At 60.0% G+C, this 110,531-nt stretch carries 123 protein-coding genes, 1 tRNA gene and 1 pseudogene (2 of these 125 only partly in view); 72 read left to right on the forward strand and 53 right to left on the reverse strand.

The window, feature by feature from the left end:
- Positions 1-576, reverse strand: the beginning of a protein-coding gene (locus CI807_RS18200; protein WP_095015618.1) for an NADP-dependent isocitrate dehydrogenase. Its footprint begins 1,650 nt before the window's first position; 576 of the gene's 2,226 nt are visible here — the first part of the coding sequence; the start codon lies at positions 574-576; its stop codon lies beyond the left edge, outside the window.
- A 494-nt stretch (positions 577-1,070) separates the two neighbouring features.
- Here CI807_RS18200 and icd point away from each other — a divergent pair, with 494 nt between their 5' ends.
- Complete coding sequence (gene icd / locus CI807_RS18205) at positions 1,071-2,327, forward strand: NADP-dependent isocitrate dehydrogenase (protein WP_095015619.1); 1,257 nt, start codon at positions 1,071-1,073, stop codon at positions 2,325-2,327.
- Between the two features lie 67 nt (positions 2,328-2,394).
- On the opposite strand, the gene cspD is transcribed toward icd, so the two are convergent.
- Positions 2,395-2,652, reverse strand: coding sequence for a cold shock domain-containing protein CspD (gene cspD, locus CI807_RS18210; RefSeq protein WP_177409585.1), 258 nt, complete (start codon positions 2,650-2,652; stop codon positions 2,395-2,397).
- A 225-nt stretch (positions 2,653-2,877) separates the two neighbouring features.
- Between cspD and clpS the strand changes: the two genes are divergently transcribed.
- A complete protein-coding gene (gene clpS, locus CI807_RS18215; RefSeq protein ID WP_005789091.1) occupies positions 2,878-3,246 on the forward strand; it encodes an ATP-dependent Clp protease adapter ClpS in 369 nt (122 codons plus the stop codon).
- Positions 3,247-3,275: 29 nt separating this feature from the next.
- Positions 3,276-5,546: an ATP-dependent Clp protease ATP-binding subunit ClpA gene (clpA, locus tag CI807_RS18220; protein WP_033896823.1), complete on the forward strand. Its 2,271-nt coding sequence runs from the start codon at positions 3,276-3,278 to the stop codon at positions 5,544-5,546.
- 186 nt (positions 5,547-5,732) lie between these two features.
- Here the strand turns inward: clpA and infA are convergent, their stop codons facing one another.
- From infA to aat, 3 genes are all read right to left on the reverse strand, one after another.
- Positions 5,733-5,951 (reverse strand): translation initiation factor IF-1, encoded by a 219-nt coding sequence (infA, locus tag CI807_RS18225; RefSeq protein ID WP_002553999.1) that lies wholly within the window; start codon positions 5,949-5,951, stop codon positions 5,733-5,735.
- A gap of 100 nt (positions 5,952-6,051) precedes the next feature.
- Complete coding sequence (locus tag CI807_RS18230) at positions 6,052-6,759, reverse strand: arginyltransferase (RefSeq protein WP_028616793.1); 708 nt, start codon at positions 6,757-6,759, stop codon at positions 6,052-6,054.
- Between the two features lie 55 nt (positions 6,760-6,814).
- The gene (aat, locus tag CI807_RS18235; protein ID WP_095015621.1) at positions 6,815-7,495 is read right to left on the reverse strand and encodes a leucyl/phenylalanyl-tRNA--protein transferase; all 681 of its coding nucleotides are present in this window, start codon (positions 7,493-7,495) and stop codon (positions 6,815-6,817) included.
- 496 nt (positions 7,496-7,991) lie between these two features.
- On the opposite strand from aat, the gene CI807_RS18240 reads away from it, so the two are divergent.
- The 6 genes from CI807_RS18240 to cysG are packed head-to-tail and all read left to right on the forward strand — an operon-like array spanning position 7,992 to position 15,477.
- The gene (locus tag CI807_RS18240; protein WP_095015622.1) at positions 7,992-10,400 is read left to right on the forward strand and encodes a DNA translocase FtsK; all 2,409 of its coding nucleotides are present in this window, start codon (positions 7,992-7,994) and stop codon (positions 10,398-10,400) included.
- 54 nt (positions 10,401-10,454) lie between these two features.
- Positions 10,455-11,078: an outer membrane lipoprotein chaperone LolA gene (lolA, locus tag CI807_RS18245; protein ID WP_095015623.1), complete on the forward strand. Its 624-nt coding sequence runs from the start codon at positions 10,455-10,457 to the stop codon at positions 11,076-11,078.
- A gap of 10 nt (positions 11,079-11,088) precedes the next feature.
- A complete protein-coding gene (locus CI807_RS18250; RefSeq protein WP_033896819.1) occupies positions 11,089-12,411 on the forward strand; it encodes a replication-associated recombination protein A in 1,323 nt (440 codons plus the stop codon).
- Positions 12,411-12,785 carry a fluoride efflux transporter CrcB gene (gene crcB, locus CI807_RS18255; protein ID WP_012724934.1) on the forward strand — a complete coding sequence of 125 codons (375 nt, stop codon included), beginning with the start codon at positions 12,411-12,413 and terminating at the stop codon, positions 12,783-12,785. The genes CI807_RS18250 and crcB overlap by 1 nt, the downstream gene beginning before the upstream one ends.
- Positions 12,786-12,801: 16 nt before the next feature.
- Positions 12,802-14,082, forward strand: coding sequence for a serine--tRNA ligase (gene serS, locus CI807_RS18260; RefSeq protein ID WP_028616788.1), 1,281 nt, complete (start codon positions 12,802-12,804; stop codon positions 14,080-14,082).
- Complete coding sequence (gene cysG / locus CI807_RS18265; protein ID WP_095015624.1) at positions 14,083-15,477, forward strand: siroheme synthase CysG; 1,395 nt, start codon at positions 14,083-14,085, stop codon at positions 15,475-15,477.
- Between the two features lie 111 nt (positions 15,478-15,588).
- On the opposite strand, the gene CI807_RS18270 is transcribed toward cysG, so the two are convergent.
- The 6 genes from CI807_RS18270 to tusD all read right to left on the reverse strand — a co-directional run bounded on the left by CI807_RS18270 (position 15,589) and on the right by tusD (position 19,025).
- A complete protein-coding gene (locus CI807_RS18270) occupies positions 15,589-16,584 on the reverse strand; it encodes a glutathione S-transferase family protein (RefSeq protein WP_095015625.1) in 996 nt (331 codons plus the stop codon).
- Positions 16,585-16,672: 88 nt separating this feature from the next.
- The gene (locus CI807_RS18275) at positions 16,673-17,674 is read right to left on the reverse strand and encodes a glycosyl transferase family protein (RefSeq protein WP_095015626.1); all 1,002 of its coding nucleotides are present in this window, start codon (positions 17,672-17,674) and stop codon (positions 16,673-16,675) included.
- Positions 17,671-18,006: a TusE/DsrC/DsvC family sulfur relay protein gene (locus CI807_RS18280; protein ID WP_095015627.1), complete on the reverse strand. Its 336-nt coding sequence runs from the start codon at positions 18,004-18,006 to the stop codon at positions 17,671-17,673. The genes CI807_RS18275 and CI807_RS18280 overlap by 4 nt, the downstream gene beginning before the upstream one ends.
- Positions 18,003-18,281 carry a sulfurtransferase complex subunit TusB gene (tusB, locus tag CI807_RS18285; protein WP_028616783.1) on the reverse strand — a complete coding sequence of 93 codons (279 nt, stop codon included), beginning with the start codon at positions 18,279-18,281 and terminating at the stop codon, positions 18,003-18,005. The genes CI807_RS18280 and tusB overlap by 4 nt, the downstream gene beginning before the upstream one ends.
- Entirely contained in the window at positions 18,281-18,631 is a 351-nt protein-coding gene (tusC, locus tag CI807_RS18290; RefSeq protein ID WP_095015628.1) for a sulfurtransferase complex subunit TusC, read from the reverse strand. The genes tusB and tusC overlap by 1 nt, the downstream gene beginning before the upstream one ends.
- Before the next feature lies 1 nt (position 18,632).
- A complete protein-coding gene (gene tusD / locus CI807_RS18295) occupies positions 18,633-19,025 on the reverse strand; it encodes a sulfurtransferase complex subunit TusD (protein WP_016977549.1) in 393 nt (130 codons plus the stop codon).
- A 157-nt stretch (positions 19,026-19,182) separates the two neighbouring features.
- On the opposite strand from tusD, the gene CI807_RS18300 reads away from it, so the two are divergent.
- Positions 19,183-20,346 carry a CaiB/BaiF CoA-transferase family protein gene (locus tag CI807_RS18300; protein WP_095015629.1) on the forward strand — a complete coding sequence of 388 codons (1,164 nt, stop codon included), beginning with the start codon at positions 19,183-19,185 and terminating at the stop codon, positions 20,344-20,346.
- A 3-nt stretch (positions 20,347-20,349) separates the two neighbouring features.
- Here CI807_RS18300 and CI807_RS18305 read toward each other — a convergent pair whose 3' ends face one another.
- Positions 20,350-20,844 (reverse strand): SprT family zinc-dependent metalloprotease, encoded by a 495-nt coding sequence (locus CI807_RS18305; RefSeq protein ID WP_010209629.1) that lies wholly within the window; start codon positions 20,842-20,844, stop codon positions 20,350-20,352.
- A gap of 128 nt (positions 20,845-20,972) precedes the next feature.
- Positions 20,973-21,575 (reverse strand): Yip1 family protein, encoded by a 603-nt coding sequence (locus CI807_RS18310; RefSeq protein ID WP_016977555.1) that lies wholly within the window; start codon positions 21,573-21,575, stop codon positions 20,973-20,975.
- A 262-nt stretch (positions 21,576-21,837) separates the two neighbouring features.
- On the opposite strand from CI807_RS18310, the gene ttcA reads away from it, so the two are divergent.
- Positions 21,838-22,662: a tRNA 2-thiocytidine(32) synthetase TtcA gene (gene ttcA / locus CI807_RS18315; protein WP_095015630.1), complete on the forward strand. Its 825-nt coding sequence runs from the start codon at positions 21,838-21,840 to the stop codon at positions 22,660-22,662.
- Positions 22,663-22,729: 67 nt separating this feature from the next.
- The gene (locus CI807_RS18320; protein WP_095015631.1) at positions 22,730-23,401 is read left to right on the forward strand and encodes a DNA-3-methyladenine glycosylase I; all 672 of its coding nucleotides are present in this window, start codon (positions 22,730-22,732) and stop codon (positions 23,399-23,401) included.
- Here the strand turns inward: CI807_RS18320 and CI807_RS18325 are convergent.
- The 3 genes from CI807_RS18325 to arsC are packed head-to-tail and all read right to left on the reverse strand — an operon-like array spanning position 23,395 to position 24,750.
- Complete coding sequence (locus tag CI807_RS18325; protein WP_095015632.1) at positions 23,395-23,802, reverse strand: DUF2069 domain-containing protein; 408 nt, start codon at positions 23,800-23,802, stop codon at positions 23,395-23,397. The two genes, CI807_RS18320 and CI807_RS18325, sit on opposite strands and share 7 nt — an antisense overlap.
- Entirely contained in the window at positions 23,786-24,400 is a 615-nt protein-coding gene (wrbA, locus tag CI807_RS18330) for an NAD(P)H:quinone oxidoreductase (RefSeq protein WP_028616777.1), read from the reverse strand. Before wrbA ends, CI807_RS18325 begins: the two co-directional genes overlap by 17 nt.
- Complete coding sequence (arsC, locus tag CI807_RS18335; RefSeq protein WP_028616776.1) at positions 24,397-24,750, reverse strand: arsenate reductase (glutaredoxin); 354 nt, start codon at positions 24,748-24,750, stop codon at positions 24,397-24,399. Before arsC ends, wrbA begins: the two co-directional genes overlap by 4 nt.
- A 115-nt stretch (positions 24,751-24,865) precedes the next feature.
- On the opposite strand from arsC, the gene CI807_RS18340 reads away from it, so the two are divergent.
- Positions 24,866-25,327, forward strand: coding sequence for a TlpA disulfide reductase family protein (locus CI807_RS18340; protein WP_095015633.1), 462 nt, complete (start codon positions 24,866-24,868; stop codon positions 25,325-25,327).
- Positions 25,328-25,450: 123 nt separating this feature from the next.
- Here CI807_RS18340 and CI807_RS18345 read toward each other — a convergent pair whose 3' ends face one another.
- The 4 genes from CI807_RS18345 to CI807_RS18360 form a co-directional block, all read right to left on the reverse strand.
- Entirely contained in the window at positions 25,451-25,855 is a 405-nt protein-coding gene (locus CI807_RS18345; protein WP_016977565.1) for an META domain-containing protein, read from the reverse strand.
- Positions 25,852-26,292, reverse strand: coding sequence for a hypothetical protein (locus tag CI807_RS18350; RefSeq protein WP_095015634.1), 441 nt, complete (start codon positions 26,290-26,292; stop codon positions 25,852-25,854). The genes CI807_RS18345 and CI807_RS18350 overlap by 4 nt, the downstream gene beginning before the upstream one ends.
- Positions 26,293-26,363: 71 nt before the next feature.
- Complete coding sequence (locus tag CI807_RS18355; protein ID WP_095015635.1) at positions 26,364-27,353, reverse strand: 2-hydroxyacid dehydrogenase; 990 nt, start codon at positions 27,351-27,353, stop codon at positions 26,364-26,366.
- A 146-nt stretch (positions 27,354-27,499) separates the two neighbouring features.
- Positions 27,500-30,253 (reverse strand): response regulator, encoded by a 2,754-nt coding sequence (locus CI807_RS18360; protein WP_095015636.1) that lies wholly within the window; start codon positions 30,251-30,253, stop codon positions 27,500-27,502.
- 206 nt (positions 30,254-30,459) lie between these two features.
- Here CI807_RS18360 and CI807_RS18365 point away from each other — a divergent pair, with 206 nt between their 5' ends.
- Positions 30,460-31,188 (forward strand): response regulator transcription factor, encoded by a 729-nt coding sequence (locus CI807_RS18365; RefSeq protein WP_016977572.1) that lies wholly within the window; start codon positions 30,460-30,462, stop codon positions 31,186-31,188.
- Positions 31,175-32,533, forward strand: a complete 1,359-nt coding sequence (locus tag CI807_RS18370) for a sensor histidine kinase (protein WP_095015637.1) — start codon at positions 31,175-31,177, stop codon at positions 32,531-32,533. Before CI807_RS18365 ends, CI807_RS18370 begins: the two co-directional genes overlap by 14 nt.
- Here CI807_RS18370 and CI807_RS18375 read toward each other — a convergent pair.
- Positions 32,530-33,045, reverse strand: a complete 516-nt coding sequence (locus tag CI807_RS18375; protein ID WP_012724913.1) for a DUF2062 domain-containing protein — start codon at positions 33,043-33,045, stop codon at positions 32,530-32,532. The genes CI807_RS18370 and CI807_RS18375 overlap by 4 nt on opposite strands.
- Before the next feature lie 135 nt (positions 33,046-33,180).
- Between CI807_RS18375 and CI807_RS18380 the strand changes: the two genes are divergently transcribed.
- The 8 genes from CI807_RS18380 to murB all read left to right on the forward strand — a co-directional run bounded on the left by CI807_RS18380 (position 33,181) and on the right by murB (position 40,001).
- Complete coding sequence (locus tag CI807_RS18380; protein ID WP_256578529.1) at positions 33,181-35,406, forward strand: DNA internalization-related competence protein ComEC/Rec2; 2,226 nt, start codon at positions 33,181-33,183, stop codon at positions 35,404-35,406.
- A 73-nt stretch (positions 35,407-35,479) separates the two neighbouring features.
- Complete coding sequence (locus tag CI807_RS18385) at positions 35,480-36,115, forward strand: MotA/TolQ/ExbB proton channel family protein (RefSeq protein ID WP_016978182.1); 636 nt, start codon at positions 35,480-35,482, stop codon at positions 36,113-36,115.
- A complete protein-coding gene (locus tag CI807_RS18390) occupies positions 36,112-36,540 on the forward strand; it encodes a biopolymer transporter ExbD (RefSeq protein WP_010209650.1) in 429 nt (142 codons plus the stop codon). Before CI807_RS18385 ends, CI807_RS18390 begins: the two co-directional genes overlap by 4 nt.
- On the forward strand, positions 36,540-37,550 hold the full coding sequence (gene lpxK / locus CI807_RS18395; RefSeq protein WP_095015639.1) for a tetraacyldisaccharide 4'-kinase: 1,011 nt from the start codon (positions 36,540-36,542) through the stop codon (positions 37,548-37,550). The genes CI807_RS18390 and lpxK overlap by 1 nt, the downstream gene beginning before the upstream one ends.
- Before the next feature lie 24 nt (positions 37,551-37,574).
- Positions 37,575-37,760 (forward strand): Trm112 family protein, encoded by a 186-nt coding sequence (locus CI807_RS18400; RefSeq protein WP_003174668.1) that lies wholly within the window; start codon positions 37,575-37,577, stop codon positions 37,758-37,760.
- On the forward strand, positions 37,757-38,521 hold the full coding sequence (gene kdsB, locus CI807_RS18405; protein ID WP_028616766.1) for a 3-deoxy-manno-octulosonate cytidylyltransferase: 765 nt from the start codon (positions 37,757-37,759) through the stop codon (positions 38,519-38,521). The genes CI807_RS18400 and kdsB overlap by 4 nt, the downstream gene beginning before the upstream one ends.
- Entirely contained in the window at positions 38,521-38,985 is a 465-nt protein-coding gene (locus CI807_RS18410; RefSeq protein WP_033896794.1) for a low molecular weight protein-tyrosine-phosphatase, read from the forward strand. The genes kdsB and CI807_RS18410 overlap by 1 nt, the downstream gene beginning before the upstream one ends.
- Positions 38,982-40,001 (forward strand): UDP-N-acetylmuramate dehydrogenase, encoded by a 1,020-nt coding sequence (gene murB / locus CI807_RS18415; RefSeq protein ID WP_095015640.1) that lies wholly within the window; start codon positions 38,982-38,984, stop codon positions 39,999-40,001. Before CI807_RS18410 ends, murB begins: the two co-directional genes overlap by 4 nt.
- 62 nt (positions 40,002-40,063) lie before the next feature.
- On the opposite strand, the gene CI807_RS18420 is transcribed toward murB, so the two are convergent.
- Positions 40,064-40,735 (reverse strand): Bax inhibitor-1/YccA family protein, encoded by a 672-nt coding sequence (locus CI807_RS18420; protein ID WP_016977342.1) that lies wholly within the window; start codon positions 40,733-40,735, stop codon positions 40,064-40,066.
- A 152-nt stretch (positions 40,736-40,887) separates the two neighbouring features.
- Here CI807_RS18420 and CI807_RS18425 point away from each other — a divergent pair.
- Positions 40,888-40,978: transfer RNA gene (locus tag CI807_RS18425), tRNA-Ser, on the forward strand.
- A gap of 117 nt (positions 40,979-41,095) precedes the next feature.
- On the opposite strand, the pseudogene CI807_RS18430 reads toward CI807_RS18425, so the two are convergent.
- From CI807_RS18430 to CI807_RS18440, 4 genes and pseudogenes are all read right to left on the reverse strand, one after another.
- Positions 41,096-41,850 (reverse strand): annotated as a pseudogene (locus CI807_RS18430) (tyrosine-type recombinase/integrase); the annotation flags it as partial.
- Positions 41,851-41,863: 13 nt separating this feature from the next.
- Positions 41,864-42,193, reverse strand: coding sequence for a hypothetical protein (locus tag CI807_RS18435; protein WP_095015641.1), 330 nt, complete (start codon positions 42,191-42,193; stop codon positions 41,864-41,866).
- 424 nt (positions 42,194-42,617) lie between these two features.
- Positions 42,618-42,743 (reverse strand): DUF4406 domain-containing protein, encoded by a 126-nt coding sequence (locus CI807_RS32155; RefSeq protein ID WP_371857982.1) that lies wholly within the window; start codon positions 42,741-42,743, stop codon positions 42,618-42,620.
- Positions 42,698-42,943, reverse strand: a complete 246-nt coding sequence (locus CI807_RS18440; protein ID WP_371857983.1) for a DUF4406 domain-containing protein — start codon at positions 42,941-42,943, stop codon at positions 42,698-42,700. The genes CI807_RS32155 and CI807_RS18440 overlap by 46 nt, the downstream gene beginning before the upstream one ends.
- A 61-nt stretch (positions 42,944-43,004) precedes the next feature.
- On the opposite strand from CI807_RS18440, the gene CI807_RS18445 reads away from it, so the two are divergent.
- Entirely contained in the window at positions 43,005-43,667 is a 663-nt protein-coding gene (locus tag CI807_RS18445) for a hypothetical protein (RefSeq protein ID WP_157742041.1), read from the forward strand.
- 41 nt (positions 43,668-43,708) lie between these two features.
- On the opposite strand, the gene CI807_RS18450 is transcribed toward CI807_RS18445, so the two are convergent.
- Entirely contained in the window at positions 43,709-44,077 is a 369-nt protein-coding gene (locus CI807_RS18450; RefSeq protein WP_095015643.1) for a hypothetical protein, read from the reverse strand.
- Positions 44,078-44,170: 93 nt separating this feature from the next.
- On the opposite strand from CI807_RS18450, the gene CI807_RS18455 reads away from it, so the two are divergent.
- The 3 genes from CI807_RS18455 to CI807_RS18465 all read left to right on the forward strand — a co-directional run bounded on the left by CI807_RS18455 (position 44,171) and on the right by CI807_RS18465 (position 45,266).
- Positions 44,171-44,371, forward strand: coding sequence for a hypothetical protein (locus tag CI807_RS18455; RefSeq protein WP_095015644.1), 201 nt, complete (start codon positions 44,171-44,173; stop codon positions 44,369-44,371).
- Positions 44,372-44,696: 325 nt separating this feature from the next.
- Positions 44,697-44,942, forward strand: coding sequence for a hypothetical protein (locus CI807_RS18460; RefSeq protein WP_095015645.1), 246 nt, complete (start codon positions 44,697-44,699; stop codon positions 44,940-44,942).
- A 102-nt stretch (positions 44,943-45,044) separates the two neighbouring features.
- Positions 45,045-45,266, forward strand: a complete 222-nt coding sequence (locus tag CI807_RS18465; RefSeq protein ID WP_095015646.1) for a hypothetical protein — start codon at positions 45,045-45,047, stop codon at positions 45,264-45,266.
- Here the strand turns inward: CI807_RS18465 and CI807_RS18470 are convergent.
- Entirely contained in the window at positions 45,263-45,910 is a 648-nt protein-coding gene (locus CI807_RS18470; protein WP_095015647.1) for a hypothetical protein, read from the reverse strand. The genes CI807_RS18465 and CI807_RS18470 overlap by 4 nt on opposite strands.
- Before the next feature lie 29 nt (positions 45,911-45,939).
- Here CI807_RS18470 and CI807_RS18475 point away from each other — a divergent pair, with 29 nt between their 5' ends.
- Both CI807_RS18475 and CI807_RS18480 read left to right on the forward strand, forming a co-directional pair.
- Positions 45,940-46,350 carry a hypothetical protein gene (locus tag CI807_RS18475; protein ID WP_095015648.1) on the forward strand — a complete coding sequence of 137 codons (411 nt, stop codon included), beginning with the start codon at positions 45,940-45,942 and terminating at the stop codon, positions 46,348-46,350.
- Positions 46,351-46,457: 107 nt separating this feature from the next.
- On the forward strand, positions 46,458-46,688 hold the full coding sequence (locus CI807_RS18480; protein WP_095015649.1) for a hypothetical protein: 231 nt from the start codon (positions 46,458-46,460) through the stop codon (positions 46,686-46,688).
- 299 nt (positions 46,689-46,987) lie between these two features.
- Here CI807_RS18480 and CI807_RS31840 read toward each other — a convergent pair whose 3' ends face one another.
- Positions 46,988-47,350, reverse strand: a complete 363-nt coding sequence (locus CI807_RS31840; RefSeq protein WP_256578530.1) for a hypothetical protein — start codon at positions 47,348-47,350, stop codon at positions 46,988-46,990.
- On the opposite strand from CI807_RS31840, the gene CI807_RS31845 reads away from it, so the two are divergent.
- Both CI807_RS31845 and CI807_RS31580 read left to right on the forward strand, forming a co-directional pair.
- Complete coding sequence (locus tag CI807_RS31845; protein ID WP_256578531.1) at positions 47,345-47,665, forward strand: GH25 family lysozyme; 321 nt, start codon at positions 47,345-47,347, stop codon at positions 47,663-47,665. The two genes, CI807_RS31840 and CI807_RS31845, sit on opposite strands and share 6 nt — an antisense overlap.
- A 291-nt stretch (positions 47,666-47,956) precedes the next feature.
- Positions 47,957-48,442, forward strand: a complete 486-nt coding sequence (locus tag CI807_RS31580; RefSeq protein ID WP_218168561.1) for a hypothetical protein — start codon at positions 47,957-47,959, stop codon at positions 48,440-48,442.
- Between the two features lie 164 nt (positions 48,443-48,606).
- On the opposite strand, the gene CI807_RS18495 is transcribed toward CI807_RS31580, so the two are convergent.
- Positions 48,607-49,527 (reverse strand): fimbrial protein, encoded by a 921-nt coding sequence (locus CI807_RS18495; protein ID WP_256578532.1) that lies wholly within the window; start codon positions 49,525-49,527, stop codon positions 48,607-48,609.
- A gap of 200 nt (positions 49,528-49,727) precedes the next feature.
- The gene (locus CI807_RS18500) at positions 49,728-50,645 is read right to left on the reverse strand and encodes a LysR family transcriptional regulator (RefSeq protein WP_095015652.1); all 918 of its coding nucleotides are present in this window, start codon (positions 50,643-50,645) and stop codon (positions 49,728-49,730) included.
- 66 nt (positions 50,646-50,711) lie between these two features.
- Between CI807_RS18500 and CI807_RS18505 the strand changes: the two genes are divergently transcribed.
- Positions 50,712-51,335 (forward strand): LysE family translocator, encoded by a 624-nt coding sequence (locus CI807_RS18505; protein WP_095015653.1) that lies wholly within the window; start codon positions 50,712-50,714, stop codon positions 51,333-51,335.
- Here CI807_RS18505 and CI807_RS18510 read toward each other — a convergent pair.
- Together CI807_RS18510 and CI807_RS18515 are read right to left on the reverse strand one after the other, a co-directional pair.
- On the reverse strand, positions 51,300-52,316 hold the full coding sequence (locus CI807_RS18510; protein ID WP_157742043.1) for a GTP-binding protein: 1,017 nt from the start codon (positions 52,314-52,316) through the stop codon (positions 51,300-51,302). The two genes, CI807_RS18505 and CI807_RS18510, sit on opposite strands and share 36 nt — an antisense overlap.
- Positions 52,306-53,907 carry an amidohydrolase family protein gene (locus CI807_RS18515; RefSeq protein ID WP_218239525.1) on the reverse strand — a complete coding sequence of 534 codons (1,602 nt, stop codon included), beginning with the start codon at positions 53,905-53,907 and terminating at the stop codon, positions 52,306-52,308. The genes CI807_RS18510 and CI807_RS18515 overlap by 11 nt, the downstream gene beginning before the upstream one ends.
- Positions 53,908-54,222: 315 nt before the next feature.
- Here CI807_RS18515 and CI807_RS18520 point away from each other — a divergent pair, with 315 nt between their 5' ends.
- The 4 genes from CI807_RS18520 to gabP all read left to right on the forward strand — a co-directional run bounded on the left by CI807_RS18520 (position 54,223) and on the right by gabP (position 60,628).
- The gene (locus CI807_RS18520; protein ID WP_016977335.1) at positions 54,223-55,461 is read left to right on the forward strand and encodes an MFS transporter; all 1,239 of its coding nucleotides are present in this window, start codon (positions 54,223-54,225) and stop codon (positions 55,459-55,461) included.
- Positions 55,462-55,609: 148 nt separating this feature from the next.
- Positions 55,610-58,519: an FAD-binding and (Fe-S)-binding domain-containing protein gene (locus CI807_RS18525; protein WP_095015655.1), complete on the forward strand. Its 2,910-nt coding sequence runs from the start codon at positions 55,610-55,612 to the stop codon at positions 58,517-58,519.
- Between the two features lie 63 nt (positions 58,520-58,582).
- The gene (locus CI807_RS18530) at positions 58,583-59,092 is read left to right on the forward strand and encodes a hypothetical protein (RefSeq protein WP_016977333.1); all 510 of its coding nucleotides are present in this window, start codon (positions 58,583-58,585) and stop codon (positions 59,090-59,092) included.
- A gap of 102 nt (positions 59,093-59,194) precedes the next feature.
- A complete protein-coding gene (gene gabP / locus CI807_RS18535) occupies positions 59,195-60,628 on the forward strand; it encodes a GABA permease (RefSeq protein ID WP_095015656.1) in 1,434 nt (477 codons plus the stop codon).
- Positions 60,629-60,685: 57 nt separating this feature from the next.
- Here the strand turns inward: gabP and CI807_RS18540 are convergent, their stop codons facing one another.
- The 4 genes from CI807_RS18540 to CI807_RS18555 all read right to left on the reverse strand — a co-directional run bounded on the left by CI807_RS18540 (position 60,686) and on the right by CI807_RS18555 (position 65,433).
- The gene (locus tag CI807_RS18540; protein ID WP_016977331.1) at positions 60,686-62,047 is read right to left on the reverse strand and encodes an aminotransferase class III-fold pyridoxal phosphate-dependent enzyme; all 1,362 of its coding nucleotides are present in this window, start codon (positions 62,045-62,047) and stop codon (positions 60,686-60,688) included.
- Positions 62,048-62,140: 93 nt separating this feature from the next.
- On the reverse strand, positions 62,141-63,616 hold the full coding sequence (locus tag CI807_RS18545) for an NAD-dependent succinate-semialdehyde dehydrogenase (RefSeq protein WP_095015657.1): 1,476 nt from the start codon (positions 63,614-63,616) through the stop codon (positions 62,141-62,143).
- Positions 63,617-63,709: 93 nt separating this feature from the next.
- A complete protein-coding gene (locus CI807_RS18550; protein ID WP_016977329.1) occupies positions 63,710-64,069 on the reverse strand; it encodes a tautomerase family protein in 360 nt (119 codons plus the stop codon).
- A gap of 119 nt (positions 64,070-64,188) precedes the next feature.
- Positions 64,189-65,433, reverse strand: coding sequence for a D-amino acid dehydrogenase (locus CI807_RS18555; protein ID WP_095015658.1), 1,245 nt, complete (start codon positions 65,431-65,433; stop codon positions 64,189-64,191).
- Positions 65,434-65,607: 174 nt separating this feature from the next.
- On the opposite strand from CI807_RS18555, the gene CI807_RS18560 reads away from it, so the two are divergent.
- A complete protein-coding gene (locus CI807_RS18560) occupies positions 65,608-66,513 on the forward strand; it encodes a D-isomer specific 2-hydroxyacid dehydrogenase family protein (RefSeq protein WP_095015659.1) in 906 nt (301 codons plus the stop codon).
- Between the two features lie 5 nt (positions 66,514-66,518).
- Here the strand turns inward: CI807_RS18560 and CI807_RS18565 are convergent, their stop codons facing one another.
- From CI807_RS18565 to CI807_RS18580, 4 genes are all read right to left on the reverse strand, one after another.
- Entirely contained in the window at positions 66,519-67,016 is a 498-nt protein-coding gene (locus CI807_RS18565) for an Lrp/AsnC family transcriptional regulator (protein WP_095015660.1), read from the reverse strand.
- 130 nt (positions 67,017-67,146) lie between these two features.
- Complete coding sequence (gabT, locus tag CI807_RS18570) at positions 67,147-68,430, reverse strand: 4-aminobutyrate--2-oxoglutarate transaminase (RefSeq protein ID WP_095015661.1); 1,284 nt, start codon at positions 68,428-68,430, stop codon at positions 67,147-67,149.
- A gap of 135 nt (positions 68,431-68,565) precedes the next feature.
- Positions 68,566-69,288 (reverse strand): haloacid dehalogenase type II, encoded by a 723-nt coding sequence (locus tag CI807_RS18575; RefSeq protein ID WP_095015662.1) that lies wholly within the window; start codon positions 69,286-69,288, stop codon positions 68,566-68,568.
- A 71-nt stretch (positions 69,289-69,359) separates the two neighbouring features.
- Positions 69,360-69,689 (reverse strand): tRNA-binding protein, encoded by a 330-nt coding sequence (locus CI807_RS18580; RefSeq protein WP_016977323.1) that lies wholly within the window; start codon positions 69,687-69,689, stop codon positions 69,360-69,362.
- 369 nt (positions 69,690-70,058) lie between these two features.
- On the opposite strand from CI807_RS18580, the gene CI807_RS18585 reads away from it, so the two are divergent.
- Positions 70,059-71,624 carry a PucR family transcriptional regulator gene (locus tag CI807_RS18585; RefSeq protein WP_016977322.1) on the forward strand — a complete coding sequence of 522 codons (1,566 nt, stop codon included), beginning with the start codon at positions 70,059-70,061 and terminating at the stop codon, positions 71,622-71,624.
- A 17-nt stretch (positions 71,625-71,641) separates the two neighbouring features.
- Here the strand turns inward: CI807_RS18585 and CI807_RS18590 are convergent, their stop codons facing one another.
- Both CI807_RS18590 and CI807_RS18595 read right to left on the reverse strand, forming a co-directional pair.
- A complete protein-coding gene (locus CI807_RS18590; RefSeq protein ID WP_016977321.1) occupies positions 71,642-72,385 on the reverse strand; it encodes a haloacid dehalogenase type II in 744 nt (247 codons plus the stop codon).
- A 134-nt stretch (positions 72,386-72,519) separates the two neighbouring features.
- Positions 72,520-73,383 (reverse strand): sensor domain-containing diguanylate cyclase, encoded by an 864-nt coding sequence (locus CI807_RS18595; RefSeq protein WP_095015663.1) that lies wholly within the window; start codon positions 73,381-73,383, stop codon positions 72,520-72,522.
- 193 nt (positions 73,384-73,576) lie between these two features.
- On the opposite strand from CI807_RS18595, the gene CI807_RS31465 reads away from it, so the two are divergent.
- From CI807_RS31465 to CI807_RS31850, 5 genes are all read left to right on the forward strand, one after another.
- Entirely contained in the window at positions 73,577-73,738 is a 162-nt protein-coding gene (locus CI807_RS31465; protein ID WP_016977319.1) for a hypothetical protein, read from the forward strand.
- Between the two features lie 5 nt (positions 73,739-73,743).
- Positions 73,744-74,061: a hypothetical protein gene (locus CI807_RS18600; protein ID WP_016977318.1), complete on the forward strand. Its 318-nt coding sequence runs from the start codon at positions 73,744-73,746 to the stop codon at positions 74,059-74,061.
- A 421-nt stretch (positions 74,062-74,482) separates the two neighbouring features.
- Positions 74,483-75,196: a hypothetical protein gene (locus CI807_RS18605; protein WP_095015664.1), complete on the forward strand. Its 714-nt coding sequence runs from the start codon at positions 74,483-74,485 to the stop codon at positions 75,194-75,196.
- Positions 75,197-75,330: 134 nt separating this feature from the next.
- Positions 75,331-75,600: a hypothetical protein gene (locus CI807_RS18610; protein WP_095015665.1), complete on the forward strand. Its 270-nt coding sequence runs from the start codon at positions 75,331-75,333 to the stop codon at positions 75,598-75,600.
- Between the two features lie 270 nt (positions 75,601-75,870).
- Entirely contained in the window at positions 75,871-76,368 is a 498-nt protein-coding gene (locus CI807_RS31850; protein WP_073860010.1) for a hypothetical protein, read from the forward strand.
- Positions 76,369-76,428: 60 nt separating this feature from the next.
- Here CI807_RS31850 and CI807_RS18620 read toward each other — a convergent pair whose 3' ends face one another.
- Positions 76,429-77,055 carry a helix-turn-helix domain-containing protein gene (locus CI807_RS18620; RefSeq protein ID WP_095015666.1) on the reverse strand — a complete coding sequence of 209 codons (627 nt, stop codon included), beginning with the start codon at positions 77,053-77,055 and terminating at the stop codon, positions 76,429-76,431.
- 5 nt (positions 77,056-77,060) lie between these two features.
- The gene (locus CI807_RS31475; RefSeq protein WP_177409586.1) at positions 77,061-77,219 is read right to left on the reverse strand and encodes a hypothetical protein; all 159 of its coding nucleotides are present in this window, start codon (positions 77,217-77,219) and stop codon (positions 77,061-77,063) included.
- 223 nt (positions 77,220-77,442) lie between these two features.
- Between CI807_RS31475 and CI807_RS18625 the strand changes: the two genes are divergently transcribed.
- The 3 genes from CI807_RS18625 (at position 77,443) to CI807_RS18635 (ending at position 81,101) form a co-directional block, all read left to right on the forward strand.
- A complete protein-coding gene (locus CI807_RS18625) occupies positions 77,443-79,554 on the forward strand; it encodes a TonB-dependent receptor domain-containing protein (RefSeq protein WP_095015667.1) in 2,112 nt (703 codons plus the stop codon).
- A gap of 75 nt (positions 79,555-79,629) precedes the next feature.
- A complete protein-coding gene (locus CI807_RS18630) occupies positions 79,630-80,172 on the forward strand; it encodes a sigma-70 family RNA polymerase sigma factor (protein ID WP_028616684.1) in 543 nt (180 codons plus the stop codon).
- Positions 80,169-81,101: a FecR family protein gene (locus tag CI807_RS18635; protein ID WP_095015668.1), complete on the forward strand. Its 933-nt coding sequence runs from the start codon at positions 80,169-80,171 to the stop codon at positions 81,099-81,101. The genes CI807_RS18630 and CI807_RS18635 overlap by 4 nt, the downstream gene beginning before the upstream one ends.
- On the opposite strand, the gene CI807_RS18640 is transcribed toward CI807_RS18635, so the two are convergent.
- Positions 81,098-82,915: a sigma-54-dependent Fis family transcriptional regulator gene (locus CI807_RS18640; RefSeq protein WP_095015669.1), complete on the reverse strand. Its 1,818-nt coding sequence runs from the start codon at positions 82,913-82,915 to the stop codon at positions 81,098-81,100. The genes CI807_RS18635 and CI807_RS18640 overlap by 4 nt on opposite strands.
- 345 nt (positions 82,916-83,260) lie before the next feature.
- Here CI807_RS18640 and CI807_RS18650 point away from each other — a divergent pair, with 345 nt between their 5' ends.
- The 8 genes from CI807_RS18650 (at position 83,261) to CI807_RS18685 (ending at position 89,925) form a co-directional block, all read left to right on the forward strand.
- Positions 83,261-84,355, forward strand: coding sequence for an ABC transporter ATP-binding protein (locus tag CI807_RS18650; protein WP_095015671.1), 1,095 nt, complete (start codon positions 83,261-83,263; stop codon positions 84,353-84,355).
- Complete coding sequence (locus tag CI807_RS18655) at positions 84,355-85,452, forward strand: ABC transporter ATP-binding protein (protein ID WP_095015672.1); 1,098 nt, start codon at positions 84,355-84,357, stop codon at positions 85,450-85,452. The genes CI807_RS18650 and CI807_RS18655 overlap by 1 nt, the downstream gene beginning before the upstream one ends.
- The gene (locus CI807_RS18660) at positions 85,449-86,315 is read left to right on the forward strand and encodes a carbohydrate ABC transporter permease (protein WP_010209674.1); all 867 of its coding nucleotides are present in this window, start codon (positions 85,449-85,451) and stop codon (positions 86,313-86,315) included. Before CI807_RS18655 ends, CI807_RS18660 begins: the two co-directional genes overlap by 4 nt.
- Positions 86,316-86,325: 10 nt before the next feature.
- A complete protein-coding gene (locus tag CI807_RS18665) occupies positions 86,326-87,126 on the forward strand; it encodes a carbohydrate ABC transporter permease (protein ID WP_003174634.1) in 801 nt (266 codons plus the stop codon).
- Positions 87,127-87,136: 10 nt separating this feature from the next.
- Complete coding sequence (locus CI807_RS18670) at positions 87,137-87,409, forward strand: DUF2160 domain-containing protein (protein WP_016977309.1); 273 nt, start codon at positions 87,137-87,139, stop codon at positions 87,407-87,409.
- 159 nt (positions 87,410-87,568) lie between these two features.
- Positions 87,569-89,311, forward strand: coding sequence for an ABC transporter substrate-binding protein (locus CI807_RS18675; RefSeq protein WP_016977308.1), 1,743 nt, complete (start codon positions 87,569-87,571; stop codon positions 89,309-89,311).
- Positions 89,312-89,455: 144 nt separating this feature from the next.
- Positions 89,456-89,650 carry a stability determinant gene (locus tag CI807_RS18680; protein WP_095015673.1) on the forward strand — a complete coding sequence of 65 codons (195 nt, stop codon included), beginning with the start codon at positions 89,456-89,458 and terminating at the stop codon, positions 89,648-89,650.
- Positions 89,650-89,925, forward strand: coding sequence for a type II toxin-antitoxin system RelE/ParE family toxin (locus tag CI807_RS18685; RefSeq protein ID WP_095015674.1), 276 nt, complete (start codon positions 89,650-89,652; stop codon positions 89,923-89,925). Before CI807_RS18680 ends, CI807_RS18685 begins: the two co-directional genes overlap by 1 nt.
- A 1-nt stretch (position 89,926) precedes the next feature.
- Here the strand turns inward: CI807_RS18685 and CI807_RS18690 are convergent, their stop codons facing one another.
- Positions 89,927-90,820, reverse strand: a complete 894-nt coding sequence (locus CI807_RS18690; protein ID WP_177409587.1) for an AraC family transcriptional regulator — start codon at positions 90,818-90,820, stop codon at positions 89,927-89,929.
- Positions 90,821-90,958: 138 nt separating this feature from the next.
- Here CI807_RS18690 and CI807_RS18695 point away from each other — a divergent pair, with 138 nt between their 5' ends.
- The 4 genes from CI807_RS18695 to CI807_RS18710 are packed head-to-tail and all read left to right on the forward strand — an operon-like array spanning position 90,959 to position 93,560.
- Positions 90,959-91,702, forward strand: coding sequence for an SDR family NAD(P)-dependent oxidoreductase (locus CI807_RS18695; RefSeq protein ID WP_095015675.1), 744 nt, complete (start codon positions 90,959-90,961; stop codon positions 91,700-91,702).
- 16 nt (positions 91,703-91,718) lie between these two features.
- Entirely contained in the window at positions 91,719-92,120 is a 402-nt protein-coding gene (locus CI807_RS18700) for a VOC family protein (RefSeq protein WP_095015676.1), read from the forward strand.
- Positions 92,117-93,076 (forward strand): trans-acting enoyl reductase family protein, encoded by a 960-nt coding sequence (locus tag CI807_RS18705; protein ID WP_095015677.1) that lies wholly within the window; start codon positions 92,117-92,119, stop codon positions 93,074-93,076. Before CI807_RS18700 ends, CI807_RS18705 begins: the two co-directional genes overlap by 4 nt.
- Positions 93,077-93,095: 19 nt before the next feature.
- Positions 93,096-93,560 carry a nuclear transport factor 2 family protein gene (locus tag CI807_RS18710; RefSeq protein ID WP_095015678.1) on the forward strand — a complete coding sequence of 155 codons (465 nt, stop codon included), beginning with the start codon at positions 93,096-93,098 and terminating at the stop codon, positions 93,558-93,560.
- Here CI807_RS18710 and CI807_RS18715 read toward each other — a convergent pair.
- The gene (locus CI807_RS18715) at positions 93,557-94,423 is read right to left on the reverse strand and encodes an AraC family transcriptional regulator (protein WP_095015679.1); all 867 of its coding nucleotides are present in this window, start codon (positions 94,421-94,423) and stop codon (positions 93,557-93,559) included. The genes CI807_RS18710 and CI807_RS18715 overlap by 4 nt on opposite strands.
- Before the next feature lie 146 nt (positions 94,424-94,569).
- Here CI807_RS18715 and CI807_RS18720 point away from each other — a divergent pair, with 146 nt between their 5' ends.
- Positions 94,570-95,319, forward strand: a complete 750-nt coding sequence (locus tag CI807_RS18720) for an SDR family NAD(P)-dependent oxidoreductase (protein ID WP_095015680.1) — start codon at positions 94,570-94,572, stop codon at positions 95,317-95,319.
- Here CI807_RS18720 and CI807_RS18725 read toward each other — a convergent pair whose 3' ends face one another.
- Positions 95,320-95,748, reverse strand: coding sequence for a hypothetical protein (locus CI807_RS18725; protein ID WP_095015681.1), 429 nt, complete (start codon positions 95,746-95,748; stop codon positions 95,320-95,322).
- A gap of 164 nt (positions 95,749-95,912) precedes the next feature.
- On the opposite strand from CI807_RS18725, the gene CI807_RS18730 reads away from it, so the two are divergent.
- Positions 95,913-96,914, forward strand: coding sequence for an ABC transporter substrate-binding protein (locus tag CI807_RS18730; protein WP_095015682.1), 1,002 nt, complete (start codon positions 95,913-95,915; stop codon positions 96,912-96,914).
- Between the two features lie 120 nt (positions 96,915-97,034).
- On the opposite strand, the gene CI807_RS18735 is transcribed toward CI807_RS18730, so the two are convergent.
- On the reverse strand, positions 97,035-97,931 hold the full coding sequence (locus CI807_RS18735) for a LysR substrate-binding domain-containing protein (RefSeq protein WP_095015683.1): 897 nt from the start codon (positions 97,929-97,931) through the stop codon (positions 97,035-97,037).
- A 172-nt stretch (positions 97,932-98,103) separates the two neighbouring features.
- On the opposite strand from CI807_RS18735, the gene CI807_RS18740 reads away from it, so the two are divergent.
- The 7 genes from CI807_RS18740 to CI807_RS18770 all read left to right on the forward strand — a co-directional run bounded on the left by CI807_RS18740 (position 98,104) and on the right by CI807_RS18770 (position 104,643).
- Positions 98,104-99,051, forward strand: a complete 948-nt coding sequence (locus tag CI807_RS18740; protein ID WP_095015684.1) for a branched-chain amino acid ABC transporter permease — start codon at positions 98,104-98,106, stop codon at positions 99,049-99,051.
- Positions 99,048-100,133 carry an ABC transporter ATP-binding protein gene (locus CI807_RS18745; RefSeq protein WP_095015685.1) on the forward strand — a complete coding sequence of 362 codons (1,086 nt, stop codon included), beginning with the start codon at positions 99,048-99,050 and terminating at the stop codon, positions 100,131-100,133. The genes CI807_RS18740 and CI807_RS18745 overlap by 4 nt, the downstream gene beginning before the upstream one ends.
- A complete protein-coding gene (locus tag CI807_RS18750; RefSeq protein WP_095015686.1) occupies positions 100,130-100,903 on the forward strand; it encodes an ABC transporter ATP-binding protein in 774 nt (257 codons plus the stop codon). The genes CI807_RS18745 and CI807_RS18750 overlap by 4 nt, the downstream gene beginning before the upstream one ends.
- Entirely contained in the window at positions 100,896-101,612 is a 717-nt protein-coding gene (locus tag CI807_RS18755; protein WP_095015687.1) for an ABC transporter ATP-binding protein, read from the forward strand. Before CI807_RS18750 ends, CI807_RS18755 begins: the two co-directional genes overlap by 8 nt.
- Positions 101,613-101,675: 63 nt before the next feature.
- Positions 101,676-102,815, forward strand: a complete 1,140-nt coding sequence (locus CI807_RS18760; protein WP_095015688.1) for a branched-chain amino acid ABC transporter substrate-binding protein — start codon at positions 101,676-101,678, stop codon at positions 102,813-102,815.
- Positions 102,816-102,932: 117 nt separating this feature from the next.
- Complete coding sequence (locus CI807_RS18765) at positions 102,933-103,415, forward strand: L-2-amino-thiazoline-4-carboxylic acid hydrolase (protein ID WP_016977290.1); 483 nt, start codon at positions 102,933-102,935, stop codon at positions 103,413-103,415.
- A complete protein-coding gene (locus CI807_RS18770) occupies positions 103,408-104,643 on the forward strand; it encodes a Zn-dependent hydrolase (protein ID WP_095015689.1) in 1,236 nt (411 codons plus the stop codon). Before CI807_RS18765 ends, CI807_RS18770 begins: the two co-directional genes overlap by 8 nt.
- On the opposite strand, the gene CI807_RS18775 is transcribed toward CI807_RS18770, so the two are convergent.
- The gene (locus CI807_RS18775) at positions 104,640-105,428 is read right to left on the reverse strand and encodes a helix-turn-helix transcriptional regulator (protein WP_095015690.1); all 789 of its coding nucleotides are present in this window, start codon (positions 105,426-105,428) and stop codon (positions 104,640-104,642) included. The genes CI807_RS18770 and CI807_RS18775 overlap by 4 nt on opposite strands.
- Positions 105,429-105,514: 86 nt before the next feature.
- Here CI807_RS18775 and CI807_RS18780 point away from each other — a divergent pair, with 86 nt between their 5' ends.
- The 4 genes from CI807_RS18780 to aqpZ all read left to right on the forward strand — a co-directional run bounded on the left by CI807_RS18780 (position 105,515) and on the right by aqpZ (position 109,070).
- Positions 105,515-106,513: a bile acid:sodium symporter family protein gene (locus tag CI807_RS18780; RefSeq protein WP_012724877.1), complete on the forward strand. Its 999-nt coding sequence runs from the start codon at positions 105,515-105,517 to the stop codon at positions 106,511-106,513.
- A gap of 86 nt (positions 106,514-106,599) precedes the next feature.
- Positions 106,600-106,959 carry a hypothetical protein gene (locus tag CI807_RS18785; protein WP_016977287.1) on the forward strand — a complete coding sequence of 120 codons (360 nt, stop codon included), beginning with the start codon at positions 106,600-106,602 and terminating at the stop codon, positions 106,957-106,959.
- Between the two features lie 122 nt (positions 106,960-107,081).
- A complete protein-coding gene (locus tag CI807_RS18790; protein WP_068934327.1) occupies positions 107,082-108,266 on the forward strand; it encodes a sugar transporter in 1,185 nt (394 codons plus the stop codon).
- 102 nt (positions 108,267-108,368) lie between these two features.
- Positions 108,369-109,070 (forward strand): aquaporin Z, encoded by a 702-nt coding sequence (gene aqpZ / locus CI807_RS18795; RefSeq protein ID WP_371857984.1) that lies wholly within the window; start codon positions 108,369-108,371, stop codon positions 109,068-109,070.
- Between the two features lie 72 nt (positions 109,071-109,142).
- On the opposite strand, the gene CI807_RS18800 is transcribed toward aqpZ, so the two are convergent.
- Positions 109,143-110,342, reverse strand: coding sequence for an NAD(P)/FAD-dependent oxidoreductase (locus tag CI807_RS18800; RefSeq protein WP_095015692.1), 1,200 nt, complete (start codon positions 110,340-110,342; stop codon positions 109,143-109,145).
- Between the two features lie 133 nt (positions 110,343-110,475).
- Positions 110,476-110,531: the end of a response regulator transcription factor gene (locus CI807_RS18805; protein ID WP_095015693.1), read on the reverse strand. Its footprint extends 313 nt past the window's final position; 56 of the gene's 369 nt are visible here — the last part of the coding sequence; the start codon falls outside the window, past its right edge — the gene reads right to left on this strand; the stop codon is at positions 110,476-110,478.

The raw sequence follows: 110,531 nt of genomic DNA on the forward strand, positions 1-110,531 counted from the left end.
GGCTTCGATCTGCACGGCTTTTTCGCTGCCGTAGAAATCGCCACTGTTCATGTGGGCGATGTGCGACTTGGAGTCGGCAGCCCAGGCGCCCATCTTGTGCGGGTGCTTGCGTGCGTAGTTCTTGACCGACAGCGGTGCGCGGCGGTCGGAGTTGCCTTCGCGCAGTACCGGGTTCACGGCGCTGCCCTTGACTTTGTCGTAACGTGCACGGGTTTCTCTTTCCGCGTCGGTGGTTACGGTTTCCGGGTAGTCCGGCAGGGCGTAGCCCTGGGCCTGCAGTTCCTTGATTGCGGCTTGCAGCTGCGGGGTTGAGGCGCTGATGTTAGGCAGCTTGATGATGTTGGCTTCAGGCGTAACGGCCAGGTCGCCCAGTTCGGCGAGGTGGTCCGGGATAGCCTTGGCGCCCAGTTGCTCGGGGAAGCTTGCGAGGATGCGCGCGGCGAGGGAGATGTCGCGGGTTTCCACGGCAATATCAGCGGAAGCGGTGAAGGCCTCTACGATAGGCAGCAGTGAATAGGTGGCGAGGGCCGGGGCTTCGTCGGTGAAGGTGTAGATGATCTTCGAGCGGGTGGGCATATTCGGATTAACTCTCTTCTTTGCTGAAAGCGTGCGCAGAAACTCGAGATGCGCCGGGTGGAGCGCGTTCGTTCAAAGTCATCCATGAGCGAAATGTCGAGGTTTCTTCGCGGTGATGTTGGGTTGCATCAGTCGAGCGTCAAGCGGGTGGACTATTGTAATAGTCCGGCTTTGTAGCTGAAGGCACCTGTTCCAGAGCGGTCAGCCGTCGTGACTCTTGGGTCAGCGGCGGCATTATACATAGGTCGCTATGCTTACGCCGAGCCTTCATACAAAAGGTGTGTCGTCCATTGGTCTAAAGGTCGCAGGGCTAAGATTGCTACCAAAGTCGCACGATGTGCTCAAGATTGGCGATTTTGCCTTTGCTTTCAGGCTTGTAGGCGACAAATTATGCTGTTTTCGATGCAAATGAGCATGGCGTGAGGTTTCAGTCGCCATTTATCTGGAGTAGGCTCGAACGCAGCCAGATGTTCAATCCATAGATGGAGTTCAGCATGGGATACAAGAAGATTCAGGTTCCGGCAGTCGGCGACAAAATCACCGTCAATGCAGACCATTCTCTCAATGTTCCTGACCAACCGATCATCCCTTACATCGAAGGTGACGGTATCGGCGTCGACATCAGCCCGGTGATGATCAAGGTAGTCGATGCGGCTGTTGAAAAGGCCTACGGTGGCAAGCGCAAGATCTCCTGGATGGAGGTATATGCCGGCGAGAAAGCGACTCAAGTCTACGACCAGGACACCTGGCTGCCCCAGGAAACCCTGGATGCGGTCAAGGATTACGTGGTTTCCATTAAAGGCCCACTGACCACGCCGGTGGGTGGCGGCATCCGTTCGCTGAACGTGGCCCTGCGCCAACAGCTCGACTTATATGTATGCCTGCGCCCGGTGCGCTGGTTCGAAGGCGTGCCCAGTCCGGTCAAGAAGCCTGGCGATGTGGACATGACCATCTTCCGTGAAAACTCCGAAGACATTTATGCCGGGATCGAGTGGAAGGCGGGCTCACCCGAAGCGATCAAGGTAATCAAGTTCCTTAAAGAGGAAATGGGCGTCACCAAGATTCGTTTCGACCAGGATTGCGGGATTGGCGTGAAGCCAGTCTCTAAAGAGGGTACCGAGCGTCTGGCGCGCAAAGCCCTGCAATATGTAGTGGATAATGACCGCGACTCGCTGACCATTGTGCACAAAGGCAACATCATGAAGTTCACCGAAGGTGCCTTCAAGGAATGGGCCTACGGTATTGCCGAGAAAGAGTTCGGTGCGACCCTGCTCGATGGCGGCCCTTGGATGCAGTTCAAGAACCCCAAGACGGGCAAGAATGTGGTGGTCAAGGATGCTATCGCCGACGCCATGCTCCAGCAGATCCTGTTGCGTCCGGCTGAGTATGATGTGATCGCGACGCTTAACCTGAACGGTGATTACCTGTCCGACGCATTGGCGGCGGAAGTGGGCGGTATCGGTATTGCGCCGGGCGCGAACCTTTCGGACACCGTGGCGATGTTCGAAGCGACCCACGGTACTGCGCCTAAATATGCGGGCAAGGATCAGGTGAATCCGGGGTCGTTGATTTTGTCAGCTGAAATGATGCTGCGGCACATGGGTTGGACCGAGGCGGCGGATTTGATCATCAAGGGCACCAATGGTGCGATTTCGGCCAAGACTGTGACTTATGACTTCGAGCGTCTGATGGACGGTGCGAAGCTTGTGTCGTCGTCGGGTTTTGGTGATGCATTGATTTCGCATATGTAGACTGTAGGTAGGCACAAAAAAACCGGCCATGAGGCCGGTTTTTTTAGAGCTTTTACTCTGCGGCTGATCAGGCCGGCTGTGTGCTTTGTTCTTGAGTGATGTTTTCAGGTGTGCTGGCGCTGACTGGAGCACCAATATTCACTGCATGAAGACCTTTGGGTCCCTGAATTATCTCGAAGGAAACCAATTGCCCCGCTTTCAGCGTTTTATAACCGTCCATTTGGATCGCTGAGTAATGCGCAAAAAGGTCTTCATTCTTGCCGTCTTCAATAATGAAGCCGTACCCTTTGGCATTGTTGAACCACTTGACCTTACCGCTTGCCATGCCCATATCCCTCTGCACCAGACTCCATCACTGGAGTATCATCCAGTTTATCCGTCCTAACCCGAATAAATAAGGTTGACTGCGCGGACCTTTTTTACCCACTGTGGGTTCTATTGGTTGTAACACCGTTTCGCCGATAGTCAAGGCGACCGATCGGTCAGTAGTTGAAATTCTGACAGGTCGCCCCCACCACTGTATTTGAACCACTGACGAACCTTTCTTTCCATGCATGCAAACAGCCAGATTCGACTAACATTCAATCAGGATCGACCGGATCAGGAACATGATGACGACGGTTCTGCAGGCATTGCTGTTCAGGAGGCCAAGCCTGCTTTACAGGCGCCGCCCATGTACAAGGTGGTTTTGTTCAATGATGACTACACACCGATGGATTTCGTGGTCGAAGTACTCGAGGTGTTTTTTAACCTGAACCGCGAGTTGGCGACCAAGGTAATGCTGGCCGTTCACACAGAAGGACGGGCAGTATGTGGAGTGTTTACCCGCGACATCGCCGAGACAAAGGCCATGCAGGTCAACCAGTACGCCAGGGAAAGCCAGCATCCGCTACTCTGTGAAATCGAGAAGGACGGTTAACGCCGACCACTTGGGTATGAGGTGAAGCTATGTTAAACCGCGAGCTCGAAGTCACCCTCAATCTTGCCTTCAAGGAGGCTCGTTCGAAGCGTCATGAATTCATGACCGTCGAACACCTGCTGCTGGCACTTTTGGACAATGAAGCTGCCGCCACCGTTTTGCGTGCGTGCGGCGCCAACCTCGACAAACTCAAGCATGACCTGCAGGAGTTTATCGACTCCACGACGCCACTTATTCCAGTCCACGATGAAGACCGTGAAACCCAGCCAACCCTGGGCTTCCAGCGGGTGCTTCAGCGTGCCGTGTTCCACGTTCAGAGCTCCGGTAAGCGTGAAGTCACAGGTGCCAATGTGCTGGTGGCGATTTTCAGCGAACAGGAAAGCCAGGCAGTGTTCCTGCTGAAACAGCAGAGCGTTGCCCGTATCGATGTCGTCAACTACATCGCCCACGGTATCTCCAAGGTGCCTGGGCACGGCGATCATTCCGAGGGTGAGCAGGATATGCAGGACGACGAGGGCGGTGAGTCTTCTTCTTCGGGCAATCCACTGGATGCCTATGCCAGCAACCTCAACGAACTGGCGCGCCAGGGGCGGATCGATCCGCTGGTGGGGCGTGAGCTTGAAGTTGAGCGTGTAGCGCAGATCCTTGCACGTCGTCGCAAGAACAACCCGTTGCTGGTGGGTGAGGCGGGCGTGGGTAAGACCGCGATTGCCGAAGGCCTGGCCAAGCGCATCGTGGATAACCAGGTGCCGGACTTGCTGGCCAACAGCGTCGTCTACTCCTTGGACCTGGGCGCGCTGCTCGCCGGGACCAAGTACCGTGGCGATTTCGAGAAGCGCTTCAAGGCGCTGCTCGGCGAGCTGAAAAAACGCCCGCAGGCGATTCTGTTCATCGACGAAATCCACACCATCATTGGCGCCGGTGCGGCGTCCGGTGGGGTGATGGACGCCTCCAACCTGCTCAAGCCTCTGCTGTCGTCGGGTGATATCCGTTGCATCGGCTCGACCACGTTCCAGGAATTTCGCGGGATCTTCGAAAAAGACCGTGCCCTGGCGCGTCGTTTCCAGAAGGTCGACGTGTCCGAGCCTTCGGTTGAAGACACCATCGGCATCCTGCGTGGGCTCAAGGGGCGTTTCGAAGCGCACCATGGCATCGAGTACACCGATGAAGCCCTGCGTTCGGCGGCTGAACTGGCGTCGCGCTACATCAATGACCGACACATGCCGGACAAGGCCATCGACGTGATCGACGAGGCGGGTGCCTACCAGCGCCTGCAGCCGGTCGAGAAACGTGTGAAACGCATCGATGTGCCTCAGGTCGAGGACATCGTGGCGAAGATCGCGCGGATTCCGCCTAAGCACGTCAACAGTTCCGATAAGGAACTGCTGCGTAACCTGGAGCGCGACCTCAAGCTCACCGTGTTTGGCCAGGATGCGGCCATCGATGCGCTGTCCACTGCGATCAAGTTGTCGCGTGCGGGTCTCAAGTCGCCGGACAAGCCGGTGGGTTCGTTCCTGTTCGCTGGCCCGACCGGCGTCGGCAAGACCGAAGCGGCGCGGCAGTTGGCCAAGGCCATGGGCATTGAGCTGGTGCGTTTCGACATGTCCGAATACATGGAGCGTCACACCGTGTCGCGCCTGATCGGTGCGCCTCCGGGCTATGTCGGTTTCGACCAGGGCGGTCTGTTGACCGAGGCGATCACCAAGCAACCGCATTGCGTGCTGCTGCTCGATGAAATCGAGAAGGCCCACCCGGAAGTCTTCAACTTGCTGCTGCAGGTGATGGACCACGGTACCCTGACCGACAACAACGGGCGCAAGGCGGACTTCCGCAACGTGATCGTGATCATGACCACCAACGCCGGTGCCGAAACGGCCGCGCGGGCTTCGATCGGCTTTAGCCATCAGGATCACTCCTCCGATGCAATGGAAGTGATCAAGAAGAGCTTCACGCCGGAATTCCGCAACCGCCTGGACACCATTATCCAGTTTGGTCGCCTCAGTCATGAGGTCATCAAAAGTGTGGTGGACAAGTTCCTCACCGAGCTTCAGGCGCAGCTGGAAGACAAGCGCGTGCAGCTGGATGTCACGGAAGCAGCGCGCAGTTGGATCGCCGAGGGCGGCTACGATGCGGCAATGGGTGCACGCCCAATGGCGCGTCTGATCCAGGACAAGATCAAGCGGCCATTGGCCGAAGAGATCCTGTTCGGCGAGCTTTCCGACCATGGTGGCGTGGTGCACATCGACCTGAAGGATGGCGAGCTGACCTTCGAGTTCGAAACCACGGCTGAAATGGCCTGATCGCTGTAAACCTGTAGGAGCGAGCTTGCTCGCGAAGATCGTCAACGATAACGCATGCTGTCTGATTCCCTGCGTTGTCCTTGGATTCTTCGCGAGCAAGCTCGCTCCTACAGTCGTTTTGCGGCCTCTATAAATCCTGCTCACACAAAAACGCCCGGCATAACCGGGCGTTTTGTATTGACCTGCTTAGCGAGCGCGGTAAGTGATGCGCCCTTTGCTCAAGTCATAGGGCGTCAGCTCGACGCGCACTTTGTCACCGGTAAGAATACGAATGTAGTTCTTGCGCATCTTGCCGGAGATATGCGCGGTTACGACGTGCCCATTTTCCAACTCCACACGAAACATGGTGTTGGGCAGGGTGTCGACGACAGTGCCTTCCATTTCGAAGCTGTCTTCTTTCGACATGCAGTAAAGCCCTCGGTATCCAGTGAATGGCCCGGTGCAACTGCGCCAGGCAAAAGCGGCGTGCATTGTGCCCGAAAAAGGGTGTTTAAGCCAAGGGGTTCTAGTTAAGCACGACCCATCTTTGATTAATCAGCAGTTCTATGGGCCGATATTGGGTCTTGTAGTTCATCTTTTTGCAGTTCTTGATCCAGTAGCCGAGGTACACCGCCTCCAGTTCCAGGCGCAGTGCTTCGCCGATTTGCCACAGGATTGCAAAGCGTCCCAGGCTGCGGCGCTCCTCGGCAGGCTCGTAGAAGGTGTAGACCGCCGACAGGCCGTTAGGCAGCAAATCGGTCACGGCCACTGCCACCAACCGGCCGTCGGCGCGAAACTCATAGAAGCGCGAGAAGGGCAGGTCGCGGACCAGGAACGTGGAAAACTGGTCGCGACTGGGCGGGAACATATCGCCGTCGGCGTGGCGTTCCTCGATATAGCGCTGGTAAAGATCGAAATACTCTTCGGTGAAGCGTGGCTTGGTTGGCATCACCGTAAGGTCGGCGTTGCGCTTGAGGATGCGTTTCTGGTTGCGGTCCGGCAGAAACTGCGCCACAGGGATGCGTGCCGGGACGCAGGCATTGCAGTTCTGGCAGTGAGGCCGGTACAGATGATCGCCACTGCGCCGAAAGCCCATCTCCGACAGGTCGGCATACACATGCACGTCCATAGGCTGGCTGGGGTCGAGGAACAGTGTGGTGGCCTGCTCGTCGGGCAGATAGCTGCAAGAGTGGGGTTGAGTGGCATAAAACTTCAAACGCGCCAACTCGGTCATGATCAACCCTCGGATAAGCTTTGAAATAAGTGTAAGCCAGGAGCGCGGAAGTCGCCTAGGAAACCCACGGTCCAGCGCTGGGCTGATCCAGATGGTCGCGCAGGAAACCTGCGAAGTCGCTGCGGGATATGGCGCGGGCACCCAGGCTGTGCAGGTGATCATTGGGCATCTGGCAGTCGATCAATACAAAGCCCCATTCCTGTAGTTGGCGGGTCAGCGTGGCAAAGCCGAATTTCGAGGCGTTATCGGCACGGCTGAACATGGACTCGCCGAAAAACAGCTGGCCCATCGCCAAGCCATACAAACCACCCACCAGCTTGCCGTCGTCCCAGACCTCTACCGAATGGGCGATGCCGCGCTGGTGCAGTTCCAGGTAAGCGCTCTGGATGCTCTCGGTGATCCAAGTGCCGTCGGCATAGGCGCGCGGTGCGGCGCAGGCCTGGATGACGGCAGCGAAATCCTGGTCGAAGGTCACGCTGTAGCGCTGCTGGCGCAACAATTTGCCTAGGCTGCGGGACACATGCAGCTCGTCGGGGAATATCACCGTGCGCGGGTCGGGCGACCACCAGAGGATCGGCTGGCCCTCCGAAAACCACGGAAAGCAGCCATGGCGATAGGCTTGCACCAGGCGTTCGGCCGAAAGGTCGCCGCCAGCCGCCAGCAGCCCATTGGGTTCGCGCATGGCCTTGGCCAGGGGAGGGAATGTCAGTGAGTCGCGTTGTAACCAGGTCAGCATGGCATCCAGGCTTACGGAAGGGGAGGGGAGTGGCAGGTATGACACCTGCTCGTGCAGTGCTGATTATTGTCGACATGGCGCCATCGGGCCAGTCCGAATCGGGCGTTAGGGCGGATTAGCGTGAGCAGGTGTTTCTGCAACTCTGTGTCGGCGGCGTGGTCGTAATCGGGTCTGTGCGATGCAGGCCATTTGCCAAGCTTGCCTGGATTGACAAAAACAGCGCATAAGCCTTTGTCAGCAAAGGCAATGCATGCTCAAATTGAACATGTTGTGAGACTAAATTGGCTAGGCTGCCGAGTGAAGGGCGGGGGCGTGGCATCGCCGGCACAAACCCGTACAATGCGGGCATTGTGGCGCTTTCGTCATTTCATCCAGCAAGCGCCCAATGTTAAAAGTAGATTCAACGACGCACGTTCATTTTTCAGCTGCTCGGATTGGGCAGTATTTGCAGTCATTCAACAGATGGACGCGCTAAAGGCGCAGGAAAAGACCCGTTTTGAAGAAATCCGCCGCAACACCTAAAGCAGCAGTCGTGCCGGCCTGGCGCCAGCACCTGCATTATCGCCTCAAGGAAGGCGCGCTGATCGCTATCGGCGCGCTGTGCCTGTTCCTGATGATGGCCTTGCTCACGTATGGCAAGGACGATCCGGGCTGGAGCCACAACAGCAAGATCGAAGACGTGCAGAACTTCGGCGGGCCTGCCGGTTCCTACAGCGCCGACATCCTGTTCATGGTGCTGGGTTACTTCGCTTATATCTTCCCGTTGCTGCTGGCGATCAAGACCTGGCAGATCTTCCGCCAGCGTCATGAACCGTGGCAGTGGAGCGGTTGGCTGTTCTCCTGGCGCCTGATCGGCCTGGTGTTCCTGGTGCTGTCCGGCGCGGCGCTGGCGCATATCCATTTTCATGCACCGACTGGCTTGCCGGCGGGCGCGGGCGGGGCGTTGGGCGAAAGCCTCGGTGACCTGGCACGCAGGACCCTGAATATCCAAGGCAGCACGCTGATGTTCATCGCGCTGTTCCTCTTCGGCCTCACCGTGTTCACCGACCTGTCGTGGTTCAAGGTGATGGACGTGACCGGCAAGATCACCCTCGACCTGCTGGAGCTGTTCCAGGGCGCCGCCAACCGCTGGTGGGCGGCACGTGTCGATCGCAAGCGCATGGTCGCCCAATTGCGCGAGGTAGATACCCGTGTCAACGAGGTGGTGGCGCCGAGCACGCCGGATCGGCGCGAGCAGGCCAAGGTCAAGGAGCGCCTGATCGAGCGCGAGCAGGCCCTGAGCAAGCACATGTCGGACCGCGAGAAGCAGGTGCCGCCAGTGATTGCCCCGGCACCGCCCAAGGCCCCTGAGCCCAGCCATCGCGTGCAGAAAGAGAAACAGGCGCCGCTGTTCGTCGACAGTGCGGTTGAAGGCACCTTGCCGCCGATCTCGATCCTCGACCCGGCCGAAAAGAAACAACTCAACTATTCTCCGGAATCCCTGGCGGCCGTCGGCCACCTGCTGGAAATCAAGCTCAAGGAATTCGGCGTCGAAGTGTCGGTGGACTCGATCCATCCCGGCCCGGTGATTACCCGTTACGAGATCCAGCCGGCTGCCGGCGTCAAGGTCAGCCGCATTTCCAACCTGGCGAAAGACTTGGCGCGTTCCCTGGCCGTGACCAGCGTGCGCGTGGTGGAAGTCATCCCCGGCAAGACCACCGTAGGTATCGAGATTCCCAACGAAGACCGCCAGATCGTGCGCTTCTCCGAGGTGCTGTCGACCCCGGAATATGACAACTTCAAATCGCCGGTCACCCTGGCCCTGGGCCACGACATCGGCGGCAAGCCAGTGATCACCGACCTGGCGAAGATGCCTCACCTGCTGGTGGCCGGTACCACCGGTTCCGGTAAGTCGGTGGGGGTGAACGCGATGATCCTGTCGATCCTGTTCAAGTCGGGCCCGGAAGACGCCAAGCTGATCATGATCGACCCGAAGATGTTGGAACTGTCGATCTACGAAGGCATTCCGCATCTGCTGTGCCCGGTGGTCACCGACATGAAGGACGCCGCTAACGCCCTGCGCTGGAGCGTCGCCGAGATGGAACGCCGCTACAAGCTGATGGCGAAGATGGGCGTGCGTAACCTGTCGGGCTTCAACGCCAAGATCAAGGAAGCCCACGAGCGTGGTGAGACCATCGATGACCCGCTTTACAAGCGCGAAAGTATTCACGACGAAGCGCCGAAACTGACCAAGCTGCCGACTATCGTGGTGGTGGTCGACGAATTCGCCGACATGATGATGATCGTCGGCAAGAAGGTCGAAGAGCTGATCGCCCGTATCGCCCAGAAGGCCCGTGCCGCCGGTATCCACTTGATCCTGGCGACCCAGCGTCCTTCGGTGGACGTGATCACGGGTTTGATCAAGGCCAACATTCCTACGCGAATGGCGTTCCAGGTATCGAGCAAGATCGACTCGCGGACCATCATCGACCAGGGTGGCGCCGAGCAACTGCTCGGCCACGGTGACATGCTCTACATGCCGCCAGGCACCAGCCTGCCGATCCGGGTCCACGGCGCCTTCGTGTCCGATGATGAAGTGCACCGTGTCGTTGAAGCCTGGAAACTGCGCGGCGCACCGGAATACAACGATGACATCCTCAACGGCGTCGAAGAAGCCGGCAGCGGCTTTGAAAATGGCGGCGGCGGTGGTGACGATGATGCTGAAACCGACGCGCTGTACGACGAGGCCGTGGCCTTCGTACTGGAAAGCCGTCGCGCCTCGATTTCCGCGGTGCAACGTAAACTGAAAATCGGCTACAACCGCGCCGCCCGCATGATCGAAGCCATGGAAATGGCCGGCGTTGTCACCGCAATGAACACCAACGGCTCGCGTGAAGTCATCGCCCCCGGGCAGATGCGCGACTGATCCCGTGCCGCGTGGCAACACGCGGCACGCCCTGAACACTCAATGAGGACTCCCATGCGCCTTATCCGCATGCTGTTGTTGCCGGCTCTGGCCTTGACCGCTGTTTCGGCCCACGCTGACCCGGCCTCCGTCGCCAGCCTGAAGAACCTGTTGGACAAATCCCAGACCCTGACCGCGCGCTTCTCCCAGCTGACCCTGGATGCCGGCGGTACCCAGTTGCAGGAAACCGAAGGCGAAATGGCCGTGCAGCGTCCTGGCCTGTTCTACTGGCACACCGAAGGCAAGGCCGAGCAGACCATCGTGTCTGACGGCCAGAAGGTCACCCTGTGGGACCCGGACCTGGAGCAGGCGACCATCAAGAAGCTCGACCCGCGTCTGAACCAGACCCCGGCGTTGCTGCTGTCGGGTGATGTCTCGAAGATCAACGACAGCTTCGACATCACTTCCAAGCAAACCAGCAACGTGATCGAGTTCACCCTCAAGCCCAAATCCAAGGACACGCTGTTCGACAGCTTGAACCTGTCGTTCGGCAATGGCGTGATCAACAACATGCGCCTGGTCGACAGTGTTGGCCAACGCACCGATATCCTGTTCTCCGGGGTCAAGGCCAACCAGCCGGTGCCTGCCTCCAAGTTCAAGTTCGACATCCCCAAGGGTGCCGACGTGATCCAGGAATAACACGCTGCCCATGGACCTGTTTCGAAGTGACCCGATCGCCCAGCCCCTGGCCGCGCGCTTGCGTTCGACCAACCTGGATGAGTACGTCGGTCAGGAACACCTGCTCGCTCGCGGTAAGCCTTTGCGCGAAGCCCTGGAGCAGGGTGCGCTGCACTCGATGATTTTCTGGGGGCCGCCGGGGGTGGGCAAGACCACCTTGGCGCGCCTGCTGGCGAAGGTCTCGGATGCGCACTTCGAAACGGTCTCGGCGGTACTGGCGGGGGTCAAGGAGATCCGCCAGGCGGTGGAAGTCGCCAAGCAGCAGGCCGGGCAGTACGGCAAGCGCACCATCCTGTTTGTCGATGAAGTGCACCGCTTCAACAAGTCGCAGCAGGATGCGTTCCTGCCCTACGTGGAAGACGGCACGCTGATTTTTATCGGCGCCACCACGGAAAACCCGTCGTTTGAATTGAACAACGCCTTGCTGTCGCGTGCGCGGGTCTATGTGCTCAAGAGTCTGGATGAAGCAGCGATGCAGAAGTTGCTGCATCGCGCCCTGAGTGAAGACAAAGGGCTGGGCAAGCGGCAACTGAGCGTCAGCGAAGAAGGCTTCAAGATTCTGCTTACCGCCGCCGATGGCGATGGCCGCCGCTTTCTCAACCTGGTGGAGAACGCCTCCGACCTGGCCGAAGACGGCAGCGAGATCGGCGTCGACCTCCTGCAAAGCCTGCTCGGCGACACGCGCCGGCGCTTCGACAAGGGCGGCGAAGCTTTTTACGACCAGATTTCGGCGCTGCATAAATCCGTGCGCGGCTCCAACCCGGACGGCGCGCTGTACTGGTTCGCGCGCATGATCGACGGCGGCTGCGACCCGCTGTACCTCGCACGCCGCGTCGTGCGTATGGCCAGCGAAGACATCGGCAATGCCGACCCGCGTGCATTGAGCCTGTGCCTCGCTGCCTGGGACGTGCAGGAGCGCCTCGGCAGCCCGGAAGGCGAGTTGGCGGTGGCCCAGGCCATCACCTACCTAGCCTGTGCGCCGAAGAGCAACGCGGTGTACATGGGCTTCAAGTCCGCGCTGCGCGCCGCCGCCGAACACGGTTCCCTCGAAGTGCCGATGCACCTGCGCAACGCGCCGACCAAGCTGATGAAACAGTTGGGCTACGGTGATGAATACCGCTACGCCCACGATGAACCGGACGCCTATGCGGCCGGTGAAGACTACTTCCCCGATGACCTTGAGCCGCTCCCGCTCTATCAACCCGTGCCCCGTGGCCTGGAGCTGAAGATCGGTGAAAAGCTCAACCACCTCGCCCAACTCGATCGACTCAGCCCCAGACAGCGGAGAAAGTAGTGTTCAAGACGATTCTTGCCGTGTCCGCAGCCGGCATCGCTGGTACATTATTGCGTTTCGCCGCTGGCACTTGGGTCAGCGCCAATTGGCCGAAGCATTTTTATGCGGCGACCCTGGCAGTCAACCTGGTCGGTTGCCTGATCATCGGGCTGTTGTACGGCTGGTTCCTGTTGCGCCCGGAAGTACCGATTGAAATTCGCGCCGGCTTGATTGTCGGCTTTGTAGGCGGTCTGACGACCTTTTCATCCTTTTCACTGGATACGCTGCGCCTGCTGGAAAGCGGGCAGGCCCTGATAGCCTTCGGGTACCTGGGCATCAGCGTGTTCGGCGGGCTGCTCGCCACCTGGGCTGGCCTGTCCTTGACCAAACTTTGATAAACGAGAGACCGACATGCTCGATTCCAAACTGTTACGTAGCAACCTTCAGGACGTAGCGGACCGCCTGGCATCCCGTGGCTTTGCCTTGGATGTTGCGCGCATCGAAGCGCTGGAAGAACAGCGCAAGACCGTCCAGACCCGCACCGAAGCACTGCAGGCTGAGCGTAATGCGCGTTCCAAATCCATCGGTCAGGCCAAGCAGCGCGGCGAAGACATCGCCCCGCTGATGGCGGATGTCGAGCGCATGGGCACCGAGCTGTCCGACGGCAAGGTCGAGCTGGACAAGATCCAGACCGAGCTGGATTCGATCCTGTTGGGCATCCCCAACATCCCGCACGAATCCGTGCCGATTGGCGCAGACGAAGACGGCAACGTTGAAGTGCGCCGTTGGGGCACGCCAACCGCGTTTGATTTCGAGATCAAGGACCACGTCGCCCTGGGCGAATTGACCGGCGGCCTGGATTTCGAAACTGCCGCCAAGATGTCCGGCGCGCGCTTTGCCTTGCTGCGCGGTCCGATCGCGCGCATGCACCGTGCCCTGGCGCAGTTCATGATCAACCTGCACACCGGCGAACACGGTTACGAAGAGGCCTACACCCCGTATCTGGTGCAGGCGCCGGCGCTGATGGGCACCAGCCAGTTGCCGAAGTTCGAAGAAGACCTGTTCAAGATCAGCCGTGACGGCGAAGCCGACCTGTACCTGATCCCGACCGCCGAAGTGTCGCTGACCAACATCGTTGCCGGCGAGATCCTCGACGCCAAGCAACTGCCGATCAAGTTCGTCGCCCACAGCCCGTGCTTCCGCAGCGAAGCTGGTGCGTCTGGCCGTGATACCCGCGGCATGATCCGCCAGCACCAGTTCGACAAGGTCGAGATGGTACAGGTGGTCGAGCCGTCGACTTCCATGGAAGCCCTGGAAGGCCTGACCGCCAACGCCGAACGCGTCCTGCAACTGCTGGAGCTGCCGTACCGCGTGCTGGCATTGTGCACTGGCGACATGGGCTTCAGCGCCGTGAAGACCTACGATCTCGAAGTGTGGGTGCCGAGCCAGGACAAGTACCGCGAGATTTCGTCGTGCTCCAACTGCGGTGATTTCCAGGCCCGTCGCATGCAGGCGCGTTTCCGCAACCCGGAAACCGGCAAGCCTGAGCTGGTGCACACCCTCAACGGTTCCGGTTTGGCCGTAGGCCGTACCCTGGTGGCGGTGCTGGAAAACTACCAGCAGGCTGACGGCTCGATCCGTGTACCGGAAGTGCTCAAGCCTTACATGGCGGGCGTTGAGGTCATCCGCTAAATGGAATTTCTGCCGCTGTTTCATAACCTGCGCGGCAGTCGTGTGTTGGTCGTCGGTGGCGGGGAGATTGCCTTGCGCAAATCCCGGTTGCTGGCCGATGCCGGTGCGTTGCTGCGGGTGGTTGCTCCCCAGATCGAAGACCAGCTCAAAGAGCTGGTACTGGGCAGTGGCGGGGAACTGATTTTGCGCGGTTATCAGGAGGCGGACCTCGACGGTTGCACCCTGATCATCGCGGCCACGGACGATGAGCCGTTGAACGCGCAAGTGTCCAGCGATGCCAAGCGTCGGTGTGTACCGGTCAACGTGGTGGATGCGCCGGCCTTGTGCAGCGTGATCTTCCCGGCGATTGTCGACCGTTCACCCTTGGTGATCGCGGTGTCCAGCGGCGGCGATGCGCCGGTGCTGGCGCGCCTGATCCGCGCCAAGCTGGAAACCTGGATTCCGTCCACTTATGGCCAACTGGCCGGATTGGCGGCGCGTTTTCGTGCGCAGGTCAAAGGCTTGTACCCGGATGTGCAGCAGCGCCGCGCATTTTGGGAAGACGTGTTCCAGGGTCCGATTGCCGACCGTCAATTGGCCGGGCAGGGTGCCGAAGCCGAGCGCCTGTTGATCGAAAAGGTCAACGGCGCGCCGCCGAATGCACCGGGCGAGGTCTATCTGGTGGGCGCAGGCCCGGGTGATCCCGACCTCCTGACCTTCCGCGCCCTGCGCTTGATGCAGCAAGCCGATGTGGTGCTGTATGACCGCCTCGTAGCTCCCGCGATTCTCGAGCTGTGCCGCCGTGACGCCGAGCGTGTCTACGTCGGCAAACGCCGCGCCGATCACGCCGTGCCGCAAGACCAGATCAACCAGCAATTGGTGGACCTGGCCAAGCAAGGCAAGCGCGTGCTGCGCCTCAAGGGTGGCGATCCGTTCATCTTTGGTCGGGGTGGCGAAGAGATCGAGGAGCTGGCGGCCCACGGCATCCCGTTCCAGGTGGTGCCGGGGATCACGGCGGCCAGCGGTTGCGCGGCGTATGCCGGGATTCCGCTGACTCACCGTGACTATGCGCAGTCCGTACGTTTCATTACCGGGCATTTAAAGGACGGGACGTCGGACCTGCCTTGGGATGACCTGGTGGGGCCATCACAGACCCTGGTGTTCTACATGGGTTTGATTGGCTTGCCGATCATCTGCGAACAGCTGATCAAGCATGGTCGTGCATCGGATACCCCTGCAGCGTTGATCCAGCAGGGCACCACATCCAACCAGCGCGTGTTTACCGGCACCCTGGCCGACTTGCCACGCATGGTGGCGGAGCATGAAGTGCATGCGCCGACACTGGTGATTGTGGGTGAGGTGGTGGTGTTGCGCGAAAAGCTCAAGTGGTTTGAAGGCGCGCAGTCCCAAGTCTGACACTGTACCTGTGGCGAGGGAGCTTGCTCCCGCTGGAGTGCGAAGCGCTCCCAAGATTTTGGGGCCGCTTCGCACCCCAGCGGGAGCAAGCTCCCTCGCCACAATGTGTTTTCAGCTCAAGATGCCGTTTCCGGCCAGGCGCTGACGATCATGGGCGGCATCAAACTTCTGCAACGGCCCCTTCGGCACAATCCCCGTCGGGTTAATCGTGCGGTGGCTGGCATAGTAATGCCCCTTGATGTGCGCAAAATCCACCGTCTCGGCCACGCCCGGCCACTGGTGCATTTCCCTCAGCCAGTTCGACAGGTTCGGATAATCCGCAATCCTGCGCAGGTTGCATTTGAAGTGGCTGTAATACACCGCATCAAAGCGAATCAGCGTGGTAAACAGGCGCACATCCGCCTCGGTCAGGTATTCGCCGGCCAGGTAGCGATGGTCGCCCAGGTGCTGTTCCAGGTAATCCAACTCGGCAAACACATCATCAAATGCGCTTTCATACGCCTGCTGCGATGTGGCGAAGCCCGCGCGGTATACACCATTGTTCACAGCAGGGTAGATGCGTTCGTTCAGCGCGTCGATGGTTGCGCGCAGCGACTCGGGGTAGAAGTCCAGGGTATTGCCAGTCAATTCATTAAACGCGCTGTTGAACATGCGGATGATCTCCGCCGATTCATTGCTGACGATGCGCTTGAGCTTCTTGTCCCACAGCACCGGCACGGTGACGCGCCCGGTGTAGTCAGCCGTGTCAGCAGTGTAGCGCTGGTGCATGAAGTCGAAATCATCCAGCTTGTCGCCGGTGGAGCCGTGAGCCTTATCGAAGGTCCAGCCGTTTTCCAGCATCAACCAACTGACCACGGACACGTCGATCAGGCTTTCCAGGCCCTTGAGCTTGCGCAGAATCAGGGTGCGATGGGCCCACGGGCAGGCGAGAGAGACATAGAGGTGGTAGCGACCGGCCTCGGCCTTGAATCCGCCTTCGCCACTCGGGCCTGGCGTGCCGTCGGCGGTCACCCAGTTGCGGCGTTGCGCCTGTTCCCGTTGGAATGCGCCGTCTGCGCTACTTTCGTACCACTGGTCTTTCCAGTGTCCTTCGATTAGCAAACCCATGACTGGCTCCTTGGCTGATAAGCGTTGGAGGCCAGTCTAAAGGGCTGAGTTCGATTTAAAAGCGCAAAGACCGGGCGCTAATGATCGATTAAATCGATTTGTCTCGTGCGTCCCAGTATTGCTGGGCCAAGGCGAACGCCTGTTCCCGTGAATGGCCCAGGCCGCGCAAGGCCAGGGCCATAGTCGCGATCAAGGCAAGTTGCGGGTAACTGTCTTCGACATCGCCGCGCCACAACGCCTTCAGGTGTTCCGGTTCGAGTGTGGCGGGTTTGACGTGGCGCTGGGCGGAGAGGGCGGGCCACTCTTCGTCCCAGCTTTCGCCGCCCGTGGTGCCGTACAGGTGGCTGGCCGAGTCGGGGTTGATCTCGATTTCGCCGCCATCACCCTTCACTACGATGACATTGTCGCCGAGCAGGCCGCTGGCATCGCGGTGCACGCCCTGATAACCCGGATGGAAAATGCTTTGCAGGCCCAGGCGCGCATTCAAGGGGTTGAGCAAGCGCGCCAGGGAGTGGATCGGCGAGCGCAGGCCCAGGGTGTTGCGCAGGTCGATCATGCGTTGCAATTGCGGCGCCCAGTCGCCCAGCGGGATAAACGCCAGGTTGCCTTGCGCATAAGCGGCCTCGACCTGCTGCCAGTTGCGGCACAGTGGGATCTGCAAACCTTCCAGCAATTGCTCGGTGTACAACCGCCCGGCCGTGTGTGCGCCGCCGCCGTGCATAAGGATGCGCACGCCGTTCTGCGCCAGGCACTTGGCCGCCAGCAGGTACCACGGCAGGTGGCGCTTCTTGCCGGCGTAGGTTGGCCAGTCGACATCCACGTTCAGCGCCGGGGCATCCAGGCGTTCGCGCACGGCTTCGCTGAAGCCAGCGAGTTCTTCAGGGCTTTCTTCCTTGTGGCGCAACAGCATCAGGAACGCGCCGAGCTGGGTGTCTTCGACTTTTTCGTCGAGCAACATGCCCATGGCTTCGCGGGCTTCCTCGCGGGTGAGGTTGCGCGCGCCGCGCTTGCCTTTGCCCAGGATGCGCACGAACTGCGCAAACGGGTGTTCGGCAGGGGTTTCAAGGGTCAGCGGGGCAAAATCGGTCATAAGCAATTCGTCGGCCTGGGCAGGCCCGCCAGCTTGGCGGCGAGTTTGGCGGGAGTGCCGTTGAACAGTTTGTTGAGGTGCAGGCTGTTGCCCTTTTCCGGGCCGAGCTTCAAGGCGGTGTACTTGATCAGCGGACGTGTGGCCGGGGACAGCTGGAATTCGGCATAGAACTGGCGCAGCAGTTCGAGGATTTCCCAGTGGGCCGGGGTCAGCTCCAGGGTCTCGGCGGCGGCCAGGGCATGGGCGACCTCTGCGGACCAGTCGTTCAGGTCGGCCAAATAACCGTCCTTGTCCAGTTCCAGGGTACGTGCGCCTACGGTCAGGGTGTTCATAGCCAGGTGTTGACCTTGTCGTAGTCGATCGACAGTTGCACGAAACCTGGGTAGTCCACGCTGTCGGCCCAGTCCGGCAGCGGCAGGTTGCGCGCCTGCATGTCTTCGGCCAGCACAAACACCTTCACGCCCTTGGTGTGCAGGGCCGGGGCGTGGAGCCCATAGGCGCCGTCGCCACACAGCAGGATCGCGTCCTCGGCACCGCAGATACGCAGGCAGCTATCGAGGCGACTATCGGAAAACGGGGAGTGAGACACCACGTGTAAAGTCGACATCAGAGGGTAATCACCTGGTCGTAACGGTCAATCAATTGGGAAATAGCATCGTTGCTCAACGGTTGCGCCTCGGTGGGCGGCGTCAAGCCACGCACGGCCATGCTGTGGCGGCAGGCAAAGACATCGTCGATGCCGAACAGCCCCAATGCCTGCAGGTTGGCACTGAGGTCCTTTTGTTGCACGGCCTTGGCGTTCTGGTGCGCAGCGAGCTGGAACACGCCGTCATCCATGAACAGCAAGCCGATGGGCAGATCGAACGCGCCACCGGCCAGCACAATATCCAGCGCTTCCCGTGCGCTCGGCCCGGACCACGGCGCCTGACGGCTGATCACCAATAAGGATTTAGACATCTCACGGCCCTCCAAAACAGATCAGGCGGTCGGCATCCTGAATCGCATCATGTAATTGCCCCAGGCCAGACAGTGCCCAGGGCGCATCCAGATTCACCGCTGTGCGCTGATACCGCGTGGCTTCCTCCTGGTTGAGCACGCCACGGCGTAACGCAGCGGCAATGCACACCACGCCATCAAGCTGGTGCTGGCTGACAAACTCACGCCATTGGCGGGCGATGTCTTGCTCATCCTGGGGCGCAACGATGTTGTTGGACGCGCTGTACACACCGTCCTGATAGAAAAACAGCCGCACAATCTCGTGCCCGCCGGCCAGCGCCGCCTGGGCGAACAGCAGGGCGCGGCGCGAGGAGGGCGCGTGGGCCGCGGAAAACAGGGCAATCGCAAACTTCATGGAACACTCTGCAAGCAAACGTGGGCCAATGATAAAGCCGCCGCCACGAAAAAGCCCGCCGTGATCAAAACGGTCACCTTTGCTGACTGTTTCGGCGATTGCCGGAAAGCGCAGGGCTGCCTAGTCTGTGGGCAGTCGAAACGGAAATGGAGTGCCCATGTCAGGTCCCTTGGCGTCCCTCAAAGTGCTGGATTTTTCCACCCTGCTGCCCGGCCCGTTTGCCTCCCTGATGCTGGCGGACATGGGCGCCGAGGTGCTGCGTATCGAGTCGCCCACGCGCCTGGACCTGTTGCGGGTGCTGCCGCCCCATGATCAGGGCACATCGGCCAGCCACGCCTACCTCAACCGCAATAAACGCAGCCTGGCGCTGGACCTCAAGCAGGCCGAGGCGCTGGAGATCGTGCGGGCGCTGGTGAAGGACTACGACATCCTGCTCGAACAATTCCGCCCTGGGGTGATGGAGCGTCTGGGTTTGGGTTATGAGGCATTGAAGTCGATCAATCCCCGGCTGATTTATGTGTCGATCACCGGTTATGGCCAGACAGGACCCTATAAGGACCGCGCCGGGCACGATATCAACTACCTGGCGTTGGCCGGTGTGGCCAGTTACACCGGGCGCCAGGACAGCGGGCCGCTGCCATTGGGCGTGCAAGTGGCGGATGTGGGCGGTGGTTCGCTGCATGCGGTGGTGGGGTTGCTCGCGGCGGTCATCGCGCGGCAGCAGAGCGGGGTTGGTCAATACCTGGATGTGAGCATGACCGACTGCTCGTTCAGCCTGAACGCCATGGCCGGCGCGGGTTACCTGGCGTGTGGGGTGGAGCCGGAGCGGGAAAGTCATGTGCTCAATGGCGGCAGCTTTTACGATTACTATCGCTCGCGGGATGGGCGCTGGATGTCGGTGGGTAGCCTGGAACCTGGGTTTATGCAGCAACTCTGCGAGGCGCTGGGACGGCCGGAATTGGCGGCGCTGGGCTTGTCACCCAAGCTCAAGGTGGCGCTGCAAGTTGAATTTGAAAAGCGCAGCTTCGATGAGCTGTGCGTGTTGTTCGCCGGAGTGGATGCGTGCGTGGAGCCGGTGTTGAGCCTGGGTGAGGCGGTGGAACATCCACAGCTCAAGGCGCGGCAAGTGGTCAGCCAGGTTCCGCGGGGCGATGGGTCGACCCAGGCGCAATTGGCCTGTCCGTTGAAGTTTTCGCAAGGATTGCCGGCACCGAGGCATATTGGCGCCGCGGTGGGGGCGCACAGTGATGAAGTCTTGGCAGAACTGGGCCTGAGCCCGCAGCGAATCAGCGAGCTGCGCACAGCCCGCGTCATCGCCTAACGCTTATTCGACGCGGGTTTCGCCGGTAAAAACCAAGGTTTGCCGACACCGCCGACACAAATACCGCCGCCCCTGAGCCACCATGCCATGGCGTTGTGACGAAAACGGAAAGTCACTGTCCGCACACGGGCATCGGTAGATATAGCGAGTCACCTGTCGACGCTTCACTTCATAAGTGTGGCAACGATCCGGCGGTAGTTCGTAAACCCCGCGCATGATCAATTGCCATTCCTCGCCATGGGGCTGGATGCGTTCACCAAACAATTGGTGGGCAATCAGGTGCGCCACTTCATGGGCCACGGTCTGTTTCAGGAAGTGTTGGCTGTTTTCACGGTACAACTGTGGGTTGAAACGCAGCAGGTTCTCGTGCAAATGCGCGACACCGGCCTTCTGGCCCCGCAGCTTGAGGCTGACCTGGGGGCGTTTGAAGCTTCGTTTGAAAAAGGATTCGGCTTGTAGGAAACAATCTTCGACGCGGGTATTGAGTTGCTCGGGCATGCTGACCATATCTCCAGAGACGCCCAGTATGCCGCAAAGCTGGGTATTTCCGAATCTGTCAGGCGCCGAATGGTCATGCATGATGCACAAAGCCACCTTGCGGTGGCTTTGTCTAAGGTTTCAAACGGTCAGTTGGTGTAGATCGGGCCCACGCCCAGCCCCCAGACGATCACGGTAAACGCCATGATTGCCACCAGTACCACCAGGCCCACAGCCAGTACCGAGCTGGAAAATAGAAAGCCTTCATCCGGATCGATGTTCATGAAGGTCGGCAGCCCCACATAAAGTAAGTACACCGTGTAGCAAATGGCCGCCGTGCCCACGACCATGCCCAGCCACATATGCGGATACAGTGCGGCTAGCCCACCGATAAACAGCGGCGTAGCGGTGTAGGTGGCAAAGGCCACGCAGCGTGCCATGCTGGGGTTGGCGTCGTAGGTGCGCGCCATCCAGTGAATGAACGCACCCATCACCGCCACGCCACCGAGCATGGCAGCGTAGGACATGATGGTCATCCACAAGGCGCTTTCCTGGGTCAGCATCACTGGCGCACGGTTGCCGATGACCCAGCCAACCTGGGTGGTGCCGATAAAGGCGGAAACGGCGGGGATCGCCGCGAGAATCAAGGTGTGAGTGAGGTACATGTGGCCGATGCTTTCTTCTTTATCGCCACGGATTTCCCGCCATTCCTGGTCGGGATGGGTAAACAGCCCCACGACGTGATGGATCATGCCAGTCACTCCTGTCGTTATTACCATCGCCCCCCATCGGAGCGCCCACGGGCCAAATGGCCTCAAAGGTCTGGATAGATGTGCGACCTCTAGTCGCAGTATAGGAAGTGATGACCGGAATAACTGTAGGGCCTTTAGAGCAAATTGCGCTGTAAACATTGGGCTTAATCGCGGTGGGGTCTTTTACCGCTAGCCCTTTTGATGGTTTTTTTGCGTAAAATACCCGGCTTTTCGTCACACACCTCTAGCGGATCCAAGCGCCATGGGCACTCTTACGGTCAACCAGAACAAACTGCAAAAACGCCTGCGTCGCCTGGCCGGTGAAGCGGTCGCCGATTTCAACATGATCGAGGACGGCGACAAGGTCATGGTCTGCCTCTCCGGCGGCAAAGACAGTTACACCATGCTCGACGTGCTGCTGCACCTGCAAAAGGTCGCGCCGATCAGGTTCGAGATCGTCGCCGTCAACATGGACCAGAAACAACCGGGCTTCCCCGAGCATGTGTTGCCAGCCTACCTCAATGAACTGGGTGTCGAGTACCACATCGTCGAGAAAGACACCTACTCGGTGGTCAAGGAGCTGATTCCGGAAGGCAAGACCACCTGCTCGCTGTGCTCGCGCCTGCGCCGTGGCACGCTGTACACCTTCGCGGATGAAATCGGCGCGACCAAGATGGCCCTGGGTCACCACCGCGACGATATCGTTGAGACCTTCTTCCTCAATATGTTCTTCAACGGCTCGCTCAAGGCCATGCCGCCCAAGCTGCGCGCCGATGACGGGCGTAACGTGGTGATCCGCCCGCTGGCGTATTGCAACGAGAAGGACATCCAGGCCTACTCCGACTTCAAGCAATTCCCGATCATCCCGTGCAACCTGTGCGGCTCCCAGGAGAACCTGCAGCGCCAGGTGGTCAAGGAAATGCTGGTGGACTGGGAACGCAAGACCCCAGGCCGTACCGAAAGCATCTTCCGCAGCCTGCAGAATGTGCAGCCGTCGCAGTTGGCTGACCGCAACCTGTTCGACTTCACCAGCCTGAAAATCGATGAGACTGCCGCCTCGCGTTTCGTCAATGTGGTGAACCTCTGAGCCGTTTCAACGCTCTGACACACGGCGCTCGCGGGCGCCGTTTTCAATTCTATTCCCAGGAGAGGGCATGCGCGATTACAAGTGGCTGCACGAATATTGTCTGAACCGCTTCGGTTCGGCGGCCGAGTTGGAAGCCCATCTGCCTGTAGCCAAGACCCCGGCGCAACTGCGCAAGATCAGCGATGATCGCTACCTGTCGACCCTGGCGCTGCGTGTGTTTCGTGCGGGCTTGAAGCACAGCGTGGTGGATGCCAAGTGGCCGGCGTTCGAAAAGGTGTTTTTCGGCTTCGACCCGGAAAAAGTCGTGCTGATGGGCGCCGAGCATCTGGAGCGGCTGATGCAGGACACCAGCATAATCCGGCATTTGGGCAAGCTCAAGAGCGTGCCGCGCAATGCGCAGATGATCCTCGACGTCGAGCAGGAGAAGGGCAGCTTCGGCGCGTTTATCGCCGATTGGCCGGTGACTGATATCGTCGGGCTATGGAAGTACCTGAGCAAGCACGGCCATCAACTTGGCGGGCTGTCAGCGCCACGTTTCTTGCGCATGGTCGGCAAGGACACCTTTGTGCCGAGTTATGACGTGGTGGCGGCGCTGAACGCGCAGAAGATCGTCGACAAGGCACCGACCAGCCTGCGCGACCTGGCGACAGTGCAGGGCGCGTTCAACCAGTGGCACGCCGAGAGTGGGCGGCCGATGTGCCAGTTGTCGATGATGTTGGCGTATACCGTCAATCATTGATATGCGAGGCGGCGATTCAGCTGATGCCGCCACCGCACATACAACAACGCCGTACAAAACACCGCCAGACTCGCCAGCATCTCCAGCACCCCGAACCACTGCCGGTTCGGGTCATAGGCCGCCAGCGCACCTTTGATGAAATACAGGTTCACCACAAAGCACATCCACGAATGCCCGCGCGCGCTGCCCAACAGCATGCCCGGCGTCAGCACCAGCAGCGGCACCAGCTCGATCAGCAGGATCACCCACGGCCGCGCGCCATGCAGGTCGGCGACGAACAGGTAGTAAACGCAGAGCAAACCCACCAGGCCAAAAAACGCCAGCAGGCTCAGCACGCGTGCCAGCTTGACCCGCGGCTCGAGCCACGCCTGGGGTGGCAGGACCTTAGGCTTTCTGGCCACTGCCGCTCTCCAGCAAGGTAGCGGTAGTCGCCAGGCGCAGGCCAAGGGCGCGGCACAGGGCGATTTCATGTTGATCGAGCATGCGTTTGCCATCGGGGCCGGCGTGATGGCTGGCGCCATACGGCGTGCCACCGCCCTGAGTGTCGAGCAGCGCTTGTTCGCTGTAGGGCAGGCCGGTGATCAGCATGCCGTGGTGCAGCAGCGGCAGCAGCATCGACATCAGCGTGGTTTCCTGTCCACCGTGCAGGCTGGCGGTGGAGGTGAACACCCCGGCCGGCTTGCCGACGAGGGCGCCGGTGAGCCATAGGTTGCTGGTGCCGTCGATGAAATACTTGAGCGGCGCTGCCATGTTGCCGAAACGGGTCGGGCTACCGAGGGCCAGCCCGGAGCAGTGCTTCAGGTCATCCAGGCTGGCATACAGCGCGCCTTCGTCCGGGATGCTCGGCGCCACGGCTTCGCACTCGGTGGAGATCGCCGGCACGGTGCGCAGTCGCGCTTCCATACCGCCTTGCTCAATGCCCCGGGCGATCTGCCGGGCCATTTCGCTCACCGAGCCATTGCGGCTGTAATACAACACCAGCACATAGGGCGACGTCACGGCAGGATCTCCAGCACGTTTTCCGGCGGACGGCCAATGATGGCTTTGTCGGCTGTTTCCAGGATCGGGCGCTCCATCAGCTTCGGGTGCTCGGCGATGGCGGCAATCAACTGCGCTTCGCTTAGGCTGGCGTCGGCGAGGTTGAGCGCCTTGTATTCATCTTCGCCGGTGCGCAGCAGTTGGCGGGCGCTGATACCCAGCTTGCCCAGCAGCGCCTTTAATTGCGCGGCGTTCAGCGGGGTTTCAAGGTAGCGCACCACGTTGGGGGTGAGGCCGCGGGCTTCCAGCAGTTCCAGCGCACCGCGGGATTTCGAGCAGCGCGGGTTGTGATAAAGCGTCAGATCGGTCATGTGCGGGTCGCATCTTGCGTAAGGTGGCGGGTATTCTACCCGCGCAGCGACCTGTCCTTAAACCGTAAGAGGCGATAGGTCGCAGCCAACGTTCATTTTTGCGAAGGATTACCCCATGACAAGGCGACTGATCGGTGCATTGGCGATCATCACAACCCTGCTGCTCAGCGGCTGCGGTAACGATTACGGCGTTGACCAATATGGCAAGAAGGTGGCTGCCGAACGCTTGGACAAGCAGTGGCTGGTGGTCAACTACTGGGCCGAATGGTGTGGCCCGTGCCGCACGGAAATCCCTGAGCTGAATGCCTTGGCCGAGCAACTGAAGGCGCAGAACGTGGGCGTATTCGGAGTCAACTTCGACAACGTGCAGGGCGAAGAGCTGAAAGCCGCCAGCGACAAGCTGGGCATCAAGTTCACGGTGCTGGCGCAGAATCCGGAAGAGATTTTCGATATTCCACGCAGCGAAGCCTTGCCGGTGACCTACATCATCGATGACAAGGGCAAGGTGCGTGAGACGTTGATGGGCGAGCAGACGGCGGACGGGGTGTTGGCCAAGCTCAAAGCTCTGAAGGGCTGACACGCTTTTACTGTAGGAGCGAGCTTGCTCGCGAAGAACGTCAACGATAACGCGTTTATTCTGGTCACGCGCGTTGTCCTTTGGTTCTTCGCGAGCAAGCTCGCTCCTACAGTGGAAGGAGGATCAGCCTTCTTCAAGCCATAGGCGAATCGGCTTGCCCTCGGCCGGCCAAAAGCGCGTCTGCTCGATCGGCGAGATGTCCCAGCGCTGCACGCCTTGCAGGGCCTGGAAGAAGCGGTGTTCCTGCTCCATCAAGGCCTCGGCGCAGAGTTTACGGGTGCTGCCGATCTGGCCGAAGCTGAGCTTTTCGCCGTCAACGGTGTAGGGCGCGAACCAGTGGTTGCAGCCGCCGTTGCCGTAGGCACGGCCATCGGCGCCGAGGGTAACGGTCAGGTGCGCGTAGTCCATCAGCGGCCGTTCACCAATCCATTCGACCACGTAGCTGTGATCCTGCTTGAGCTTGACCGCGTCCCCGGCGCAACCTGTCAGGGCCACTCCGACGGCGGCGAGCAGAAGCAGGCCTTTCATTGCGCGGCCTTTTGGCATTTCGGGCAGCGGTGCTTGTCGCCCTCGCTGGCCCAGCCCAATTCGGCAATGCGCGCGTTGGCGGCCGGTTGCAGCGGTTCTTTGGTCAGCTTGGTTTCCACCGCGAATTCAAACTCCAACACGGCCTCGCAGCTGTCGCAGTTGACCTTCCAGGTGTGAATCTCCAACTCGCCGAATTTCGGCCCCTGGGCCATGGCGACCCACTGGCCCGCCGGGCGGATGGAGTAGCGCGCATCACCTTCGACGGTGAGGCGCATCGACAGGGTTTTACTGCCGCGCAGGGAGACGATCAAAACGTCGCCATGCTTGATCGAACCACCGTTGCCGGTGACCTGGTAACGGCCCGGCACCAGGGCGCGGCATTCGATCAGGGTGTGTTGCGGGCTCAGCAAACTGAAGCGGAAATCGTGTTCGGCCATGGATCCTCCAAATAGGCGCGGCATCCTATCACGGGTGCTGGCTCATCATGAGCCTGGTATGTGACCGCTGATCATCCCTCGACGAGGTTCTGCGCCCGCCCATCGGCCCAGGCCGCAATGTTGGCCAGGGTCGTGCCGGCAATCGCTGCCAGGGCTTCGCGGGTAAGAAACGCCTGGTGGGCGGTGATGATCACGTTGGGGAAGGTCAGCAGGCGCGCGAGGACGTCGTCCTGCAGGGGCAGGTCGGAGCGGTCTTCGAAGAACAGTTGGGCTTCTTCTTCATACACATCCAGCCCCAGGTAGCCGAGCTGACCGTCCTTGAGCGCTTCGATCAGCGCCGGGGTGTCGACCAGACCGCCGCGACCGGTGTTGATCAGCATCGCGCCTGGCTGCATCTGCGCCAGGGAACGGGCGTTGATCAAGTGCTTGCTGTCGGCCGTCAGCGGGCAATGCAGGCTGATGATCTGCGCCTGGGCCAGCAGTTCGGGCAGGCTCACGTAGTGCGCGCCCAGGGCCTGCACTTGCGGGTTGGGGAAGGGGTCGTAGGCAAGCAACTGGCAACCGAAGCCGGCCATGATCTTGGCGAAGGTGGCACCGATCTGCCCGGTGCCGACCACGCCGACGGTCTTGCCCACCAGGTCGAAACCGGTGAGGCCGTGGAGGCTGAAATCGCCATCGCGGGTGCGGTTATAGGCCCGGTGCAGGCGACGGTTGAGGGCGAGGATCAGCGCGACCGCATGCTCGGCCACCGCATGGGGCGAATACGCCGGCACGCGCACGATGGTCAGGCCCAGGCGCTTGGCGGCGGCCAGGTCCACATGGTTGTAGCCCGCCGAACGCAGCGCGATCAACCGCGTGCCGCCCTTGGCCAGGTGCTCCAGGACCGGGGCGCTGAGGTCGTCGTTGATAAAGGCGCAGACCACTTCGTGATGCTCGGCAAGGGCCACGGTGTCGAGGTTGAGGCGAGCGGGCTGGAACTGCAGTTCCAGCCCGGGCGGCAGGGGTTCGCCGAGAAAACTGTCGCGGTCGTAGGTCTGGCTGCTGAAAAGAATGACGCGCATGGAAAAGCTCCCTGCAATTCAAGAGTTGGGATAAGTCCCCTGTAGGAGCGGGCTTGCCCGAAAAAACGCCAGGACAGCACGTTTCTACAGGCACCCCGTGTAATCGTTGACGACCTTCGCGGGCAAGCCCGCTCCTACAAGGGCGTTCAGGCGTTGACCCGCGCTTCACTGGCGAGTCGGGCGATGGACATGTCCAGTTCGTCCAGGGCGTGTTGGGCCTTGGCGTCGTCCTGCTTGAGCAGGGTTTCGGCGCGGTGGCACGCAGCCCGCAACTGCGGTACGCCGCAATAGCGGGTGGCGCCATGCAGGCGGTGCACACGTTCAATCAGGGCGTTGTTGTCATTCGCGTCACGGGCAAAGGTGATGGCCAAGCGGTCGGCCTCCAGGGAGGCGAGCAACATGGCGAGCATGTCCGCCGCCAGATCAGCCTTGCCGGCGGCCAGGCGCAGGCCCTCTTCATGGTCCAGCACGGGCAGTTGTATGCCGGGGCCGAGGCCGTCCGTTGCGCGTTCCGGGCCTTGATTGCGCAGGGCCAGGCCGGTCCACTTCAACACCACCTGGGCCAGTTGCCGCTCGCTGATGGGTTTGGTCAGGTAATCGTCCATGCCGCTTTGCAGCAAGGCGCGTTTTTCGTTGGCCATCGCGTGGGCGGTGAGGGCGACCACCGGCAAGGGCGTGCCGCTGCGCTCGCTTTCCCACTGGCGGATCGCTTCGGTGCTCTGGCGGCCGTCCATGCCGGGCATTTGCACGTCCATCAGCACGAGGTCGAACGTGTCCTGTTTCACCGCGTCGATGGCGGCATACCCGCTTTCCACGGCGCGCACCCGTGCGCCCATGTCTTCCAGCAGGGTCTGTACCAGCAGCAAGTTCGCCGGGTTGTCGTCCACGCACAGCACGCGCGGCGCACGGCTGGACAACGGCTCGCCCGGTTCGCTGCGCGATGGGCGCGGGCTGATCAGGTCGGACAGCGCGCGACGCAGCTTGCGCGTGCACGCCGGCTTGGCCTGCAACTGGCTGTTGGGGTTGGGCACGGACTGGTTGAACAACATCTGCTCAGTGGTCGGGCACAGCACCAGCACCTTGCAGCCCAGGTGTTCGAGGTCCCACAGGTGTTGGTTGAGGCGCTCGGGCGGGATGTCGTTGGCGGTCACGCCGAGTACCGCAAGGTCGATGGCCTGCTCGGTCTGATGGGCGCTGGTGATACCGTTGGTCAGGCTTTCCAGGCTATTGAACGGCGTGACGTCCAGGCCGCAGTCTTCCAGTTGATGTTGCAGCGCCTGGCGCGCCAGTTCGTGGTTTTCCAGCACCGCCACGCGATGGCCCAGCAGCGGCGCGCAAGGCAGGTCTTCGACATCGTCACGGGTCTTGGGCAGGTTCAGGCTGATCCAGAATTCCGAGCCTTCGCCTGGCGTGCTGTCTACGCCGATTTCACCGCCCATCTGCTCGATCAGTCGCTTGGAAATCACCAGGCCCAACCCCGTGCCGCCAGGCTGGCGCGACAGCGAGTTGTCGGCCTGGCTGAAGGCCTGGAACAGCGCGCGCACGTCCTGATTGGACAGGCCGATGCCGGTGTCCTGCACGCTGATGCGCAATTGCACGCTGTCTTCCTGCTCGTCCTCGATCATCGCCCGGGCGACAATGGTGCCTTCGCGGGTGAACTTGATCGCGTTGCTGATCAGGTTGGTGAGGATCTGCTTGAGGCGCAACGGATCACCCACCAGCGCCAGCGGCGTATCGCGATACACCAGGCTCACCAGTTCCAACTGCTTGGCGTGGGCGGCGGGGGCGAGGATGGTCAGGGTGTCTTGCAGCAAGTCGCGCAGGTTGAACGGGATGCTGTCGAGCACCAGTTTGCCGGCTTCGATTTTCGAGAAGTCGAGGATCTCGTTGATGATGCCCAGCAGGTTGTCGGCGGACTTTTCGATGGTGCCCAAGTAGTCGAGCTGGCGTGGGGTCAGCTCGCTTTTTTGCAGCAAATGGGTAAAGCCGAGAATGCCATTGAGCGGCGTGCGGATTTCATGGCTCATGTTGGCCAGGAACTCCGATTTGATGCGGCTGGCCTCCAGGGCCTCCTTGCGCGCCAGGTCCAGCTCGATGTTCTGGATCTCGATGGTTTCCAGGTTCTGGCGCACGTCTTCGGTGGCCTGGTCGATGCTGTGTTGCAGTTCTTCCTGGGCGTTCTGCAAGGTCTCGGCCATGCGGTTGATGCCCGAGGCGAGCTGGTCCAGTTCCTGGCTGCCCAAGGGCGGCAAGCGGGTTTCCAGGTTGCCGTCCTTGAGTTGGGCCACGGCTTGTTTGATCTGACCGATGGGCGAGTTGATGGTGCGGCTGATGCGCAGGGCCAGCGCCGCGGTGCAGATCAGGCCGATGGCGATCAGCAACAAGCTGGCGAACAGGCTGCGGTAGCCGCGCAGCAACATGCCGTTGTGGGACAGTTCCACCTCGACCCAACCCAGCAGGCGGTCGGCTTCATCCGGGATCAGTTCGCCGGCGAGGTTGCGGTGACGGCCAAACACCGGCAGCAAATAGCGGGTGGCGTCATTGCCGGTGCGCTGCAATAAATGGGAGCTGTTGCCGACCGGCGGCTGGTTGAGCATGGTCGGGCCAGCGTGGGCGAGGGGCGCGCGATCCGGGCTGAGGAAGGACACGGCACGCACATCCGGCTGTTCCAGGGATTGGGTGGCGATGCGCTCCAGCAAATCAGTGTTGCGCGCACTGAGGGCGGGCGCGACCAGAGGCGCCAACTGTTCGGCGATCATTTCGCCGCGTTGCAGCAATTGGGTCTGCAGTTCTGAGAGCTGCATCCAGGTGAAATAGCCGCCCAGCAACGAGGCCATCAGGCTGGTCGGTAATAAGGTCAGCAACAGTACGCGGCCTTTTATCCCCATTCTTGTCAGCACGCCACTCTCCTGCTACCACATTGATATCTACGGAATTGCGCGGGCATCCGGCCCGCGCCACCTGCGCAGTGTAGCCATTTGCGCGGCGAGGAATCTTGCAAATTAATGACATACGGCAATCTTGAAGGCATTTGGCGGCCAGTGGCGATTGCCTGCGGCGGGGTTATCTTGAATAATCAGTCATTGAGAATGACTTGCAGATACTAATGAATCCCGTAGCAATTGGCCTGCCCAGTATCCTGACCATCGAAGACGACCCGGTGTTGGGCGCCTATGTCCATGAGCACCTGGGCCGTTGTGGTTTCCACGTCACCTGGTGCCAGAATGGCCAGCAAGGCCTGCAGATGGCGCGTGACCAAGTGTTCGACGTGGTGTTGATGGACATCTTGCTGCCGGGGCTGGATGGGCTGTCGATCCTCACTCATCTGCGCCAGAGTCATTCGATCCCGGTGATCCTGATGTCGGCACTGGGTGCCGAGGCCGATCGCATCAGCGGTTTTCGCTTGGGCGCCGACGACTACCTGCCCAAGCCCTTCAGCATGATCGAGTTGCGCGTGCGCATCGAGGCCATCCTGCGACGGGTGGCACTGGACCGACGTCCGTTGCCGAGCCTGGCACCGACGCGTGACGATGCCCGTACCCTGCGCTTTGACGATGAACTGTGCGATGTCTGTCACCGGGAACGTTGGGCTGGCCTGACCCGCAGTGAGTATCGCCTGTTGGAAACCCTGCATCGCAACGCTGAAGAGGTCCTCAGCAAACCCTTCCTTTACCAGCATGTGCTGCAACGCGGTTACGCGCCCCATGACCGTAGCCTCGACATGCATATCAGTCAGATCCGCCGCAAGCTCAAGGCCATCGGCTACACCGAGCGCGAAGTGCGCACGGTGTGGGGCAAGGGCTATGTATTGAGCGGTGCCGATGACAGCCTTTAAACGCCTGCCGGGCAAACACTCGTTATTCTGGAAGCTGGCCTGCCTGTTGATCGCCTTCTGTTTGCTGATGATCTGGCTCAGTTGGTCGTGGGGGCGGTACATGGAGCAGAAGAACGCCTACCTGTCGGATGAAGCGCGGATCACCTTGAGTGGCTACGCGGTGCGAGCGGAGCAGGCCTGGAACCGAGACGGCAATGCGGGCGTCGATGCGTGGCTGCAGGAGATGGGCAAGCGCGAAACCACCTGGATAGGCGTGATCGGCAATGACCTGCAATCGCTGAGCAGCTACCCGCTGACCGACAAGGAAAGCCAGCGCCTGACCTTTCTGCGTGGCCTGGACTGGCCGGTGAGCCGGCATACCAAAGGCCTGCCGTGGCTGAAAATCCCGTTTCCCGTCGACCCCAACGCAGGTTCGCTGGTGATTGAATTGCCGCAGCGCTTCATGCCAGGGCGTTATCAACTGTTCTGGCGGGTGGTGACCAATGGCGTGATCCCCGGCCTGTTTACTTTGTTGCTGTGTGTCGGCCTGTATCGGCTGCTGATCATGCCCCTCAATCAATTGCGTGAGCAGGCCAATGCCTGGCGGGCCGACCAGTTGAATACGCGGCTGTCCCACGACGCCACCAGTCGTCAGGATGAATTGGGTGAACTGGGCCGTGCGTTCGACCACATGTCCGAGCGCTTGCAGGGTACCGTGGTGTTGCAGCAGCAATTGCTGCGGGACATGTCCCATGAGCTGCGCACACCGCTGAGCCGCCTGCGGGTAGCCTGTGACAGTGAGCAGGACCTGACGCAACTGCGCGAGCGGCTCGGCCGTGAGATCGACGCCATGCAACGCCTGGTGGAAGACAGTCTGCAACTGGCTTGGTTGGACACCGAGCGGGCGCCGTTGCCCCAGGAAGATATCCAGCTTCAGGCGCTGTGGGACATGTTGCGCGAAAACGCGTGCTTCGAAAGCGATTGGCCCGCATCACGCCTTCCGTGCCTGCTCGGTCCGGAGTGCTGGGTGCGGGGCAACCTGAATGCGTTGGCCCAAGCCCTGGAAAACATCCTGCGCAACGCTATTCGCCACTCACCCTTGGGCGAAGTGGTCAGCCTGGATGGCCGGCGTGAGGGGGATTACTGGCATGTATGGCTGGAGGACCAGGGCGGCGGGATCGATGACGGTGACCTGGAACGAATCTTCGCGCCCTTCACCCGCTTGGACGGATCACGCCCCGGCGATGGTGGCTTCGGCCTGGGCTTGAGCATCGCGCGCAATGCCGTGCAACGCCAGGACGGCAGCCTGTGGGCGGAAAACACCGGAAAAGGGCTGCGAGTGCATCTGCGCCTACGGGCTTGCTAGGCGCGACGTTGTTTGCGTTTTTTCCATTGATGGGCCACCCACCAGCGCCAGTAGCCCATGGTCAGGCAATACGCGAGCGCACCCAGCACCAACCCCAACACCACTGAACCCAGCAGGAACGGCTGCCATAACGTGCTCAATTGGCCGCTGATCCATTCCCAGGTCAGGTCATCCGGCAGGCTGCGCGGCGGCACATTCATCAGCCAGGCGCCGGTCATGTAGGTGCAGATAAACACCACCGGCATGGTGATCGGGTTGGTCAGCCATACCAGGCTGACCGCGATGGGCATGTTGCCGCGCACGGTGATCGCCAGGACAGCGGCCAGCAGCATCTGTAACGGAATCGGAATAAAAGCCGCGAACAAACCCACAGCCATTGCGCGCGCGACCGAGTGCCGGTTCAGGTGCCAGAGGTTCGGGTCATGCAGCAAAGTGCCGAGGAACTGTAATGACTTGTGTTCCCTGATACTGCTGGGGTCAGGCATGTACCGTTTGAATAAGCGCCGGGGCATAAGGGGTCCAGGTCAGTTCGAGGGGCAAGTATGCCCGCATTCTATAAACAGAAAATTCAGACTTTGTGACAAAACATCATAGGCCGTGCTGGGCATCCGGCTAAGACTGAGTGGATCACTTGAAAAGGATGATCCATGAGGACAGGGATGTTCGCGTTTGCGTTGGGGTTGCTGGCCTTGCGCTTTTTACCGGGATTGCCGACGACCGGTTGGCTGATCGCCTTGCTGGTGCTGGCCTTGATGCTGTTGCCGTTTCGCACCTATCCCTTGGCGTTTTTCCTGTTGGGGCTGAGTTGGGCGTGCATGAGCGCTCAGTGGGCGCTGGATGATCGCCTCAAGCCAGTGCTGGACGGCCAGACGCGCTGGGTGGAAGGGCGGGTCAGCGGGCTGCCGCAACAGACGGACGAGGGCGTGCGCTTTGTACTGACCGACAGTCGGTCGCGTAATGCCCGGCTGCCCACACGCATCCGGGTGTCCTGGCGTGGCGGGCCGCCCGTGCGCAGCGGTGAACGCTGGCGCCTGGCAGTGACCCTCAAGCGGCCCGCCGGGTTGCTGAACTTCCACGGCTTTGATCAGGAGGCCTGGCTGCTCGCCCAGCGAATTGGCGCCACCGGCACGGTAAAGGACGGAGAGCGCCTGGCCCCGGCTGCCAACGCCTGGCGCGACGGTGTGCGTCAGCGTTTGCTTTTGGTGGACGCCCAAGGCCGGGAGGCAGGCCTGATTGCCTTGGTGCTGGGCGATGGCTCTGGATTGACCGCTGCTGATTGGCAGGTGCTGCAAGACACCGGGACTGTCCATTTGCTGGTCATCTCCGGCCAGCACATCGGTTTGCTCGCTGGCTTGATCTACGGCTTGATCGCCGGCCTGGCCCGGTACGGGGTTTGGCCTCGAACCTGGCCCTGGCTGCCCTGGGCCTGTGGGTTGGCGTTTGCCACGGCGCTGGGTTATGGCTTGCTTGCCGGGTTTGGCGTGCCGGTGCAGCGCGCGTGTGTGATGGTTGGCTTGGTGTTGGTGTGGCGATTGCGCTTCCGTCATCTGGGGCTGTGGTGGCCTTTGTTGCTGGCGCTCAATGGGGTGTTGGTGTTGGAGCCGCTGGCCAGTTTGCAGCCGGGGTTCTGGCTGTCATTTGCGGCGGTGGCGGTGCTGATCCTGGCGTTTGGTGGCCGTCTGGGGCCGTGGAGCCTGTGGCAGGCATGGACCCGGCCGCAGTGGTTGATTGCCATCGGGTTGTTTCCGGTCTTGTTGGTGTTGGGGTTGCCCATCAGCCTGAGTGCACCATTCGCTAACCTGGTGGCGGTGCCATGGATCAGCCTGGTGGTGTTGCCGCTGGCCTTGTTGGGCACTGCATTGCTGGCGTTGCCGTTTGTGGGGGAAGGTCTGCTGTGGCTGGCGGGCGGGGCACTGGGTGCCTTGTTCAACGGCTTGGCATGGCTTGCCGGGCAGATGCCGGCCTGGATTCCGGCCGACGTACCGCTGGGGTATTGGCTGGTGAGTCTGCTCGGGGCTGTGCTGCTCCTGCTTCCCACAGGTGTACCTTTTCGTGTGCTGGGCTGGCCAATGCTGTTGCTGGCGGTGTTCCCCCCGCGCACGCTGGTGCCCGACGGGCAGGTGGAGGTGACGCAGCTTGACGTCGGCCAGGGGCAATCGCTGATTTTGCGCACCCGTCATCACACGTTGCTCTACGACGCTGGTCCGCGCTCCGGAAGCTTTGACCTGGGTGCGCGCGTGGTACTGCCATCTTTGCGAAAACTCGGGGTAGGGGAATTGGATATGCTGCTGCTCAGCCATGCCGATGCCGATCATGCCGGTGGCGCGGCAGCGGTTGCCAAGGGCGTGCCGATCAAGCGCGTGGTGGGCGGAGAAACCGAAGGTCTGCCCTTGTCGCTAGGTACCCAGCCTTGCATCAGTGGCGAGCGCTGGACCTGGGACGGTGTGACCTTCGAACTCTGGCAGTGGTCCGACGCTATCAGTGGCAACGCAAAGTCCTGCGTCTTGCAGGTGCAGGCCAATGGCGAGCGGCTGCTACTGACCGGTGATATTGACCGCGCCGCCGAGCAGGCCATGCTCGCGTCCCCCCTGGCGGTGCCCACCGATTGGCTGCAAGCGCCGCACCATGGCAGTCGCAGCTCATCGTCCTGGCCCTTTGTGGAGCGGCTTGCTCCACGGTCCGTGTTGATCTCGCGGGGGCGCAACAACGCGTTCGGCCATCCCCATCCGCAGGTGATGGCGCGTTACCAGCGATTGGGCAGTCAGGTGTATGACAGTGCCGAGCAGGGCGCCGTGCGTCTGCAACTGGGGGCGTTCACGCCGCCGGTGGTTGCGCGCGGTCAACGCCGTTTCTGGCGCGAGCGGTTACCTTAGGCGCGGCCGATGGGGTCTGTGGTCGACGCACCTATATGGTAAAGTGGCGCACTTTTTCGAGGGGACATTCACTGTGTGGGAATTGGTCAAATCCGGCGGCTGGATGATGTTGCCGATCATCATGAGCTCTATCGCCGCACTCGGCATCGTCGCCGAACGCCTGTGGACCCTGCGCGCCAGCCGTGTGACCCCCGAGCATTTGCTGGGGCAGGTCTGGAGCTGGATCAAGAACAAGCAGCTCGACAAGGAAAAGCTCAAGGAGCTGCGCGCCAACTCCCCGCTGGGTGAAATCCTCGCCGCCGGCCTGGCCAACTCCAAACATGGTCGCGAGATCATGAAAGAGTGCATTGAGGAAGCCGCCGCCCGCGTCATCCATGAGCTTGAACGTTACATCAACGCCCTCGGCACCATCGCTGCCATGGCGCCGTTACTCGGCTTGCTCGGCACGGTGCTGGGCATGATCGATATCTTCAGCTCGTTCATGGGCTCCGGCATGACCACCAACGCAGCCGTACTGGCCGGTGGTATCTCCAAGGCGCTGATCACCACGGCCGCAGGCCTGATGGTGGGTATTCCGTCGGTGTTCTTCCATCGTTTCCTGCAACGCCGCATCGATGAACTGGTGGTGGGCATGGAGCAGGAAGCCATCAAGCTGGTGGAAGTGGTGCAGGGCGACCGTGACGTGGACCTGGTTGGGGGCAAAGCGTGAAATTTCGCCGCAAGCAACGGGAAAACGTCGACATCAACCTCGCGTCGCTGATCGACGTGGTGTTTATCCTGCTGCTGTTTTTTGTCGTCACCACCACCTTCACCCGGCAGACCGAACTGCGCGTCGACCTGCCGGAGGCCGTGAGCGGTTCGCCGGCCGAGGACCAGCAAGTCAAGCAACTGGACATCGCCATCAGCGCCGACGGGGTGTTTTCGGTGAATAACCAGTTGCTCGAGAAAAACGACCTGGCCAGCCTGATGGACGCCTTGCAGAAAGAGTCCGGCGGCGACACTAAGCTGCCGCTGTCCATCAGTGCCGATGGCAAGACCCAGCACCAGGCTGTGATCACTGCAATGGACGCCGCTGGCAAGCTCGGCTTCAGCCATTTGCGCATGACCACCGTCGAGGCGGCGGGCCAACCCTGATGGCCCTGTCCGATCGTTTGCTCAAGGCCTGGTATGAGGGCCATCCGGCACTTGCGCTGCTGCGTCCGCTGGAGTCCTTGTATCGCCGGGTGGTGCAGGGCAAGCGTGCACGCTTCCTGGCCGGTGAGGGCGAGATCTATCAATCGCCGGTGCCGGTGGTGGTGGTCGGTAATATCACCGTGGGTGGCACCGGCAAGACGCCGTTGATCCTGTGGCTGATCGAACACTGCCGACGCAGCGGCTTACGCGTGGGTGTGGTCAGCCGGGGTTATGGCGCCAAGCCGCCGCAGTTGCCCTGGCGGGTCGAAGCCAGCCACAGCGCCGACGTGGCCGGCGATGAGCCGCTGTTGATCGTACAGCGCTGCGGCGTGCCGTTGATGATCGACCCCGATCGCAGCCGTGCGGTCCAGGCGCTGCTCGCCAGCGAAACCCTGGACCTGATCCTCTCCGACGACGGCCTGCAACACTATCGCCTGGCCCGTGACCTTGAACTGGTGCTGATCGATGCTGCCCGGGGCCTGGGCAACTGCCGTTGCCTGCCGGCGGGGCCGTTGCGTGAGCCGGTTGAGCGTTTGCACAGCGTCGATGCGCTGTTGTACAACGGCGCCGTCAGTGATCGAGACGATGGTTTTGCCTTTCGCTTGCAGCCCTCCGCACTGGTCAACCTGCTGACCGGCGAGCGGCAGCCGGTGGATCATTTTCCAGCAGGCCAGCAGGTGCATGCGGTCGCTGGCATCGGCAACCCGCAACGTTTCTTCAATACCCTTGAAACGCTACACTGGCAGCCGATACCCCATGGGTTTGCCGACCACGCGACTTACAGCGCCGAAGTCCTGAATTTTACGCCGTCATTGCCGCTGGTCATGACCGAGAAGGACGCGGTGAAGTGCCGCGCCTTTGCCCAGCCCGACTGGTGGTACCTTGCGGTGGATGCACTGCCGTCGCCGGCGTTCGTCGCCTGGTTCGACACGCAGCTGATGCGTCTGCTGCCTGCCCGCCTTTTGCCTTAAACCGCTGCTTTCCAGGAAACACTCATGGACACCAAATTGCTCGATATCCTCGCTTGCCCGATCTGCAAAGGCCCGCTCAAGCTCAGCGCCGACAAAACCGAGCTGATCAGCAAAGGCGCTGGCCTGGCTTACCCGATCCGTGATGGCATCCCGGTGATGCTGGAAAGCGAAGCCCGCACCCTGACCACCGATGAGCGCCTGGATAAATGACCACCGCCTTTACCGTTGTCATTCCTTCCCGCTACGCCTCGACCCGCCTGCCGGGCAAGCCGCTGCAACTGATCGGCAGCAAACCGATGATCCAATTGGTGTGGGAGCAGGCCTGCAAGAGCAGCGCCGAGCGCGTGGTGGTGGCCACCGACGACCCGCGCATCATCGAAGCCTGCAAGGGCTTCGGCGCCGAGGCGGTGCTGACCCGCGAAGACCACAACTCTGGTACCGATCGCCTGGCCGAAGTCGCCACCCAGCTTGGCCTGGCGCCAGACGCCATCGTGGTCAACGTGCAGGGCGACGAACCCCTGATCCCACCGAGCGTGATCGACCAGGTGGCCGCCAACCTGGCCGCCCATGGTGAAGCGCGCATGGCGACCCTGGCCGAGCCGATCGAAGACATCGAAACCCTGTTCAACCCGAACGTGGTGAAAGTGGTCAGTGACATCAATGGCCTGGCGCTGACGTTCAGTCGTTCGACCTTGCCTTGGGCGCGCGACGCCTTCGCCAAGCAGCCTGACGTGTTGCCGGAAGGCGTGCCTTACCGTCGCCATATCGGTATTTACGCCTACCGCGCCGGTTTCCTGCATGACTTCGTCAGTTGGGGCCCGTGCTGGCTGGAAAATACCGAGTCCCTGGAGCAACTGCGCGCCCTGTGGCACGGCGTGCGCATCCATGTGGGCGATGCGCTGGAAGCGCCGCCCGCCGGTGTCGACACCCCGGAAGACCTTGAGCGCGTCCGTCGCCTGCTGGGGGCCTGATGGAGGTTCTGTTTGTCTGCCTGGGCAACATCTGTCGCTCGCCCACCGCAGAGGGCGTACTGCGCCATAAATTGCGCGAAGCGGGGCTGGCGGGGCAGGTCGAGGTCGCGTCCGCCGGGACGGGTGAATGGCATGTCGGTAACCCGCCGGACCAGCGCAGCCAGCGCGCGGCGTTGGTGCGCGGTTACGATCTGTCGGCCCAGCGTGCCCAGCAGGTTTCTCGCGCCGACTTTGCGCGCTATGACCTGATACTGGCCATGGATCACAGCAACCTGCGCAACCTCAAGGCCATGCAACCCGGCCAGGGCAAGGCGGAACTGGATCTGTTCCTGCGCCGTTACGACGCCGAAGTGGACGAAGTGCCGGACCCGTATTACGAAGGTGAACAAGGCTTCGAACGGGTCCTGGACCTGATCGAACGCGCCTGTGATTTATTGGTGATCGAATTGAAGGGGCGGTTATGACCTTGCAAGTGCTTGCGCAGGTGTCGCTCAAGCCATTCAACAGCTTTGGCATTGACGTGCGTGCCCAACTGTTCGCCGAGGCCCACAGCGACGATGATGTGCGTGAGGCCTTGGCCTATTCAGCCGCTCACGCGGTGCCGCTGCTGGTGATTGGTGGCGGTAGCAACTTACTGTTGACCCAGGACATTCCGGCGCTGGTGCTGCGCATGGCCAGCCAGGGTATCCGTGTGTTGCACGACGACGGCACGCAGGTGGTGGTCGAGGCCGAAGCCGGCGAAGCCTGGCACCCGTTCGTGCTGTGGACCCTGGAACAAGGCTTCTGCGGCCTGGAAAACCTCAGCCTCATCCCCGGCACCGTTGGTGCCGCGCCCATGCAGAACATCGGCGCCTACGGTGTCGAGATCAAGGATGTATTCGCCGGCCTGACCGCCCTGGATCGTCACACCGGCGAGTTGCGCGATTTCAGCCTGGACGAGTGCAACTTTGCCTACCGCGACAGTCTGTTCAAACACGAGACCGCGCGCTGGCTGATCTTGCGGGTGCGTTTTACCCTGAGCCGCGCCAGCCACCTGAAACTCGACTACGGCCCGGTGCAGCAGCGCCTGGCGGGGCAGGGCATCACAGAGGCGACACCGAGTGACGTCAGCCGCGCGATCTGCAGCATCCGCCGGGAAAAACTGCCCGATCCGGCCGAGCTGGGCAATGCGGGTAGCTTCTTCAAGAACCCGCTGGTGTCCCAGGGGTTGGCGGCTGAGCTGCAGGCGCTGTATCCGGACCTGGTGGCGTACCCGCAGGCCGATGGGCAGATGAAGCTCGCGGCCGGCTGGCTGATCGACAAGGCCGGCTGGAAGGGCTTTCGTGACGGCGATGCCGGCGTGCACACGTTGCAGGCACTGGTGCTGGTCAACTACGGCGATGCCACCGGACACGATATTGCGAATTTGGCCCAGCGTATCCAGCGCGACATTGCAGAGCGTTTCAAGGTCGATCTGGAAATGGAGCCCAACCAGTATTAAGTCCCTTGAAACAAAAATGCCCCGCATCTTTCGATGCGGGGCATTTTTTAGGGTGCTGACAATCAGTCGTCGCGGCTCATGATGCCGAAGATCTGCAACAGGCTGATGAACAGGTTGTAGATCGATACATACAGGCTGATGGTTGCCATGATGTAGTTACGCTCACCACCGTGGATGATTGCACTGGTCTGGAACAGGATGCACACCGAGGAGAACAGCACGAAACCTGCGCTGATCGCCAGTTGCAGGCCGCTGATCTGGAAGAACATGCTCGCAACCACGGCCGCCAGCAGCACGAAGAAACCAGCGGTGATGAAACCGCCCAGGAAGCTCATGTCCTTGCGGGTGATCAGCACGTAGGCCGACAGGCCACCAAACACCAGCGCCGTCATGGCAAACGCCGAGCTGACCACTTCCGCACCGCCGGCCATGCCGAGGTAACGGTTGAGGATCGGGCCGAGGATAAAGCCCATGAAACCTGTCAGGGCAAACGCTGATACCAGGCCCCAGGCCGAGTCACGCAGCTTGTTGGTCAGGAAGAACAGGCCATAGAAGCCGATCAGCACGACAAAGATATTCGGGTAGCCGACGCGCATCTGCTGGGCCACGAACGCCATCACGCCGCTGAATGCGAGGGTAAGGGCGAGCAAGCCATAGGTGTTGCGCAACACACGGCTGACTTCAAGCTGCTCAGCCTGCGCGTTACCATTCACTGCGTAATTCTGTTCGCGCATGGCGACACTCCTTCGGTTTTGAAACGTTCAGTCGCAAAGATCATAACAGACGCTCTGTAACAAGCGATGGCAAGAGTTTGACAGTGTGTTTCATTCGGGTATTATGGCGCCCGCTGAGACGGGATGGGCTACTATAATCCTGTGATGCACAAGGGAAATTGGCAGAGTGGTTGAATGCACCGGTCTTGAAAACCGGCGGACGTTAATAGCGTCTCCAGGGTTCGAATCCCTGGTTTCCCGCCAAGATTCAAACAAAAGCCCCGCACTAGCGGGGCTTTTGTGTTTCTGGGGCTTGATGCTCCTACCAGCCTAGAGCCTGATAGTTTCCGCATCATTTCAGGCAGTTTCCGCAACTCGATGTCAGCGGGTCGGTTTCACGATCTCCCCGACACGCCTGTAAACCGTCTCGGTTATGCGTTTGTCGGTGTGCCCCAGCAGTCGGCTGGCATCACCCAGGTCCAGGATTTCGCTGGCCGCTTTTGGGCGGATGTCACGGAACTGGAACTGCCGAATACTCGCGGCCAACACCCCATCACCTGCGCCCCTGGCGATGACGATTGCCTTGTCGCGCGCATCGTCAAAACGCAGTCGCAGCATGTGCTTGGTCACTTGCCTCCCGTCCTCCGTGACGATCAGTAAGGGTTTCGAACCCTCCGCGCGCGTCTCTGCGCAATCAGGCGCTCAACCAGCATGCCCAAATCATTCAGCGCACCGGCGGCCGTCAGGCGGATCCGCAGCTTCTTGGACGTCTTGCCTTGGGATACCTGCAGGAATTCGTTAACCGCGTCGGCCTCCCGCATTGACAGCGTGTCAGCCGGGCGCTGGGCAGTCAGGTATGCCAGATCCATTGCATCGCGCAGCTCTGAGGCTGCCACCGCATACACGGCGCTCCAGATTTCCTCGCTGGCGTAGAAGTCGCGCGGCGCCTCTTTGTTCTTGCGCACACCGGCGGCGGGGTTGGCCTCAGTCAATCCCCATTCGCGTGCGATGTTGTAGATGTGTGACAGCAGGGAGATCTCCCGGTTGGCTCGAACCTTGGCGGTGCGGCTGTCGCGGTACTGCGCAATAATCTGCGGAGTTACTGCATCGATAGGCGCGTCACTGAACACATTGCGTATCCGCTCCGACTCATGGGGTAACATCCCGGCGCGCCCACCAGCAGACCGGACCGTCGTCGGTGTCGTGAATGGCCAGGCAGAACCAGCCTTCGCCATTAGGCCGGTCCGGCTCCCAGTGACTGCAATCCGGGTCGCCGGCTTCGAAATAGCGCTCAGAGACCGCTTCGTCGCTGTGGTATTCGAGGCTAACCATCTGCACCTCCAACGACTGCTCGGCAACCCAGGCTTTCACCTTGTCACCGTCGCCCTCGTCGAAGTCGGGCATATCGGGGTGGGCGAACATGCCGTATTCGTCGCGTACGACCGGAGTTGGCTGGATCAATTTGATTTCTTCAGGCATGACTTCGTCCTTGCCGCTATAGCGGCTCAGTTGGTTCGATTGGCGGGTTCACTGTTAAAATGTTTTCGGGCTCGATTCTCTGAGTGAGTAGGGCCAGTTAATTTGAATATTTGGATTGGTGCGTTAGCGTGATAAAAGAAAATAGCAGTGCATTTAAGGCATCTATGGTTGCCGTATCGACTTTAATGATGGCTTTTTTGACAGGGTACGCAGTCGGATTTATTGCAAGGAGCACAACCTGGAGAACTCATGACACCATTGGTCGAGCCATTACCGTGTTCGTGCTAGCTGGCATTGGCTTGTCCTTGGCTGGCCTAGTAGGGAAGCTAGTTCGATTCTCAAAAACTCAAGTAGTCGCTATTTTTGCACTTACAGCTTGGGCTATCGCTTTTTGTTTGTACGGGTTCTTTGTTGCCACTGGGAATTAGACGGCAGGGTCGCATTCAATTTGCTTGTGCCGCAGGTCATGGGCCTTCACAACCGTCATGCCGAGGCGTTCGGCGATCAGGACTTCCAGGCGGGCACCCTTTGAATGCTCCCAGCCGGGCAAGTGGCCACCGTGTCGCAGTCCATCAGGGCGGCAATGTCGCGGCGCATGCAGTCGGTCCAGGCGCCGCCTTCAGGATTGATCTCGGCGGGGTTGGTGACGGTGTGGCCGCCGGCGCGCAGGCTGGCGGTCATGCTGTGAAAGGTCGGGAAGTTCAGCCCTGGCAAGCCGCTCATGGGCCCGCTGAGATAAATTCGTTTCACGGGGAGTCCTCGCATCTGAACTATGCGTCACGCATAATTTATTTTTTGGGGGAGGCTAGTTATGGAAAAGCGCTGGGTTCGGTGGCTTGTCTGTTTGATGCTGTTCATGTGTGGCGGAATTTTTTTTAAACTCGTGCCAGCTGTTAGCTTCAGCTTCGTATTGAACTGGGATGCATTTTCTGCTGTAGGAACAATCGCCGCCGTGGCTTTATCGCTCTACCTGGCTACTGATGCGGATCGAAAGTTACTGGCAGAGAAAAAAGTAAGGTCTTCTCTGGTTGCGGCAAGGCTATGGCCCATAGCGGAGGCGTTGAACGGCGACCTGGCGGCATTAAGCGGATGGGTTTATTTCGATAATTTAAATTCGCCGGAACCTATAACAGACATACGTGAAAGAGTTTCACGTTTGCGCATATACCTAGATCGTTTGACCATGCAGGACATCGAAAGGATAGTTCCGATTGACATAAGTATTGCTAGCTACCTATCTAGGGCTATAGGTGAGGTAGAGGGCGTCATAGCATCTGTGGAAAGGGAAGGGCAAGAGTGGAACGCTATTTCAAAGGGAAGCAAAGAGTTTTACCGGAAGCACTGGGGCGACTCGATAATCTCTGCTCGAGACTTTCTTCTTATGGCACTTCCAAGTCTTGAGTATGCAGCCAAGAAAGCAGCACCATTCCCGGATTTTGCAATGAAAAACGCCCACATGGATGAGTACGAATAATAGGGCTTGAGTATTCACCAGTTTTTCCGACGCCACTGTATCTAAAGTGGCTGGTCTCCAGTGTCGATCTTACGAAGCTCCAGCACTTCAATGCCGTTCGTTCCGTCGGTGATCACCCAGCAAGGCAGCTCAAGGTTGCGGAAGGTGCCGTGATAGTTCCGGTAGGCACCGAGCGCGGCTTTGCGGAAACAATCAGCCGCAACCTTTCCGATAGGCACTGGCTGCCCCCCCCTTAGCAGACTGAGCTCGAACACAACAGCGTTTTGAATGCGTTTTGCCGCTGCTCGGATGGTGTTGGGTGCCAGCTTGAATTCCTTGGCGACCTCTACGACGTGCTTGTAGACCAGGGCGTCGTGTATTCGCTGATCGCGCTCGCCGTTGCGCACGCCTGCGTAGATGACTGCTTGCATGGGTTATCTCCAAGCGTGCGCCTGCCTCGCTGGCTGGCGTGATTCATTTAGGTGGGTGATATGCTTTGCTGCTTATCAAACAAGGAGGTAGTGATGACTGGTAAAAAGCTTGAAGCTTTCCGCGAGTGGTTCACTCCGCGTAAGCGGTTATGGGCAGGGGCCGCCTTTCTAATCAGCGGGATATTTGGGCCGCTGTTCTATCCAAGTTTCAATGGTTATTGGGGTTGCTTGATTGCTCCGGGGATCATATTTCTCTGCAGTACATGGAATCCTGACGCTCAAGATAAGCGTTGAGATCCTAGCCGGTTGGCGTGATTCGTTGGTGTGGTCTATCTGTACTGACAGGGCTTTTTGAATCTGACTGTCAGAGGATGACTATGAATTTCAGTGAAATGCGGAGCTTTTTCATATACGGCGGGGTTTTCCAAGGAGTCGGTATCGTGACGGCCGTTGAGCGCGGTCAATTGGAGATCCTTGGGTTCATGCTGTGTGCGACATTCGTAGGGGTTTGGTTTGGGATCAAAGCATCAAGAAGGGGCTGAGATGCTCTGATGTTGCCGGGTTACGCTGATATGGGGTATTACAGATCACCGGCATGGAGCCAATTCAAGGAGCGAAGATGTTTGCGAAAATAGTTGTGGGGGTACTGATCGGTTTTGTCGCAGGTTTCGTTGACTCTAAAGGACCATTTTGGGCAAAGAGAGCTGAGACTATTTTGCAGGTGCTTATTTTCCTCATTGGTCTAGCCTTCCTCGCTTCCTCCTTTGCGGGTGGCGTGATGTACGGCGTGATGGCAATTGCCGAGATCGGTCTCGGCTTCTGCGCTTACGGAATAGTATTTAGACAGACAAGCGTTTATTCCTAAGCCCTACCAGGCGGGCGCCGCCCTCTGTGACCGGTGGTGGCAATTTGGTTTTGGTTGGGGTATTACGGGTGACCGGCATGGAATCGGATCAAGGAGAGATAAATGGCTGGATCACGTGAAATCGCACTTGAGCAAGCACTGATTGCTTTAATCGCTGCAGCGGAAGAAAGCGATGTGGATATGCATGCATGGCTGGGCAAAGCCACCAGTTACATCATGGATAGCGGTGGACATTTCAACCTCGGTTCCGCCTACAGCGTCAGGGCATGCAAGGAAATTAGCGACGCGCACGCGGACGTATTAACGAGAATCGAAGCTGACTAGGAGATGGGTAAGGTTTTTGAATTCTTGGTGATGAAGTCGTCCCAGGCGGCTTTATCGCCATGAGCCACATACCATTTCAGGTCCTCGCTTTCTTCCGAGTCGGTCACTGAGCCGCCGTATTGGGCTCCGGGGAACGTGAACAACCCTTTGTTGCCGCACCAGGGGTAACCGCCGGTGAACTCGGTGAAAGTGACCCCTGGCCTGGCGGTCACCACCCTAACTTTGAATTCTTCGAATCTTGCATTGCGGGCCGCTACCTCGGCTTCGTACCCGGTCTTACAGTCCGCAGAGCAGTAGACCACTCGACCATCGAATATCAGGTCCAGAGCAATGTCGGTTTCTGTTTCTTCATCCCAATAGCTGGCATCACTGTCGCACCGGGCGCCGCAATGGTTGCAGCCGAACCACCAGCCGGCGTCTATGTAGGCTTTCGCCGGGATAAAGCGCTGGCCCGCAAACTCGTCAGCCCAATTAGCGCGTCGGCATGACACTGCCCCGAAGTCCGTGCCAATCTCGTCCGCACCCTGGCGTCGAGCCGCTGCGTTCGACGTGGCGAACTGGATGTTGGATTCTTCTGGGTCGTTGGTCTCTACGGAGTAGGCCAGCACCTTACGCGATGCCGGATCGACTTTTGGCTTGCTCATGGGTTATCTCCAGTCAGGCGCCGCCCTCCGTGACCGGTGGTGGCAATTTGGTTTTGGTGGGCTATAACTTTTGGGCTGGCATCGGGCTGGCAAAAGCACGTGAGGTGTATATGCGATTGAGTATTTGCGTAGGCTTGTCCGTCACCTTAATGTTGTCTGGGCCAGCAATGGCGGACCCGATCGTAACCATCAAGTACAAAGAACACTGTGGGTTTGCTTCAATGGGGCAGATTGCACACCTGGTGAACAGCGATCCCAAGCGGGTTTTTAAGGTGGTCGTAAAACAAATTTTCAAACCTGGCGGGGGAGCAAAGCCGACTGAATCCTTTGATACCTACACCCTTTATCCTACTGAGGATCGCGCCTTGCAATGCAGTCATGACAACTCCAACCCTCCATACAAAATTACCTGGATAATCATAAGCGAGGCTCCTGGCTGAGTACTCTGGCTTTCCTCGCTTTTCGCCACCTCTGAACTGTGGTGGCAATCTGCTTTGGGTTGGGGTATTACGGTTGACCGGCATGGAGCCGGATCAAGGAGGAGCAAGTGGACAACAAACCTTCAAACAAGCTGCTAGCCGAGCAAAGTGGGCTGAGTGTTTCTGAAGTCGGCACGTACCTGACGGAGCTAGTGTTGCAGCCTGACGGAAGCTGGATTGCTTACTTCGGCACTGAGATCGAGCGCTCACCAGATGCCAGCGCAAAGTTGGACACATCGCGGACGCTGTTGATTCCAGCCTGGCTTGCCAGGCACTGGGTAGATCGAGATATTGGATAGGTGCCGCCCTCCGGTTACCGGATGCAGCGACTAGATTGATGTAGTGGCGTATTGCAATTATGATCACGCCCTTTTCAAGGGAGTGATTCGATGTTTCCAAGATATTTCCGCTGGATTTCCGTGCTGGGCATCCTTGCTGCTGTTGTCGTTTTCGTATTTGCTAGCCTGCAAATTTTCACCGGCATGGCGCCAGCGACAGATCTGATTCGACCAGTCATCGCAGCGGTCGCATTTGGGTGGGCTTTCACGCAGTCGACTAAGGTCTGAGCCTGACCAAAGTTTTACTCAGATTTGTTGGGTTATTCGTCTTCTTCGGCGTTGATTTGGAGCGATTCGGCGAAGCCTGCTTGACGTAATTTGCGCGCCACGTTTTCGGAGACATCTAAAACGTGGCGCTTAATTTTGAAGTAGCTTGCGGATTCATCGGCGCCCAGCGAGTGGGCATGTGCGATCAGTCGCCAGACGGTCGCCCGGTTTTTCGTCTCGCCCAGTTCTGCGGTGAGTGCCGCCAGCCGGTCACGCATTCCCTGCCGGAAGTAGTGGCGGATGATGTCGGACGGCCCTTTGACAGTCGGCGGCGCGGGTGGAAGATCCTCGGCCCGGCTATTCAGCACCAGCAGTTGCACCGCCTCGCTGACTTCCTCGATTTCATGCCAGTGCATCAGCTCGTCGAGCCTCTGCCGGGTGCCGTAGCCGATGCTCTGTTTCAGCTGGTGACACTGATTAGGGTTTCGCTGCTGGAAGGGGCATACCCGCACATCTACGCCTCTCCCAGCATCTGGAGTAACCGCGTGGCCTGGCGCAAGTACGATTTCAGTGAGTGCCCGCTGTGGATTGCCCATTGGGAAGTGGCTCAGCCCACAGTGCCTGAAACCTGGAGCGCCAAGGGTAAAAGCTGGGAGTGGTGGCAACACAGCAGCAAGGGCCAGGTTGACGGTATCCAGGGGCCGGTAGACTTGGATTGGGTCAAGTCCTAATGCCCTACATCATAACGGCCCCATTCAGGGCCGTTGCTATTGACTACCTTTGCCTATTTGAAGGGCTTGGCGGTTGCACGAATTGCATTGACCTTCGCATCTGCTCTTCGATCGAGCTTTTCCTCGTCATCTCTTTGTTTTTTTACTACTATTACCCGTCTGTGCGCTCAAGGAAGAGAGGCTGAGCGCCTTGAGTCTGGTAGAAAATTTACACTCGATCATTGAGTGAGCTATTGCTTTTACCCAGAACCTAACGACTCAGCCAACCATAATTACTTCTTGGTGAAACCGATGGATAAAATGTGTGGCATCGTTGTAGTGGTAGGACTTGCCCTCGCGGGATGCGCTACGAAAACTCCAGAAAAAACTGAAGTGACCCCGCCTCCTGCCGTCGTCCATGAAGCATCACCTGAAGCCGCACCTGCGCCAGCACCCAATTACACTGTGCGCTATGACAACACACCTGCGAACGCCAGTGCTGACACCGCCGTTCACGGCGCTCCAGAAGCCGCTCAGCCAGAATCAGAAACAACCCGCGCCGAACAATGCCGTAAAGAGCTGGATGTTTTGAAGGTTTACAACAAGCCGTCTTACGTTAAATACGAGGCGGAATACCAAGCCATTGCTGCCAAGACCGCTAAATATATGGAAATCAAGGACTCATTGGGTGCTGATTTGAACTATATGGTCATGCCTGCCTATCAATTTCAAATTCGTGAGTTCTGCTTCCGGGTTAAGACCCGTCTGTCGCAGCTTGTGCTTCGCCAAGCCAAATAATATAGGCAGACCCGCTGCGGGTGCTTCCTGGTCCACAGAGGTCAGGTGGGCCCGTAAGGCTTAAAGCCCTGCGGGTTAATCCAGGACTACAAAAGCCAATGCCCCGACCTGTCGGGGCATTGGCTTTTTACGTTTTGACACAGCCCGTGCCGACACTGAGCGTGCTACAGATAGCTCATCACAAAGGTTACCGATGCGTTTGCAGTGCCCGCTTTCAGCTCGCCATCAGCCAGCCTGTAATAAGCCGCAGAAAGCGGGATGTTGAAGCTGGTGCCCGTGCTATTGAAGCCATTGAATGGGTAAGTGGTGCCCAGGGCGATGGGTTGACCGCTGTCGTTCATCAGTTTCAGGCCGATGCCTTTGGCCGTTGAGCTGGCGTTCAACGCTACGATGCCCTGCTGCGGATCAATCACTTGAGAAGTGGCTTTAAGGGAATAAGTGACCTTCTGGATACCGGTCTGGCATTGGTTAAGGCCAATGTTGAATTTAACGGCTTGAGACGTATCGCCCACAGTGCTGAATTCATGCAGGTAATAGTCATCGCCCATTTGAACAGAGACATCCGGGGTCTCGCAGGACGCGGCGTTCAAGATGATCGGATTGGCCAGGTTGATCCTCACAAGGTCAAGGTCTCCGTACCGATGCGCCCCCAGATTGCCTGCGGGAACCTCATTTTTCAATGACAGTTCACCTGACTTAATAATCTCAAGGGTGTAGGTCCTGATGGGGTCCAAGTAACTCCCGCTGAGAAGTCTATCTGCAGTTAGATAACCATTTTGGGTGTTCGTGACTTTGAGTGATAGCCCTGTTTTACCTAGGGGAAAGGTATTGCCAGTGGTAACGCTACCGAATGTCGGGTTCAGGCTAAAGATAAACGGCGATGAGCTAGGGCAGTTGAAACCTTGCTGTGGTGCTGTGATGGATTCTTGATAAACCACCGTGCCTGCAGGCACATCTCGAGGGACCGTCAAGGCGACCGGTGCAGCTGCGTAGTTAGCTGTGAACGTTTTCCCTTGGGTGAAAGAACAATTCGCGGCCAATGTATCCGTAGAATAAGCAAAAATTATTACGGCTGCGGTATTCAACAGGACACGCAGTCGGCGTTGTTTTTTTGAAGCGCACATTTTTTTGCAGCCGTGACGGGGAAAAGATGGACGGCCACCCTATCGATTACGCGCACCTGAGAAAATCAGGCGATCCTTAGAGTGCGTGCTGCGATGCTTTTTTTTGCAGTGGAAGGAGGGGAGCAATCATTGGCGCACCTTGATACCTCTCCGCGACTTGATCAGCCCACCGTCTGCAACCATTCAAGCAACGCCATTTCCACGCTGCCTTTCTCCGGCTCAGCCGAAGACAGCAGGCAATAGTTTGAGCCGTCTTCAACGAATCCCAAGGGCGCAGCCAACACGCCGTTCTCGAGATCGTCGCGCACTAAATGCCAGGGGCCGATGGCAACCCCGAGACCTGCTACAGCCGCCTGGATGCTGAAGTAAAAGTGCTCAAATACTTGCGTCTCCACCACCGGGGTCGGCAGTTCTCTTGCCGTTGCCCATTCCTGCCACGCCGTTGGCCGGCTTTTCGTCTGAAGCCGTGGAGCCGATGGGTGCAAAATGCCCTTGCTTGGGTCGAACCACGCACTGACTTTATCCGGCCGACAGACAGGGCCAACCTTTTCCTGGAATAGCGCTACTGCGTGATAGCCGGGAGGGCGGGGGAAGTCGTCACGCCGGATGGCGAGGTCGATGCCCTGGTCGAACGAAAACGGGCCACCGCCCGCCACCAAATGAATGTCCCGCCCTGGGTAACGTGCCTGGAAGTCGCTCCAGCGCGGGATCAGCCAGCGCATCAACAGGGTGGGTTCGCAGGATAGAACAAGCTGTCGTGCGCGGCGGGATTCGGTGCGGATCTCGCGCACGGCGTGGCTCATCAATCCAAACCCTTCGCTGACCGCCTTCGCGAGGCGTCTTCCGGTCTCCGTTAGAAAAACCTTGCGGTTACGTCGGTCGAACAGGTCAGCGCCCAAGTCCTCTTCAAGCAAGCGCACCGCGCGGCTGATGGCGCCGGGCGTCAGGTGCAATTCCTCTGCCGCACGGGCAAAGCTTTCAAACCGCCCGGCAGATTCGAAGCAGCGCAGGGCAAGCAAAGAGGGCATGCACTGGTCAGAAATAGACGATTCAGAATCACCTTTTTCTTTAGAAAACATCGTTAGTGCCTGTCGTTAGAGTTTGGAAGAATCGTGGGCCATGATCGATATTTCTCAAGGTACACCATGAACGAATGGATAGCAGTAATCACCCTTACACTGTTGGCGTGCCTCAGCCCGGGGCCGGATTTTGCCATGGTGTCTCGCAACGGGTTGCTACTGTCCCGGCGCGCGGGCGTTTTCACGGCACTGGGAATTGGAATGGGTGTGCTGGTACATGTGGGCTATACGCTGCTGGGGCTAGGGTGGGTGCTTCAACAAAGCCTTTGGCTGTTCACGGCATTGAAGCTGGCTGGGGCGACGTATCTTGTCTACCTGGGCATCAACATGTTGCGTGCCACGCCAGCACGTGAGCATGCCGAGGCACCGGCGCCGGCCCTGTCCGATCTGGCGGCGCTGCGTACCGGGTTTCTGACCAATGCGTTGAATCCTAAAACCGCGATTTTCATTGTCAGTCTGTTCATGGGGGTGGTGCGGCCGGAGACGGGCGTAACCGTGCAGATGGCCTATGGTGTGTTTATCGCGGGGGCACACGTTGCGTGGTTCAGCCTGGTCGCGCTGTGCTTCTCCGCCGGGCGGGTGCGTGAGAAGCTGCTGGCCGCACGGCATTGGATTGACCGGCTGTTTGGTGGCCTGCTGGTGAGTTTTGGTGTGCTACTGACAATCGCCCAGCGATCTCTCGTCCAGTGAGCCCCAGCTGACCGTCATGTGTGTCTCGATGTTGGCAAGTACGGACACATCACTGTCGCGAACGATGAAAACCACAGACGTCGCCTGTGTCGAGGTCTGCTGCAAACGCCGCGCCGCCGAGAAGGTACTGCCCACGCTTTGCAGCAGCACACAACCGTCATGTGGGTCGTTCACCAGGGCTTTTATACGCAACAGGCGCTCCCCCAGTACCCCTGCGACGTTCTCCAGCCAATCCTGCACATCTTCCCACTCCGGATTAGCTAGCCGTGCATGAAACACGTTGATGCGGGGATGCTGTACTGCCTGCGAGGTGATCCGGCTGATGGGTGGGAGGGGACGCTCATTTCTCTCGTTGAAGCGGGTCCACGCCAGCCTGCACGCGGGCTCGGTCTCGTTGATGACCGTAGCGAACGGGTTGAAGTATCGGATGCTGTCAGCGTATTGCTCACGGGCGTCATCGGACACCCCATCCACTTTGGTCAATACAATCGTCTGTGCCGCTGCCAGTTGCGCGAACTCAGCTTCTGCATCACCGCCCGCACCAACCTCCCGGCTGCAGTCAAGGGTCGAGACCACACTGACGCGCATGCGTAACTCAGCCAGTCCGGTCAGTGAGCGAATGATTGGCCCCGGTTTTGAAAGCCCGCTGCATTCCAGGACAAGGGTGGTCAGGGGAGGCAAGTCTGCGTTGGCGCGGCTGGCGATCAGCTCTTCCACTGTGAACACCAGGTCATTGGTCAGCGAGCAACAGACGCATCCATTGCTCAATGTGGCCATCGCCAACCCTTTGGCCGAATCCGAAAGGATGGCGCCGTCTATGTTGATCGCACCGGCTTCATTGATGATGACCGCCGTCGTCGCCCTTATGCCAGGCGCGTTGATGAACGCTTCAAGCAGGGTGGTCTTGCCGCTGCCCAGTGCGCCGGCAAGGATGATGAAGTGGGTCTGATCCCAAGGCGTGCGGTGATCGTTACTGGCCATCGCGCAGTCCGTCTTTCCAGGTGTGCGCCACCATCTGGCGGACATCGGCCAAGAGGTCGGCCACCTCAAACAAGACGCCGGCCTTGATCGTCGTTTCCAGCGCACAGCGCTGTTCCAATGACCGTGTGTCATCGTTCAGCCGCAATGCACCAGTGCCATACAGCAGCTTGAAATCAGTCATGGGGTTTTGATTCAGGATCAGGATATCGGCGCGCTTGCCGGCTTCCAGTGTGCCCGTCTCATCCTCGATACCCAGCAGTTGCGCGCCGTGCAAGGTGGCGGCGCGCAATACTTCCGATGCGCTGAAGCCGGCTTCCTGCAACAGCTCCAGCTCCCGGATGAAGCCGAACCCATAGATCTGAAACATGAATCCGGAATCACTGCCGGGGCACACACGGCCGCCCTTGTTTTTGAAGTCGTTGAGGAACTGCATCCAGATTGTGAAGCTCTCTTTCCATTCGAGTTCGTTCTTGAGCGACCAGCGATAGAAATAGGCGCCGTGCCCACCCCGTTGAGGTTGGAAATAACGCCAGGTGGTGCGGTCGGTGTACTGGTCGTGCCATTCGGCCCGGCGTGCGCGCATAAGGTCGCGGTTGGCGTCGTAAACGTTCATCGTCGGGACGAACGTATGGCCGACCTGCAGGAATTCATCCAGTACCTGGTTCCACTTTGGGCTGCCCGGCTTGGCCGCTTGCAGGAACGTCTGTCCCGCCGTGGCGAAGCGCAGGTATTCGTCGTTGTAGTTGTAGTCATCGTCGACCAGAGCAAGCGTGCGGCCCTCCAGCAACGCTTCGGGCAATCCGTAGGCGTGCTCGGTGCTGGTGAGGCCCCACTTGGCGGTTCGCAGTGCATTCATCCGGCCAACCGAGAGCTGCGCGTGGTGGCAACAGGTGCGTAACCCCAGCTTCTGCGCCTCGTCGAGCGCGGCTTCCATGACAGCGGGGGAGGCACCGAAGAACTTGACGCCGTCAGCACCTTTGTCCTTCACCTGGCGCAACCATGCGCGGCCCTGCTCGGGGGTATGGATGGCTTTCAGGTAATCATTGACGGCGGGGAAGTAGGCGTAAGGGTACAGATGAGGTGCCGCAATACGGTTTTCTGCGGATGCCGCCTTCTGCTCGCAGGTCCAGGCCAGGCCATTCATACAACCTGCCTCACGAACGGACGTCACCCCATGGGCCAGCCACAGCTTATAAGCGTAATCCGCAGCAAGCATTTCGCCATTTTCGGCATGAAAGGGCGTGCCGATATGCGCGTGACAGTCGATGAAACCCGGTGTGATGAACTTGCCGGTGCAGTCGATTTCGTGGGCCCCGCTGGCCGGTCGCCGCAGCGGGTTGATGGGCAGGCCGGGCACGCCGACGGCGGCGATTTCAACAATACGTTTGCCTTCGATCACGATGTCGGCAGGGCCCCATGGCGGCGCGCCTGTACCGTCAATGACCGTGGCGCCGCGCAGCACCAGGCGCTGGAATGGGCCCAGGCCCCGATCGTTGGTGGTGGCGGGGATGACCTGGCCAAGCCCTTTTTTCGCAAAGCCTGCGACCATTTCTTCGCCCACTTCGAAGGCGGGGGTGACGGGTTCTTTCACGGGACCTCCCAGGGCCTCGCTCCTGCATCCGACAGTTGGATGAGCGCGGGCCCGGATTGTTATTGAGTCACGTCATCGCAACGTGTGGTGTCAGCATAGAGTTGCGCGACGCTTGGGTTCTCCTACTTCAGGTGGTATTCGCGGCGCTTTTTTTCCTACTTGGCTTGGGTGACGCCGGTGTGGCTGGAGTGGGCCAAATATCGGCACATCCAACAACAAGATGGGCACGGCGTGGTCGCCTACGCGATTCGCCGAAAGCTCGGAGGCGTCATGACTACAGCATCGCTAGCAGTCCATTCTCCGGCGCATGTCTCTATGCGCCGCAAGGCAATTGTTGCAACGGTATTGGGCAATGGTTTTGAGTGGTTTGACTTCATGGTGTATGGCTTTTTCGCCATTACCATCGGCAAGTTGTTTTTCCCTACGGGCAACGATGTGACCTCGCTGATGCTCTCGGCGGCGACCTTCGGCGTGGGTTTCCTGGTGCGACCGGTGGGCGGGGTGCTGATCGGTATCTATTCGGATCGGTACGGCCGCAAAGGCGCGTTGTCCCTGACCATTATTCTGATGGGGATCGGCACGGCGCTGATCGGACTGGCGCCCACCTACTCGCAGATTGGCATCGCGGCGCCGTGCATCATTGTGTTCGCACGGCTGTTGCAAGGCATCTCGGCAGGCGGCGAGATGGGCACGGCCACGGCGTACCTGACCGAGCATGCGCCGCCAGGCAAAAAGGCCTATTACTCCAGCTGGATCCAGACCAGCATCGGCTTTGCCGTATTGGTAGGCGCCTGTTTTGGCACCGGGATCACCCTCAATCTGTCCCCTGAACAGGTCGAGAGTTGGGGGTGGCGCATTCCGTTCCTGTTCGGCTTGCTGATTGGCCCGATTGGCTATTTCATCCGCCGCAACCTGGACGAGTCTCCCGCCTTTCTTGAAGACAGTGAAAAGTCCGAGACACCTTTCAAAGACGTCATTCGCGAATACCCCAAGCAAGCGTTCGCCAGTTTTGCCATGGTGGTGCTATGGACGGTGTGCATCTACGTCATTCTGTTCTACATGCCGACCTATTCGGTCAGGGTTTTGCAGCTTCCTCAATCGGCCTCCTTCATGGCAGCGATCGTTGGCGGCAGCGTGATCTCCCTCTGTTCGCCCATCACCGGCTGGTTGTCCGATCAGGTCGGGCGCAAGTGGTTGCTGGGTGGCGCGTCGGCGGCGATGCTGGTGCTGGCCTGGCCCTTGTTTACGATGATCGTTTCGCAGCCATCCTTGCTGACGCTGTGCATCTTCCAAGCGGTCTTCGGGGTATTGATCGCGACCTACACCGGGCCGATTCTGGCGGCGTTGTCCGAAACGTTCCCGACCAAGGTGCTTTCAACCGGGCTGTCAGTGGCCTACAACCTGGCGGTCATGACCTTTGGCGGCTTCGCCTCACTGATCCTGACGTGGCTTATACAGACCACGGGCACGCCGACCGCGCCGGCCTTCTACGTGATGTTCGCCGCCGGTTTCAGCTTTCTCGGGGTCATGCTCGGTTATCGCCAGCCGCGCTGAAAGGGCCTTTCCCGTACCGACCCGGTTCACGCTTGAAGCAGGAAAGAGGGGTGTTTTGTTCCTACTTTTCAGTCGTGGAGACGACCCTCGGCTATGCATAGGATGACGCCTCCCATGCGTAGCCGCTGACACAATAATAGGCAGCCTTATGACCTCCAGTACCGCCGCATCCATCATTGACCTGAACGTGTTGCTCAAGCTGCGCACGCAACTGGAGTCGCAGACGAATGCCGACGTTCGTTTCGATGCGGCGACCCGTGCCGTCTACGCGTCCGAGGCCTCCAATTATCGTCAGTTGCCAATCGGCGTAGTGGTACCCAAATCCATCGAGGATATTGTTGTGGCGATGCGTCTGTGCCGGGAGGCAAACCTGCCCTTGCTGCCACGGGGCGCCGGTACTTCGATGTGTGGTCAGTCGGTGAATGCGGCAGTCATTATCGACACCTCCAAGTACCTGAACCGCATCATCGACATCGATGCCCAGCGGCGGATCGCGCGGGTTGAACCGGGGGTTATTTGCGACCAGCTCAAGACGGCCGCCGCGCAACATGGGCTGACCTTCGGCCCGGACCCCGCCACCCATAGCCGATGCACCCTGGGTGGCATGATTGGCAACAACTCATGCGGTGCGCACTCGGTGATGGCTGGGAAAACCGTCGAGAACGTGGAGCGCCTGGAAATCCTCACCTACGACGGTGAACGATTCTGGGTCGGCCCTACGGACGAGGCGCAGTATCAGGAACACCTGGCGGCCGGTGGACGGCGTGCCGAGATCGTGCGTGGGCTCAAGGCCTTGGCTGACCAGTATGGCGATGATATCCGCGGGGGCTTCCCGTCGATCAAACGTCGGGTGTCCGGCTATAACCTGGATCAATTGCTGCCGGAAAACGGCTTCAATATCGCACGAGCACTGGTTGGGGTGGAGGGCACTTGCGTGACGGTGCTCCAGGCCGAAACCGTGCTGGTCAAGAACCCGACCCATCGACTACTGGTGGTGTTCGGCTACGAGGATATTTTCCTGGCGGCGGATTCGGTCCCGCAGTTGCTGCCGTTGGAACCCATCGCCATGGAAGGCTTGGACGACGGCATCATTGGCGGGCTGCTTGAGCGGGGCATGAAGGTCGACGATATCGCCCAGTTGCCGGCCGGCAATGCCTGGCTGATGGTCGAGTTCGGCGCCACCGATGAGGCTGATGTGCTGGCGGCGGCCACTCGGGCGCGGGATATTGCCGAGTTATTGCCCGGTCGGCCCAGTGTGCGGCTGGTTACCGACCCGGTCTTGATGAATCGTATCTGGACCATTCGCGAGACCGGCGCATCGGCCACTTCCCTGGGCCTGGACCCCAATGAGCCTGATCCAACCGTGGGATGGGAAGACGCGGCCGTTGAGCCGCATTTGCTGGGTCAGTACTTGCGTGAGTTTTCCAGGATCGTCGCCAGCTACGGCTACAAGACTAACCTGTACGGTCACTTTGGTGATGGTTGCATTCACTCACGCATCACGTTCGACCTTAAATCGACGCAGGGCATTGAAACTTGGCGCGCCTTCCTGGATGAGGCGGCCCACCTGGTGGTGCGTTATGGCGGTTCCTTGTCCGGCGAGCATGGAGATGGCCAGGCCAAGGGTGAGTACCTGCCGATCATGTACGGTGAAACCATCATGCAGGCGCTGGCGGACTTCAAGGCCCTCTGGGACCCCCTGAACAAGATGAACCCCGGCAAATTGATCCACGCCATGCCGGTGGATGCCCACTTGCGCATGGGGCCGGATTACGTGCGCAAGGAGGTCAGCAGTTTGTTCACCTACGACGTGCGTCTGGGTGACAAGGGATTTGCCCGCGAGACCGAGCGTTGTATCGGTATGGGTAAATGCCGTTCGCCGGAGGGTGGCACCATGTGCCCCAGTTTCCGTGCTACCCGCGAGGAGCGTTACTCCACGCGTGGCCGGGCACGCTTGTTTTTCGAGTTGCTCAAGGGGGATGTCATCCAGGACGACTGGAACAACAAGGACATCAAGGACTCCCTGGACCTGTGCCTCGGGTGCAAGGGCTGCAAGTCGGATTGCCCGACCAATGTCGATATCGCCCGCTATAAAGCCGAATTTCTGTACAGGCACTACCAGCAGAATTCGCGCTCACTCATGGATGCCATGATCGGCCGTATCGGCGAATGGCTACCCGTTGCGACCAAGGTTTCACCGATCCTCAACTACGCCATGGGCAACCCGTTATTCAGGACGGCCGGCGCGTGGTTTGGCTTGGCGCCGAGCGTCAAGTTCCCCAGGATTGCCGGTGAAAGCTTCAGGGCCGGCAAGACCGCCAAGCGCCTGTTGAGGCGCCCGGATAGGGCTTCGGCCAGCAGCGTCCTGCTCTGGGTGGACAGCTTCAACAATGGCTTCACGCCAGCTGTCCTCGAGGCCGGGGTTGAGGTGCTGGAGAAGCTGGGGTTCCACGTCCAGCTCATGCAGCGCCATGTGTGCTGTGGCCGCCCTTACTACGACGTCGGCATGCTGGATCAAGCCAAGGCGAATCTGGAAGCGATCCTCACGCAATTGGCACAGCCGCTGAGCGAGGGGATTCCGATTGTGGTACTGGAGCCGAGTTGCCTGTCCGTGTTCAGGGATGAAATGCCCGGATTGTTCCCGGAGGACCCAAGGGCCAGGCAGATGACCCAATCGCTGGTAACCCTCAGCGAGCTGATTCAGCAACAGGGCATTGAGCTGCCGAGCATCGGCGACGATGTGCGTATCCATGGGCACTGCCATCAGAAAGCGTGTGGTGGGCTGGGGGCTGAGCAAGCGGTGCTCAAGCAATTGGGTGACAAGGGCGGTCTCATCCCGGCGGGCTGCTGCGGGGTGGCGGGGGCCTACGGTTACCATCGAAAAAGCGCACCTATTGCCCGGACCATTGGTGAACAGGAGTTCAAGCCGCACCTGGACAGGTTGCCCGACGATGCCTGGGTGGTGGCTGACGGTTTCAGTTGCCGGGGGCAGATACGCAACGTCAGCGGGCATCAGCCGCTGCATTTGGCGGAGTATCTGGCGAAGGTACTGCGTTGAGGGCGTGTAGCCGTAGCCCCCCTGCACACTTCTTTGGTCCCTTGACGGAAAGGAAACAGACGCGTGCGCGAAATTGCGATCCTCAAAGTTGATCTGGCTGCACTGGTTAATAACAACGAGTTGCAACTGGAAGGGTTTAAGCGTGGCCTGGAGGCGTTATTGAAACTACTGGCCAAAGGCATGAAGCCGGTGCTGGTTGTTCAGGCGAACAACGCAGTGCAGGCCAATCGCACGCTGGTTTCGCCCTCGGCATTGATAGGGCAGACCAGGGTGATTGCACAGTGGGTCGCGATGCTCGGCGCGGCGCATCTGGTCGGGGCACAACTGGTGGTTGAGCGGGGGCGGTCAGGCGGCGACGTGCAACTTGCGCAAACCGTGGCGACCCTCGGCGTGCTGACGGAGTTGGGTGCGATTCCCATCCTGATGCACAACGAATTGACCTGGATAACCGGGCGCTCAAACACGTATGGATGGGATTTGGCAGCGAGCCTTGCCAATGCATTTCGCACCACGGTAGTGGAGCCGAAACAGGAGGGTGAGCAGGTCAGGGAGACGGACCACGTAAGTGCCTGAGTGACACTTCAACCGGGTAATGGGAGAACTCTAAAACAATAAGAGAGCGCTTTCGCGCGCCAAAAACTTCACAACCTGCCTAATAAAAACAATGGTGAAACTATGTCGAAGATACACACTTCCCACGAAGCAGGGGGGCAGGCGGGATCGTCGCTTGCGCCCGGACTCAAACAGCGGCACGTCACAATGCTATCGATTGCCGGTGTCATCGGTGCGGGGCTTTTTGTCGGGTCAGGGCATGCGATTGCTGCGGCCGGGCCAGCCGTGTTGCTGTCCTATCTGGCGGCGGGAACCCTGGTGGTACTGGTCATGCGGATGCTGGGCGAGATGGCCGTTGCATCCCCGGATACGGGCTCGTTTTCCACTTACGCCAACCGCGCCATTGGCCCCTGGGCCGGATTTACCATTGGCTGGCTCTACTGGTGGTTCTGGGTGCTGGTGATTCCCCTTGAGGCGATTGCCGCCGCCGCCATTCTGCACAGTTGGTTTCCTACCGTTGATACGTGGATTTTTGCGCTGTCCATCACCTGTGGTCTGACTTTGACCAACCTGTACAGTGTTGCCCGCTACGGTGAGTTCGAGTTCTGGTTTGCCTTGGCGAAAGTGCTGGCAATCATTGCCTTTATCGTGGTGTGTGCCATCGCATTGGTGGGTGGTCTGCCGGACCGCACGGTCAGTGGTATCGGCACGCTCATCAGCAACCACGGCGGGTTCGCCCCCAACGGCTATGCGCCGGTGCTGGGAGCTTTGCTGACCACCATGTTCAGCTTCATGGGCACCGAAATCGTCACCATCGCGGCGGCGGAGTCGCACAACCCCAGCAAACAGATTGCACGGGCTACCAATTCGGTGATCTGGCGGATTGGCTTGTTTTACATCGTCTCGATTTTCATGATCGTGTCGATCGTTCCCTGGAACGATCCGGCCTTGGCGGTGGTGGGTTCGTATCAACGTGCACTGGAATACCTGCAAATTCCCAACGCGAAGTTTATCGTCGATGTGGTGGTGCTGGTTGCGGTCGCCAGTTGCCTGAACTCGGCAATTTATACTGCGTCACGCATGTTGTTTGCCTTGGCCAAGCGTGGTGAGGCACCTGGGTTCCTGAGGGCGACCACGCTTGCGAAAGTACCGCGCCAGGCGGTGATAGCGAGTACGGCCATTGGTTGTGTCACCACAGTGATCAACTATTTTGCTCCTGAGCGCCTGTTTTCGTTTTTGTTGGCGACGTCGGGCGCGGTGGCATTGCTGGTCTACCTGGTCATTGCCATTTCGCAATTGCGCATGCGTAAAAAGCTGGTGGCCCATGGGCACCGCATCGGTTTCAGGATGTGGCTTTATCCAGGTCTGACCTGGGCAGTCATTGTGTTCATCGTCGGTGCGCTGGGCGTCATGTTGACCTTGCCGGCCCATCAGGGCGAGGTCATTGCGACGGCGGGGTTGGCGGCGTTGGTGGTGATCACCGGGTTGATCGTCAAACGCCGAAGTCCTTCGCAGTCTTGGGTGCCTGACAGGGTGGTCCAGGAAGCACGTCACTGACGAACGCAATGCGAACAAAAAAAGCCCAGGCCGTCCAGCGGCCTGGGCTTTTGCTTGTTACCGCGCGCTGGCGGCAGCCTTCTCGATAGCGTATTTCAAGATAGCCAACAGGGTGTCGATATCGGCCTTGGTGTAATTCAATGACGGCGCGAAACCGAGGATGTCGTCGGCAAAGGCTCTGAACACCAAGCCCTCTGCAAAGGCGTGCTTGAGCACCTGCTGGCCGAACTGCAGCGCGGCGGCAGGCTTGGCATTGGTGTGTTTGTCCGCCACGAACTCCAGCGCCGCCAACATCCCTCGGCCGCGCACTTCGCCGACGCAGTCCAGGGACTCCAGCTGTTTTAGCTGTTGTTGAAAATACGCGCCGACCTGCAGGCCGTTGGCCAACAGGCCGCCCTCCAAGTAAAGGTCGAGGGTGGCGTTGGCGATGGCCGCACTCACGGGGTGTCCCGCGTAGGTTTGTCCATGGCCCAGGGCCGTGCCGTCCTTGCCGGCTTCTGCGAGTGCGGCGTAGATGTGTTCTGAGATCAGGGTTGCGCCCATCGGCGCGTAACCCGAGGTCAGGCCTTTGGCGAGTGTCATCAGGTCCGGGCTCACACCTTCGGCTTCGCACGCGAACATCGGGCCGGTCCGGCCAAACCCGGTGATCACCTCATCGACGATCAACAGGATCCCTAGCCGATCGCAGGTGTCGCGCATGGCTTTCAAAAAACCGCCGGGCGGTACGATGACGCCGCCAGAACCCTGAATCGGCTCACAGATGAAGGCCGCCACATTGTGTGCGCCGATCGCGGTGACTGTGTCTTCCAGGGCCTTGACGGTGCTGCACAATACGTTCGCGTCGTCAGGGCCTTGCGGATGCCGAAAGGGGTAAGGGGAGGGGATGTGATGCTGATCAGACGTGGGTACGTCGAAATACCGGTGGAACAGCGGCAACGCGGTTAACCCGCTACCGTTGGACGAGGTGCCGTGGTAACCGCGCTGCAGTCCAATGAAATGCTTCTTCTCGGGGCGGCCTGTGGCGTTGAAGAAGTACCGCACCAAGCGAATCGCCGTATCGACGGCGTCCGAGCCGCCTTGGCCGAACACCACGCGAGTGAGCCCTTCAGGTGCCAATGACGTCAAGCGAGCGGCCAGTTCGATCGCGGGCTCGCTGGCGAAATGAAAATAACCCGTGGCGTAGGGCAGTGTTTCCAGTTGACGCCTGGCGGCCTCCACAATGGAGGGTTGCCCGTAGCCGGCATTCACGCACCACAGCCCGGAGAACGCATCTTGAACACGCTTGCCATGTATGTCGGTGAGATGAATGCCGTCTGCCGATTTCCAGATGCAGGGTCCTTGGGCCTCATGTTGCAGCAGTGCGGTAACAGGGTGAACCCAATGACGGTCCTGGCGTAGCAAGCGATCGAGGTCGTGCATAAATACTCCAAAATGAAGCGGGCACCCGATGGATGCCCGCGTTGATAGCGCTTGCGGTCGCCGCTGAGACAACGGTCGGTCAAGCGTGATGAGTCAATCCAGTCCGCCTTGGCAGGTGTATTTGATGTGCATGTACTCTTCCAGACCGTGGGTAGAGCCTTCTCGGCCATAACCTGAATCTTTCACCCCGCCAAAGGGCGCGGCCTCGGCGGCCAGCGCGCCTTCGTTGATGCCGACGATGCCGCACTCAAGGGCTTCGGCGACCCGGGTGACCCTGCGCAGGTCAGTTGTATAGAAGTACGCAGCCAGGCCGAACGGTGAGTCATTGGCCCATTCCAGCACTTCGCTTTCGGTGGCGAAGCGGGTGATCGGCGCCACTGGGCCAAAGGTTTCCTCCAGGAAACACCTTGAGTGCTTGTCCACATCGACCAATACGGTGGGCGCATAGTAGGTGTCGCTTGAGCATTCACGGGTCTGAATGCGTTGGCCGCCTGTGGTGATGCGAGCGCCACGACTCACTGCGTCAGCCACATGACTTTCGATTTTTTCGATGGCCTTGGCATTGATCATCGGGCCGATCTGCGCGGCAGGGTTGGTCGCAGGGCCGACCACAAGCGCGGCGACGCGGGCTGTCAGCTTGTCGACGAACTCCTCGTAAACACCCTCCTGCACGTAGATGCGGTTAGGGCATACGCAGGTCTGCCCCCCGTTGCGGAACTTCGCCACCATCAGGCCCTCAATGGCAGCGTCCAACGCGGCGTCATCAAACACAATGAACGGCGCATTGCCACCCAGTTCCAGGGAGAGTTTTTTCAGCGTATCCGCGGACTCGCGGGCGAGGTGTTTGCCCACCGGGGTCGAGCCGGTGAAGGTAATCTTGCGCACCCTCGGGTCGTCCAGCCACACATCCGCTACCTCCTTGGATTTGGCAGTCACCACGATGTTCAGCACCCCAGGCGGAACACCGGCCAGTTCTGCCAGCTTCACCAACGCCAGGGACGTCAACGGCGTTTCTGCGGCCGGCTTGCACACAACGGTGCAGCCCGCCGCCAGGGCCGGTGCGATCTTGCGTGCAATCATCGCTGCCGGGAAATTCCACGGAGTGATCGCGGCGATGATCCCCACGGGCTCTTTATGAGCCGTCAGGCGCCGTCCCGTGGCCGGTGAGGGGATGATTTCCCCATTGGCGCGTGTCGCTTCCTCAGCGAACCATTCCACGTAACTGGCTGCATAGGCGACTTCACCTACACCTTCCGCCAGTGGCTTGCCTTGCTCCGAGGAAATGATTTTCCCCAGGTCCTGCGCATTCGCCAGAATCAGGTCATTCCAACGCTTGAGGATAGTGGCGCGCTGCTTGGCCGGAACATTTTTCCAGGTGATGAACGCTGCCGCCGCCGCGTCGACTGCCGCCTTGGCGTCAATGGCATCGCTGTCTGGAACCGTGGCGTAGACCTCGCCGGTCGCCGGGTTGATCACCGGCAGAACCTGTCTGTTGTACGCCTCGCACCAGTCGCCATTGATGAAGTTCATTTGGAGCAGCAGCGTTTTGTTCTCGATTGCAAAAGACATTTTATCTCCCCGTACACAGGGCTGTTCGCGCGCAGGCGCAGCCCTGCAGCGAAAGCTGTTTATTGATGATCGTCGAGTGTTTGATTGATGCCTTCAGGGCGCCGGTCGGCCGTTGCGGATACACCAGTTTTCAACTGGCGATTCATGCAGGCCGATAAACACATCCACCTCATGAATGCCCAGCGCGCCAAGGCGTTTGAGGATTTCCTGGTAGAAAACCTGCTTGGCGATGGCCGAGCGCCCAGGAAACATCTGGATCGTTATCAGGATGAAGTTGTCCGAACTGTCCGGCGGGGTAAGGACCCATTTGGGACTGTGTTCGACATACCTTGATTGGCGATCGGACGGCGGCACATTGAAGGCCGCCAGTTGTGCTTCATAGACGGCTTGCAGCAGGTGCGCTACTTCGTCGTCCGTACGCGTGCGGCAGCTTTCAATCAGGGCTAATGGCATGGCAGACCTCCACGTTGACTCACGTTCAGAGTAACCAGTGGGCACTGCGCGAACTACACAGGCCAGGTAGGATAAACAGGCGGCGTTTTCCTATGGCAGGCAGTAGGTTCAAGCGATGCTTACTGGTACAGCAACCCGCTCATATCAATGTCGGGCGTGCGGCCGGCAACCAGGTCGGCGGTGATCTTTCCGCTGCCGCACGCCATCGTCCAGCCCTGGGAACCGTGGCCGGTATTCAGGAACAGGTTGCGGATCTGCGTCGGCCCAAACAGCGGATTGCCGTCGGGTGTCGCCGGGCGCAGGCCACACCAGAGCTCAGCCTGGGCGTAATCGCATAGGGTCGGGAACAGGTCCTTGGCGGCCTGGGTCATGTAGCGAAAGTCGTCTCTCGAAAGGCGCATGTCATAGCCGGTGAATTCGGCGGTAGCGGTCAGTCGCAAACGATTTCCCAATACGGAGAAGGCCAGGAGATTGTCTTCATCCAACCCGCCCAGTGTGGGCGCCTCTTCGGGGCGGCGGATGGGGACGGTCATGGAGTAGCCTTTGACCGGGAACACATCGATGTTGACGCCGTATCGGCGCAGCAGAATCGATGAGTAGGCCCCCATTGCCACAATGATTGCATCGGCGGCAATCACGCCTTTCGAGGTACTGACGGCACGCACCTCGTTGCGCTCGATATCCAGCCCAAGCACTTGGGTGTTGTACATGAAATTGACCCCAAGCGCGGCGCACGCGCGCGCCAATTCGACAGTGAATAAACGCGCGTCGCCGGTGCCATCGGAAGGCACGAAGACGCCGCCCACCAAGCGGTTGGCTATTGGTTTGAGCGCGGGTTCCAATTGCGCTACACGCGCGCTGGAAACGACCTCGATTGGCAAGCCGGCTTGCTCCAGGACGCGCATCTGGCGTAACCCTTCATCCATGCAGTGCTGGGTTCGATAGACGTACAGCAAGCCCTTGTCCGTGTGGAAAAATTCGATCCGGGTGTCCTGGACCACCTCGCGCATGACCGCCTGGGAATAGGAGGCCAGACGCAATCGGGTCGCCGCGTGCTGGTTTGCACGGGCGCGTGGGCATTCACAGAGAAACTTGAATAGCCAGGACCACAGCCTCGGGTCGAGGCGAGGGGCGATGCGCAGCGCCTGGTCATTTCGGAACAACGATTTGGCCAAGATCCCGGGAGCCGCCGGGCTGGCCCACGGGTAAGAGTGGCCCTGGCACAGCAGGCTGCCGTTCGCAAAACTGGTTTCCATCGCGGCCTCGGGTTGACGGTCAATGACCGTGACCTCATGGCCGTCCCTTGCCAGGTAATACGCTGCGGGTATGCCTGCGAGTCCTGCGCCCAACACCAATACTTTCATGATCAGCTCCGTGAAATGTGCGTTTCGTTGCCGATCAATTGTGCGTATCCGGCGCTCGGTAATTTTTTGAAAACGGGCGCGTGACGCTGACATTTATCCCTTTCAGCGACCTAGAAAAGGCATTTTTTCTGGCACGGCCCTTTAGGCTCTGGTGACCCTGTCGCTGGAGCTGCCATGAACATTGTATTGATTGACTGCACGCCTGAACTGAACGCGCTGTTTGACGCAGGCACGCTGACGGTCCCCGAGGGAATGCACATTCATGTGGGCGCTCCGACCCCTGAACAGATCGTGTCGTTATGCCGCTCGGCGCACATCATGCTGGTCGAGCACACACTGGTGAGCCCCGAAACGCTGGCGGCCTGCCCGACGTTGAAGGCTATAGTTTTCATGGGGACGGGCGCCAGCAGCTATCTGCCGATGGCGTGGTTGAGCGAGCACGGTATCGCGGTCAGCACCACGCCCGGCTACGGTAGCCGAGCGGTGGCGGAACATGCCCTGGCATTGACCTTCGCTGCCGCGCGAAATCTGGGGCCGATGCTGAAAGACATTGCACGCGGGGGCTGGCAGCCTCGCGGCGGCCTTCAACTGGAGGGGCGCAAAGTGGCAGTGATTGGTTTTGGAGAAGTAGGGCGTTGTTATGCGCAGATGGCTACAGCGCTCGGCATGGATGTCTCAATCTGGAATCGTACGCCTGTCGACTCGCCGTATTTTGAGGCCGACCTGAACACGGTCTTGCGCGGCGCCGAGGTGGTGTCGCTGCATCTGGCTCTTAACCCGCATACCACCGGGTTTCTCGACTCGGCACGCCTTCGGTTGCTCAAGCCGGGTGCGTTGGTGATCAACACTGCGCGAGCCGCCTTGATCGATCAGGCGGCGCTGGCGCAAGCATTGTATAGCGGCCAGGTGGCGCACGCGGCCCTGGATGTGTTCTGGCAGGAACCTATGGCACCCAATGACCCGTGGCGCGATGTCGGGAATGTCACGCTGACCCCGCATGCCGCCTACATGACGCAGGAGGCGTATCTGGAGCTGTGGAAGCGCACCTTGAATGCAGCCGCGCAGTATTCCGACCGGTGACAGACTCAGGCATTGCCGGGCGTCAGCAATGCCTGCAAGTCCACGCCTTCACGTTGAAACACCGTTCGTGTCACGAAGAAGGTGTAAAAGCGCGCGACCCCGACATTTCTTTGCAAGAGCTCATCCATGATGGCCTGGTATTCCACCACGCTTTTGCAGACGAATTTCAAGACATAGTCAATCTTGCCGGTGACCATGTGACACTCCTGCAAGTCCTGGTATGTGCGCACCGTTGACTCGAAGCGTTGAAAGCTTTCCTTGCGGTGTTCATCCAGTTCGACCTCAGAGTAAATGGTCAAGGATCCCGCGATCTTGGCAATGTTCAAGGTGGCGGAATACCGAAGGATGTAGCCGTTTTTCTCCAGTCGCTTGACCCGGATGTAGCAAGGGCTTGGCGAGAGGTTGACCTTGTCGGCCAATGCCGCATTGGTCAGCGAACTGTCCTGCTGGAGGTGGGCCAGGATGGCGATATCGATCCGGTCGAGCCTGGTTTGAGTGTGCATTTGGATTTACCTCGTTTGACTGCTGCACCGATTGCCGTCAATCACCTTTCCCAGAGCCTATGGAGAACGCAGAAGTCGCCAACGCGGCGACTTTTGCTGATTCACTGAGTGGCTTGCGCCGTTTCACTGATCAAAGGCTGGCCGCCAGGGCGCGCTCGAACATGCCCAGTGCTTCTTGTACGTCAATCTCCGAGGTATTGAGTGGGCAGAGGAAACGCACAATGTTGCGGTGAATCCCGCACTTGATCAGCAGCAGGCCTTGAGCGCGGGCCTGTTCAATCACTTTTTGCGCGGTGTCGCTGTCAGGTGTCCGGCTGCTGCGATCGCTGACGAACTCCACTGCGGCCATTGCGCCCAATGTACGTACATCGCCGATCTCATCATAGCGGGCCTTGAAGGTCTCGAAACCACTCAACAGTTGCCGGCCGATAGCCTGGCTGCGCGCCAGCAGGTCCTCGTTTTCGAAGATGGACAACACCGCAAGCCCTGCCGCACAGCCCAGCGGATTACCGCCATAGGTTCCGCCCAGGCCGCCCGGTGATGGCGCATCCATGATCGCGGCTTTACCCACCACGCCTGACAAGGGAATGCCGCCGGCCAAGCTCTTGGCCACAGTGATCAGGTCGGGCTGGATGTCGGAATGTTGAAAACCGAACATCTTGCCGGTACGGCCGAAACCGGTCTGGATTTCATCGCAAATCAGTACGATGCCGTGACGTGTCGTCAGCGCCCGCAGCGCTTGCATGAAGGCTGGCGGTGCAGCGACAACCCCCCCATCGCCCAGCACCGGCTCAAGGATGATTGCCGCCACGCGTTCGGGCAGGATCTGGGTATCAAAAATGGCCTGGAGCGAGGCCAGGGCTTGCTCGGTGGACACACCGTGGTATTCGTTGGGGTAGATCGCGTGGTGGATATCCGGCGCGAACGGGCCAAAATTCTGCTTGTAGGGCTGGCTGAACCCCGTCAGCGAGATCCCGAGCAAGGTGCGACCATGGAAGCCGCCTCGAAAGGCAATCACGCCCGAGCGCCCGGTGTGGCTACGTGCAATCTTGATGGCGTTTTCCACGGCTTCGGCACCAGTGGTCAAAAACACTGACTTGTAGGGCTCGCCACCCCCGACCAGAGTGTTCAACCGACGGGCGAGCTCTACATACGGCTGATAAGCGCCGACCTGGAAGCAGATGTGGGTGAAACTGTCGATCTGTTTCTTGATGGCATCCACGACGGCGGGGTGATTGTGCCCCACATTGAGCACACCAATGCCGCCGACGAAGTCCAGGTATTTGTTGCCCTCGGCGTCCCATACATAGCTGCCTGCCGCGCGATCGATAATGATCGGGTGGGCCGATGCCACACCACGGGCGATATGGTGCTCGCGTGCTGCCAGAACAGCGTTCGAACCAGTGTCAGTCATTCTAAACACTCCTACTCATGAAAAAGACACGCGGCTACGCCTGACCCGCCTTTGGCGTCACGGCAATCGTCGTGTTGAGTGATTGGTGCAGACGGTTGACGCCACCGGCAGGCGGCGCCAACCCAGGGTGAGGGCTTAGCCGCCCACGAGTTTCTTATGGGCTTCGACCATGTCCGCCATGCTGATGAAGCGGAAGTCGTACTTGGCCTCGGTAGCGGGCACGTGCGTTGCGCCGAAACCTTCCTTGCCATGGCGGCGATGGATCCAGGCACCCGCCAAGCCGGCGATCTTGCCGGGTACATGGTCGTGGTACAGGCTTTCTGCGGTGTGCAGGATCTTCTGCTTCTCGATGCCGGCCTTGGCCAACAGATCGATCATGTAGGTGAAGTTGTTGGGGTTCGGCTTGTACGAACCGACATCCTGGGCCGTCACGATATGGTCGAACGCCACACCCAATTTCGCTTCACTGAGCTTGAACTCGGTACGGTCGATGTTGGACAGGATCACCAGCTTGTAATGCTGTTTGAGATAACGCAGGGCGTCTGCAGAATCTGGAAACGCCGGCCAGTCCTTCACGGATGTGGCGAAGTGCTCGCGCTCGGTCGCAACTGGCTCAAGTCCCCATTCTTTGGCAATGCGGTCATAGACTGCCGCCAGGATGACGGGGTACAAGGCGCCGGGCGTCAGGGTCTGCTGGGGGGACTCGTGGCGGCCGAATACTTCAAGGATCTGTTCGCGGTCCAGGCCCTTTTCGCTGCGTACGGCCAGGGGTTGCAGGCCGTTGACGATGCCGGTTTCCCAGTCGATCAAGGTGCCATAGCAATCGAACGACAAGGTGGTGAAATCAGTGAGCTTCATTTTTTTCCTCTCAAGATACCTTTCGGTATGACGTACAGTTGTGCGAAACCCGTTTGATAGGCCGGGACTGTTTAAAACACGGGTTGACCCGGTGTGAGTGCACGCTCGGGTTTAAGAAACACCACTTCACCCGGTGCCGTCTGTGCGCCCAACATCAAGACCTCGGAAGCAAACCCGGCGATATTTCGAGTACCCAGGTTGACCACGCACACAACGTATTCGCCAATCAGCGCTTCGGCCGTGTAGAGCTGCGTGAATTGGGCGCTGGTGGTTTTGATTCCGAGTTCGCCAAAGTCGATCCAGACCTTGTAGGCCGGCTTCTTGGCCTTTTCGTTGAGTTCAACGTTGGTGACTTGGCCGATTCGTATATCAATGCTCGAAAACGCTTCGTACGGCGTCATACATCACTCCAGATAGCCATCAAGTTGCGCTTGGGTGGCGGTGTTCAGGTTTGATCATCATAGAAAGAGGCAAACCGCCAATCCATCTGTGCAAAGTACGACGCGGCGCAGGGTTTATCCTGCTTTTTGCAGGAAAGGGGGATGATTGGTGCGCGACCGCCTTCGGTCATTGAAATAACGGAGGAGTGTTAGATAGTCGTATTAAAAGTAGGAAGATTGGCTATTTCCTACCTATGCTGAATAGGTGATTTTGGCTGGCCTGTGTCTTTAAAGTGACACGCTCGTAAGACCGCTGAGAGCCTCCAGCGTGTTAATCAATGCCCCAGGCAAGCCAGGGGGACTCGTTCAGCCTCCTGCCATGGACACACAATGAAACTATCAACTGCACTTGAGCAGACCATCCTGCGACAGGCGACTGTCGTCGCGGGCGCCAAGGGGCTGGATAGGCAAATCAGCTGGGTTCATATCATTGATCACCCCGACATCACCCACTGGTTGAAGGCGGGTGACGTGTTGCTCACCACCGGCTACAACTGGCCGCAGGAGGATGAGGCCAGTCGCGTCCTGGTACGCACACTGAACGACCTTGGACTGGCTGGCGTGGTGCTGGCGGTCCCGCATTTTCGTGATCATTTTTCCGCGGCGACCATCGCCGAGGCGCAGTGCTGCGACTTCCCCCTGTTGGAGTTGCCTTGGGAGGTGCCCTTCAGCGAGATCACACAGGAGGTGCTGGCCAAAATCATCAACTTGCAAACCGAGATCATCCAGCGCTCGGACCTGATTCATCGCAAGTTGACCCGGGCAGCCATCGAGGCTGACAACCTCGACAGCCTCGGTAATGCATTGGCCAGTGCATTGGAGGTTTCTGCGCTGGTGGTATCGGCATCCGGGACGATTCTGAGTGGTCACGACATCGATACCACAGAGCAATTCGAACGGGAGTTGATCGCCAAATTCATTGACGAACGGCCCCTTGAGCACCGTTTCGATGAGTCCCAGACCCTGGCGATCACACTCACCTGGCCTCACCCGCGGTTCAGGCTGGGTTGCGCCATCTGGTTGCAGGGGGAGGTGGCCGGCATTGTCTGGCTCGAGAGCACGCAGGACCTGTTTGAAGAAGTGCATTCCCGGGCGCTTGAACACGCCGCCGTTATCGCGGCGTTGCACCTTTCGCATCAGCGAGAGCTGTTGGATCAGGAAACGCGGCTGGGGCACGCCCTGGTAGCGGGGCTTTTGGAAGGCAAGTTTCCGGAAACCCCCAGTGCGATCGAGCGCGCCCTGGTTTCGGGCTGGAGCGAAACACGCGACTACAGAATCTGCCTGGTGCTGTTGGACGAACCCATCCCGCTCAGTCTTGAGGGCTTCAAGCGGCGCAAGGAGAAAACAGCTCGCGTCTTCAACCTGATGGTGGCGAACAGTGTTTCACCGTTGATTTCGGTTTCACTCAATCAGATCAGCTTCATCATTCCGGCAACCCTGGCGCCTGAGTCGCTGTGGAAGCAGTTGCGTCACGACGGCGGTGCGATGGCTGTCAGTCGCACGCATCGGGGGATTTCAGGCATGGCGCAGGGCGCTGAAGATGTCGCGGCCCTGGTGCCCTTGCTCCGCCCAGGGCGCCTGCATGTGTTTAATGAGGTGTTGTTTCCTCGCGCCCTGATGGGCGACAAGAAGGCCAGGGTGATGCTCCTTCAGCAGATGATCGAGCCCTTGGCCAATCGCAAGAACGGCACCCTGTTGCTTGAGACGGTCTGTGCGCTGTCGCGAGAAGGCTTCCAACTGGCCAATACGGCCAAAGCGCTCGACGTGCACATCAGCACGTTGCGCTACCGGCTGGCGCGCATTGAAAAAATCCTGGATCTCTCCCTGGAAAACCCGGAAGCACGCTTTCAAATACAGGTGGCGGCAGAAATGTATCGACTGGAACATGACGAGTGAGCGTGGCAATCGCCTCGCTATGCCTTGGCATTTCGGGCGTGTTCACCGACCAGCTTCTGATGGCTTTCGACCATTTTGGCCAAGCTGATGAAGCGGAAGTTATAGGTCGCTTCGGTCGCCGGGACATGAATAGCACCAAAACCCTCTTTGTCATGGCGACGATGAATCCATGAGCTTGCCAAGCCTGCCGCGTTGGCCGGCACATGGTCGTGATACAGGCTTTCCGCGACGTGGAGGATGGATTTTTTTTCGAAGCCCAGGGTGTACAGGGCGTCCATCAAGTACGCGAAATTCTTCGGATCGGGTTTGTAGGAGCCCACATCCTGAGCGGTGACGACACAATCGAACTCGACGCCCAGCTTGACCTTGCTGAATTCAAACTCGCCACGATCGATGTTGGATAAGATGGCAAGTTTGTAATGCTGCTTGAAATAGTGCAGCGCATTGAGGGAGTCGGGGAAGGGCGGCCAGTCTTTCACTGATGTTCCGAAGGCCTCGCGCTCCTTCTCGTCGCTGTCGAGCTTCCATTCTTTGGCGATGCGGTCGTAGACCTTGCGCAGAATGTCCGAGTAGAGGGCCGTAGGTGTGGTTTTTTGCTGAGGTGATTCATGCCGGCCGAACACCTCGAGAATCTGATCGCGCGTGAGGTTTTTCCCGGATCTCGCAGCCAGTGGTTTCAGAGCGTTGAATATTCCGGTTTCCCAATCGATCAACGTGCCATAGCAGTCAAAGCTAAGGACCTCAAAATCTGTCAGTTTCATGTTCGGCCTCATTCGTCGCCTGTTCTTGAAAGGTGCGCAGGGTTGATCAGGCGCTATAGCAGCAGGTGATCATAGCGCGTCGTTCTCGGGCGGGTTTCCTAGGAAAGATAGGAATTCTGAGCGGTGTGCTTCCATCATTCAGCCGCAAGCCGCAACCTTTTGACCCGATACATCTCCCCATCCGCATGACTCAACAGTGTATCCGCGTCCTCCCCATCCGCCGGGTAAAACGCCACGCCGACGCTGCAGGATGGCATCTTCACCCCGCCAAACTCGGCACCCAGCGGCTCCGCCATGACCGCCAGTATCTGCTCTACCTTTCCAGCCACTGCATTCTGCGACGGGGTATCCGTAATCAGCACCGTGAATTCATCCCCGCCCATCCGGGCCACCAGGTCGCTCTCGCGCGCGCAGCGCTCCAGTCGTCGTGCAATCACACAGAGCATGCGATCGCCCATGGCATGGCCATGTACATCGTTGATGCCCTTGAAGTCATTGATGTCCAGAAACAACAGCGCGAGGGTGTGGTTATGAGTTTTTGCGGTGTGCAGGGCGCTGTCGAGGCGCTGATTGAACAGCGATCGGTTGGTGAGTGCCGTCAGCGGATCATGATGGGCGAGAAAGCGTAATTCTTCCTCGGCCTGGGTGAGCGCCGTCACATCCCGCGCGACACCGATCCGCGCACCGACGTCCTTGGACCAGAAGGCCGCCCACAGGATGTGCACGACGCTGCCATCCTTGCGCAGGTAACGATTGCGGAAGTCGACGTGGGGTTGGCCATTCATGACCCGCACAATGGAAGCGCGGGTGCGCGCCAGGTCTTCAGGGTGCATGTAGTCGGTAATCAGGGTGCCGGTCAACTCTTGGGCACGGTAGCCGAGCAGGGCCTCGCAGGCATCGCTCACGAAGACAATCTGGTTATCGCTGTCGACGACGAAGACCGTATCCAGCATCAAGTGGATCAGTTTGGGATAAAGGGCTTGCAGGTCAACAGGCATGGGGCATAGGGCGTCCGGTTCAGATGGCCGATCATAGCCCGATCATCACGTAAGGCGGCTAGGGGGATTGCACATTTTTAATGCCGTTCATGCCAATTATGCCCCGAGTGTTCAAAACCGCCGGCCAACCGTATGATCGGAGCCAGCGCCTTATCGAGGCGCCGAGACTCACCCCTGATATAAGGACATGAGCATGCAAAAGCACTTCGGCAATTCAGGCCTGTTCAAGGCTGCTTCGTATCTCTGCGACGAAACCCTCGGCAGCGGCATTGCCCGCTGGGAGTTGAAAAACAGTGCGTTGAATACGAAGGAGTTTTTGATATGTCCAAAGAATTACTCGGAGTTTCTGCTCTAGGATTGATGATCGTTGGTGAGTTTTGTGCAATCTACAGTGAGGTGGTAACCGCAAGGTTGGCTCAAGCCAGTGACGGTTCATGGCAGGCGTTCATCATGCCGGTGGTGGTGATGTGCTTCGCGGGGCTTTGTCTATTGGGCGCTTATTGGCTGGGGTATCTAGCGGTCGGTGATATCTGGGTGGTCACGGTGGTTTCCGTGACGTCGTTATTGCTGCTGGAGCCGATCGTGATCTGGGCGTTGTTCCAGGAGTTCCCCGGGCGAGGCGCATTGATCGGGTTTTGCCTGGGCGCTCTGGGCATGCTGGCCACTGTCTTGCTGTAGCTGCACGTTCTGGCCCGGCATTCGAATGTCGGGCCAGGTTCAGGTGGGTCGTTGACAATACCTTCCTCCGCCGCAATTGCAGCTGGGTATTAAAGCGATGACACGCAGCTCAGCAAAAAAGCTGTGCCACCGAAAGCAGGCAAATCATCTGAACAACCATTTGTGCACGAATTGGATGTTTCATTGCCGTCACCCTTATGTACTGCCGTTTTAATGAGTATAGAGACTGAATAGAATTATTCAGAATCAAGCCCATTCATCTGCCCAGCGGTCTTTGGTTACAACTATCTACCCCAGCCATTGCACTTTTCTGGAATTCTCCGCTCTATCCTTGTCCCAGCCCCGCCGATCTCCCGCGTGGGCAGATGAACCAGATCGGGTGCCGATGGATCGCACGTTTCCTTGTTTCAATCGTCGACGAATGTACCAGCCCATGCTGCTGGTAGCCTTGTTAATGCTCTGTGCCAGCGGTTGCAGCCAGCAACAGGGTCGGGATATCGCCAAGCAATTCAGCAATGGCAAGCCCGATGAGTTCTTCCAGACCAGCGTCGATCGCATGGCAACGCTGGGCATGCGCGACAATCTGCAAAGCCTGTATGTGTTGATGAACAAGCTCTATCTGCGTAATCCCAGCCAGTGGCGGCAGTCGGGGTACCCGGACGCGGTGACGGCAGCGCGCAAGATTCGCCAAGCCATTGAGCAGCGTCAATCCCTCCCGGCGCTGGGCGATCGGCGTGATCTGGCGGCGCTGAGCTATTCCTTGGGGCCGGACTTCAAGGGCGACCGGGTCGGCGCTTTCATCTATGCCATCGGCAGCATGATCGTGACCGCCCACGGTGGACGTACCGAGTTCTACATCACCGACTCGATCAATCCGCAGTTTGTCAGTAATGCCGCGCGCAATATCGAGAAGGCCACCTGGCTGCTGAGTAAGCGCCAGGATGCGAATGGCGTTCTGCTGTTGTTTTCCAATGAGATCTCGGAGGAGGGCAGCAACCTCAGTTTTGCGGTGGAGTTCGGCAAGATTGTCGCGCGCCTTGACCTGCTGACCCAAATGCTCGATGAGCGCTACCGGCGCATTGGTCTGAACTATGCGCAGAGTCTGTTGCTGATGAATTTCTTGCCGGTGCAGTAAACGGGGTAGCGTCAGGATAAATGTACGGCGTTTCCCTTTTCTATGTAGGACTCGGCCTATCTTGACGCCCCATGCTTGAAACACTTCACGCTCATCAATAGCCTCGGATTTTTCTGAAATCTGAGGCCTTTACCATGGGTAAGCGAAAAACGGTTTGGCCTACTGAAAGAGAAATACGCTTGCGTTTTATCCTGTTTGCAGTGATCGACGCGGCGAGTGTTCAGGGTGTTTGCGCCGAACTGTTGTTGCCTGCGGACAAACTCCTGCGTGATTCTCCGACCGAGGTGCAGTTGCTCGATGCTCTGCGCGAGATCCTGGCGACGGATGAAATGGAGGGTTTCAGGCTTACGCCAGGGTCGGAAGCCGATGAATTGATGCAAATGCTGATGCGACCTACACGTTAAGCGCGTCCTGTTAGATCGTTTATTTCCATAACGTTGGTCGACATTCCTATGGCGAATATCCATGGCGTCGGTTTGGCTCTCTTAACAATCGCGTCGGATGTAATAGCGTCCAAGTGTCTACTATCACATCCAATGTCACTGTTTTATTCAACTAAGCTTCCCTCCGAACACCCATTCCTGCTGCTCTGTCGCCGTCTTGTGCCGCCGTTCTCCGGCTTTAGAATCGGCGCCAGAACTTACTCATTTCCTGTCGATTACGGAGTTTCGAAGATGATGAATGCCATGCAGATGCCAATGAACACCGCCATGCCAATGATGCCGATGATGGGCATGCCGATGATGATGGCTACCATGAAATGCGAAATGGCCGCGGACGCCATGATGTGCACCATGAAGCCGGCCGCCGGTATGGACATGGCTCAGTTCAAGACCAACGCCGAAATGATGGCGATGATGATGAACTGCGGCATGCCGATGATGATGCAGTGCGCCAACATGTCGATGATGTGCATGTCGGCCGATGCCATGGCCATGATGACGGGCATGAACATGATGCCGATGATGGGCATGCCAATGCCGATGATGAAGTGCGTGATGGAATGCACCCTGATGGGTGACAGCATGATGTGCAAAATGATGCCAATGCCGGGCATGAGCATGGACATGATGAAAAACTGCTGCATGCTGATGAACAAAATGATGAACGACTGCGCAATGCCGATGATGATGAGCTGCAACGGCATGCCGATGATGTGCTGCACCTGCTGATAGGTCCGGCGCAATAAAAAACGCCCCGATTATTCGGGGCGTTTTGCATTTCAATCCAGGTCAATCCAGGCGCTCGGGGTAAGTGATCACCAGGAAGGCCACCGCCTCGCTGTCTGCCGGGTTGCGGTAGCGGTGGGGCTGATCGGCGTAGAACAGGATCGAGTCGCCGGTAGCAAGGAGGTAGCGCTCATCGTTGACCCTGACCTCCAGCACCCCTTGGGCCACCACCAGGTTTTCCTGGATGCCGGGCCCGTGGCCTGCGGAAATTTCCTCGCCCAGCGCCCGCAGGCGGATTTCGTAGAACTCTGACTGGCGCGCCGTATCGTAGGGGAACAACGCTCGGCTGATAAACGCACCATCGGCACTGACCAGGCGCTTGCTCTGTTGCGCCGGCAGCACCTCCACCCCCTCAAATGCTCGGTCCTCCAGAAACGCCGCCACCGACACCTTCAGACCCTTGGCAATCTTGCACAGCACCTTGATCGACGGCACGCTGCGCCCGGACTCAATCTGCGCCAGCATCGCCCGGCTCACGCCACAGGCGCGCGCCAATCCATCCAGGGACAAATGGCGTTTACTGCGCAGGCGTTGCAGGTTGTGGGCTACGCACTGGCTGATCACATCGTCGTCGGTGCCGGGCTTGGGCAGCGGTTCAGGTGGTTCGGGAATCACGTGCAGGAAATTCATCGGCCTTACGCCCGGCGCGTATCGCTGGACGGGGCGGCTTGAGCGGTAAACACCGCCAGTCCGGCACGCGCTGCGTACATCGCCCACATCAACTCGGCCGCTGCACGCGCCTGGCGGCGTTTACGGTGGAGTGTGAAGTCGATGACGGCGGCGGATACTGGCATGGGGGCGATCTCTGGGTACGTGGGTGACTCAGTGACTCCACAGTAATGTGTGGCGGTTATTTCCTTAAATACTAAGTTTGCATGTAGTAATTCGATTTCGGACTTAGCAAAGAATCCCGGTCCGACGCTGTTGTAGGAAGGGTCTGGTCCGTTAATTAGGAGTGACCTGGTGGGCGTCCCAGCCTTCCCACCACGTGCCCCCCGAATTCCAAGGACCTGCCCAATGCTGTTGCGCCACCCTCCGTTGCTGTTTGCCGCCCTGACGTTAAGCTCGCTGGTGCATGCCGAAGACCTGCAATTGGCCCCGGTCGAAGTCACCAGCAGCGAAGCCAGCGCCGGTGAAGTGGCCGAGGCGCAGCTCAAGAGCGTGCCCGGTGGCACCAACTACATCGACATGAATAGTGTGCAGCAGGGTCGGGTGAGCACCAACGAAGACGTGTTCAAGTACCAGGCCGGGGTATACGCCAAGGCGGCGAACAACGAAGGGGTTAAGCTCTCGATTCGTGGCTCGGGCCTGAACCGCAGCCCCGGTTCCCATGCCTCCGGCCTATACGAAATGTTCGACGGCCTGCCGCTGACCGGCCCTGGCGGTACACCTTATGAGCTGAAAGACCCGTTGTGGCAAAGCCGCGTCGAGGTGCTGCGGGGCGCCAACGGTTTTGACCAGGGTGCCTTGGCCCTCGGCGGCGCCGTCAACTACGTGACGCGCACCGGCTACGACGCACCCAAGCTGCAACTGCGCTATGAAGCGGGCAGCAAAGGCTACGCCCAGCGCGAGATCAGCTCGGGCCAGGTGCTCGGGGACGCCGACTACTACATTAGCCTCACCGACTCCGAGTCCGACGGCTACCAGCGCCAGAGCGCCGGCACCGGCAAGGGCGTGGCCGCGAACTTCGGCTACCGGTTCAACCCGGACCTGGAAACCCGTTTCTACTTCCGTTACCGCGAAACCACCAACGACACCCCCGGTAAACTCACGCGCAGCCAGATCAGCCACGACCCACGCGCGGCCAACAGCCTCAACGCCGCCCGCGACTCCAAGCGCCTGCAACCGGGGTCTACCTGGATCGCCAACAAAACCACCTTGCAACTGGATGACAATGCCCGGGTCGAAGTCGGCCTGGCGTACCACGACTACCCGATGGACCTGCGCGAAGGCACCAACCGGCTGAAAGTCGCCTACACCGATGTCAGCAGCACCCTCAATTACATTCGCCAGGACACGCTGTTCGGCCACGACAGCAAAACCACCGTTGGCCTGCGCACCACCCAGGCGATGCCCAATAACGGCGCGTCGGAGTATGTGCGCACGCCGGCCGGCAACACGGCAACCTACGTGCCCGGCACCAAGACCCGTGACTACAGCTACCTGGGTTCCGACACCGTGCTGCATGTCGGTAACGACCTCGAACTGGTCCCCGACCTGTGGCTGACCACCGGCCTGGCGGCGATCTACACGCGTCGCGAGACCCAAGTCACCTATCCAGAAGGGCAGGCGCCGCTCAGTCAACATGACTGGGACTATGCGCCGCGTGTCGGCTTGCGTTATGACTTCACCCCGCAACTGCAGGTGTACGGCAACCTGAGCCGTTCGGTCGAGCCGCCACATGCGTGGTCGATGATCTGGGGTTCGAACAGATACTTTGCGAGTGGCCCGGCCAAAGGCTTGGCACGTGAAGGCGTGAGCCTGAACAACCAGACCGCCACCACCCTGGAAATCGGCGGCCGTGGTGAAGCATGGCTCGGCCAGTGGGACCTGGCGCTGTACCGCTCCGAAGTACGCCACGAATTGCTCACCGTGGAAACCCAGGCCCAGACGTCGACCAGCAACGCCATCGTCGCTGAAAACAACGCCAGCCCGACGATTCACCAGGGCGTGGAGTTGAGCCTGCTGAGCCCGTTGTGGGAGGGCGGCCGCAACGGCCAGCTCACTCTGCGCCAGGCCTACACCTTCAGCGACTTCCATTACCGTGATGACGACCGTTTCGGCGACAACACCTTGCCGGGCATCCCCAAGCACTACTATCAGGCGCAAGTGCGCTACAGCCATCCGACCGGTTTCTACACCAGCCTCAACACCGAGCATTCATCCAGAGTGTCGGTGGACTACGCCAACTCCTACTACGCCGCGTCCTACACCCTTCTCGGCGCCACCTTCGGCTACGACGCCCCCCAGCAGGATTGGCAAGCCTGGGTCGACCTGCGCAACCTCACCAACCGGCGTTACGCCAATACCGTCACACCGGGGTATGACGATAAAGGCCTGGATGTCGCGCGTTCCACCCCGGCGGATGGCCGTGGTATCTACACCGGCGTCTCCTGGAGCTGGCGCTGAGCCCTTGCCCAAACCCCTTTTTACTGGCATTGTCTGCGCAATTGGCAACTATTCCCATTTGAGATCTTTTTGCGCATGCATGACATTCCGGCCGCGCTGGGCGACTCCGTCCGGCAGCAGACCCTTACGGCGATGTACAGCGAGCACCACGGTTGGTTGCATGGCTGGCTGCGCAAGAAGCTCGGGTGTTCCCAACATGCTGCTGACCTTGCCCATGACGCCTTCATTCGCGTCTTGATGCTGGCCGAACCCCAACAGATCAAAGAGCCGCGCGCGTTCCTGGCCACCACGGCCGGGCGGTTGCTGATCGATGGCGCCCGTCGTCGTCGCATCGAAAAAGCCTACATGGAAGCTCTGGTGATCCAGAGCGAAGACGCCGGCATGCCCGACCCGGCCGCTATTCATGTGGCGCTGCAAGCCCTGGAACGCATTGCTGAGATGCTTGCCGGATTGCCGGCCAAGGCGCGCGAAGCGTTCCTCTTGAGTCGTCTCGATGGGCTGACCTACAGCGAAATCGCCACACGTCTGGACGTGTCACCCAGCACCGTCAAAAACTACATATCCAGTGCCCTGGTGCACTGCTACCACAGCCTGCACCCGGCAGACCCGCTGGCATGAGTTCCGAACAGATCATCCAGCAAGCGGCGCAGTGGCTGACCCGCCTGCACGACGAAAACGTCACCGAAGCCGACCGCCAGGCGTTCAACACCTGGCGGTCGGCCGACCCGCGTCACGCCGTGGCTATCGAACGCATGGGCGCACTCTGGGGCAGCCTCGATACGCTGCCGGCCAAACCCGCACGCATGGCCCTGAACCGCGCATTCGCCCCACGACGTCCGCGCGGTGCGCAAGTGGTGGGCTTGCTCGGCGTAGTCCTGTGCGGCTGGCTGGGCCTGCAACACCTGCCGGTCTGGATGGCCGACCAGCGCACCGGCGTTGGCGAGCGCCGCCAGATTGCCCTCGAAGACGGCAGCCAGTTGCAGCTCAACAGCAATTCGGCAGTAGACGTGAAATTCGACGGCCATCAACGGGTCATCGAACTGCTGCAAGGCGAACTCTGGGTGGACGTGGCCAAGGATGCGCAACGGCCTTTTGTGGTGCGAACCGACCAGGGCACGGCCACGGCATTGGGCACGCGTTATCTGGTCAAGCGTGCGGCGGACGGCACCACGGTGGTCACGGTGATCGAGTCCACCGTCGCGGTCAAAGGCGACACGAGTGACGGGGTCAAGGTCACGGCTGGCCAACGTTCGGTTCTCGACCACGGTCGTGCCCAAGCGCCGCAAGCCATCGGCAACAATGACCCGGACGCCTGGACCCGTGGCCTGCTCAAGGTCAATGACCAACCCTTGAGTGAGGTGCTGCAAACCCTCGCCAGCTACCGCCACGGCATGCTGCGCTTCGATCCCCAGGCCTTGCAGAACCTGCGGGTGTCCGGCGTGTTCAAGCTGGATGACACGGCGGCGGCGCTGTCGTCACTGGCGGACAACCTGCCGATCCAGGTGGAGTACTTCACCGACCTGTTGGTGGTGGTCAAGCCGCGCTAGCTTTCGTTCTGGCGCAGGCGTTTGTACAGGGTATTGCGGCTTACCCCGAGCTCCCGCGCCAGGTGGGAGATGTTGCCGCCGGCGGCCTTCAAGCGCTGGTTCAGATCGATGCTGTCATCCAGGTATTCACTGGCGGGCAGCGGCGGCTCCACCTTCAAGTCGACAAAAAAATCATCCGGCAGATGCTCTGCGCGGATCGGTTGCTCTTCGGCCATGGCCAGCGCCACCTGCAACACGCTGCTCACCTGACGAAGATTCCCCGGCCACGGATGCCGCTCAAACAGCGCCAGCACTTCGGCGCTCAGGCCCGCCCATTGCGTCGGCTCGCGGTGCTGCTGCCACAGTTGCTGAAACAGTGCCTGCTTGTCGGTGCGTTCGCGCAACGGCGGCAGTTCCAGGGTCAGGCCGCCGATGCGGTAGTACAAGTCCTCACGAAAACGCCCGGCCTGCACCAAATCCCGCAGCGCACGGTTGGTGGCCGAGATGATGCGCAAGTCCACCGGAAACAACTCGCTGCTGCCCACCGGCTGCACGCAGCGTTCCTGTAGCACCCGCAGTAGACGCGCCTGGGTCGGCAGGGGCATATCGCCGATTTCATCGAGAAACAGCGTGCCCTTGTCGGCCTTGCGGATCAGGCCGATGCTGCCTTTCTGGTTGGCGCCAGTGAACGCGCCTTTTTCGTAGCCGAACAGCTCCGATTCCACCAGCTCAGCCGGAATCGCCGCACAGTTCACCGCGATAAACGCCTTCTGGCTGCGCGAGCTGGCCTGGTGCAGGGCTTTGACGAACACTTCCTTGCCCACGCCAGTTTCGCCGTGGATCAGCAGCGGAATGTCCTTTTCCAATAAACGTTCGGCCTGGCGCACGGCTTTTTCCACGCGCACATCGCCAAAATGCAAGGTCTTGAGGCCAATCGGCGCCGGCTTCGGTGGCGTCGGTTCGGTGAACACGCGTGCCTGCACCGGCATCTGCTTGGGGCGTCTGAGCAAGCACTGGAAACGGTTGCGTCCCGCGGCTTGTAGGGAGAAGGGCAGCCCTTCCGGCTGGTTCAACAACTCCAGCAATGACACCTTGAACAAACTGTCGATCATCACCCGCGACAAGCTGATACCCAGCAGGTTGTCGGCACGCCGGTTGGCCGACAACACCTGGCCGCTCTCATCAAAAATCAATAGGCCGGCCCACTGGCTGTCGAGGTTGCTCAGGCCGGTGTTGAAGGTCAGTTGGAAGTGCTCACCGCGAAACAGGTTGAGGATCAGCCGGTTCTCCACGGTCTGGCTCATCATCTTGACCATGCCCAGGGTATGGGAGGGCGGCAGGTAGCTGTCGCTGGACACATCCAGCACCGCGATGATCTCGCGCTGGGCATCGAAGATCGGCGCCGCCGAGCCGGTCATGAAGCGGTTGGCCTTGAGGAAGTGTTCATCGTGCTCGATATGCACGGCCTGGGCACACGCCAGCGCGGTGCCGATGGCATTGGTCCCGCTTGAGCGCTCCATCCAACTGGCCCCAGGGTTGAAACCGCGCGCCAGCTTGGGCTCGATAAAACGCTGGGTGCCCCAACTCGTCAGCACCTGGCCCTGATTGTCGGCCAACATGATCAGGCAATTGGAATTGCTGAGGATGTTCTCGTAATAGGGCAGCACTTCCTGATGGGTGGTCTGCACCAGCGAGTGCTGGCTTTCCAGCAATTGGCTGATGCCCTCGGCGGGGAGTTGGTCGAAGCTGGGCGTGCTCTGGTGGTCCAGGCCGAAGGCGCGGCAACGGCGCCAGGATTCCTGGATAAGGGTGTCGTGAGCCAAGGGTTCGGCCATGGGCGACCTTCTGCTTTTTATTGTTTTTATGGGGGGGATTTCCGCTGTAGGAGCGAGCTTGCTCGCGAAAATATTCAACGATAACGCGCCTATCCTGATTTTACGCGGTGTCCTTGAGTGCTTCGCGAGCAAGCTCGCTCCTACAGAGAAATGCAAAATCTTGTTCAGTGTTGTTCATAACTGTTCATTGTCAACCCCCTGACCTGTTCAGTTGTTCACCCGGATTGTTCACTCCTGAACATCCCGCTTCCCCCATTTCCTTGCACATCAACCACTTGCCGTTTTGGCACGAAACTCGCTCTGACAACTGGCCAGATTCATTCCAATAATAAAAAAGGTCGTGTCATGTCATTGACCCTGGAAAATGTCTCCCGCGTTGTCGAAGGCCAGACCTGGATCGACGACGCCACCCTGCGTTTCGAAGCCGGTTCCTTCAACGTCTTGCTCGGCCGCACCCTGTCCGGCAAAACCAGCCTGATGCGCCTGATGGCCGGCCTGGACAAGCCCAACAGCGGTCGCATCCTGATGAACGGTGTGGACGTCACGCAAAAACCGGTGCGCCTGCGCAACGTGTCGATGGTGTACCAGCAGTTCATCAACTATCCGACCATGACCGTGTTCGAAAACATCGCCTCGCCGTTGCGCCAGGCCGGTGTGTCCAACGAGGTGATCCAGAGCAAGGTGCTGGAAACCGCGAAAATGCTGCGCATCGAAAAATTCCTCCAGCGTCACCCGCTGGAACTCTCCGGCGGCCAGCAGCAACGCACGGCCATGGCCCGTGCGCTGGTCAAGGACGCCGAGCTGATCCTGTTCGACGAGCCGCTGGTAAACCTGGACTACAAACTGCGCGAAGAACTGCGTCAGGAAATGCGCGAGCTGTTCGCCGCGCGCCACACTATTGCCATCTACGCCACCACCGAGCCCAACGAAGCCCTGGCCCTCGGCGGCACCACCACCATCCTGCACGAAGGCCGGGTGATCCAGAGCGGCAAGGCCGCCGAGGTGTATCACCAGCCGCAGACGGTGCTGGCCGCCGAGCTGTTTTCCGAGCCGCCGATCAATCTGATGCCAGGTCGCATCAGCGGCAACGAAGTGAGCTTCGCCAATTTCGTGCACTTCCCGCTGAACGTCGACCTGCGCCCCATTGGCGAAGGCGAGTTCCGTTTCGGCGTACGCCCCAGCCATATCAGCCTGGTGCCGAGCAACGATGACGACCTGGAGCTGGCGGTCACCGTGGAAGTCGCGGAGATCAGCGGTTCGGAAACCTTCCTGCATGTGCGCAGCGAGCATTTCCTACTGGTGCTGCACCTGCCGGGGGTGCACGAATACGACGTCGACGCACCGATCCGTGTGTACATCCCCACCCATAAACTGTTTGTGTTCGATGGTCAGGGCCGTTTGGTCCAAGCCCCCGGACGCCGTGTCGCGAGGGTTGCCTGATGGCCGAGATCCATTTGCAGAACCTGGCGCATAGCTACAGCCCTACGCCGAGTGGTCCGGAGGACTACGCCATCCGGGAAATGAACCACGTGTGGGAGCAGGGCGGGGCCTACGCCTTACTCGGGCCGTCGGGCTGCGGCAAGTCGACCTTGCTCAATATCATCTCCGGCCTGCTCAGCCCGTCCGAAGGCCAGGTGTTGTTCGACACCAAAGTGGTCAACGACCTCACCCCGGAAAAACGCAACATCGCCCAGGTGTTCCAGTTCCCGGTGGTGTACGACACCATGACGGTGTTCGACAACCTGGCGTTCCCGCTGCGTAACCAGGGCATGGCCGAGGCGAAAATTCACAGCAAGGTGCAGGAAATTGCCGAGGTCCTCGACCTGCAAAACCTGCTGAGCAAAAAAGCGCGCAACCTCACCGCAGACGAAAAACAGAAAGTCTCCATGGGTCGCGGCCTGGTGCGTGACGACGTGTCGGCAATCCTGTTCGATGAACCGCTGACGGTGATCGACCCGCACCTCAAGTGGAAACTGCGGCGCAAGCTCAAGCAAATCCACGAGCAGTTCAACATCACCATGGTCTACGTCACCCACGACCAGTTGGAGGCCTCGACCTTCGCCGACAAGATCGCGGTGATGTACGGCGGGCAGATTGTGCAATTCGGCACGCCCCGGGATCTTTTCGAACGGCCTAGCCACACCTTTGTCGGCTATTTCATCGGCAGCCCTGGGATGAATCTGATCGAGGTGCAGGCCGAGGCGGGCGGGGTGCGCTTTGCCGGCACCCATCTACCGTTGTCCGAAGCCCTGCAACAACGGATTGCCAACACCGACTACAAGAAATTACAGGTGGGCATCCGCCCGGAATTCATCCACGTGTGGGACGAGCACAATCCCGACGCGATGCAGGCCGATGTCACACACCTTGAAGACCTTGGCACCTACAAGATCATTACCCTCAACCTGGATGGCGCCTTGCTCAAGGTGCGCCTGGCCGAAGACAAACCGGTGCCCGAAGGCCAGGCCTCCATCAGCTTTCCCGCGCAGTGGCTGATGGTCTATGCCGACGATTACCTGCTGGAGGTGCAGCCATGAACAAGGTGCAGAACAACAAGGCCTGGTGGCTGGTGTTGCCGGTGTTCCTGCTGGTGGCATTCAGTGCGGTGATCCCGATGATGACCGTGGTCAACTACTCGGTGCAGGACATCTTCGACCAGTCCAGCCGCTACTTTGTCGGTGCCGATTGGTACAAGCAGGTGCTGCTCGACCCACGTTTGCATGACTCGCTGCTGCGCCAGTTCATCTACTCGGCCTGCGTGCTGCTGATCGAAATCCCCCTGGGCATCGCCATCGCCCTGACCATGCCGACCAAGGGCCGCTGGTCGTCGCTGGTGCTGATCATCCTCGCCATTCCGCTGCTGATCCCGTGGAACGTGGTGGGTACGATCTGGCAGATTTTTGGGCGCGCCGATATCGGTTTGCTGGGGTACAGCCTCAACGCCCTCGGCATCAGCTACAACTACGCCGCCAACACCATGGACGCCTGGGTCACGGTGTTGGTGATGGACGTATGGCACTGGACGTCGCTGGTGGCGCTGCTCTGCTACTCCGGGCTACGCGCGATTCCGGACGTGTACTACCAGGCTGCGCGAATTGATCGGGCATCGCCTTGGGCGGTGTTCCGACATATCCAGTTGCCGAAGATGAAAAGCGTGCTGCTGATCGCGGTGATGCTGCGCTTCATGGACAGCTTCATGATCTACACCGAGCCGTTCGTCCTCACTGGCGGCGGGCCGGGTAACGCCACCACGTTCCTGAGTCAGACGCTGACCCAGATGGCCGTAGGCCAATTCGACCTGGGCCCGGCGGCCGCCTTCTCGCTGGTGTACTTCCTGATCATCCTGTTGGTGTCCTGGCTGTTCTACACCGCCATGACCCACTCCGACGCCAACCGCTGAGGCCGCCAACATGAGCAAGCGCAAGGTTATTCCGCTGCTGATCTACATCCTGTTCCTGCTGGTGCCGATCTACTGGCTGCTGAACATGTCCTTCAAGAGCAACACCGAAATCCTCGGCGGGCTGACGCTGTTTCCGCAGGATTTTACCTTGGCCAACTACAAGGTGATCTTCACCGACCCGAGCTGGTATACCGGTTACCTCAACTCGCTGTACTACGTAAGCCTGAACACGGTGATCTCCCTGAGCGTGGCGCTGCCGGCGGCCTATGCGTTTTCGCGCTACCGTTTCCTGGGTGACAAGCACCTGTTCTTCTGGCTGCTGACCAACCGCATGGCGCCGCCGGCGGTGTTTCTGCTGCCGTTCTTCCAGCTGTATTCGTCGATTGGTCTGTTTGACACCCATATAGCCGTAGCCCTGGCCCATTGCCTGTTTAACGTGCCGTTGGCGGTGTGGATCCTGGAAGGTTTCATGTCCGGAGTGCCCAAGGAAATCGACGAAACCGCCTACATCGACGGCTACTCGTTTCCCAAGTTCTTCGTGAAGATCTTTATCCCGTTGATTGGCTCCGGCATCGGTGTGACCGCGTTTTTCTGCTTCATGTTTTCCTGGGTCGAACTGCTGCTGGCGCGCACCCTGACCTCGGTCAACGCCAAGCCGATTGCGGCGGTGATGACGCGCACGGTCTCGGCGTCGGGTATCGATTGGGGCGTGCTGGCGGCGGCGGGGGTGTTGACTATCCTTCCCGGCATGCTGGTGATCTGGTTTGTTCGCAACCACGTGGCCAAGGGCTTTGCCCTGGGCCGGGTCTGAGGAGTCGATGATGGAATGGATGGCCTGGACCACCCCCACTGCGCTGTTCTTTGGTGCCATAGCCCTGATCCTCGCGGGCATGACCACCTGGGAATTGCGTTCGCCGAGTATCCCTCGGCGCGGTTTGTTACCGATCAGCACCACCCGTGGTGATCGTTTGTTTATCGGTCTTCTCGGCAGCGCCTACCTGCATTTGCTGGTGATCGGCGCTACCGACTGGAGCATCTGGGTGGCGTCCGCGCTCTCCCTGGTATGGCTGTTGAGTGTGATGCGTTGGGGCTAGTGGCCCGACACCTTGTAGGAGCGAGCTTGCTCGCGAAGATCGTCAACGATAACGCAGCGCTCCAGGTAGCCCGCGGTGTCTGTGAGCTTTTCGCGAGCAAGCTCGCTCCTACAGTGGTTGTGTTCGCAGGTCCCTTTTGAAATTAACCTGGAGGTCTCTATGTTGAATAAGAACAATAAGCTGCGACATAGCATTTCATTGGCCGCCGTACTGGCCCTCAGCGGTTTGAGCGCTTCGGCCTGGGCCGATGCGTACGAAGATGCCGCAAAAAAATGGATCGGCAGCGAATTCAAACCGTCCACCCTCACGGCTGAACAGCAGCTTGAGGAACTCAAGTGGTTTATCAAGGCGTCGGAACCGTTCCGTGGGATGAAGATCAACGTGGTGTCGGAAACCCTCACCACCCACGAGTACGAGTCCAAGGTGCTGGCCAAGGCCTTCAGCGAAATCACCGGGATCAAGCTGACCCACGACCTGCTGCAGGAAGGCGACGTGGTGGAGAAGCTGCAAACCCAGATGCAGTCCGACAAGAACATCTATGACGGCTGGGTCAACGACTCGGACCTGATCGGTACGCACTTTCGCTACGGCAAGACCGAATCCATCACTGATCTGATGGCCAATGAGGGCAAGGACTACACCTCGCCGACCCTGGATCTGAAGGACTTCATCGGCCTCTCATTCACCACCGCGCCGGACGGCAAGATCTACCAACTGCCCGACCAACAGTTCGCCAACCTGTACTGGTTCCGCGCCGACTGGTTTGAGCGCGCGGACCTGAAAGCCAAGTTCAAGGAAAAATACGGCTATGACCTCGGCGTGCCGGTGAACTGGTCGGCCTATGAAGACATCGCCAAATTCTTCAGTGAAGACGTCAAGGAAATCGACGGCAAGCGCGTGTATGGGCACATGGACTACGGCAAGAAAGACCCGTCCCTGGGCTGGCGCTTCACCGATGCCTGGTTCTCCATGGCCGGTGGCGGCGACAAGGGCTTGCCCAACGGCTTGCCGGTGGACGAGTGGGGCATTCGCGTGGAGGACTGCCACCCGGTCGGCTCCAGCGTCACCCGTGGCGGCGACACCAACGGCCCGGCCGCCGTGTATGCCACCCAGAAATACGTGGACTGGATGAAAGCCTACGCGCCACCGGAAGCGGCGGGCATGACCTTCTCCGAATCCGGCCCGGTGCCGTCCCAGGGCAACATCGCCCAGCAGATCTTCTGGTACACCGCGTTTACCGCCGACATGGTCAAACCGGGCTTGCCGGTGGTGAATGCCGACGGCACGCCGAAGTGGCGCATGGCGCCGTCGCCGGTAGGACCGTACTGGGAGAAGGGCATGAAGAAGGGCTATCAGGACGTAGGGTCCTGGACCTTCCTCAAGTCGACGCCTGAGAAGCAGAAACTCGCGGCCTGGCTCTACGCGCAGTTCGTGACCTCAAAAACCGTCTCGCTGAAGAAAACCATCGTCGGCCTGACGCCGATTCGTGAGTCCGACATCAACTCCCAGGCCATGACCGACATGGCGCCGAAACTGGGTGGCCTGGTCGAGTTCTATCGCAGCCCGGCCCGCACCGAATGGTCGCCGACCGGCACCAACGTGCCGGACTATCCACGCCTGGCACAACTGTGGTGGAGCAACATCGCGGCGGCCGCCAGCGGCGAGAAAACCCCGCAGCAGGCGCTGGACAACCTGGCCAAGGAACAGGACGCGATCATGACGCGCCTGGAACGCTCCAAGGTGCAACCGGTGTGCGGCCCGAAAATGAACCCAGAGCGTGACGCGCAATACTGGTTCGACCAGCCGGGCGCGCCGAAACCGAAACTGGCCAACGAGAAGCCGAAAGGCGAGACCGTGGCTTATGGCGACTTGCTCAAACAGTGGGAGGCTGCGCGTAAGTAATTGCGTTCAGTGAGGGAAAAGAAGAACGGCACGCTTGCGTGCCGTTTTTTTCGTTCGCTGGTTGGGCTGCATTTCATCAGGAGGTCCAAGACAGTGCAGCAAGTTGCGACTAGACTGCTGCGTATTCATACAGGAGATTCTCTGATGGGTGTTCCACTTTCCCCTATCGTTTCTGAGTTTGAGACCGAGGAGCAGGCGAGTCGCCATGATCTCTGGTTCCGGGCAAAAGTCGAAAAAAGCTTGGCCAATCCTGGCCCCGGCGTACCTCATGACGAAGTGATGGCGCGGGCTGAGGCAATCATTCTGGAAGCGGAGCGCAAACAAAGGGCTAAGGCCTGATGCTGGGGGTTGTTTGGCTTGATGAAGCCATTGCCGACCTGATTGATATCGTTACCTTCATTGCCGCAGAAAACCCAAGCGCTGCAAGACGTCTCAAGAATCGCCTTGAGAGCGCGCCTTTACCGTTGACTGAACATCCTTACCTCTATCCCAATGGTCGAATACCGGGTACCCGCGAAGTCGTGGTGCACCCTAATTATGTGTTGGTCTATCGAGTGACGGCTGAACGGATAGAGATCGTCAACGTCCTGCATGCCCGTCAGGAATATCCCTGATTTATCCTTCGCGACGCCTGGCATCCCCCAGAATCCGCGCCGTATCCCTCGCCGGCGGCAACCCGAATACCCGCGCATAATCCCGGCTGAACTGGGTCGCGCTTTCATACCCCACCTCAAAGGCCGCACTGGTCACGCTGCTGGCACTGGCCACCATCAACGTGCGCGCCTGCAACAGCCGCACACGTTTCTGGTATTGCAACGGGCTCAGGTTGGTCACCGCCTTGAAGTGCCGGTGAAATGCCGAAACGCTCATCGCGGCCTTCTGCGCCAACGCCTCCACACGAATCGGCTCGGCATAGTCGCGCCGGATCCACTGGATCGCCCGGCTGACCCGCGCCATGGCCGTGTCCGGTGCGGCAATCTCGCGCAACATCCAGCCGTGGGGGCCTTGCAGCACGTGGTAGAGGATTTCCCGTTCGTACGCGGGCGCCAGGGCGGCAATCGCCACCGGGTCGCCCATCAGGCGCAACATGCGCACCCAGGCATCCATCAAGGCAGGCGTGACGGCCGCCACGGAGAAACCGGCTTCCTGTTCGCAACGCCTGTTGGGTGCCGGCAGGTCATTGAGCAGGGTGGTCAGCACGGTCGGATCAAGCGTCAGGCTCACCGCCAGGTAGGGTTCGCCCGTGATCGCCGGGTTCACCACGCCGACTGCGGGCAACTCGATGGACATCACAAAATACGTCGCCGGGTCGTAATGCAGCGTGCGGTCGCCCACGGTCATGCACTTACTGCCCTGCAGGATCAGGTTGATCATCGGGTCATACACCGCCGCGAGCATATGCTCGGGAATCGCTCCCTGGACCATCGCCACGCGGGGGATGCCGGTCTCGGTGCGGCGGTTTTCGGCGTTTGCGGCCAAGGCGCGCAGTTCGATCAATTGAGTATTCATGGTGGCCATGCTGTGCCTGGCATGGAGCCTTGCGCAAGCAAAAAGCAGAAACAGGCAGGATTTGAGTAGGAACGGCTGCGTCGGAGAGTAGGGCGATGACTACTGTGGGCACTCAACTTTTCAGCAGTGGAGCAGGCCATGGGCGTTATCGTGATTACCGGAGGCAGCCGTGGGATCGGTGCCAGTACCGCCGAATTGTGTGCACGTCAGGGGCATGGGGTGATCCTGACGTACAAGCGCAACCCGGATGCGGCACGGGCGGTGGTCCAGCGTATCGAGGCCAGCGGCGGGAAAGCTGTTGCGCTGGAATTGGACGTTGCGGCTGTCAGCACATTCCCTGCCTTCCGTGAGGCGGTGACGCACGCCCTGCACACCACCTGGGGCGCAAGCACCTTGAGTGGGTTGGTGAACAACGCCGGCTACGGCCTGTTCAACCCCCTTGAGTCGGTGACCGAGGCGCAGTTCGACGGCCTGTTCAATGTGCACCTCAAGGGGCCGTTTTTCCTGACCCAAATCCTGCTGCCGCTGCTGGAAGAACACGCCAGCATCGTCAACCTTACCAGCGCCACCACTCGCGTCGCGACGGCGGGTGTCGCGCCTTACGCCACATTCAAGGGTGGTCTGGATGTGCTCACGCGCTACATGGCCAAGGAATTCGGTGAACGGCGTATCCGCGCCAACGCCGTGTCCCCCGGCGCCATTCGCACCGAACTGGGCGGCGGCTTGAATGATGAATTCGAAGCGCTGCTGGCCGGGCAAACCGCCCTCGGCCGTGTAGGCGAACCGGAAGATGTGGCACGGGTTATCGCCTTGTTGCTGTCGGAAGAAGGCCGCTGGATCAATGCTCAGACCGTCGAGGTCGCGGGCGGCTACATCATCTGAATCAGGAGGCTCCATCATGCTCGATCATCTGTTTATCTCGGTGAGCGATATCCAACGCTCGATCCGCTTCTACGAAGCCACCCTGACGCCGCTCGGCATCACCGCGCGGCACGACTACGACGGCAAGGACGGCCCGCCCGGCCACCCGGACCTGAAGGGCTTTGGCGCCAATGGCCGGATGTTCTTCTGGCTGCGCGAAGGCGTGGTGGAAGGGCGAGCGGTGCATGTGGGCTTCGTCGCCAATAACCGCGCCGAGGTGGATAACGCCTACGCCGCCGCCCTGGCCAACGGCGCCACCGACAACGGCGCACCGGGCGCACGTCTGCACTACGACCCCAACTACTACGCGGCCAACGTGCTGGACCCGGACGGCTACAGCCTCGAATTCGTCTACAAGAACTGGCAGCACACCCCATGAAAACCCTGATGATCTACGGCGCCACGGGCTACACCGGACGCATGGCGGCGCACCACGCGAAACACCTTGGACTCAACCTGGTATTGGCCGGTCGCAACGCCGAACGCCTGGCCTCCCTGGCGGTTGAGTTGGACGCGCCTTACCGCGTGTTCACGGCGGATACCGCCCAGTTGGAAGGCATCGACGTGCTGCTCAACTTTGCCGGGCCGTTCGCCCAGACCGCCGCAGCGCTGATGCGCGCTTGTATTGCCAATGGCACCGACTACCTGGACATCACCGCCGAAATCAACGTGTACCGCCTTGCCGAACGACTCGGCGCCGAAGCGGATGTGATGTTGCTGCCCGGCGTGGGCTGGGACGTGGTGCCCACCGACTGCCTGGCCATGCATGTCGCCAGCCGTGTGCAGCAGCCGCAGTCGATAAAAATCGCCCTGCAGGTGCCCGGCGCGATGTCGCGTGGTTCGGCCATGAGTGTCAGCGAGATCCTCGGTGCCGGCGTGATGGCGCGCATCGAGGGTGAACTGGTCGCCACACCAGACGCCCAGCCTCAGTACCTGGACTTTGGCGACGGACCGGCACTGTGCGCGCCGTTGTCGTTTGGCGACCTGGTGACCGCCTGGCACTCCAGCGCCGTCCCGACGATCGCGATGTTCGTGCACATCACCGGTGAAGCCTTCCCTGAGGGCGACCTGTCGCTGCTGCCCGATGGTCCTACTCAGGCCCAACGTGACGCCCATCGCGCGCGCGCCGTGGCCGAAGTCATCGGCATCGATGGCACGGTGGCACGCTCGGTGATCGAGACCATCAACGGCTACAGCTACACCCCGCTGGCCGCCGTGGAGGCGGCACGCCGTGTACTCGGCGGCGAACGCCGGGCCGGTTTCGAAACCCCGGCCAAACTGTTCGGCGTGGGCTTTGCCCAGACGATTGCCGGCACCCAGATCATCGATTACTAATCGCCACAGGAATTACCCCATGACCTCGACTGAGTTTCAAACCACCGCCGACACGTTCGCGGTGATCGACACCCTGCATCGCTTCGCAGCGGGCATCGACCAGAGGGATCAGGCCCTGCTTGCTTCGGCCTTCACTCAATACGCCGTGTCGGATTTTCGTCCGGCTGCCGCCAAGGCCGGCTTTGAATACCCCGTGCTGGAAGGCCGCGACACCATCGTCGCCGCGCTGTCGGGCGCGCTCAGCCAGCTCGACACCACGCACTCCGTGAGCAACGCGCGCGTGACGCTGGACGGCGACAGCGCCCGCCTGGACGCGCTGGTGGAGGCGCAACATGTGCCGCAAAGCGATCCGTCGCGGCACTACTTGATGAAGAACCGTTATGACGTTGAGTTGGTCAGGGAGGCCAGCGTCTGGCTGATTCGGCGGGTGACGGTGGATAACGTCTGGCGTTCCGGTGACATCAGCGTGTTGTCCGGCGTTTAACCCGGCACCTTGAACCGGGCTGCGTCTTTCACCGGTGGCAAACCAAACAGCCGCGCATATTCGCGGCTGAACTGCGAGGCGCTTTCATAACCCACGGTGAAGGCGATGGACGCTGCATCCAGAGTGTCGAACAGCAGCAACCAGCGCGCCCGCAACAGGCGCAGGCGTTTCTGGTATTGAATTGGCGTCATCGCGGTGATGGCTTTGAAATGCCGGTAGAACGCCGCCACGCTCATGTCCGTCATGGCCGCCAGTGGCTCTACGCGAAAAGGTTCGGTGTAGTGCTGGCGGATCCACTCGGTGGCGCGGCGGATCTGCGCCAGGCGACCATCGGGGCGCGCCATGTCCACCAGGGTTTCGCGCAGCGGACCCTGAAGGACCCGAAACAGGATTTCCCGCTCGATCAGTGGCGCCAGTACGGCGGCCTCGTTGGGGCGATCCATCAACCGCAGCATGCGCAGCCATGCATCCAGCATTTCCTCCGACGCCTGCACCGCCGCGAACCGTTGCGTGCGCGGGCGTTCGGCGGGTTGACGCTCGTCTGCCAGCACGGCAGCAATCATCGAGGGTTCCAGGGTCAGGCTGAGCGCCAGGTAGGGCAAGGCGGGTGTCGAGGGGTGGACCTGGCCGGTAGCCGGCACCTCCACCGGCACCACGAAATAGCTGGCCGGCCCGTAGGTCGCGACCTGATCGCCGATGGAGAGGGTCTTCGAACCTTGCAGCACCAGGTGCAGCATCGGCTGATACACCTGATCCGCGCACGCTTCGGCGCGCACCATCGCCACACGCGGCAGGCCCGTATCGGTCCACTTGTTATCGGCGCGCATCACAAGGCGGCGCAGTTCATCCAGGTCGTCGTTCATGCAGCGACCTTGAGCCAGGTCGACGGGCAAAGCAAGCCGGCTGAGAAGAATAGGCAAGCATGGGAGAAGAACCGGCAACCGGCATTCCTATGGCGGACCGAATACTGGTGGCAAGCGACATCACTCAACTTGGGAAGACCAGAATCATGAAGCTCGACGGAAAAATTGCAGTGGTCACCGGTGCCTCGAAAGGCATCGGCGCAGGGATCGCAAAAGGCTTGGCGGCAGCCGGCGCGACCGTGGTGGTCAATTACGCCACCAGTCAAACCGACGCCGACGCAGTGGTTGCGTATATCCAGCAGCACGGTGGCAAAGCGATCAGTGTGCAGGCGGACATGAGTGTGGGCACCGACGTTACGCGGCTGTTCGCAACGGTCGGTGAGCAATTCGGCAGGCTGGATATCCTGGTCAACAACGCAGGCGTCGCGGTGTTCCAGATGATTGAAGACCTGACCGAAGAGGCCTTTCACAAACAGTTCAACCTCAACGTGCTGGGTTATCTGCTGGCGGCGCGCGAAGCGGTGAAGCTGCTGGGGCAGGGCGGTAGCATCATCAACATCAGCTCGATCCTCAGCACCGACCCCTACCTGGCCTCCAGCGTGTACTCGGCCACCAAGGGCGCGGTGGACACGCTGACCTTCGCCCTGGCGCGTGAGCTGGGGCCGAAAGGGATCCGGGTCAACTCGATCCTGCCGGGCCATACCAACACGCCGGCCACCGATGGCAATTTTGCCGGCGAATTTGGCCAGTCGCTGATCGCCGGTACGCCCCTTGGACGCTTTGGTGAGCCGGAAGATATCGCGCCGGTAGCTGTGTTCCTCGCCTCCGATGAGGCTCATTGGGTGACCGGCGAATCGATCCGGGCTTCCGGTGGTGTGCGGGGTGTGGGTTACTGATCACGCCGCCTGCGGCTGAACCTGCAACACCCCCTCTACCTCCTTGACCAACCCACTGGCCAAAAACAGTGGTGCCAGGCGTTTGTGCAGTTGCGGTTCGACAAACTCCTTCACCGTGTCCTGCGCCAGCACGCCGCTCAACGGCAGCTCGGCCTTGGTGTACGACAACCAGGCTTTCTTCAACGCTTGCAGTACATCGCTGCCTGCCGTGGACGCGAAGCGGCGGTGGGTGAGTTTGCCGTCAAAGGTGAAGGTGTGCTGGAACTCATAGCCGGTTTCATCACCTTGGCTGGCCGTGCAGCGGATACAGCTGCACGGGCCTTCGCCGAAGGCGCTGCGCAAGTAGGCGTTGAAGTCCACCACGGGTTTGAGTGACAGGCGCTTATCCACCTCGAACAGGTCCCCAGTCATTTTTTCGTCAGTGTTCAACGTCCATTTCCTCGCAGTGTGCGGCAGGTTTTCAAAGCGCGGCACAATACCAGCCGAGCGCCTGTTTGTGGGTTATTTGCATAACAATAGATCCCGATATTCTTTTCCAGTCTTAAAAATCGCCGCTAGGCTCCATCACCTTCTTAAAAACCCGGCAGATTCCTATGACGTTCAAGCGTTCTTCCCTGACCCTGCTGGCTGCTGCGACAGCCTTGATCAGTATCGGCGCCCAGGCCGAAGGCAAGATCAGCATTGCCCAGCAGTTCGGTATCGGCTACCTGATCCTCGATGTGGTGCGCGACCAGCACCTGATCGAAAAGCACGGCAAGGAACAGGGCCTGGACATCCAGGTGGAGTGGAACAGCATTTCCGGCGCCACCGCGATGAACGAGTCGCTGCTGGCCGGCGCCTTGGACGTGGTCTCGGCCGGCGTACCGCCGATGCTCACCCTGTGGGACCGTACCCAGGGCAAGCAGAACGTCAAGGCCATTGCCTCTCTCGGCTCGATGCCCAACTACCTGCTGACCAACAACCCAAACGTGAAGACTCTCAAGGACTTCACCGAGAAAGACCGCATCGCCGTGCCCGCCGCCGGCGTCGGGTTCCAGTCGCGCACCCTGCAGATCGAGACCGCCAAGCAGTTCGGCGATGCCAACTACAAGAAGTTCGACGACATCTCCATCAGCCTGGCCCACCCCGACGCGACCGCCGCGCTGATTGCCGGCGGTTCGGAGATCAGTTCGCACTTTTCCAGCCCGCCGTTCCAGTACCAGGAACTGTTGAATCCCAACGTGCACAAGGTGCTCAGTTCCTACGACATCCTGGGCGGCCAGGCGACGTTCAACGTGCTTTACACCACGCAGAAATTCCACGACGAAAATCCCAAGACCTACAAGGCGTTCTATGACGCGCTGGCCGAGGCCGAGAAGATCATCAAGGCCGACAAACCGGCTGCAGCCAAGGCGTATATTCGCGTAGAGCAATCGAAGTTGCCGTTGGACCTGGTAGAAAAAATCGTCCAGGACCCGGAAATCGATTTCACCATCGTGCCGCAGCGCACTTACATCTACGCCGAAAAATTGCAGGCACTCGGTGTGCTGAAAAACAAGGCGGCCAGTTGGAAGGACTACTTCTTCGAAGAAGCCCATGGCGGCAATGGCAGCTAAAATCGCTTTCTGTAGGAGCGAGCTTGCTCGCGAAGGTCGTTAACGATAGCGCAGCGCATCAGGTTTGACGCGGCGCTCTTGGGTTCTTCGCGAGCAAGCTCGCTCCTACAGTAGGTTGGGTTAAACGGCGATCAGACTGCGCTTGATCCAGTCATACAAGTCATTCCCTTCGCTCGACAATTCACTGTTGGCCCGCCGGCACAGGTAGTACTGGCGGCCATCATTGACCTCCCGTTCAAACAACTTTACCAACTCGCCACTGGCCACCAATGGAGCCACCAGCGGCTCGCGCAGCAAGGCGCAGCCGAGGCCGGTGAGAGTTGCGGTGAGCGCCAGTTGGCCATCTTCCAGCAACAACCCATTCAGTGCTGTGGTGTCGACATCGGCCGCTTCGAACCATTGGCCCCAGGTGCCGCGTTCTTCGTCGTGCAGCAGTGGCAACTGGCTCAGCGCCTCGGGTGAATCGATGGGGCCGTGTTGCGCCAGGAAATCGCGGCTGCAATAGGGCGTCACCGCGCCGGAGATCAGCGGCTCACTGTGATAACCCGGCCAATGCCCGGTGCCGAAGCGGATCGACAGGTCGGCCGCATCGCTGGGGTAACTGCGGTGGTTGGCGTAGGTCACGTTGATGTCCAGCGCCGGGTGGCCCTTCAGAAAATCCGCCAGGCGCGGGATGAACAGGTTGATGCCAAATAGCGGGATCAGGCTGATGGTCACCTGGCGCGTAGCGCTTTTTTCGCGCACGTGCTCGGTGGCGCTGCGCAGTACGGCGAAGGCCGAACGAATCGCGCGGTAATACTCGCGGCCTTCATCGGTGAGTACCAGGTTGCGGCCCTGACGCAAGGTCAGCGGCTGTTGCAGGAAATCTTCCAGCAAGTGCAATTGATGGCTGATGGCCGAGGCGGACACGTCCAGTTCGCGCGCGGCGGCATTCACGCCGCCATGGCGCGCGAACGCTTCGAAGGTGCGCACGGCACGCAGGGGAGGGTCGTTGGCTAACTGTTCTGATTTATTCATGTATTGAATTAAATACTAACTTTCAACCTGAATAAAGAGCCATAAATGCCGTATTTTTGGCATAAACAGCCTGTTGTTCGTTTGGTATATGCATATGACTTTCTGATATTTGATAAAAACAGAATAGATGCTTAGTGTGCCGCCCTTGTACGCACTGAGGTCTCTGGTCCTGATGGATGGGTTTCTCCAACAACTGCTCAACGGTCTGATGACGGGCAGTCTCTACGCGCTGGTGGCCCTGGGTTACACCATGGTCTATGGCATTTTGCGCATCATCAACTTTGCCCATGGCGACGTGTTGATGATTGGCGCGTTGGTCGGCTTGTCGATGATTCGCCTGTTGCAGGCGAGCTTTCCAGAACTGCCGCCGGTGCTGGTGTTGCTGTGTGCCACCGTCGTTGCCATGGCGTTTTGCGCGGTGCTTGCGGTGGTGATCGAGCGCGTTGCCTATCGCCGCCTGCGCCATGCGCCGCGCCTGGCGCCGTTGATCAGCGGGATCGGCGTGTCGCTGCTGCTGCAAACCATCGCCATGCTGGTGTGGACCCGCAACCCACAGATGTTCCCGCAACTGCTGCCACTGGCGCCGATTGAAGTGTTGGCCGGTGCCTCGGCGCACCCGGCGATTACCAACGTCACGGCGCTGACTACTATCGCTATCGCGCTCTCGGTGATGATCGCGCTGCTGGTGCTGGTGGAGCGCACGCGCTTCGGCCGCGCCATGCGTGCCGTGGCGGAAAACCCCCAGGTCGCCAGCCTGATGGGCATCAGCCCGAATCGGATTATTCTCATCACCTTCGCCATCGGCGGCGCCCTGGCGGCACTCGCCGGGATCATGATGGCCAGCAACTACGGCAGTGCGCATTTCTATATGGGCTTTTTGCCCGGCATCAAAGCCTTCACCGCCGCGGTGCTGGGCGGTATCGGCAACCTCAAGGGCGCCATGCTTGGTGGCCTGCTGCTGGGGTTGATCGAAGCCTTGGGTACCGGTTACCTGGGCGCGGCCACCAATGGCGTGTTCGGTAGTAATTACCAGGATGTGTTCGCCTTCATCGTGTTGATCGCGGTGCTGGTGTTCCGTCCTTCGGGGTTGTTGGGCGAACGTTTGGCGACCCGCGCATGATCAAGTCTCTGTCTCCCATCAAGCGTGCGAGTCTCGGCTTGCTGCTGTTCGCTGTGGCCCTGGTATTGGCGCCTTGGATCGTCGGGCATGCCGGCGGCAACACCTGGGTGCGCACCCTGGACTTTGCCCTGCTGTACATCATGCTCGCCCTCGGCCTGAACATCGTGGTCGGTTACGCCGGGCTGCTGGACATGGGCTTCATCGCGTTTTACGCGGTGGGTGCCTACTTGGCAGCATTGCTCTCGTCACCCCATCTGCTGCAACAGTTCCCGGCATTGGCCGCGCTGTTACCGGCGGGGATGCACGCCTCGATCTGGCTGATTTTGCCGTTGGGCGCGCTGCTGGCTGCCGGTTGCGGTGTGCTGCTCGGCGCGCCGACCCTGCGCCTGCGCGGCGATTACCTGGCCATCGTCACCCTGGGCTTTGGCGAAATCATCCGCATCCTGCTGCGCAACCTCGATCGCCCGGTGAATATCACCAACGGGCCCAAAGGCATTGCCCAGGTCGATCCGGTCAGCCTGCTGGGCGTGAACCTCGGTCGCACCCAGGAGCTGTTCGGTCTGCGCCTGCCGTCGGTCTACCTCTATTACTACCTGTTTGCTGCGCTGGTGGTGCTGATCCTGTTTGCCTGCATCCGCCTGGAGCGCTCGCGCATCGGCCGCGCCTGGGTGGCGATCCGTGAAGACGAAGAAGCGGCGCAGGCCATGGGCGTGAATACGGTGCGCCTCAAGCTGTTGGCGTTTGCCATTGGTGCCGCGTTTGGTGGGGTGAGCGGGGCGCTGTTTGCGTCGTTCCAAGGCTTTGTTTCGCCGGAGTCCTTCACCCTCAACGAGTCCATCGCCGTGTTGGCCATGGTGGTGCTGGGTGGCATGGGCCATATCCCCGGCGTGATCCTCGGCTGCGTGCTACTGGCGGCCTTGCCCGAAGCCTTGCGCGCGAGCATGGGCCCACTGCAACAGGCGCTGTTCGGCCAGGTGCTGGTGGACCCGGAAATCATCCGCCAGTTGTTCTACGGCCTGGCGCTGATCCTGGCGATGCTCTATCGACCGGCCGGGCTGTGGCCCAAAGGAGTGGCACGATGAACGCACCGCTGTTGCAGATAGACCAGGTCAACAAGCACTTCGGCGGCGTCGCGGCGCTGACCGATGTAAGCCTGAGCATCCAGCCCGGTGAGATCTACGGGTTGATCGGCCCGAACGGCGCGGGCAAGACCACGTTCTTTAATGTGATGACCGGCTTGTATACCCCGGATTCCGGGCGCTTCCAGCTCGATGGCCGTGACTACCAGCCCACCAGCGTGCATCAGGTGGCCGAAGCCGGTATTGCCCGCACGTTCCAGAACATCCGCCTGTTCAATGCGATGAGCGCCCTGGAAAACGTTATGGTCGGGCGCCATGTGCGCACCCGCAGCGGCGTGTGGGCGGCCTTGAGTCGTCACCGCCGCGCGCAGGAAGAAGAGGCACAGACCCGCGCCCATGCCCACCGTTTGTTGGCGTATGTAGGCCTGGCCGGCTTTGCCAATTACCGCGCCGACAGCCTCAGCTACGGCCATCAACGCCGCCTGGAAATCGCCCGCGCGTTGGCCACCGAGCCACGCCTGTTGGCCCTGGATGAACCGGCGGCGGGCATGAACGCCAGCGAGAAAGTGCAATTGCGCGGCCTGCTGGAAAAGATCCGCGACGACGGCCACACGCTGTTGCTGATCGAACACGACGTCAAGTTGGTGATGGGCGTATGCGACCGCATCAGCGTGCTCGACTACGGCCAGGTCATCGCCGTCGGCCCGCCGGCCGAAGTGCGTCAGCATCCGGCGGTGATCCAGGCCTATCTGGGAGCCAGTGCGCATGTCTGAAGCCTTGTTGAATGTCGAAGGTTTGCAGGTGCGCTACGGCGCCATCGAAGCCGTCAAATCCCTGGACCTGCATATCGCTGAAGGCGAGCGCGTCACGCTGATCGGCGCCAATGGCGCAGGCAAGTCCTCCAGCCTCAAGGCCTTGACCGGTTTGCTGCCGGCGGCCAAGGGTTCGATCCGTTTTGCCGGGCAATCGGTTCTCGGCCAGGCCCCGGAACACCTGCTGCGCCAAGGCATCGCCATGGTCCCCGAGGGCCGCGGGATTTTCGCGCGCATGAGCGTGTTGGAAAACCTGCAGGCTGGTGCCTTTCTGCGTCGCGATAACGCGCAAGTGCAGCGCGAAATGCGCCAGTTGTTCGAACACTTCCCGCGCCTGGAAGAACGCCTGCATCAGTCCGCCGGCCTGTTGTCCGGTGGCGAGCAACAGATGCTCGCCCTGGCCCGTGCGCTGTTGTCACGCCCGCGCTTGTTGATCCTGGATGAGCCGTCCATGGGCCTGGCGCCGATCATGGTCGAGAAGATTTTCCAGGTGATCGACGACGTCTGTCGCCAGGGCATGACCCTGTTGCTGGTGGAACAGAACGCACGGCTGGCGCTGCAAGTCACCGATCGTGCCTACGTGATGGACACCGGGCGCATCACCTTGACCGGTCCCTCCCAGGCTTTGCTTGAACACCCCGAGGTGCGCAGTGCCTACCTCGGTGAATAAAACCATGACGCTACCGGACGCCCGGCGTGTTCCGACCCGCCCGACACTTAGCAGGAATAATCCATGAACACGTTGAAGAAAACCGCATTGATCGGCCTGGCCCTGAGTAGCCTGGCCAGCGCCGTGGCCCAGGCCGACCAGACTGTGTTGATCGGTCTCGCCGGTCCGCTTACCGGCCCGTCGGCCAGGATCGGCAAGGACCTGGAAAACGGCGCGCAACTGGCCATCGACCAGGCCAACGCCAAGCACCCGAAAATCAACGGTGAAGCCGTGACCTTCAAGCTAGTGTCCGAAGACGACCAGTCCGACCCACGCACCGCCGTCACCGTGGCCCAGCGCCTGGTGGATGAAGGCGTGGTGGGCGTGGTCGGCCACTGGAACACCGGCACCAGCATCCCGGCGGCGCGGGTTTACCATGACGCGGGCATCGCCCAGGTGGCGCCGGTGGCTACCGGTCACGCCTACACCCAGCAAGGGTTCGACACCAGTTTTCGCATCATGGGCCACGACGATGATGGCGGTCAGGTAGCAGGCGACTACGCCTTGAAAACCCTGAAAGCCCAGCGTATCGCCGTGATCGACGACCGCACCGCGTTCGGCCAGGGCCTGGCGGACCAGTTCGTCAAGTCCATCGAAGCCGGAGGCGCCAAGGTGGTGTCCCGCGAATACGTGGATGACAAGACTATCGACTTCAGCGCCGTACTGACCAATATCCGCAGCCAGAACCCGGACCTGATCTTCTTCGGCGGCGTCGATGCCCAGGCCGCGCCGTTGGCCCGTCGCATCAAGCAGTTGGGGATCAAGGCGCCATTGATGGGCGCCGGTGGTTTCGTCAGCCAGACCTTCCTGCAGTTGGCACAGAACGAAGGCGAGGGCGTGATCGCCCTGGAACCGGGCCTGGCGATTGCGCAGATGCCGGGCGGCAAGGCGTTCGAACAGGCTTACAAGGACCGCTATAAAACCAATATCGAGCTGCACGCGCCGTTCGCCTACGACGGTGTAGGCGTGCTGGTGGCGGCTATCGAGAAAGCAGATTCGGTGGACCCGCAGAAATACCTGCCGGTGCTGCGCGCCATTAGCTATGAGGGCGTGACCGGCACCATCGCCTTTGACGGTGAAGGCAACTTGAAGAAACCGTCGTTCACCGTTTACCAGGTCAAGGCCAATCAATGGCAGCCGGTGAGCGTGGCGGGCGGTCAATAAAACCCGATCCTTTGTAGGAGCGAGCTTGCTCGCGAAAGTATTTCAGGCGCATGCCAGCGTCGGTTGTACATTTTTCGCGAGCAAGCTCGCTCCTACAAGGGCTAATGGAGAGCAGTCATGAGCAAACTGGAAGGTGAACTGGGCATCCTCGCCCGGCGGCGCATCGAGGCCGAAATCATCAAGCCGATCTACGAGATCCTCAAGCGCGAACAGGGCAAGGACTTTGCTGCTGCTGTGATCGGTGAAGCCGTGGGCAATGCCGCGATCCAGGCCGGCAAGCATTTTGCGTCGCTGGAAGAGCAGGGCGCCGACCTCAAGAGTTTCGTCGAGCTGCAAGTGCTGTGGGAGAAGGACGACGCGCTGAAGGTCGAGATCATCGCCAGTGACGCCGAGCACTACGACTACGACGTCAAGCGCTGCCGCTACGCCGAGATGTACCACGAGATGGGCCTGGGCGAGATCGGCCACCTGCTGTCGTGCAACCGTGACGAGCTGTTTATCGTCGGCTACAACCCAGACATCCAGTTGACCCGCACCCAGACCATCATGGGCGGCGATCATCGTTGTGACTTCCGCTATCGGGCCAAACCCCATGAGTAAGCTGGCGCGTGTGAACGGCGAACGCCTGTGGGCTTCGCTGATGGAAATGGCGCAGATCGGCGCCACCGAAAAAGGCGGCGTCTCGCGCCTGGCGCTGACCGACGAAGACCGCCGTGGCCGCGACCTGTTCGTGCAGTGGTGTGAGGCGGCCGGTTGCAGCATTCGCGTGGATGCCATGGGCAATATCTTCGCCCGTCGCGCGGGGCGCTTCGACGATTTGGCCCCGGTGATGACCGGCTCCCACGGCGACTCCCAGCCCTTTGGCGGCAAGTACGATGGCATCTACGGTGTGCTTGCGGGCGTGGAAGTGCTGCGCACCCTGAACGACCTGGGCATTGAAACCGACAGGCCCATCGAAGTGGTCAACTGGACCAACGAGGAAGGTTCACGCTTTGCGCCGGCGATGATTTCGTCGGGCGTTTACGCGGGCGTGTTTGACCTGGCGTACGGGCTGTCCCGTGAAGACAAAGCCGGCGTGACCATTGGCCAGGCGCTGCAGCAAATCGGCTACGCAGGCACCGAACCGGTGGGTGGCCAAGCGATCCACGCCGCGTTTGAACTGCACATCGAACAAGGCCCGATTCTAGAGGCACAGGGCATTACCATCGGCGTGGTCACTGGCGCTCAGGGCCAGCGCTGGTACGAAGTGGAACTGAGCGGCCGCAGTGCCCACGCCGGCACTACGCCCATGGATCATCGCCTGGATGCCTTGCTCGGTTTTGCCCGGGTGGTCGAGGCCGTCAACGGGCTGGGCTTGGAGCAGGGCGCCGAAGGGCGGGCCACGGTGGGCATGGCGAATATCTTCCCCAACTCACGCAACGTGGTGCCGGGGCGGGTGTTCTTCAGTGTGGAATTCCGTCACCCGGACGAAGCGGTGCTGGCGCGCCAGGACCAGCAGTTGCGCGATGCCGTGGCGCAGATTGCCGACGGCATTGGCTTGCAGCACAGCGTGAAGCAGATCTTCCAGTACGCGCCGATTGCCTTTGACGCGGGCTGTGTCGAGGTCGTGCGGGCGTCGGCTGAGGCGTTAGGCTACAGCCATCGGCCGATGATTTCCGGCGCCGGGCACGATGCCTGCTACCTGAACCAAGTGGCGCCGACGGCGATGATTTTTGTGCCCTGTGTGGATGGGTTGAGCCATAACGAGGCGGAAGACATTTCCCAGGAATGGTCGACGGCGGGGGCGGATGTGTTGCTCCAGGCGATGCTGGCGAAGGCCTCTGCCTAGTGAAAGAACTCCCCCGGCGTGGCCTCGAACTGCTGGCGAAACGCATTGATAAACGCCGAAGTGGATTCATACCCACACCCCAGCGCCACATCCGTCACCCGCTCGCCCTGCTCCAGGGCGGGCAGGGCGGTGAGCAATCGCAAGCGCTGGCGCCACGCCCGAAAGGTCAGCCCGGTGTCGCTCAGGAACAGGCGGCTGAGGGTTTTCTCACTCACCCCCAGCTTCTGGCTCCACTGGCCCAAGGTCGTCTGCTGCTCCGGGTGTGAATTCAAGCTGCGATAGATCTGGCGCAAGCGCGGGTCCATTGGCAGCGGCAGCATCAGGTCGACTTGCGGCGCCGCCGCCAGTTGGTCCAGTACCACCTGGGCCAAACGCCCATCCGGCCCATCCTCGGCATATTCCACCGGCAACTCACTGAAACTGCGGATCAACTCCCGTAGCAAACTGCTCACCTCCAGCACATGACAGCGCTCATCCGCCCAGGTGGTGACGCTGCAATCCAGGTACAGGCTGCGCATTTCCGTGTGGGGCGAGCTGAACACGCGGTGCGGCATGCCGGCCGGAATCCACACCGCCCGCTGAGGCGGCGCGACGAAGCGGCCGACGCTGGTCTGGATCTCCAGCACCCCGGAAATCGCGTAGGACAATTGCACCCACGGGTGGCTGTGGCGACGGGTCAGCGCACGATTGGGCAAGGATTCGGTGCGTCCGTACACCGGCCGTGGCAGGCTGGAAAGCCCGGGCACACTGCGGCGGACGGTCTTGTCATGTCCTTTAGGCGGCATTTACTGGCTCATTGGCGTTAGTCGGTAACGAGCCGTTACGTTAGAGTCGCGACGACGCTCTTGGCAACCCCCGGAAGATCCTGCTTATGACTCGCCCCCGTTTCCTGCCCGACAACTTCACCCTGACGCTGATCGCCACGGTGATCCTCGCTTCCCTGCTGCCGGCCAGCGGCCAGACCGCCGTGGCCTTCGGCTGGGTCACCAACCTGGCGATTGCGCTGCTGTTCTTCCTGCACGGCGCCAAGCTGTCGCGTCAGGCGATTGTTGCCGGTGCCGGGCACTGGCGCCTGCATCTGTTGGTGTTCAGCCTGACTTTCGTGCTGTTCCCGCTGTTGGGCCTGGCGCTCAAGCCGGTGCTATCGCCGTTGATCGGCAAAGACCTGTACATGGGTATGCTCTACCTCTGTGCTTTGCCGGCCACGGTGCAATCGGCGATTGCCTTCACGTCCCTGGCGCGGGGCAACATCCCGGCGGCGATTTGCAGTGCGGCGGCGTCCAGCCTGTTCGGGATCTTCCTTACGCCGTTGTTGGTGACACTGTTGCTCAACGTGCACGGCGAGGGCGGCTCTACCGTCGACGCGATCTTGAAGATCAGCGTGCAACTGCTGCTGCCATTCATCGCCGGGCAGATCGCCCGTCGCTGGATCGGTGAGTGGGTCGGCCGCAATAAATCCTGGCTGAAGTTCGTTGATCAGGGCTCCATTCTGCTGGTGGTCTATGGCGCGTTCAGCGAAGCGGTCAACGAAGGCATCTGGCACCAGATCCCGTTGTGGGAGCTGGGTGGGTTGGTGGTGGCGTGCTGTGTGTTGCTCGCCTTGGTGCTGGTGGCTTCGACCGTGCTGGGCAAAGCTTTCGGCTTCAACCAGGAAGATCGCATCACCATTCTGTTCTGTGGTTCGAAGAAGAGCCTGGCAACTGGCGTGCCGATGGCCCAGGTGTTGTTCGCCGGGGCAACCATGGGCGTGCTGATTTTGCCGCTGATGCTGTTCCACCAGATCCAGCTGATGGTCTGCGCGGCGCTGGCGCAGCGTTATGCCAAGCGGCCGGAAAGCATTCCGGAACTGATGGGGCAGGTGGATCCATGATCCCTGTCACAACCTTCGGCGAATAGGCTCAAGTAAACGCCGGCCCAGACGACTACCTTCTTAACTACCCAAGAAGGAGCGTCGACATGAACGTTAAGCGTTTGTCACTGGTTACCGGCGCTCTTGCGCTATGGGCAGGTGCTGGCATAGCGGGCCCCTCAGGCGTCATTCAGTTTCACGGCAGTATCGTCGAGCCGAGTTGCCATGCGGCTGCGCCAAGTGGGTCGACGCTGGAACTCAAGGGCTGCCCCCAGGCCTTGCGTGGCAGCCAGTTAGCGGTGCAGCCCGTGCGCACGGTGACGGCGCTGGGCACTGCGCAGGTTAACGTCAAGTTGGTCGCCGACCGCAGTGATGGGCGCTATTACGACCAGCGGTATGTGCTGGTGGACACCCTCGGCAAGCCCATTCAATCGGGGGCCTACGTGGTCACCCTGACCGCGCCGTGACGCCCTGAGGTTGTTTTGAGCCGGATCGGCGTCAACAGCCGCGCCAGAAACCTATAGAATGCTCGGCGGCGGCGCTTGTCCTGGGTGGCCGTCTGATCATCGTCCGAGTACCGCGCCCTTCAATGAGCATTTCAGCCGCAACGCCCCAAGCCAACTGGCAACCGGTCATCGCCCTCGCGTTGGCCGCCTTTGTATTCAATACCACCGAATTCGTGCCCGTCGGGCTGCTCAGCGCCATCGGTGCCAGCTTCGACATGCCCGTGTCCAGCGTCGGCCTGATGCTCACCATCTACGCCTGGATCGTGTCCCTGACCTCGCTGCCGGTAATGCTGCTGACCCGCAACGTCGAACGGCGCAAGCTGCTGATCGTGCTGTTCTGCATGTTTATCGTCAGCCACATCCTTTCCAGCGTCGCTAACAGCTTCGGCCTCCTGATGCTCAGTCGCATTGGCATTGCCTTGTCCCACGCCTTGTTCTGGTCGATCACTGCATCGCTGGCAGTGCGCCTGGCGCCGGAAGGCAAGCAGGTGCAAGCCCTCGGCCTGCTGGCTACCGGTACTTCTCTGGCGATGGTCCTGGGCATTCCGCTGGGCCGCCTGCTGGGCGAAGCCATGGGCTGGCGCACCACGTTCCTGGTGATCGGCGCGTTCGCCGCCGCCCTGGTGTTCTGGCTGGCGCGCACCTTGCCGCTGCTGCCGAGCCAGAACTCCGGCTCCTTGCGCAGCCTGCCGCTGCTGTTCAAGCGCCCGGCGCTGGTGGCGTTGTACGTGCTCACCGCCATGACCGTGACCGCGCAATTCACTGCCTACAGCTACATCGAACCCTTCGTCGAAGGCGTCGCCGGCATGAGCGGCAGCGCGGTCACCCTGATCCTGCTGGTGTTCGGCGGCGCCGGCATCATCGGCTCGCTGCTGTTCAGCCTGGTGCACCGTTTCAACCCGCACCTGTTCGTGGTCGGCGCGGTATTCATCCTCGCCGCGTGCCTGGCGCTGCTGCTGCCGTTAAGTGGCGCAGAATCCTACCTCGTGGTGCTGAGCGTGTTCTGGGGCATGGCGATCATGGGTTTCGGCCTGGCGATGCAATCCAAGGTACTGGTGTTGGCCCCGGATGCGACCGACGTGGCCATGGCGATGTTTTCCGGCATCTACAACATCGGCATCGGCGGCGGCGCGCTGATGGGCAGTTGGGTGGGTAGCCAGTTTGGCTTTGCCTGGATCGGCGCGGCGGGTGGGTTGCTGGCGGCGCTGGCGTTGATTGGCTACTGCCTGGCGATCCGCCGATTTGGGCAGGGTGTCGTAACCCGATAAAACAGGACAAGTCTTACACAGCAATTTGATACCCATTGCTACCGTCTCCCACGACCGCCCACGGCCTGTGGTGACGGCACTTGAACAGCAATGGAGTCGATTGTGCAAAAGCGTTTGACCGCCGAGTTTATCGGTACTTTCTGGCTGACGTTCGGTGGCTGTGGCAGCGCCATCCTGGCGGCGGCTTTCCCGGAACTGGGCATTGGGTTTGTCGGCGTTTCGCTGGCGTTCGGGCTCACGGTGCTGACCATGGCCTATGCGGTAGGCGGTATTTCGGGTGGGCATTTCAACCCGGCGGTGACCCTGGGTTTATGGGTGGGGCGTCGTGTGGCGGGGAGTGATGTGCTGCCGTATATCGCGGCGCAGGTGGCTGGAGCGATTGGCGCTTCTGCAGCGTTGTACCTGATTGCCAATGGGCAGCCGGATTTCGCCGTAGGTGGTTTTGCCGCCAATGGTTATGGCCCACTAAGCCCTGGCCTCTTTGATATGAAGGCCGCGTTGCTCGCGGAATTCATCGCCACGTTCTTTTTCTTGTTCATCATCATGCGCGTGACCGCACCAGGCGCGGTGCCTGGCTTTGCGCCGATTGCGATTGGGCTGGCCTTGACCTTGATTCACCTTGTGTTGATTCCGGTGACCAATACCTCGGTGAACCCTGCGCGCAGCACCGGGCCTGCGTTGTTTGCCGGCGGCGAGTACCTGGCGCAGCTTTGGCTGTTCTGGCTGGCGCCGATGGTAGGCGGAGTGATGGGGGCCTTGGCGGCGTATTCGTTGGGTGAGTGCGCAAAAAAAACGCCCGCCTAACAATCATCGGCGGGCGCTCGGGAATGACCGGGTCAGCAAGGAGTGAGCTGGCCGGTGTAGGGAGCACGGGGATCAGGCCACCGGAATCAACGGGTCCGCTGCCGCCAGCGCCACGGTGCGATCAGCGGCCGGTGGGTAGATCCACACGGTGTTGATCTGGTGCTTGAGGTCCTTGGCTTCCTGGCCGACCAGTTTCAGCTGGCGGTCCCAGCCTTCGGTGAACACGGCGCCCCAGGCGCCGAGGTCGAGGCAGGTCACGTACTTGGGCTGGCTATAGGTCATCGGCGCGACGCCGATCAGGTCGGCGGCCACATTGTTGCCGGCATAACGGCCCAGGGCGATGGCGTGCTGGCAGGACATGCCGGCGAAGTTACCCAAATCATCGGTGGCGGCGTAGGCCACGTCACCGGCGGCGAACACGTCGGCCTGGCCCTTGACCTTGAGGGTGCCGTCCACATGCAGGCGGCCCTGGGGATCGCGGGTGCCGCTGACCTGTTCGGTGAGCGGGTTGGCGCGAAAGCCGATGGTCCAGATCACGGTTTTGGATTCGATCCGCTGCCCATTCGCCAGGGTCACGCCGCCCGCATCCACCGAGGCGACCGAGGTGTTGAGCACCCAATCCAGGCCCAGCTCCGTGCTCGCTTCGATGATCGACGGGCGAATGCCATCGCCCATGGATGCGGCAATCTGCGGGCCACGGTCGACCACCACGACGCGAATGTCAGCCTCGCCACCCAGTGCTTCACGCAGGCGGGCCGGCATTTCAGTGGCAGTCTCGATACCGGTAAAACCACCGCCAGCCACCACCACAGTGTTACGTGCGGCGCTGTCAGGCAGGTTTTTCAGGGCCTTGATATGCGTTTCGAGGCGCGTGGCGTCTTCAATCTGGTCCACATCGAAGACATGCTCGATGCCTGGCATCTGTGGACGGTTCAGACGACTGCCGGCGGCCAGCACCAGGCGGTCGTATTGGATTGTAGTGGAGGTGCCGGCCGCGTTGCGATAAGTCACTTGCTTACCGTTTTCGTCGATGCTGTCCGCCGCGCCTTCAATGAACTTCACGTTCACCGCGTCGAACAACGGGCCCAGCGGCGCCATCATGGTGTGCACGTCGGGCTCGTAGAAACGTGGGCGGATGCGCAGTTCCGGCTGCGGGGCGAGCAGGCTGATCTGCACGTCGTTGCGGTCATGTTTGTCCAGCAGGCGGGCCGCGCTCAATGCGCTCCAGACACCACCGAACCCTGCGCCAATAATAAGAATGTGCTGTTTCATGGTTTGCTCCTGGAGAGGCGTTGTTGCCTGAGTGGGACTGTGTGGAGCCAGACTATCCAGGCCGCCTGCCTCGAACACTTCTACCTAGGGTCAGTGCAGGCATGCATAGGTGTGAGGTGGCTATACCAAGGTATTAGCGGCCCAGCACATTGGCGAGGCAGGCCATCAGTTGGGCGCAGGAAAACGGCT

The sequence above is a fragment of the Pseudomonas sp. NS1(2017) genome (assembly GCF_002269425.1).
GTDB lineage: Bacteria > Pseudomonadota > Gammaproteobacteria > Pseudomonadales > Pseudomonadaceae > Aquipseudomonas > Aquipseudomonas reactans.

Coding starts and splice junctions, on each gene's coding strand:
- CI807_RS18765 (WP_016977290.1), top strand. CDS start 102,933: ATGAGCAAACTGGAAGGTGAACTGGGCATCCTCGCCCGGCGGCGCATC.
- CI807_RS18460 (WP_095015645.1), top strand. CDS start 44,697: ATGTTTGCGAAAATAGTTGTGGGGGTACTGATCGGTTTTGTCGCAGGT.
- CI807_RS18575 (WP_095015662.1), bottom strand. CDS start 69,288: ATGAAGCTCACTGATTTCACCACCTTGTCGTTCGATTGCTATGGCACC.
- CI807_RS18300 (WP_095015629.1), top strand. CDS start 19,183: ATGTCAGGTCCCTTGGCGTCCCTCAAAGTGCTGGATTTTTCCACCCTG.
- CI807_RS18585 (WP_016977322.1), top strand. CDS start 70,059: ATGAAACTATCAACTGCACTTGAGCAGACCATCCTGCGACAGGCGACT.
- CI807_RS18750 (WP_095015686.1), top strand. CDS start 100,130: ATGAACGCACCGCTGTTGCAGATAGACCAGGTCAACAAGCACTTCGGC.
- CI807_RS18680 (WP_095015673.1), top strand. CDS start 89,456: ATGGGTGTTCCACTTTCCCCTATCGTTTCTGAGTTTGAGACCGAGGAG.
- CI807_RS18665 (WP_003174634.1), top strand. CDS start 86,326: ATGAGCAAGCGCAAGGTTATTCCGCTGCTGATCTACATCCTGTTCCTG.
- CI807_RS18455 (WP_095015644.1), top strand. CDS start 44,171: ATGACTGGTAAAAAGCTTGAAGCTTTCCGCGAGTGGTTCACTCCGCGT.
- CI807_RS18770 (WP_095015689.1), top strand. CDS start 103,408: ATGAGTAAGCTGGCGCGTGTGAACGGCGAACGCCTGTGGGCTTCGCTG.
- CI807_RS18550 (WP_016977329.1), bottom strand. CDS start 64,069: ATGCCATTAGCCCTGATTGAAAGCTGCCGCACGCGTACGGACGACGAA.
- CI807_RS18370 (WP_095015637.1), top strand. CDS start 31,175: ATGACAGCCTTTAAACGCCTGCCGGGCAAACACTCGTTATTCTGGAAG.
- CI807_RS18745 (WP_095015685.1), top strand. CDS start 99,048: ATGATCAAGTCTCTGTCTCCCATCAAGCGTGCGAGTCTCGGCTTGCTG.
- CI807_RS18715 (WP_095015679.1), bottom strand. CDS start 94,423: ATGAACGACGACCTGGATGAACTGCGCCGCCTTGTGATGCGCGCCGAT.
- CI807_RS18775 (WP_095015690.1), bottom strand. CDS start 105,428: ATGCCGCCTAAAGGACATGACAAGACCGTCCGCCGCAGTGTGCCCGGG.
- CI807_RS18610 (WP_095015665.1), top strand. CDS start 75,331: ATGGGTAAGCGAAAAACGGTTTGGCCTACTGAAAGAGAAATACGCTTG.
- CI807_RS18305 (WP_010209629.1), bottom strand. CDS start 20,844: ATGCCCGAGCAACTCAATACCCGCGTCGAAGATTGTTTCCTACAAGCC.
- CI807_RS18700 (WP_095015676.1), top strand. CDS start 91,719: ATGCTCGATCATCTGTTTATCTCGGTGAGCGATATCCAACGCTCGATC.
- CI807_RS18540 (WP_016977331.1), bottom strand. CDS start 62,047: ATGCACGACCTCGATCGCTTGCTACGCCAGGACCGTCATTGGGTTCAC.
- CI807_RS18695 (WP_095015675.1), top strand. CDS start 90,959: ATGGGCGTTATCGTGATTACCGGAGGCAGCCGTGGGATCGGTGCCAGT.
- CI807_RS18635 (WP_095015668.1), top strand. CDS start 80,169: ATGAGTTCCGAACAGATCATCCAGCAAGCGGCGCAGTGGCTGACCCGC.
- CI807_RS18800 (WP_095015692.1), bottom strand. CDS start 110,342: ATGAAACAGCACATTCTTATTATTGGCGCAGGGTTCGGTGGTGTCTGG.
- CI807_RS18675 (WP_016977308.1), top strand. CDS start 87,569: ATGTTGAATAAGAACAATAAGCTGCGACATAGCATTTCATTGGCCGCC.
- arsC (WP_028616776.1), bottom strand. CDS start 24,750: ATGACCGATCTGACGCTTTATCACAACCCGCGCTGCTCGAAATCCCGC.
- tusB (WP_028616783.1), bottom strand. CDS start 18,281: ATGTCGACTTTACACGTGGTGTCTCACTCCCCGTTTTCCGATAGTCGC.
- clpA (WP_033896823.1), top strand. CDS start 3,276: ATGTTAAACCGCGAGCTCGAAGTCACCCTCAATCTTGCCTTCAAGGAG.
- CI807_RS18780 (WP_012724877.1), top strand. CDS start 105,515: ATGACTCGCCCCCGTTTCCTGCCCGACAACTTCACCCTGACGCTGATC.
- CI807_RS18470 (WP_095015647.1), bottom strand. CDS start 45,910: ATGAGCAAGCCAAAAGTCGATCCGGCATCGCGTAAGGTGCTGGCCTAC.
- CI807_RS18565 (WP_095015660.1), bottom strand. CDS start 67,016: ATGCACACTCAAACCAGGCTCGACCGGATCGATATCGCCATCCTGGCC.
- CI807_RS18410 (WP_033896794.1), top strand. CDS start 38,521: ATGGAGGTTCTGTTTGTCTGCCTGGGCAACATCTGTCGCTCGCCCACC.
- CI807_RS18400 (WP_003174668.1), top strand. CDS start 37,575: ATGGACACCAAATTGCTCGATATCCTCGCTTGCCCGATCTGCAAAGGC.
- CI807_RS18660 (WP_010209674.1), top strand. CDS start 85,449: ATGAACAAGGTGCAGAACAACAAGGCCTGGTGGCTGGTGTTGCCGGTG.
- gabT (WP_095015661.1), bottom strand. CDS start 68,430: ATGACTGACACTGGTTCGAACGCTGTTCTGGCAGCACGCGAGCACCAT.
- CI807_RS18595 (WP_095015663.1), bottom strand. CDS start 73,383: ATGCCTGTTGACCTGCAAGCCCTTTATCCCAAACTGATCCACTTGATG.
- CI807_RS18600 (WP_016977318.1), top strand. CDS start 73,744: ATGATCGTTGGTGAGTTTTGTGCAATCTACAGTGAGGTGGTAACCGCA.
- CI807_RS18355 (WP_095015635.1), bottom strand. CDS start 27,353: ATGCGCGTCATTCTTTTCAGCAGCCAGACCTACGACCGCGACAGTTTT.
- CI807_RS18420 (WP_016977342.1), bottom strand. CDS start 40,735: ATGCGCGAACAGAATTACGCAGTGAATGGTAACGCGCAGGCTGAGCAG.
- CI807_RS18655 (WP_095015672.1), top strand. CDS start 84,355: ATGGCCGAGATCCATTTGCAGAACCTGGCGCATAGCTACAGCCCTACG.
- CI807_RS18690 (WP_177409587.1), bottom strand. CDS start 90,820: ATGAATACTCAATTGATCGAACTGCGCGCCTTGGCCGCAAACGCCGAA.
- cspD (WP_177409585.1), bottom strand. CDS start 2,652: ATGGCAAGCGGTAAGGTCAAGTGGTTCAACAATGCCAAAGGGTACGGC.
- lpxK (WP_095015639.1), top strand. CDS start 36,540: ATGGCCCTGTCCGATCGTTTGCTCAAGGCCTGGTATGAGGGCCATCCG.
- CI807_RS18250 (WP_033896819.1), top strand. CDS start 11,089: ATGGACCTGTTTCGAAGTGACCCGATCGCCCAGCCCCTGGCCGCGCGC.
- CI807_RS18340 (WP_095015633.1), top strand. CDS start 24,866: ATGACAAGGCGACTGATCGGTGCATTGGCGATCATCACAACCCTGCTG.
- CI807_RS18670 (WP_016977309.1), top strand. CDS start 87,137: ATGGAATGGATGGCCTGGACCACCCCCACTGCGCTGTTCTTTGGTGCC.
- infA (WP_002553999.1), bottom strand. CDS start 5,951: ATGTCGAAAGAAGACAGCTTCGAAATGGAAGGCACTGTCGTCGACACC.
- CI807_RS18555 (WP_095015658.1), bottom strand. CDS start 65,433: ATGAAAGTATTGGTGTTGGGCGCAGGACTCGCAGGCATACCCGCAGCG.
- CI807_RS18560 (WP_095015659.1), top strand. CDS start 65,608: ATGAACATTGTATTGATTGACTGCACGCCTGAACTGAACGCGCTGTTT.
- CI807_RS31475 (WP_177409586.1), bottom strand. CDS start 77,219: ATGCCAGTATCCGCCGCCGTCATCGACTTCACACTCCACCGTAAACGC.
- CI807_RS18545 (WP_095015657.1), bottom strand. CDS start 63,616: ATGTCTTTTGCAATCGAGAACAAAACGCTGCTGCTCCAAATGAACTTC.
- kdsB (WP_028616766.1), top strand. CDS start 37,757: ATGACCACCGCCTTTACCGTTGTCATTCCTTCCCGCTACGCCTCGACC.
- lolA (WP_095015623.1), top strand. CDS start 10,455: ATGCGCCTTATCCGCATGCTGTTGTTGCCGGCTCTGGCCTTGACCGCT.
- cysG (WP_095015624.1), top strand. CDS start 14,083: ATGGAATTTCTGCCGCTGTTTCATAACCTGCGCGGCAGTCGTGTGTTG.
- ttcA (WP_095015630.1), top strand. CDS start 21,838: ATGGGCACTCTTACGGTCAACCAGAACAAACTGCAAAAACGCCTGCGT.
- tusC (WP_095015628.1), bottom strand. CDS start 18,631: ATGTCTAAATCCTTATTGGTGATCAGCCGTCAGGCGCCGTGGTCCGGG.
- CI807_RS18280 (WP_095015627.1), bottom strand. CDS start 18,006: ATGAACACCCTGACCGTAGGCGCACGTACCCTGGAACTGGACAAGGAC.
- CI807_RS18310 (WP_016977555.1), bottom strand. CDS start 21,575: ATGATCCATCACGTCGTGGGGCTGTTTACCCATCCCGACCAGGAATGG.
- CI807_RS18720 (WP_095015680.1), top strand. CDS start 94,570: ATGAAGCTCGACGGAAAAATTGCAGTGGTCACCGGTGCCTCGAAAGGC.
- CI807_RS18710 (WP_095015678.1), top strand. CDS start 93,096: ATGACCTCGACTGAGTTTCAAACCACCGCCGACACGTTCGCGGTGATC.
- CI807_RS18735 (WP_095015683.1), bottom strand. CDS start 97,931: ATGAATAAATCAGAACAGTTAGCCAACGACCCTCCCCTGCGTGCCGTG.
- CI807_RS18705 (WP_095015677.1), top strand. CDS start 92,117: ATGAAAACCCTGATGATCTACGGCGCCACGGGCTACACCGGACGCATG.
- CI807_RS18590 (WP_016977321.1), bottom strand. CDS start 72,385: ATGAAACTGACAGATTTTGAGGTCCTTAGCTTTGACTGCTATGGCACG.
- CI807_RS18270 (WP_095015625.1), bottom strand. CDS start 16,584: ATGGGTTTGCTAATCGAAGGACACTGGAAAGACCAGTGGTACGAAAGT.
- CI807_RS18380 (WP_256578529.1), top strand. CDS start 33,181: ATGAGGACAGGGATGTTCGCGTTTGCGTTGGGGTTGCTGGCCTTGCGC.
- gabP (WP_095015656.1), top strand. CDS start 59,195: ATGTCGAAGATACACACTTCCCACGAAGCAGGGGGGCAGGCGGGATCG.
- CI807_RS18605 (WP_095015664.1), top strand. CDS start 74,483: ATGTACCAGCCCATGCTGCTGGTAGCCTTGTTAATGCTCTGTGCCAGC.
- CI807_RS31465 (WP_016977319.1), top strand. CDS start 73,577: ATGCAAAAGCACTTCGGCAATTCAGGCCTGTTCAAGGCTGCTTCGTAT.
- serS (WP_028616788.1), top strand. CDS start 12,802: ATGCTCGATTCCAAACTGTTACGTAGCAACCTTCAGGACGTAGCGGAC.
- CI807_RS31850 (WP_073860010.1), top strand. CDS start 75,871: ATGATGAATGCCATGCAGATGCCAATGAACACCGCCATGCCAATGATG.
- CI807_RS18345 (WP_016977565.1), bottom strand. CDS start 25,855: ATGAAAGGCCTGCTTCTGCTCGCCGCCGTCGGAGTGGCCCTGACAGGT.
- CI807_RS18650 (WP_095015671.1), top strand. CDS start 83,261: ATGTCATTGACCCTGGAAAATGTCTCCCGCGTTGTCGAAGGCCAGACC.
- CI807_RS18755 (WP_095015687.1), top strand. CDS start 100,896: ATGTCTGAAGCCTTGTTGAATGTCGAAGGTTTGCAGGTGCGCTACGGC.
- icd (WP_095015619.1), top strand. CDS start 1,071: ATGGGATACAAGAAGATTCAGGTTCCGGCAGTCGGCGACAAAATCACC.
- CI807_RS18620 (WP_095015666.1), bottom strand. CDS start 77,055: ATGAATTTCCTGCACGTGATTCCCGAACCACCTGAACCGCTGCCCAAG.
- CI807_RS18790 (WP_068934327.1), top strand. CDS start 107,082: ATGAGCATTTCAGCCGCAACGCCCCAAGCCAACTGGCAACCGGTCATC.
- CI807_RS18785 (WP_016977287.1), top strand. CDS start 106,600: ATGAACGTTAAGCGTTTGTCACTGGTTACCGGCGCTCTTGCGCTATGG.
- CI807_RS18520 (WP_016977335.1), top strand. CDS start 54,223: ATGCGCCGCAAGGCAATTGTTGCAACGGTATTGGGCAATGGTTTTGAG.
- CI807_RS31840 (WP_256578530.1), bottom strand. CDS start 47,350: ATGCACTGGCATGAAATCGAGGAAGTCAGCGAGGCGGTGCAACTGCTG.
- CI807_RS18580 (WP_016977323.1), bottom strand. CDS start 69,689: ATGACGCCGTACGAAGCGTTTTCGAGCATTGATATACGAATCGGCCAA.
- CI807_RS18450 (WP_095015643.1), bottom strand. CDS start 44,077: ATGCAAGCAGTCATCTACGCAGGCGTGCGCAACGGCGAGCGCGATCAG.
- CI807_RS18350 (WP_095015634.1), bottom strand. CDS start 26,292: ATGGCCGAACACGATTTCCGCTTCAGTTTGCTGAGCCCGCAACACACC.
- CI807_RS18525 (WP_095015655.1), top strand. CDS start 55,610: ATGACCTCCAGTACCGCCGCATCCATCATTGACCTGAACGTGTTGCTC.
- CI807_RS18630 (WP_028616684.1), top strand. CDS start 79,630: ATGCATGACATTCCGGCCGCGCTGGGCGACTCCGTCCGGCAGCAGACC.
- CI807_RS31580 (WP_218168561.1), top strand. CDS start 47,957: ATGGATAAAATGTGTGGCATCGTTGTAGTGGTAGGACTTGCCCTCGCG.
- CI807_RS18510 (WP_157742043.1), bottom strand. CDS start 52,316: ATGGCCAGTAACGATCACCGCACGCCTTGGGATCAGACCCACTTCATC.
- clpS (WP_005789091.1), top strand. CDS start 2,878: ATGCATGCAAACAGCCAGATTCGACTAACATTCAATCAGGATCGACCG.
- CI807_RS18375 (WP_012724913.1), bottom strand. CDS start 33,045: ATGCCCCGGCGCTTATTCAAACGGTACATGCCTGACCCCAGCAGTATC.
- murB (WP_095015640.1), top strand. CDS start 38,982: ATGACCTTGCAAGTGCTTGCGCAGGTGTCGCTCAAGCCATTCAACAGC.
- CI807_RS18760 (WP_095015688.1), top strand. CDS start 101,676: ATGAACACGTTGAAGAAAACCGCATTGATCGGCCTGGCCCTGAGTAGC.
- CI807_RS18435 (WP_095015641.1), bottom strand. CDS start 42,193: ATGCCTGAAGAAATCAAATTGATCCAGCCAACTCCGGTCGTACGCGAC.
- CI807_RS18445 (WP_157742041.1), top strand. CDS start 43,005: ATGGAAAAGCGCTGGGTTCGGTGGCTTGTCTGTTTGATGCTGTTCATG.
- aat (WP_095015621.1), bottom strand. CDS start 7,495: ATGCTGACCTGGTTACAACGCGACTCACTGACATTCCCTCCCCTGGCC.
- CI807_RS18505 (WP_095015653.1), top strand. CDS start 50,712: ATGAACGAATGGATAGCAGTAATCACCCTTACACTGTTGGCGTGCCTC.
- CI807_RS18465 (WP_095015646.1), top strand. CDS start 45,045: ATGGCTGGATCACGTGAAATCGCACTTGAGCAAGCACTGATTGCTTTA.
- CI807_RS18365 (WP_016977572.1), top strand. CDS start 30,460: ATGAATCCCGTAGCAATTGGCCTGCCCAGTATCCTGACCATCGAAGAC.
- CI807_RS18625 (WP_095015667.1), top strand. CDS start 77,443: ATGCTGTTGCGCCACCCTCCGTTGCTGTTTGCCGCCCTGACGTTAAGC.
- CI807_RS18685 (WP_095015674.1), top strand. CDS start 89,650: ATGCTGGGGGTTGTTTGGCTTGATGAAGCCATTGCCGACCTGATTGAT.
- CI807_RS18640 (WP_095015669.1), bottom strand. CDS start 82,915: ATGGCCGAACCCTTGGCTCACGACACCCTTATCCAGGAATCCTGGCGC.
- CI807_RS18275 (WP_095015626.1), bottom strand. CDS start 17,674: ATGACCGATTTTGCCCCGCTGACCCTTGAAACCCCTGCCGAACACCCG.
- tusD (WP_016977549.1), bottom strand. CDS start 19,025: ATGAAGTTTGCGATTGCCCTGTTTTCCGCGGCCCACGCGCCCTCCTCG.
- CI807_RS18730 (WP_095015682.1), top strand. CDS start 95,913: ATGACGTTCAAGCGTTCTTCCCTGACCCTGCTGGCTGCTGCGACAGCC.
- CI807_RS18320 (WP_095015631.1), top strand. CDS start 22,730: ATGCGCGATTACAAGTGGCTGCACGAATATTGTCTGAACCGCTTCGGT.
- CI807_RS18740 (WP_095015684.1), top strand. CDS start 98,104: ATGGATGGGTTTCTCCAACAACTGCTCAACGGTCTGATGACGGGCAGT.
- CI807_RS18230 (WP_028616793.1), bottom strand. CDS start 6,759: ATGACCGAGTTGGCGCGTTTGAAGTTTTATGCCACTCAACCCCACTCT.
- CI807_RS18500 (WP_095015652.1), bottom strand. CDS start 50,645: ATGTTTTCTAAAGAAAAAGGTGATTCTGAATCGTCTATTTCTGACCAG.